The organism is Rathayibacter sp. AY1D1 (assembly GCF_002932635.1).
Classification (GTDB): Bacteria; Actinomycetota; Actinomycetes; order Actinomycetales; family Microbacteriaceae; genus Rathayibacter.
Genome location: NZ_PSVY01000006.1, coordinates 1 through 112613, shown reverse-complemented (window position 1 = coordinate 112613; position 112613 = coordinate 1). Strand labels below are relative to the sequence as shown.

Sequence of the window (112613 nt, the reverse complement as noted above, 5' to 3'; positions counted from 1 at the left end):
ATCTTGTTCACCTTGGGCAGTGCGACCGCCATGCAGTAGCCCTGGCCCGGGTTCTTCGCGAAGAAGTCCTGGTGGTAGTCCTCGGCGGGGTAGTAGACGCCCAGCGGCGAGATCTCGGTGACGATCGGGCCGTCCCACCACTCGGACGCACGGTCGCGCGCGGTCTCGAACAGCTCCTTCTCCTCGTCGGAGGAGTAGAACATCGCCGAGCGGTACTGCGTGCCGACGTCGTTGCCCTGGCGGTTCAGCTGTCGCGGGTCGTGCAGGGTGAAGAAGACGTCGAGGACGACCTGCTCGGGGATGACCTCGGGGTCGAAGGTGACGGCGACGGCCTCGGCGTGGCCGGTGCGCCCGGAGCAGACGTCCTCGTAGTCGGGCTCGGTCGTGCGGCCGCCGGTGTAGCCGGAGACGACGTCGGTCACGCCGTCGAGGACGCGGTAGACGGCGTCCAGACACCAGAAGCATCCTCCGGCGAGTACGAATGTGCGCATTGCGTGTGACTCACTTCCTGTCGCGTCGACGCGTCCGGGGTGCCGGAGGCGTCAGTCGGTCCAACACGCTCACCGCCCCCTGCATTCCGCGGATCCGCCCCCTGCAATAGAGTCGCGGCGTGAGCTACGACGCCGCCCCCGCCCGCTACGACCGCATGGACTACCGACGCACCGGACGGAGCGGCCTGCTGCTGCCCGCCCTGTCGCTGGGCCTCTGGCACAACTTCGGATCCGACCGCTCCCTCGACACGCAGCGCGCGATCCTCCGCCGCGCGTTCGACCTGGGCGTCACCCACTTCGACCTCGCGAACAACTACGGACCGCCCTACGGCGCCGCCGAGACGGCCTTCGGCCGCATCCTCGCGGAGGACCTCCGCCCGTACCGAGACGAGATCGTCATCTCGTCCAAGGCCGGATACGACATGTGGCCCGGCCCGTACGGGGACGGCGGCTCGCGCAAGTACCTGCTCTCCTCGCTCGATCAGAGCCTGCAGCGGATCGGCGTCGACTACGTGGACGTCTTCTACTCGCACCGGCCGGACCCGGAGACTCCGATCGAGGAGACCATGGGCGCTCTCGTCTCGGCGGTGGAGTCGGGCAAGGCGCTCTACGCCGGCATCTCGAACTACTCGCCCGAGCAGACCCGGGCCGCGCAGGCGGCACTGGCGGGCAGCGGAGTGCCGCTCCTCCTGCACCAGCCCCGCTACTCGCTCTTCGACCGCGGACCCGAGGACGGCCTCTTCCCCGTGCTCGACGAGCTCGGCACCGGCTGCATCGTCTTCTCGCCGCTGGCGCAGGGGCTCCTGACGGACCGCTACCTCGACGGCACCGTGCCGGAGGGGTCCCGCGCGGCGACGTCGCGCTTCCTCTCCTCCGACCGGATCGACGAGGCGTACCTGACACGCGCCCGCGGCCTGAACGCGATCGCGCAGCAGCGCGGCCAGTCGCTGGCCCAGCTCGCCCTGAGCTGGGTGCTCCGGGTGCCCACCGTCACGAGCGCCATCATCGGCGCGTCGAGCGTCGCGCAGCTCGAGCAGAACGTCGCCGCGCTGGACGCCGGCCCCCTCTCGCAGGAGGAGATCGACGCGATCGAGGAGTTCGCGGTGCACGGGACGACCCTGCGCTGACGCCCCGGCGGGGATGTCGGTGGTCGGCCGTAGTCTGCGACAGCACTCGGCCGGTGGGTGCTCCGAGACTCGAGCAGGAGGAACCGATGTCCCTGTCCACGCTGCACGCCACCCGCACCCCGCCGACGCTCACCCGGGTCAACGCCCGGCTGTGGCGCGTGAGCACCGGCTCGGGTGCCGTCGTCGGCCACATCGAGCTGGTCGAGGATCCGCTCGGCGAGCGGTACCGCGCCCGGCTGCTGCGGGCGGGCATGCCCGCCGGCGCCGAGCTCGGCGAGTTCTGGAGCGTCGACGACGCGATCGAGGTCTTCCGCGTCGCCTGACGCGCCGATCCGCCCGGTCGGCGGCGTGCCGAACGGGCGGCGGCGACCGCCCCGGATAGCGTTCGCCCCATGCAGTGGTGGAACGAGTTCATGTCCTGGATCCGCACGAGCGACGGGCACCAGGCGGTCTTCACGGCCGCTGTGGTCCTGCTGGCCGTGGTGGTCGGAGCGATCGTGATCGGCTCCGTCTTCCGGGCCTCCATCGCGCGCCTCATCCGTCAGCAGGATCACGAGCGGAAGAACGCGGTCATCGCGACGCTCGTCGACGCCGCGGTCGACGCCTCGGCCTGGAACGTCCTCAGCAGCCCGGAGCGCGTCCTCAGCGACCGCGCGTCCGCGCAGGCCGAGACGCACCTGCGCCTCCTGCCCGTCAAGGGCTCCGGAGTCGCGGCCAACTGGGCCGCTCACGAGCTCGCCGAGCTGAAGCACACGTCGAGCACCGGCGGCTACCAGACGCAGGCGAGCGTGGGCGAGTTCCGCGACCGCCTCGTGCAGTGGCGGGACAAGCCCGGGCGCGCCCGGAAGGCCTTCCTCGCCGACCTCGAGCGCTGGCGCTTCTCGGAGACGGGTCGAGACCGCTCCGCCGAGTCCGCTCCGTCGTCCGATCGGGCCGCGAGCACCGCCGAGGCCGCTCCCCAGCGCACCGCTCCCCCGGCCGCCGCACCGACCGCCGTCGCACCGGTCGTCGTCGGCGCGGGCTCCGCCTCCGGCTCTGCAGCCCCGCAGACGCCCACGATCGTCCTCCCCGCGTCGGCCGGGGACGCCTCGCAGGAGGAGACCCGCCGCCTGCTCGCCGACGTCGACCGCCTGGAGGTGCCGTCGCGCGAGCGTCCCGTGGAGGAGCTGCCGCCCGTCGACCCGCAGCGCTCGGCTCCTGCCGCCGAGCCGCAGCCGGACGCGGAGCACGACGCGACGCCGCCGGCTCCGGCCGACGGAGACCGCGACGACGTGCCGGCCGACGACGAGGCGGTCGTCCGGGCGGACGAGGCCCGGTTCGAGCGGTCCGCCTCGGACGACGACCGAGGCCAGGACCGCAGCTCGGTCTGAGTGCTCCCGACCACGAGAAGAAGGCCCCGATCGCGAGTGCGATCGGGGCCTTCTCCGTGGTGCGGGCGGTGCGTGTACTGACTAGCTGTGTGCATCACGTGCACGGGCGACTCGGCCGACCAGTACGGCGAGGGGCGCCGCGACGATCGTCCACGCGACGGCGATTCCACCGAGGATGGCGAGGAGCAGCATGGTCGTACCTCCGTTCGTTACGTCGTTGTAATTCCGGACACCCCAAGACTAGGTGCCTGAATGACACTCAAACGACTTCGGGTGGGAAACACGCCGGTGTTGCCTCCGATTTGCCGGTGTGTTACTGGTGGAGCGACCGCGAGTCCTCGTCCGAGGGTCACCGGAGCGGAGGAAAACCCCGTGGGTGCCGGGCGTCACTCCTCGGAGGAGCGCAGCGCCGCCCGAGGAGAGGCCGCGACGCGGTCGAAGGACGGGCGCGAGGCGTCGACGCTGATCCGCACGCCACCGGGACAAGACTAGGGACGGCGACCGGCGCGCTCCCGATCCGATGGTGCCCCCGGCAGGAATCGAACCTGCGACCAAGAGATTAGAAGGCTCCTGCTCTATCCGCTGAGCTACGGGGGCGGACTCCGACCACGATACCGAAGCGCAGAGGCCGCGCCCGCCGGGGCCTAGGCGCCCCGGACGAGTCCCAGCACTCCCACGACCAGGGAGACCACGGCGAGGGCGAGCGACACGCCGATGAGCACCGTGTGCACGCGGAGGAAGGTCGTCGCGCGGCCGTCCGCGTCGCGCGCCCGCGGGTCCTTGCGGACGCGGCGGAGGAAGGGCGGCCAGACGATCGCGTTCCACACGGCGTTGACGATCAGGAGGCAGCAGGCGAGCGTGATCACGAGGGTCCAGTGTAGGAGGAGCGGGACGGCCGGACCGGGTGTCGGCGGCCGCCGATAGACTGCCCCGCATGAGTAGCGCCCCCGACCGTCTTGTCTGGATCGACTGCGAGATGACGGGGCTCGACCTCTCCGTCGACGAGCTCGTCGAGATCGCCGTCGTCGTCACCGACTTCGAGCTGAACCCGCTCGACGAGGGGCTCTCCCTCGTCATCCGGCCCGATGCGACCGCGCTCGAGAACATGGGCGACTTCGTCCGGTCGATGCACGAGACCTCCGGCCTGCTGGTCGAGATCCCCTCCGGCGTCAGCGTCGCGGAGGCCGAGTACGAGGTGCTGGAGTACGTGCTGAAGCACGTCCCGGCCGAGCAGCAGGCCCCCCTCGCCGGCAACTCGATCGGCACCGACCGCGCCTTCCTCGCGAAGTTCATGCCGCGCCTCGACGGCCACCTGCACTACCGCAACGTCGATGTCAGCACGATCAAGGAGCTGGCACGGCGCTGGTTCCCGCGCATCTACTTCAACGCGCCCAAGAAGCACGGCGGACACCGCGCCCTCGCCGACATCCTCGAGAGCATCCGCGAGCTGCAGTACTACCGCCGTGCCGTGTTCGTGGAGCAGCCGGGGCCGAGCACCGCCGAGGTGCAGGCCGTGTCGGCCGCCGTCGTGGACGAGTTCGCCTCGCGGATGTAGTACTCTCGTACAGTTGCTTCGGCGGGTCACCCCGCCGGAACACGCTCCTGGTGGGTATAGCTCAGTTGGCAGAGCGCCTGGTTGTGGTCTAGGAGGTCGCGGGTTCGAGCCCCGTTACTCACCCCAGTGGCTGTGCATGCAGCGGAAGAGGCCCGGAGTTCCGACTCCGGGCCTCTTCGCACATCCGGCGACCGGCAGCGATCGCCGACGCAGAGAGGTCCCGGATGCTCGAGCTGGACGAGGACGCCTTCGAAGCCCTGGTGATCTCCGAGCTCGACGCGCTCCCGGACGATATGGTCGACGGGCTCGACAACGTCGTGTTCGTCGTGGAGGACCGGCCCGAGGACGGGACCCTGGATCTGCTCGGCTACTACGACGGCGTCGCCCTCACCGAGCGCGAGCGCTACGGCTTCGGCGAGATGCCCGACCGCATCGTGCTGTTCCGCGAGCCGCACCTCGCCGCGTGCGACGATCTGGACGCGCTGCGCGACGAGATCCACGTCACCCTCGTCCACGAGATCGCGCACTTCTACGGCATCGACGACGACCGGCTGCACGAGCTCGGCTGGGCCTGATCGCCGCCGAGGGAGAGCCCCCCACCGGCATCCGCGCGTCGCCCCGCTCGGAGGGGACCCCTCAGCCGCGCACCGCTCCCCCGCCGCCCGTGTCCAGCACGAGGTCGGCGTTCTCCCGGGGCCGCTCCCGAGCGCAGTAGGAGCGGAAGTCGCGGTCCCAGGCGTCCCAGTGCGGAGCGAAGAGCTCGCCGTCGCGCTCGAGCGCGCGCACGCGCCGCACCTCGTCGTCGGCCTCGAGCCAGACCACCAGATCGGCGTGGCGGCGCGCGGCGGCGCCGGCCGATCCGCAGCCCTCGAGCACGAGAAGCGGCTCGCGGACGACGCGGCGCCCGGCCGTCGTCCCCGCGGCCCAGTTCCAGGGCCGCCAGTGCGCCGCGAGGCCGAGGCCGTGGGGGCGGACGAGCGTCCCGGCCGTCTCCCGCGACGCCCGGTCCAGGCCCGTCCAGCCGGGGTAGAGGTCGTCCATCCGCACGAGCGCGACCGACGGTGCCGCCGGCGCGAGACGGAGCTGCTCGACCAGCGCGCGCGCGAACGTCGACTTGCCGGAGCCGCTCGGTCCGTCCAGCAGCACCGTCCGACGGCGACGCGCGATCAGCGAGCGGGCGAGGTCGCCCGCCGTCCGATCCGTCAGCGGCAGGATCCGCTCAGCCATGCAGGACGAAGCTCCAGGAGCCGGTGACGACGGCGGCGGTCACGGCGACGGCAGCGATCAGCACTCCGCCCGCGAGCAGCAGGAGGTCGCCGGCTCCGAGGCGCGACTGCCGCGCCCAGGTGCGCGGGACGCCGGAGCCGAAGCCCTTCGCCTCCATCGCCGTCGCGAGCCTGCTCCCCCGCCGGATGGCCAGCACGAGCAGCGAGAACGTGCGGGCCGCGAGGCTGCGGAGCGCCTCGACGGGCCCGCGGCCGTCGGCGACCCCGCGGGCCCGGCGGGCCATCGACAGGGTGCGCCAGTCGTCGACGAGCAGACCGACGAGCCGCATGCCGGCGAGAGCGCCGAGCACGAAGCGCGAGGGCAGTCGCAGGATCTGCGCGAGGCCGTCCGCCAGGTCCGTCGGGTCGGTGGTGGCGATGAGGACCACGCTCGGCAGTCCGATCGCCAGGACGCGCAGCGCGATGGCCAGCCCGAGGGCGACGGATCCCTCTGTGACCGAGACGATGAGGAACTCCGCGTAGACGGCGCCGCTGTCACGCCCGTAGAGGACTGTCGAGAGGCCGGCGAGCGGAGCCGCGATCCAGACGGGAGCCGTCCGCCGCACGAGCTCACCCGCCCGGAGCCCCGCGAAGGGCAGAACCAGCAGCTCGAGCGCCAGCGCCGTCGCCGCGGAGACCGCATCGACCGTGAGGAGGAGCGCGAACGCGATGACCAGGCTGGCGAGGAGCTTGGCGACCGGGTTGGCCCGGGCGATCCGGCTGCGCGCGGGAACGGAGTCGAGGAGCGTCATCCCGACACCGCCTCGCGGGCGCCGAGGGTGACGACCGAGTCGGCGAGGGCGGCGACCAGCGCCTCGTCGTGGGTGACGGCGAGCACCGCCGTGCCCGCGTCGCGCTGCTCGGCGAGGAGGTCGACGAGCACCTCCCAGGTCAGGCGGTCCTGCCCGAACGTCGGCTCGTCGAGGACGAGCACGGACGGCGACCGGGTGAGGGCGGACGCGACGGCCAGGCGCCGCTTCTCGCCTCCGGAGAGGGTGAACGGATTGGCGTCGGCGAGGTGCGCGAGGCCGAGGCGCTCCAGGAGCTCCTCCGCCCGATGCCGCTCCGTCTCGTCGCGGGCGCCCAGCGCGAGCTCGGCGCGCACGCGAGCGGTGAGGAACTGGTGCTCCGGCTCCTGGAACACCATCGCGATCCGTCCGGCGAGCTGAGCCGAGGTCCAGCGGATCGGCTCCGGGCCCGCACCGGCGCGGAGCGACTCGGAGGCGGTCACCCGCCCCGCGACCGGCGGCAGGAGACCGGCCAGCGTGAGCGCGAGGGTCGACTTCCCCGCGCCGTTGGGTCCCAGCACGGCCGTGGCCCGCGCGGAGTCGACGGCGAGCTCGAGCCCCGAGGCCACGATGGTCGAGCGGCGGCGCCCGAGGACGGGCCGGCCGATGGCGAGGTCGTGCGCGCTCAGGGCGGCGGGCGAGGGCAGCACGCTCGCCCCGCGCCGGGCGGGGGTGTCACCGGGCAGCCAGACGCCGGAGGCGCGGAGCACGTCGTGCGTTCGATCGAGGATCTCGACTGGAGCGCCGTCGGCGACGACCGCGCCGTCCCGCCCGAGCACCACGACCCGGTCGACGAGGCCGACCCACACGTCGACCCGGTGCTCGACGACGATCAGCGTCGCCCCCGTGCGGGCGGCCGTGCGCTCCACCGCCGCCCGCACCTCGCGTACACCGTCCGGATCGAGGTTGGCGGTGGGCTCGTCGAGGAGCAGGAGCCGCGGACGCATGGCGAGCACACCCGCCAGGGCGAGCCTCTGCTTCTGCCCGCCCGAGAGCGCCGAGGTGGAGTGGTCCAACGGCACGTCGAGCCCGACGTCGCCGAGTGCCTCCCGCACCCGCGCGGGGATCTCCTCGCGCGGCACGCCGAGGTTCTCGCAGGCGAACGCGACGTCGTCGCCGACCCGCGCCAGGACCGCCTGAGTGTCCGGATCCTGCAGCACGAGCCCAGCGACACCGCGCCGGGTGAGCGGCGCCGCTCCGTCGATCTCGAGCTCGCCGGCCGCGGAGCCGTCCTCCTCCCCGCCGAGGACGCCGGCCAGGGCGTGCAGCAGCGTGCTCTTTCCCGCGCCGGAGGGGCCGAGGAGCAGCACGCGCTCCCCCGGCTCCAGCGCGAGATCGAGGCCGGAGAGGGCGTCGCGGGAGCGTCCCGCGTGCCGCCAGCTCCAGCCCCGCGCCCGGACGGAGGCGCCGCTCATCGAGCGCCCGCGCCGGCTCCCTCGACCGTCCGGCCCTCGCGCCCGGAGGCGAAGCGGTCCAGCGCTCCCGAGGCCGCGAGCCCCCGCACCGCGAACCAGGACAGCAGCCCGGCCAGGAGCGCGCCCGAGACGATCGAGGAGGCGACGTAGACGGTCTTGAAGAGCGCGTCGTTGACGGCGTAGTACGACAGCAGGTCGTTGATCGCGAGGGCGAGCCCCGCACCGGCACCGGCCAGCATCGCGACGAGCGGACGGCCGCTGCGGTAGAGGAAGAGCGCCAGGACGATCTCCGCGCCGAGTCCCTGCACGAGTCCGGAGATCAGCACGGTGAAGCCCCACTGGGTGCCGATCAGAGCCGACACGGCCGCGGCGACCAGCTCGGTGTAGAGCGCGGCTCCGGGCTTGCGGATGATCAGGCCGCCGAGGACGCCGGCGAAGAGCCAGCCGCCGCCGAGGAGCCCGCCGAGCCCGGGCAGGAACTCGAAGGCGAGGCCGAGGACGTTCGTCGCCAGGCCCCAGGCCCAGAAGACGATCCCGCTCGCGACGGCGACGACGCTCGCCACCACGATGTCGACGACCCGCCAGCGCAGATCGCGCCGGGCCGGGGCGGAGGAGGTGAGGTTCTGCGCGTTCGTGTTCTGCGCGTTCGTGTTCTGCGCGTTCGTGTTCTGCACTGACGTGCCCTTTCGTGGAAGCGAATGGAGGGCACGGGTTGGTAAGAGGAGATCGAAACGTTCCTTCGCTGGCATGACCCAGATCAGGTTCGACGGTCGAAGGCTGCTGCCTTCCTCTCAGCCCGGTGCACCGGACTCCCGTGTTCATCGGCAATCATAGACGTCATGTCGTGGTCGGTGGTCGTCGTCCTGGCCGTGCTGCTGATCGTCCTGCTGCAGGCCCTGCTCTGGCAGCGCCGTGCGCGGATCCGCCGCGAGCTGCTCAGCTACGGCACGCGGGTGCCGGCGCGCGTCGTCGGGCCGGATCCGGCACGCGGCGATCGCGATTCGGCACGGGATCTGGGCAGGCTCCTGGTCGTCTACCGGACCGCCGAGGGTGTGGAGAAGCGCGCGCAGAAGTACCCGCTGAAGCGGGGGGACGCGTGGATGGCCGGCGAGCCCGCCGCGGTGATCTACGACCCCCGCCGGCCGGACGACGCCGAGCGGCTGATCGTCGGCTTCGGCCGGACGAAGAAGAAGTGGTACCCCGCGCGCCAGCAGCGCGCCAGCTGACGCGGGGCCGCTCCGGCTACTTCTTGAGGGCGCGGATGATGCGCGCGAGGGCCTTGCCGGTCACCCACACGAAGGGGATGCCGACGGCGAGGACCGAGATCACGTTCGGCTGGAACCGCAGGCCGAGGTCGTCCTTGATGTAGGCGCCGATCGGGATGACCGTGGCGCCGCCGCCTCCGCCGCCGCCCTCCTGGCCGTCCTCGGAGCCGCTGCCTCCGCCGAAACCGAACCAGCGGAGGGCGACGGGGACGAGCGAGACGCCGTCGACGGTGACGGGCTCGCCGTAGATCGTCGCGGTACCCGCGGTGGTGACGGTGTCGGCCAGGGAGACTGCGATGTTGGGCATGGTGCGACGGTACTCCGCGGCTCTCCGCGGCGACAAGCGGCCCGCCGGGGCGCACAGGACTCGTCCATGGACCTCCGGGGACCTGCTGCCATGATCGACGGATGTCCGCCCGCACCCGCCGCCGCCGCCCCGTGCGCTCGGCCGCGGTGGCGGTCGCGAGCCTCGTGCTCGCCGCCTTCCTCGCCTTCCACCGCGCGCTGCCCGATCCGATCGGCTGGCTGTCGGTCCTCGAGGTCGGGATCCCCTGGACGGGGCTGCTCGTGCTGCTCCTCATCGCGGCCGCGGCGGCCCTCCGGTCGCGCCGGACGGCGGCCGCGGTCACCGTGCTGGCGATGGTCTACGGCGTGCTGGTGCTGCCGGTCGCGCTTCCGGCGCCGGCCGTGCGCTCCGGCTCGTTCACCGTCGTCAGCCAGAACATCGAGACGAGCAGCGACGCCGGTGGGCTGGCCGCCTCGCTCGCCGCCCGCGGCCCCGACGTGATCGCGCTGCAGGAGCTCGACGGAGACGCCGTGGACGCGGTCGACGCCGAGCTGGCCGACGAGTACCCGTACTCGTCCGTCTCGAGCACCGTCGGCGTCTGGAGCCGGACCGAGCTGACCGACGAGGAGCCGCTCGACCTCGGTCTCGGCTGGGAGCGCGCGCTCGCCGTCGACGTCGACACGCCGGTCGGCAGCGCGCGCCTGTTCGTGGTGCACCTGGCCTCGTTCCGGCCGGGCGACCACGAGGAGCGGGACACCATGCTCTCGAACCTCGCCACCGCTCTTCGAGACGACGCGTCGGAGCGGACACTGGTCATCGGCGATTTCAACACGCCGACGGACGACCACCTGTTCGCTCCGGTGCTGGCGGAGGCGGGTCTCGTCCGCACGGGCGGAGTCGGCTTCCCGGCGACCTGGCCGTCCCTGCTGCCGCTCGTCTCGCTCGACCACGCGCTCGCCGACGGCGTCACCGCCGCGACCGTCGCGGTCCTGCCGCCGAACGGCTCCGACCACCGCCCGATCAGTCTGACGATCGGTTCCGCGTAGCGAGCGTGTCGCTGAGGTCGATCCCCTTGGCCGACTCGGGAGCCGACCGGGACAGGAGCGAGGCGGGACGCACGGCCCCGGAGCCGAAGCGGGCGGCCACGCCGTCGACCGCGAGCTCCGCGTCGCGCCAGTCGTCGGAGTCGCTCCACAGGGAGAACGCGACGTCGTCGCCCTCGACCAGCTGCTCGCCGCGCACGCCGATCAGCCGCACGGGCCGCCGCATCGGGTTGGCCGCCTCGAGGAGCGCGGAGGAGGCCTCGTAGAGGACCCGGGCCACGTCCGTCGCCTCGACGAGCGTGCGGGAGCGGGTGAGGGTGCTGAAGTCGCCGAAGCGCACCTTCACCGCGACGGTGCGGCAGCGCACTCCCGAGCGGCGCATCCGCACGGCGACCTTGTCGCAGAGCCGCAGCAGCTCACGACGGACGAGCTCGGGGTCGGCCACGTCGTCGGCGAACGTGATCTCGTGTCCGGCGCTCTTCTCGATCTGGCGGGTGTCGACCGGCCGCGGATCCACCCCGTTCGCCAGGGCGTGCAGGCGCCTCCCGGTCGCCTCGCCGAGGGCGGACACCAGCGACGGCAGCGGGGTGGTCGCGACGTCGGCGACGGTGCGCAGACCGCGGCGGACGAGCGCCTCCTCCGTGCTCGCGCCGACTCCCCACAGCGCGCTCACGGGCAGCGGATCGAGGAACTCGCGGACGCCGTCGGCGGGGACGACCAGCAGACCGTCGGGCTTGGAGCGGCCGGAGGCGAGCTTGGCGACGAACTTGGTGCTGGCGATCCCGACCGAGCAGGTCAGCCCGAGCTCGGCGTGCACCCGGCGGCGGATCTCGGTGCCGATCGCGAACGGCGAGCCCGAGATGCGGCGGGCACCCGCGACGTCGAGGAACGCCTCGTCGATGCTCAGGCGCTCGACCAGCGGCGTGAAGGAGTCGAAGATCGCCATGACGCGGCGAGAGGCCTCGCGGTAGCGCTCCATGTGCGGCTCGAGGACCACGGCCTGCGGGCAGCGGCGGAGGGCGACCGCCATGGGCATCGCCGAGTTGACGCCGTAGCGGCGCGCCTCGTAGGTCGCCGCTGTGACGACGGAGCGCGCTCCGTGGTGCCCCACGATGACCGGCCTCCCGCGCAGATCCGGCCGGTCGAGCAGCTCGACGGAGGCGAAGAACGCGTCCATGTCGATGTGCATGATGCTCGCGCGCGGGTCGTCGAAGGGCTCGGTCGTGACCTGCCGCCCCGTGCCGTCCTGCTTGCTCACGCGGTGCCGTCCTGCTCGCTCACGCCGTGCCGTCCTGCCTGCTCACGCCGCTCCGTCCTGCTCGCCCACGCCCTGGGACATGCTCGCACGCACCACCGACATCGGCCGCTCGACCGCTGCGCGCGGGCCGGCCGGGAATGAGCGCCGACCACTCGCGGTTGACCCGAGCACCACGACGCTCCGGAGAGACCATGACGCACGAGCAGCCCGACTCCCCCACCGCCACCGAGACCGGCCCCGGCGCCGAGATGAGCCGCTGGCTCGATCTGCAGGACCGCGCCCACCGCGCCTTCGAGCTCCGGCTGAGCGCCGTCGAGGACTGGTCGGCCCCCACGCCCGACACCGAGTGGGACACGCGCGCGCTCGTGCTGCACGTCGTCCGCGAGCAGCAGCGCGCGCACACGCTCCTCTCGGGCGGCGACGAGTCGGCGCTGCGACTCGAGTCCGTCGCCACCGATCTGAGGAGCGAGTGGCGCCGCGTGACCGACCGCCTGCGCGTCGCTGTCCGCACCGTCGACCCGGCGGCGACCGTGCAGCTGGGGCGCGACACCGTCAGCGCCGTCGAGCTGCTGCAGGAGCAGACGGCCGATGTGACCGTCCACGCCTGGGACCTCGCCCGCGCGACCGGCAGCGACGAGCGGCTGGACGAGGAGCTCGTCGCAGCGGTCTGGGAGCTCTTCGCACCCCAGGAGGAGACCCTGCGCGCGAGCGGCCTCTACGCCGCGCCCGTGCCGGTCGACGACGCCGCCTCCCTCCAGAGCCGCCTGCTCGCCATCACCGGACGCGACGACCGCCTCGCCGCCTGACGGCCCGGCGCCCGGACGCCGTCAAGGCCTGGGGGCGTCCAGGGACGCCGCGGCAGGATGGAGTGGACCACGAACACGGGGCGACCCGCCCCGACGAGGAGAGGAACGTCCATGACACGCATCGCCGTCATCGGAGCCCACGGCAAGGTGGGGCAGCAGATCCTGCACCTGCTCTACGACGCCGGCCACGAGTCGGTCGGAGTGATCCGCAACCCCGATCACGCCGAGGACATCGTCCGGCTGGGCGGCGAGCCGCTCGTGCACGACCTCGAGGACACGACGCCCGAGGCCTTCGCCGAGGCGCTGGGCCACGTCGACGGCATGGTCTTCACCGCCGGAGCCGGACCCGACTCGGGCCCGGAGCGCAAGCGCACCGTCGACCTGGGGGCGTCCGTCCTCAGCCAGAAGGCCGCCGCGATCGTCGGGGTCCAGCACTTCGTGCAGGTCAGCGCGATCGGTGTGGACGAGCCGCTCCCCGAGGACACGGAGGAGGGCTGGAAGGCCTACGTCGAGGCCAAGCGCGACGCCGACGCGGCACTGCGCGACTCCGGCCTCGACTACACGATCCTCCGCCCGGGCGGGCTGACGGACGACGAGGGCACCGGCACGATCACGCTCGGCACCTCCGTCGAGAAGGGGAGCATCCCCCGAGCGGACGTCGCCGCCACGGTGATCGCCGCCCTGGCGCAGCCGACCTCCATCGCGAAGACGTGGGAGATCGTCTCCGGTCCCACCCCGATCGAGGACGCGGTGGCTCAGGGAGCCTGAGCCCCGGCACCTCCTCCTAGAGTGGGGCGGGTGAGCACCCACCCGCCCCGCCCCTGGATCCGCAGCTACGCGCCCGGCGTGCCGACGGAGCTCGAGCTCCCGACCGGCTCGCTCGTCGACATCGTCACCGAGTCGGCCGAGCGGTATCCCCACCAGGTCGCGCTCGAGTTCTTCGGCCGTTCGACCAGCTACTCCCAGCTCGCCGACGAGGTGGAGCGGGCCGCAGAGGGCCTCCGCCGCCTGGGCGTCCGCGCGGGCGATCCTGTCGCCCTCGTCCTCCCGAACTGCCCGCAGCACGTCGTCGCCTTCTACGCCGTCCTCCGGCTCGGCGCCGTGGTGGTCGAGCACAACCCGCTCTACACCCCGCGCGAGCTGCGCCACCAGTTCGAGGACCACGGCGCTCGTGTCGCGATCGCCTGGAACCGCGTCGTGCCGACGGTGCAGGACCTCCCGGCCGATCTCGGCGTCGAGACCGTCGTCGCCGTCGACCTCACCCGCGCGATGCCCGCCTCGATGCGCGCAGCCCTCCGCCTGCCGCTGAAGAAGGCTCGGGAGTCGCGCGCCGCGCTGACCGGGCCGGTCCGCGGCGCGATCGACTGGGAGACGCTGCTGCGCCGGCGGATCGACCCGGCGCACCCGCGCCCGGTCGCGGAGGACCTCGCGGTCATCCAGTACACGAGCGGCACGACCGGCACGCCCAAGGGCGCCGAGCTGACCCACGCGAACCTGACGGCGAACGCCGCCCAGTCGCGCGCCTGGGTGCCGACGGTCCGCCGCGGCGACTGCGTGGTCTACGCGGTGCTCCCCATGTTCCACGCCTACGGGCTGACGCTCTGCCTCACCTTCGCGATGAGCATGGGCGCGCGCCTGGTGCTGTTCCCGAAGTTCGACCCGGAGCTGGTGCTGAAGGTCGTCAAGAAGCACCCCGCCACCTTCCTCCCGGCCGTTCCGCCGATCGCGGAGCGCCTGGCGCGCAGCGCGCAGCAGCGGGGCGTCTCCCTCCGCGGCATCGAGATCGCCATCTCCGGCGCGATGCCGCTCGACCCGGCGCTGGTCGAGTCGTTCGAGGCGCTGACCGGAGGCACGCTCGTCGAGGGCTACGGCCTCTCGGAGACCTCTCCGGTCCTGATGGCCAACCCGGTCGGTCCGACGCGACGCGCCGGGACGGTCGGGCTTCCGCTGCCCGGCACCGACGTGCGGATCGTCGACCCCGAGGATCCCGACACGGAGGTGGCGACCGGCGAGCAGGGCGAGCTGGTCGTGCGCGGTCCGCAGGTGTTCCGGGGCTACCACCGCAAGCCCGACGAGACGGCGGCGACCTTCACCGGCGACGGCTGGTTCCGCACCGGCGACATCGCGACGATCGACGAGGACGGCTTCGTGCGCATCGTCGACCGGATCAAGGAGCTCGTGATCACGGGCGGCTTCAACGTCTCGCCGTCCGAGGTGGAGGAGGTGCTGCTCCGCCTGCCCGAGATCAAGGAGGTGGCGGTGGTCGGCCTGCCCGATCCGCGCAGCGGCGAGTCCGTGGCGGCGGCGGTCGTCCTGGAGCCGGGCGCGCAGCTCGACGTCGCAGCCGCCCGCAAGGCCGTCCGGGAGGCGCTGACGCCCTACAAGGTGCCCAAGCGGATCACCGTCGTCGACGAGCTGCCGCGGAGCATGATCGGCAAGGTCCTCCGCCGCCAGGTGAAGGCGATGCTGACCGACGAGGACTAGCCCGGAACGAGCGAGGGCCCACGACCACTGTCCGTGATCGGGGGCCCTCTGCAACGAGGCTAGAAGCCGAAGTCGCCGCCTCCGAAGTCGCCGCCCCCGCCGAAGTCGCCTCCGCCACCGAAGTCGCCGCTGCCGGAGTCGCCCCAGCCGCCGCCGTCTCCGGCGTCCGCACCGGAGGCGTCCGCACCTCCCGAAACCGCTCCGCCGTCGGCCGAGGCGTCTCCCCCGCCGTCACCGCCGGCGTAGTCGCCTCCCGCGTCGGGGAGGAACGCGCCCGCGATGGCCGAGCCGATCGCGAACCCGGCGATCGTGCCGAGCATCGAGGAGGCGAGGACGCCGCCGAAGCCCATGCCTCCGCCGCCGGAGAAGCGCCGCTCCATGAATCCGGGCTGGCGCAGCTCGCTCCTCGTGGCGGACTGGGCGAGCGTGCGGGGATCGTCGTCCTTCGGCGCGTCGCCGACAGGGGCCCCCTCGCTGAGCTCTCGGAAGACCTGCTGGCGCTGCTCCGGGGTCAGCTGCTCGAAGGCCTCGCGGTGCACCTGCTCGATCGCCTCGGGCGGCGCGGTGCGGAGGAGATAGCGGTAGCGCTCGATGGCACGCTCATCGTCGGTGCGCGGAGACGTCGCCGGAGGGGAGCCGTACTCGGGCCTGCGGTCCGCGGCCTGCGGCGGCGCGTACGTCGAGCGGCGTGCGCTCTCGGGCTGCTCGTCGCGGCCCAGCAGTCGGTCCAGGAATCCCATGATCTCCTCCTCGGCGCCCGACGGACGCACACCGCCACCGTAGGCCCCTCGTCGCTCCGGGTGCTGAGCGTTCTCTCAGAGGCTGCTCGGAGCGGGGGCCTCGGTCACTTCTGCTTCGGGATGACCACCCACATCACGAGGTAGGCGATGATCTGCGGCCCCGGGAGGAGGCACGAGAGCACGAACAGGAGACGCACCACGAAGGGGCTCCAGCCGAATCGGCGGGCGAGACCGGCACAGACGCCGGCGATGATCCTGCCCCGACGGGGGCGCACGAGAGTAGCCATGACTCCACTCTGGCGCAGGGCGCCTGAGCGGGGCATCCGGGAAACCCCCTAGGTCTGCGAGGGAGTCCCGTCGAGCTCCTCGGGCCGGAACGCTCCGACCGAGCGGGCGAAGGCGGCGGCGCGCTCGGCGTCGGCCTCCGGCCAGACCACGTGGAAGCGCTCGAAGACCACGTCGCCGATGCCGCCCGGTGAGACGCGGGCGAAGTAGCGGCGGTGGCCGTCGAGCCAGGAGGCGCGCGTGCGGTCCCCCTCGCCCTCGGCCCAGGCGAACGCGTCGTCGACGGAGTCGAGCGGACCGGTCCGCACCTCGTCCGTCACGAGGACGACACGCGCCGCTCCCGCGCCGTCGCAGACGATCCAGTGGTCACCCGCGACGGGCGCCCCCTCCTCGGCGAGGGACGCCGTGGCCGTCTTCACTCCGCGCCGCACGAGGCCCAGCAGCTCGTCCGCCATCGCCGTGCTGTCGCCGAACGCCTCGACCGGCGGGAGCGCCTCGTCGACTCCCGGATGCGCGGAGCGGTACTCCGCCCAGAGGAGCGCCGCCGAGGCGGCGTCGGTGTCGGGGAGGGCGGTGCGCTCCGGCGCGGCGGGCACGAGCGCCACGATGTTCGCCCCGGCCAGGGAGGCGGGATCGTCGGGGTGGTTGTCGGGCGTGGTGACCGTGTCGAAAGGCCAGTGCTGCTGGAGCCAGCGGCGCGCGTAGGCGTCGAGCTCCTCCTCGAGCCGCGAGCCCCGGACGGCGGGGACGACCCACCAGGAGGCCTCGGCGGAGTCGCCGCCGCCGGGCCGGACGCTCAGAGCGCCCAGCGCCTCGGTGCGGTCCGGGCCGACGAGCAGGAACGCGTGCGCTCTGCCCGCACGCGACTCCTCCTCGAGGCGCAGGAGACCGCGCACGTCGTCGCCGAGGGACGCCGACGGCAGGGCGGCCGGATCGTCCCCGCGGAGGAGAGCCGCGAGCCACGGTCGCTGCTCGCCGATCACCGCGTGCAGGAGGTCCGCGTCGCTGGAGACGAGAGGACGCAGGAGGGCGCCTGCCGGCAGCTCGAGCCGCGCGGGAAGGGGCGCGTCGCCGGTTCCACCGCTCATGACCGCACCTCCCCGCGCACCGGCTCAGCCGGCCGCGCGCTCCAGGACGAGCTCGCGGACGCGGGCGGCGTCGGCCTGCCCCTTCATGGCCTTCATCACGGCACCGATCACGGCACCGGCGGCCTGCACCTTGCCGTCGCGGATCTTCGCGAGCACGTCGGGCTGCGAGGCCAGTGCCGCGTCGATCGCCTCGATGAGCGCTCCGTCGTCCGAGACGACCGCGAGTCCACGGGCGTCGACGACCTCCTGCGGGGTGCCCTCCCCGGCGATGACGCCCTGGAGGACCTCGCGGGCGAGGCGGTCGGTCAGCGTGCCGCTCTCGATCAGACCGGCGAGCTCGGCGACCTGGGCCGGGGTGACCAGGGAGGCCGGGTCCTCGCCCGCCGCGTTCGCGAGGCGCGCGATCTCCCCGGTCCACCACTTGCGGGCCGCCTGCGGAGCGGCTCCCGCGGAGACGGTCTCGGTGATCTCGACCAGCAGGCCGCTGTTGGCGACGTCCTGGAACTCGAGGTCGGTGAAGCCCCACTCCTGCTTGAGGCGGCGACGGCGGTCGGCGGGCTTCTCGGGGAGCGCGGCGCGCAGCTCCTCGATCAGCTCGGGGCTCGGCACGACCGGGAGCAGGTCGGGCTCCGGGAAGTAGCGGTAGTCGTCGGCGTCGCTCTTGGGCCGGCCCGCGGAGGTGCGGCCGGTGTCCTCGTGCCAGTGGCGCGTCTCCTGCGTGATCGTGCCGCCCGCGGCGAGGATCGCCGCCTGGCGCTGGATCTCGTAGCGGACGGCGCGCTCGACCGAGCGGAGCGAGTTGACGTTCTTGGTCTCGGTGCGGGTTCCGAGCTTCTCCTGGCCGATCGGGCGGAGCGAGACGTTCGCGTCGCAGCGCAGGTTGCCGCGCTCCATCTTGGCGTCCGAGATGCCGAGCGCCAGCACGATGTCGCGGATCATCGCGACGTAGGCCTTCGCGTACTCGGGCGCGCTCTTCCCCGCGCCGTAGATGGGCTTCGTGACGATCTCCACGAGCGGGACCCCCGCGCGGTTGTAGTCCACGAGCGAGTACTCGGCGCCCTGGATGCGGCCGGTGGCGCCGCCGACGTGCGTGAGCTTGCCGGCGTCCTCCTCCATGTGCGCGCGCTCGATCGGGATCTGCACGAGCGAGCCGTCGGCCAGCTCGATCTCGACCGAGCCCTCGAAGGCGATCGGCTCGTCGAACTGCGAGATCTGGTAGTTCTTCGCCAGGTCCGGATAGAAGTAGTTCTTGCGCGCGAAGCGGCTGGACGGGGCGATCGAGCAGCCCAGGGCGAGGCCGAGGCTGATCGAGTAGCGGACGGCTTGCTCGTTCACGACCGGCAGCGAGCCCGGGAGGCCGAGGTCGACCGGGGTCACGTTCGTGTTGGGCTCGGACCCGAACTCGTTCGGCGCGTCCGAGAACATCTTGGTCTTCGTGTTGAGCTCGACGTGCACCTCGAAGCCGAGCACCGGCTCGAAGGTCTCGAAGACCTCGTCGTAGTCCATCAGCTCGGGAGCGGACGTGTGCGCGGAGGCCATCAGACGGCACCTTCCTCGGTCGCGGAGAGCACGGAGTGGGTCAGGTCGGGGGCCTGCGCGAGGAGCGGGCGGCCCCACTTCTCCTCGAGCAGCGCCTCGAGCGCGGCGCCCACGGTGTAGAGGCGCACGTCCTCCCGGGCGGGAGCGAGGAACTGGATGCCGACGGGCAGCCCGTCCTCGTCGGCGAGGCCGGCGGGGACGGAGATGCCGGGGATGCCGGCCAGGTTCGCCGGGATGGTCGCGACGTCGCCGCGGTACATCGCCAGCGGGTCGTCGAGCTTCTCGCCGAGGCGGTAGGCGGTCGTCGGTGCCGTCGGCGAGGCGATCACGTCGACGTCCGCGAAGGCCGCGTCGAAGTCCCGCTGCACCAGGGTCCGGACCTTCTGCGCGCTGCCGTAGTAGGCGTCGTAGTAGCCGGCCGAGAGGGCGTAGGTGCCGAGGATGATCCGGCGCTTGACCTCGGGGCCGAAGCCCTGCTCGCGGGTCGCGGACATGACCTGCTCGACCGTGCCGCCGCCCTCCGGCGTGACCCGGAGGCCGAACCGGACCGAGTCGAACTTGGCGAGGTTGCTGGAGGCCTCCGCGGGGAGGATCAGGTAGTAGGCGGCGACCGCGTGCTCGACGCTCGGGAGGCTCACCTCGACGACCTCGGCTCCGGCGCCCTGAAGGATCTCGAGCGCCTCGTGGAAGCGCGCCAGCACGCCGGGCTGGAAGCCCTCGCCGCCGTCGAGCTCCTTGACCACGCCGATCCGGAGGCCCGTCACGTCGGCGCGGCGCACCGCGTCGGCGAAGGAGGGCCAGGAGTCGCGCAGCGACGTCGAGTCGCGCGGGTCGTGGCCCGCGATGACGTCGTGCAGCAGCGCGGAGTCGAGGACCGTCCGGGAGACGGGGCCGATCTGGTCGAGGCTCGAGGCGAGCGCGATCGCTCCGTAGCGGGACACGCCGCCGTAGGTCGGCTTCACGCCGACGGTGCCGGTCACGTGCGCGGGCTGGCGGATCGATCCCCCGGTGTCGGAGCCGAGGGCCAGGGGCGCCTCGTAGCTCGCGACGGCCGCGGCGGACCCGCCGCCGGAGCCGCCGGGGATGCGGTCGAGGTCCCACGGGTTGTGGGTGGGGCCGTAGGCGCTGCGCTCGGTGGTCGAGCCCATCGCGAACTCGTCCATGTTGGTCTTGCCGATCGGGACCAGCCCGGCCTCGCGGACCTTGCGCATGACGGTCGCGTCGTAGGGCGGGCGCCAGCCCTCGAGGATGCGGGAGCCGCTCGTGGTCGGCATGTCGTTCGTGACGATGACGTCCTTGACCGCGAGAGGCACTCCGGCGAGGGGGTGCAGCGACTCGCCGTCGGCGCGCCGGCGGTCGATCGCCTCGGCGGACGCGACCGCGCCCTCGCGCGCGACGTGGAGGAAGGCGTGGACCGCTCCGTCGACCGCGTCGATGCGCTCGAGGTGGGCGCGGGTGGCCTCGACCGAGGAGACCGAGCCGTCGGCCAGCTTCTCGGAGAGGGCGGACGCGCTGAGGCGGACGAGCTCGTCGCCGTGCGCGCTCACTGCTCCTCCCCCAGGATCGCGGAGACCTGGAAGCGGCTGCCGTCGTGCTCGGGCGCGCCGGAGAGCGCCTGCTCGAGCGTGAGGGTCTCGCCGACCACGTCGGGCCGGAAGACGTTCTCGAGCGGGATCGGGTGGCTGGTCGCCGGCACCTCGGGCGTGGCGACGGCCTGGACCGCGCGCACGGAGTCGACGATCTGGCCGAGCTCCCTGGTGAGGCTCCCGATCTCGTCGGAAGTGAGGTCGATCCTGGCCAGCTGGGCCAGATGGGCGACCGTGTCGGCCGTGATCTCGGACATGCGTCTCCGTCTGGTGGTTCGGGGGGGTTTTCCGGCCGCCAGTCTACTCGGCGCGCCCGCACCGCCTCCGCCCGCGCCGCCCGACCGTCAGGAGCCGCCGAAGAGGCTGGAGCCGTGCTTCAGGAGTGCGTTGTACGCCCCCTCGTAGGTGGTCGGCAGGTCCTCGCCGGGCTCGCCGTACCGGGCCAGCAGCAGGCCCATCAGGCCGACGGCGGGCGGGCTCAGCGGCTTGTCGCGGTTCACGTGCGCCGGATGCGCGGGCGCCGCCTCGGGGTTCGGGGGCAGGTACTGCGGCACCGTGGTCGGCCAGTCGCCGATCTGCCGCGGCTCGTCGAGGGTCAGCACCCCGAAGAGGTCGGGGGCGGAGGCGTCGCGAGCGGTCAGCGGCTCGAGGCCGTGCAGGGCGCTGAGGGTCCGGATCACCGCGCCGTGGTGCAGCTCGTCGTGCACGATCGTGCCGGCCCTCGTGTACGCCGAGACGGCGATCGCCGGCACGCGGCAGCCGAGCCGGTCGAAGGCGAAGCCCATCTCGCCCTCGCGGCCGTCGCCCGGCGGAGTCGCCGACGGCGGGGGGACGTGGTCGTAGAGGCCGCCGTGCTCGTCGAAGGTCGCCAGCAGCAGCGTGTTCACCGCGTTCGAGCCGGTCGTGCTCGCGCTCTCCCGGATCGCCGAGTACACCTGGTGCAGCAGCAGCTCGCCGGCGCGGACGTCGGACAGCGCGCTGTCGTAGACGGGCGTGCCGTCGACCTCGTCCTCGTGCAGGACCCCGGTCGGCGGGTGCATGTCGTTGTGGTCGAAGACGAGCCGCGGCTCGAGGAAGGCGTAGTCGGGCAGCTCGCCGTTCTCCACGTCGGCGTAGAACCGGTCCATCGTCGAGAAGTGGGTCTTCCAGTACTTCTCGAGCACCGGCGCGTGCAGGAACCCGGTGTACGAGACCACCTGCAGCGCGTCGAAGTAGACGCGCCAGGTCCTCCCCGCCTCCTCGAGGCGGTTGAACACCGTCGGCGCGTCGGCCAGGTCGTCCGCGAGCCACTTCTCGTAGCCGCCGCCCTGCTTGTTGGTGACGAAGCCGTGCGAGGTCGACGCGTGCAGGAAGGACCGGTTGCAGAAGGTCTGGGAGGGGACGGCGCAGAACCACTGGTCGAAGACGGCGAACTCGCGGGCGAGGGTGGAGAAGACGGGCAGCATCTCCGGCGAGAAGCCGCCCATGATCGTCCGCGCCTCCTCCGCCGTGGGCTCCTGCCCCTTCTTCATCACCCTCAGGTGCTGGACGTAGTCCTCGAGGAAGCCGCTCATCGTCGGGGCGGAGGCGTCGGCGGGCGCGTTGAATGGCGCGGTCATGGCGCCGACGGTGCGGCCGGCGTTCTCGGGCGGATCCACCGTGCCGAAGAGCTGAGTGTTGACGTGCGGGTACTCCTCGCCCGGGTCCGGGTCGGGCTGGCGCATCACGGAGTCGGTGGCGCCCTCGTAGACGTGCGTGCCGACGGTCAGTCCCCCGGCGCTGGTGTTCGTCCGCTCGTCGGGGAGGAGGCCCTCGAAGCTCTCGCCCGCGGGCAGGTCGTCCGGTCCGTAGAGGCGGCCGAGGACGTTGTCGAAGGAGCGGTTCTCGAACATGATCACGACGACGTGGTCGAATCCCGGCTCCGTGCGGGCGGGCAGTCGCGGCTCCTCCTCGCGGCGGGGGCCGGAGGCGACGGCCGCGCCGATCGCGCCACCGGCGAGGGCTCCGGCTCCGACTCCGGCGGCGGCGGTGCCGGCCAGGAAGCGGCGGCGCGAGCGGGAGCGGGGAGCTCCGTCGTCGTGCTCCGAGGGAGTCCGCTCGCTGGTCATCTCCGCCGCCTCTCCTGCGCCGCCTGCGCCTGCTCGGAGTGTAGCGACGCGCCCGGGACGGCGGCTCGAACGCGGGCGAGCAGTCCCGACTCCGGCTCGGGGTCGACGTGCGCGCGGCGGGCCGCGTCGCGGAGGCGGCGCCCGACCGGCGCGGGCGGCGCGAACGCGGGCGCCGTGCGGGGCCAGCGCGCGAGGGACCGGTCGGGACCGCTGAGGAGTGCGGCCAGCTCACGGACCTGCGGATCGACGAGGGCCCGGCGCACGCCCGCCCGGGCGCGGACGAGCTGCGCGGGAGTCTCCGGACCGAGCGGCACGCCGATCCGTGCACCCGAGGGGACGGCCGAGGCGATCACGAGCGCCGGCACCGTGCCGGGCCGCTCCGCGCTCCCCCGCGCGGTGACGAGGAGCAGCATCCGCCGCCCTGCCCGCTCCGCGTCGCGGACGGCGTCGAACACGACGTGCAGCAGCTGCTCCGCGAGGCGCGCATCGGCGGATCGATCGGTGCCGGCGGCTGCGGCGTCGGCGAAGTCGGCCGGATCGACGAGGGACCGCGGCTCGACCAGGACGAGCGGAGGCAGGGTGCCGGCTGCGGCCTCGGCGGCCAGCGCGTCGATGGGAAGGAGGCGCCCGCCGCGGGAGCCGGCGGCGCCCGGATCGCGGTGGGGCCACTCCGGATCGGCGAGGAGCGTGATCGAGACGCCCTGCCGCTCGTCGACCGCGAGAGCCCAGCCGGTGCCGGTCTCCCGGGCCGCGCGCAGGGCCGCCGGCAGCGGATCGCGGCCGTCGGCGCGCCAGTGGTCGGCCCGGGCGAAGGCCGTGGCGAGGAGCGCGTGCACCGGCAGCATCTCGGGGGCGAAGCGCGCGCCCGGAGGATCGTCCGGGCCGGGCGCGGTCATCACGGCGTCCGTATCACCGGTGAACACCGGACCGTCCGGATCGTCGAGCGCGCCGAGGACCTGGTCGCGGCTGCGGCCGGCGAAGGAGAGCACGACCAGGTGGTCGATCCGGCCCAGCACCTCGGCGGTCCGGCGCTCGGCGGGGGTGGGCCTAACCGCGGCGTCGAGCGCGAGCGACGCTGCGTCGGCGAGGGAGCGGCGCAGGAACGCACGCCGCTCCCCGCCGCCCGCGTCAGGCATCGGGCCCGGTCGGCTCCTCCGTGCTCGGGGCGGCCGCGTCCGGGACGGCGTCGGTGTCCGGCACGGCGTCGTCCTCCGGCGAGGCGTCGGAGCGCGATGCGCCGGCGACGTCCCCGTCCGGGCCGGCGGCGGCCTCCTCCGGAGCGTCGGCGGACGCCTCCTCCGGCAGTGCGATCGCGTCCGGTCCCTCCGTCACCAGGAGGTGGAACTCGGCCGCGGTGATGATCCGGAGCCCCAGGGCCTCGGCCTTGCCGAGCTTGCTGCCGGCGCCGGGACCGGCGGCGACGTAGTCGGTCTTCTTGGAGACGCTCGAGCCGGCCTTGCCGCCGGCCGCGAGGATGGCCTCCTGCGCCCCCTCGCGGGAGTACCCCTCCAGGCTGCCGGTTGCCACGACCGTGAGACCCGCGAGCACCCCGCCGGCGGCGTCCGCGGCACCGGGACCGGGGTGGCCGGGCGTGGCGAAGCGCACTCCGGCCGCGGCCCAGCGGTCGACGATCTCGACGTGCCAGTCGACCTCGAACCAGGCGATCAGGGCGTCGGCGATGATCCCGCCCACCCCGTCGACCGCGGCGAGCTCGTCGCGGCTCGCCCCGCGGATCGCGTCGAGCGAGCCGAAGTAGCCCGCCAGCGCGCGCGCGGCGACCGGGCCGACGTGCCGGATGCTGAGCGAGACCAGCAGACGCCACAGCTCCTTGGTCTTCGCCCGCTCGATGTTCTCGATCAGCCGGAGGGCGTTGGTGGAGGGCACGGAGGCCGCGTCCCCCGCGAAGGCTCCCGCCTCCGGGTCGAAGGCGCCGTCCTTGGCGAGCTGCCGCTTGCGCTTGAAGGGCGTGACGACCTTCGGATCGCCCTTCGCGTCGAGCTTCTGCAGACCCGTCTCGGAGTCGCGGACGACGACCTCGATCGGGAAGAGATCGGCCACCGTGAGCTCGAACAGGCCGGCCTCGGTCCGCAGCGGCGGCTCGGCGGGCACCAGGGGCTGGGTCAGGGCGGCGGCGCTGACCTCGCCGAGCGCCTCGATGTCGAGCGCGCCGCGGCTGCCCATGTGCTCGACGCGCCCGCGGACCTGCGCGGGGCAGGACTCCGCGTTGGGGCAGCGCAGGTCGACGTCGCCCTCCTTGGCCGGAGCGAGCGTGGTGCCGCACTCGGGGCACTGCGTCGGCATCACGAACTCGCGCTCGGAGCCGTCGCGGAGCTCCACCACCGGGCCGAGCACCTCGGGGATGACGTCCCCGGCCTTCCGCAGCACGACCGTGTCGCCGATGAGCACGCCCTTGGCCTTGACCACGTCGGCGTTGTGCAGCGTGGCCTGGCGCACCTCGGACCCCGCGACCTTCACCTTGGTCATCTGGGCGAACGGCGTCGCGCGGCCGGTGCGCCCGACGCTCACGACGATGTCGAGGAGCTTCGTGTGGACCTCCTCGGGCGGGTACTTGTAGGCGATCGCCCAGCGCGGCGCCCGGCTGGTGGCGCCGAGCTCGTCGTGCAGCTCGAGCTCGTCCACCTTCACGACCACGCCGTCGATCTCGTGCTCGACCGAGTGCCGCTCGCGGCCGTAGCGGTCGACGAAGGCGAGCACCTCCTCCACCAAGGCCGAGACGCGGTTGTGGCCGCTGACCGGCAGTCCCCAGGAGGAGAGGAGCCCGTAGACCTCGGACTGGGACGCGACAGGCGGGTCCGGCCAGGCGCCGATGCCGTGCACGTAGAGCGCGAGGGAGCCGACGCGCGCCTCGCCGGCGCGCAGGTCGAGACCCGACTTCTTGTCGAGCTGCTGGCGGAGGCCGCCGCTCGCCGCGTTCCGCGGGTTGGCGAAGGTCGGGAAGCGCCGCAGTGCGCTCGTGCGCGCCTTCTCCTCCTCGAAGACGCCTCGGGTGGCGGGCGGGCGGGACGACCAGCGGGTCCGCGCCTCCTCGACCGCCTCGTCGCGAAGCGTCTCCTGGAGGGCGTTCAGCTCGGCGAAGGCGGCCACGGGGATGAAGACCTCGCCGCGGACCTCGACGAGTGCCGGGTGGCCCTCGCCGGAGAGGCGCTCGGGGATGCCCGCGACGCGGAGGGCGTTGACGGTGACGTCCTCGCCGGTGCGGCCGTCACCGCGGGTCGCCGCCGTGACGAGGCGGCCGTCCTCGTAGTGGAGGGAGATCGCGAGCCCGTCGATCTTGAGCTCCGTGAGCCAGGCGACGGGGCGGTCGGCCGAGGCCACCGTCTTCTCGCACCACTCGCGCAGCTCCTCGGCCGAGAACACGTTGTCGAGGGAGAGCATCCGCTCGGCGTGGTCGATCGGGGCGAGGCCCGCTCCGACGATCCCGCCGACGGTCCGCGTCGGCGAGTCCTCGGCGGCGAGCTCGGGGTGCTCGGCCTCGAGCGCGGCGAGCTCGCGCACCAGGGCGTCGTACTCGGCGTCGGACAGCGGCGAGGAGTCGGCCGCGTAGTAGTCGTCGCTCGCCGACCGGATCCGCGCCCGCAGCTCCTCGACGCGGGCGGCGGGCTCGACGGCGCTCACCGGAGCACCGCGGCGTCGGCCGCGACCGTGCGGTCGATCGTGCACTGGCCCAGCACGCGGGTGCCGAGGTAGACGACGGCCGTCTGGCCGGGGGCGACGCCGTCGAGCGGCGAGTCCGGAGTGATCACGAGCTCCACCCTGCCATCGACGTGCGACACCACCGCGGAGGCGGGGACCGGGTCGGCGTGCGCGCGGATCTGGACGTCGCAGCGGAAGGGCGCGTCCACGTCCTCGGGAGCGGCGCCCGCCCAGGTGAACCGCTCGCCGGCGATCTCGCCGATGCGCAGCGCCTCGCGCGGACCGACGACGACCTCGTTGCTCACCGGCCGCACCTCCAGGACGAAGCGCGGCCGGCCGTCGGGCGCGGGGACGCCGAGGTGCAGGCCCCGGCGCTGGCCCACCGTGTACCCGTGAGCGCCCTCGTGGGAGCCGACCACCGCGCCGTCCCGATCGACGACCGCTCCGGTCTCGGGGGCGACGCGCTCGGCGAGCCAGCCGCGGGTGTCGCCGTCGGGGATGAAGCAGATGTCGTAGCTGTCGGGCTTGCTCGCGACGCTGAGGCCCCGCTCCGCCGCCTCCGCGCGCACGATCGCCTTGGACGGCGTGGAGCCGAGCGGGAACATCGAGTGCCGCAGCTGCTGCTCCGTCAGCACGCCGAGGACGTAGGACTGGTCCTTCGCCTCGTCGCTCGCGCGGTGGAGCTCCGGGGAGCCGTCGGCGGCGGTGCGGAGGGAGGCGTAGTGGCCGGTGCAGACCGCGTCGAAGCCGAGGTCGAGAGCCTTCTCGAGCAGGGCGGCGAACTTGATCCGCTCGTTGCAGCGCATGCAGGGGTTCGGGGTGCGGCCCACCGAGTACTCGGCGACGAAGTCGTCGACGACGTCCAGCTTGAACCGTTCGGAGAAGTCCCACACGTAGTACGGGATGCCGAGGACGTTCGCGGCGCGCTGCGCGTCCATCGAGTCCTCGATCGTGCAGCACCCCCGGCTGCCGGTGCGCAGCGTGCCGGGCATCCTGCTCAGGGCGAGGTGCACGCCCACCACATCGTGCCCCGCCTCCACCGCGCGGGCCGCGGCCACCGCCGAGTCCACTCCACCGCTCATCGCCGCCAGAACCTTCACCGTGCGAGTCTACGTTTCCCGCGGGCGCGGCCGGCAGGGGTTCAGGCGGGCAGCACCGCGCGGCTCGAGAGTCCGGCTCGGGCGGCGCGGGCGTAGGCGGCGGGCAGCGCGGCCAGGAGGGCGTCGACGTCCGCGTCGGTCGAGGTGTGGCCGAGCGTCATCCGGAGCACCCCGCGGGCCTCCTCCTCGCTCCGGCCGAGCGCGAGGACCACGTGCGAGGGCTCCGGGATCCCCGCCGTGCAGGCGGACCCGGTCGAGACGGAGACGCCCGCGGTGTCGAGGAGGAAGAGGAGGGAGTCGCCCTGCGCACCGGGGAAGGCGAGGTGCGCGTTGTTGGCGACCCGGCGTCCGGAGTCGAGGGCGGGCCCGGTCAGGGTCGCCCCCGGCACGGCGGCGAGGACGCCCGCGACGAGCCGGTCGCGCAGGGCGGCAAGGCGCTGCGCCTCCGCCGACAGCTCGGCGTCCGCCTCGACCGCGGCGGCGGCGAAGGCCGCGGCGCCGGGCACGTCCTGGGTGCCGGAGCGGACGCCCCGCTGCTGTCCGCCTCCGTGCAGCACCGGGATCACGCGGGCGTCGCGGGCGAGCACGAGCGCACCGGTCGCGATCGGGCCGCCGACCTTGTGACCCGAGACGCTGACGGCGGCCAGTCCCGCGCCGCGCCCGGAGCCGGAGGCGCGGCGGATCTCGGCGATCCGCAGCGGCACGTGCCCGAGGGCGGCGACCGCGTCGACGTGGAGGGGGACGCCGGCGCGGGCGCACGCCGCCGCCAGCTCGGCGATCGGATTGATCGTCCCGATCTCGTTGTTGACCCAGAGCACCGTGACCAGGGCGACCGAGCCGGGGTCCTCCTCCAGCGCCGCGGCGAGCGCCTCCGGCCGCAGGGTGCCCTCGTCGTCGAGAGGCAGCCACTCGAGGACGGCGCCCTCGTGCTCGGCGAGCCAGGCGGCCGAGTCGAGCGTCGCGTGGTGCTCCCCCTCGGCGACCAGGACCCGGACGCGAGCCGGGTCCTCGCTCCGGCGCTGCCAGTAGAGGCCCTTGATCCCGAGGTTGACCGCCTCGGTGCCGCCGGCGGTGAGGATCACCTCGATCGGCTCGCAGCCGAGCACCCCGGCGAGCGCCGACCGGGCGTCCTCCAGCCGGCGGCGCGCCTCCTGGCCGGAGCCGTGGACGGAGGAGGGATTGCCGCCGTGGGCGGACGCCTCCGCGAACGCGGCGAGCGCCGAGGCGCGCAGCGGGGTGGTCGCGGCGTGGTCGAGGTAGATCACAGCAGCCCTTCGTCCCGCGTCGGGGGCACGGAGGGAGCCGGTGCCCGTCACTACTGTAAGTCGCATGACCTCTCACGATCCCCTGGCCCGGCTCGGCGTGACCGTGGACGATCAGGGCGGTGAGCTGCGGGTCTGGTCCGAGAGCGCGAGCGCCGTCGATCTGCTGCTGTACGACGAGAAGGATCCGACCTGGGTGACCCGCACGGTCCCGCTGGCGCGCGACGACGCCGCGGTCTGGTCCGCGCGCTCCGATCTGCTGGCCCCCGGCCGCCGCTACGCCCTGCGCGTCGACGGACCCACGGGCCCCCGGCACCGCTTCGACCCCCGCCGGGCCCTGCTGGAGCCGTACTCCCGCGGCCTGCACCGGGTGGCGGAGAACGAGTGGCGCTCGGTCGTCGTGGACGACGCGTTCGACTGGGGCTCCTCCTCCCGGCCCGGCACCCCGATGGACCGCACCGTGATCTACGAGGCGCATGTGAAGGGGCTGACCCGGCTGAACCCGGCGCTGCCCGTGGAGCTGCGCGGCACCTACGCCGGCCTGGCGCACGAGTCGACGGTCTCGGCGCTGCTCGATCTGGGCGTGACGGCGGTCGAGCTGCTGCCCGTGCACGCGTTCGTGTCGGAGCAGCGCCTGCTGCGGCAGGGGCTGACCAACTACTGGGGCTACAACACGCTGAACTTCTTCGCCCCGCACGCCGCGTACGCCTCCTCCACCGCGCAGCGCGGCGGACCGACCGCGGTGCTCCGCGAGTTCAAGGGGATGGTGAAGCTCCTGCACGAGGCCGGCCTCGAGGTGATCCTGGACGTGGTCTACAACCACACCGCCGAGGAGGGGCCGGGCGGGCCGATGTCGAGCCTGCGCGGGATCGACGACGCCGGCTGGTACCGCCAGACGCCCGAGGGCCACTACGTGGACGTCACCGGCTGCGGGAACACGATCGACTTCGGCCGGCCCGCGGCGCAGCGCCTCGCGTTGGACTCGATGCGCTACTGGTCGGGCGAGGTCGGGATCGACGGCTTCCGGCTCGACCTGGCCGCGACCCTCGGCCGGGACGAGATCGCGCACTTCCGGAGCGACCACCCGCTGCTGCGGGCCGCGGTCGAGGATCCGGCGCTGGCCGGCGTGAAGATGATCGCCGAGCCCTGGGACGTGGGGATGGGCGGCTGGCAGACCGGGAACTTCCCGGCCGGGTGGTCGGAGTGGAACGACCGCTACCGCGACCGCGCCCGCAACTTCTGGCTCTCGGACATCGACTACGCCCGCCGCGCCGGCACGGCCCCCGTCGGCATCGGCGGCTTCGCGACCCGGCTCTCGGGCTCGTCCAACACGTTCTCGGCGGAGCGGGGCCCCCTCGCGTCGGTCAACTTCGTCACCGCGCACGACGGCTTCACGCTGGCGGACCTGGTCTCGTACAACGTCAAGCACAACATCGGCAACGGCGAGTCGAACCGCGACGGAGCCGACACCAACCGCTCCTTCAACCACGGCTTCGAGGGCCCCACCACCGACGAGCGGATCACGCTGGCGCGGCGCAAGGCGATGCGGAACCTTCTCGGCACCCTGCTGCTGTCGGCCGGCGTGCCGATGATCACGGCGGGCGACGAGACCGGGCGCAGCCAGCGCGGCAACAACAACGCCTACTGCCAGGACTCGGACCTGACCTGGGTGCGCTGGGAGGGCCTGGCCGACTGGCAGCTCGCGCTCCGCGCGCACACGCGCACCCTGCTGCGCCTGCGGCGTGAGCACCCGGCGCTGCGTCCCTCCCGCTACGGCAGCGGCGACGCGAGCGAGCCGGGCGCCACGACCATGACGTGGTTCGACGCCCACGGGCGCGGGATGAGCGAGCACGACTGGACCTCCGCCGCCAACCGGACGCTGCAGTACCTCGCCGCCTCGACGCCGGTCGAGGGCGAGCCGGACCGCGTCCTGCTGGTGGTGCACGGCGTCGAGCAGGACACCACGGTCGTGCTCGCCGACGGCGAGGGGGTCACCGGCTACACGCGCCTGTGGAACAGCGAGGAGCCGGAGCCGCTGGAGCACGGCGAGTCGTTCGAGCCGGGGCAGGTCATCCGCGTGGCCGGCACCTCGATGCAGCTCTTCGCCGCGCACGGGCCGGCGGCCGAGCAGGACGCCTGATGGCGCGGAGCGGGCCGGGGACCCCGGCGACCGTCGCGCTGACGGCGGCGGGCGTCCCCTTCACTCCCCGCCAGTACCGGCACGACCCGGCCACGACGCGCTACGGGCTCGAGGCGGCCGAGGCGCTCGGCGTCGAGCCGGAGCGCGTGTTCAAGACCCTGATGGTCGATGTGGACGGCGAGCTCGTGGTGGGCGTCGTGCCCGTCACCGGCTCCCTCGGGCTGAAGGAGCTCGCGGCCGCGGTCGGAGGCAGGCGGGCGGCGATGGCCGACCCCGTGCTGGCCCAGCGCCGGACCGGCTACGTGCTCGGCGGCATCTCGCCGCTCGGGCAGAGGACGCGGCATCGCACCGTGATCGACGAGACCGTCGAGCTCCACGACACGGTGCTCGTGTCGGGCGGGCGCCGGGGCTTCGACATCGAGCTCACCCCCGCCGACCTCGTCGCCGCGACGGCCGCCCTCCTCGCCGACATCGCGCGCTGACCCCCGATCCCTCGCCGTCCTCCTCCGGGCGCCGTTTCGCTCGATGCGCCGTCCTCCTCCCGCGAGATCCCACTCCGGTCCGCGAGACGCCGAGGAAGGCGCACCGGAGCGGCATCTCGCGGAGAGGGACCGGGCGGGGTCAGCCGGCGGCGGCGGCCAGTCCCAGCTCGGCGGAGCGGGCCAGGAGGGGATGCCGCGGCACGACGCGGACGGTGTAGCCGAAGGAGCCGCTGCGGTCGAGGGTGACCACTCCGGCGTAGGGCACGCGCCCGACCGCGTCGGCCGGCACCACGGCACCCGACTCCTCGACCACCTCGAGCTCGTGGTGGCGGACCTCGGTGAGCGAGCCGTCAGCGGACGTCGTCCCGTAGACGACCTCGACCGAGACGTCCGCCGGCGAGAGCTCGCCCAGGCGCACGCCCGCCCGCACGGCGAGCCGGTCCCCGCGCTGGGGCACCGCGTCGATCCCGCCGGACTCGACGGACGCGACCGCGACCCCGGGCCAGCCGGCGCGGACCCGCCGCTTCCAGGTCGCCAGCTCCTTGGCCGGCTCGAAGTGGTCGGCGGCGACGGCGCGCCCGGCCTCGGCGGCCGGCGAGTAGAGCGCCTCGACGTACTGGCGCACCATCCGCTCGGCGGAGAGCTCGGGCGAGAGGGTCGCGAGGGTGTGCCGGATCGACCGCACCCACCGCCGGGGCACGCCGTCGTGATCGCGCTCGTAGTAGCGCGGCACGACCTCGGTCTCGAGCAGCTCGTAGAGCGCCTCGGCCTCGAGCGTGTCGCGGGCCTCTGGGTCGAGCGCGCGGTCGGAGGAGGGGATCGCCCAGCCGTTCTCGCCGTCGAAGTACTCGTTCCACCAGCCGTCGAGGATCGAGAGGTTGAGCGAGCCGTTGAGCGCCGCCTTCATCCCCGAGGTGCCGCACGCCTCGAGCGGGCGCAGCGGGTTGTTGAGCCAGACGTCGGTGCCCGGGTAGAGCAGCTGCGCCATCGCGATGTCGTAGTCCGGCAGGAAGACGATCCTGCGGCGCACGTCCGGCTCCTGCGCGAAGCGGACGAGCCGCTGGATCAGGCGCTTCCCCTCCTCGTCGGCCGGGTGGGACTTGCCCGCGATGACGATCTGGATCGGGTGCTGCGGGTGGGTGAGCAGCGCGCGCAGACGCTCGGGGTCGTGGAGCATCAGGGTCAGCCGCTTGTAGGTCGGCACCCGCCGCGCGAAGCCGATGGTGAGCACGTCCGGGTCCAGCAGCTCGTCGAGCCAGGCCGGCGGGAGGCCGCCCGGGTTCTGCTCGCGCCAGGAGCGGGCGGCCCGGCGGCGGGCGTCCCGCACCAGCTGCTCCCGCATCGCCCGGCGCGCGGCCCACAGCTCGGTGTCGCGGAGCGCACCCGAGGCCCAGTCGGCCCGCGTCGTGTCGTCGGTGCCGAGCCGCTCCTCCGCGAGCCGCCGGAGGATCGGATCGGTCCAGGTGGCCGCGTGGACGCCGTTCGTCACCGAGCCGATCGGCACCTCCGCCGTCTCGAAGCCGGGCCAGAGGCTCGAGAACATCGATCGGCTGACCTCGCCGTGCAGCGTCGAGACGCCGTTGGAGCGCTGCGCGAGCCGCAGGCCCATGTACGCCATGTTGAACGCCGTCCCGGAGTCCCCCGGCTCGGCGCCCAGCGCGAGCACGTCCTCGACCTGCACGCCCGGGAGCAGCTCCGTGGAGAAGTACTCCTCGATCATCCCGCGGTCGAAGCGGTCGATGCCCGCCGGCACCGGAGTGTGCGTGGTGAAGACCGTGCTCGCCCGCACCACCTGGAGAGCCTGGTCGAAGTCCAGGCCCGCGCCGATCAGGCCGGAGATGCGCTCGAGCCCCTGGAAGCCGGCGTGCCCCTCGTTCGTGTGGAACACCTCCGGGAGGACGCCGCCCGAGACCTCGGCCCAGAGCTCGAGCGCGCGGACCCCGCCGATGCCCAGCAGCAGCTCCTGCAGCAGGCGGTGCTCGCCCCCGCCGCCGTAGAGGCGGTCGGTGACGGAGCGGAGCGAGTCCTCGTTCTCGGGGATGTCGGTGTCGAGCAGGAGGAGGGTCACCCGGCCGACCTCCGCGCGCCAGACCCGGGCGTAGAGCGCGCGTCCCTCGGGGAGCGCCAGCACGATGCGGGCGGGCGAGCCGTCGGCGAGACGGACGACGCGCAGCGGCAGCCCGTCGGGATCGAGCGAGGGGTAGGACTCGAGCTGCCAGCCGTCGGCGGAGAGCTTCTGCGAGAAGTAGCCCGACCGGTAGAAGAGGCCCACGCCGGTGAGCGGCACGCCCAGGTCCGAGGAGGCCTTCAGGTGGTCGCCCGCGAGGATGCCGAGTCCGCCGGAGTACTGGGGCAGCGCCGCCGCGATGCCGAACTCCGGCGAGAAGTAGGCGATCGAGCGCGGGGCGGACTCCGGCAGCGACTGGTACCACCGCGGCTCGGTGCGGTAGCGCTCCAGCTCGTCGCGGAGGCGCCACGCCTCGTCGACGAAGCCCTGGTCCCCCGCCAGCTCGGCGAGGCGCTCGGGGCTCACTGCTCCGAGCAGAGCGGTGGGGTCCGCTCCCCCGCGCCGCCACAGCTCCGGATCGACCCGCTCGAACAAGCGCCGGGCGGGCTCGTGCCAGGCCCAGCGGAGATTGCCCGCCAGATCGCCCAGAGCCGAGAGCTCGGGCGGGAGGACGGAGCGGACGATGAAGCGGCGGATCGCCTTCACGGCACCCCTCGACTCTCTGCGGACCCCGGAGCGCCCGGTCGCGGAGCACCGGGGCGGTCGCGCTCGGTCACCCTAGCGGACCCCGACCACCGCGGATCGGCGGGACGCGGACCCGCCGCGACCCTCCGGCACGCGCTCCCCGGGTCCGTTTGCACAGGCCCGAGCGCGGGCGCAACCGTCGTGTGCGAGCCGCCGCCGGTCGCTACTGTCGTGACGTGGCTCAGATACCTTTCGGCAAGGCTCAGAACGGCAAGGACGCACGGCGAGCGGGTCGCGGACGCGCACCCCAGGAGGCGTCGGCGCCTCCCGAGACGGCCGCTCCGGCGCCCGCTGCCGCCCCCGAGGCGACTCCTGCTCCCCCCGCGGCCGACAGTGCTCCGGCCGCCCCGGTGACCGCGGACGCACCCGACGCGTCGCCGGCGCCCGCGACGACCGGGAGCGGCTACCGCGTCCGCGCCGAGCGCCTGCCGATCATCGACCCGCAGCCGCGGCTCGAGGACGACCGCTGGCCCGCGAAGGCGTTCGTCGGCGAGGTCGTCCCCTTCGCCGCCACGGCCTTCCGCGAGGGGCACGACCTCATCGGCGTCGACCTCCTGCTGAGCTCGCCGTCCGGGGCCGAGTCGGAGCACCGCATGTCGCTCCTCGCGACCGGCACCGACCGCTACGGGCGCCTCGTGGCCCTCGACGAGAAGGGCGACTGGAGCTACCGCATCCGCGCCTACGCCGACGACTGGGCGACCTGGCTCCACACGGCCGAGGTCAAGATCCCGGCCGGCCTGGACATCGACGTCACCTTCGCCATCGGCGAGGGCCTGCTGCGCAGCGGCGCCGACGACTCCTCGCGGCCCGAGGGCGAGCGCAGCCTGCTCTCCGACACCGCCGCCCGCGTCGGCGACACCACGCTGAGCGCCGAGGAGCGCCTCGCCGCGGCGACCGATCCCGCCGTCCACGGCGCGCTCGACGCCCGCCCGGTGATGAGCCTCACCAGCGTCTCGGAGCCGCGCACCGTCCACGTCGAGCGCACCCGCGCCGGCGTCGGCGCCTGGTACGAGTTCTTCCCCCGCTCCGAGGGCGCCGTGCGCCACGAGGACGGGACCGTGACCAGCGGATCCTTCCGCACCGCGATCGACCGCCTCCCCGCTGTGGCCGCGATGGGCTTCGACGTGCTCTACCTGCCGCCGATCCACCCCATCGGCCGCTCCTTCCGCAAGGGCCCGAACAACACGCTCGACGCCGGCGAGAACGACCCCGGCTCGCCGTGGGCGATCGGCTCGGCCGAGGGCGGCCACGACGCGATCCACCCGGACCTCGGCACCGAGGACGACTTCCGCGCCTTCCACGCCGCGGTCGAGGCCGCGGGCCTCGAGCTCGCCCTCGACTTCGCCCTGCAGGCCTCGCCCGACCATCCCTGGGTCACCAGCCACCCCGAGTGGTTCACGACGCTCCCCGACGGCTCGATCGCCTACGCCGAGAACCCGCCGAAGAAGTACCAGGACATCTACCCGATCAACTTCGACAACGACCCCGACGGCATCCGTCAGGAGTCGCTGCGGGTCCTGCGGCACTGGATCGACCTGGGCGTGCGGATCTTCCGCGTCGACAACCCCCACACGAAGCCGCTCGACTTCTGGGAGTGGATCATCCACGAGGTCAACGCCGAGCACCCCGAGGTCGTCTTCCTCGCGGAGGCGTTCACCCGCCCCGCGATCATGCGCGCACTCGGCAAGGTCGGCTTCCAGCAGTCGTACTCGTACTTCACCTGGCGCAACACCAAGGAGGAGCTCGGCGAGTTCTTCACGAGCATCTCCCACGAGACGGCCGACTACATGCGGCCGAACCTCTTCGTGAACACTCCGGACATCCTCACCGAGTACCTCCAGTACGGCGGCCGCTCGGCGTACAAGGTGCGGGCGGCCCTGGCCGCGACCGCGTCGCCGCTGTGGGGGGTCTACGCCGGCTACGAACTGGTCGAGAACGTCGCTCGCCCCGGCGCCGAGGAGAACATCGACAACGAGAAGTACGAGTACAAGACGCGCGACTGGGCCGGCGCCGAGGAGTCGGGCCGCTCGCTGGCGCCGTACATCACGCGTCTCAACGAGATCCGGCGCTCGCACCCCGCGCTCAGGCAGCTGCGGAACCTGCACGTGCACGGCAGCGACGACGACGCGATCCTCGTCTACTCCAAGCACCTGCAGGCCGCGTTCACGGGCACCGGGACCGACGACACGATCATCGTCGTCGTCAACACCGACCCGCACTCGGCCCGCGAGACCACGGTCCACCTCGACCTGCCCGCGATCGGGCTCGACTGGAGCGCGACCTTCGAGGTCGAGGACCTGATCACCGGCGCCGTCTGGACCTGGGGCAGCGACGACTACGTGCGGCTCGACTCGTTCGTCGAGCCCGTGCACATCCTGAGCGTGAAGGCGGACGAGCGATGAGCGGAACCACCCCCGAGGACACGAGCCCGGCCGCGGAGGCGGGCCTCGGCGCGCACGCCGAGACGGTCCCCACGACGGGCACCAGCTCGGCGACCACCTCCGGCCACGGCGCGCACGTCGCCGACGCGGCGTCCGACGCACGACAGCACCCCGGAGCGGACGGCGAGAACGCGCGCAGCTACGCGGTCGAGACGGTCCCGGAGGCGCCTCAGCCGGTCGCGGGCGACGACGCCGTGACCGTCGAGCGCGACGCCGACGACGCGGAGTCCGCTCCGGTCGGCAGCGGGGCCGAGGGCGACCTGCCCGACGACACGGACGCCGCCGATTCCGTCGCAGCCGACAGCGCCGCTCCCGTCGAGACGACCGCCGGCCCCGCCGAGACGACCGCGGGCCCCGCCGAGACGACCGCGGACCCCGCGACCGCTTCGGGCCCCGTCGACGGCACCGCGGCGATCGCGCTGCCCGACATCCCGGAGTGGGTGCTGCAGCAGCTCGCCACCGGCAGCAACGCGCTCCCCCACGACGTCCTGGGCCAGCACCTCGTCGCGGCCCCCGGCGTCTCCGACCCGGTGACGGTCGTCCGCGTGCGCCGCCCGCTCGCCGAGAAGGTCGCCGTGGTGCTCGCCACCGGCGCCCGCGTCGAGCTGAGCCACCTCAGCGACGGGATCTGGCAGGGCTTCCACGTCCTCGGTCCGCAGGCGTACACGGTCGAGGCCCGCTACGGCGGCGGCGGCGAGTGGACCGCGGAGGACCCCTACCGGTTCTCGAAGACGGTCGGCGACTTCGACCTCTACCTCATCGGCGAGGGCCGCCACGAGCGTCTCTGGGAGGCGCTCGGTGCCCGCCACCGCGAGCACGAGGGGGTCTGGGGCACGAGCTTCGCCGTCTGGGCCCCGCACGCCCAGGCCGCTCGGGTCGTCGGCGACTTCAACGACTGGAACGGCGAGGGCCACTCCCTCCGCAACCTCGGGACGACCGGGGTCTGGGAGATCTTCGTCCCGGGCGTCGAGCCCGGAGCCTCCTACAAGTTCGACCTGCTCTCGCGTGACGGCCACTGGGTCCGCAAGGCCGACCCGATGGCCCGCGCCACGGAGGTGCCGCCCGCGACGGCGTCCAAGGTCCCCGTCTCGCACCACCAGTGGGGCGACTCCGGCTGGATGGGGAAGCGAGCCTCGGTCGATCCGCACACGCAGCCGCTCAGCGTCTACGAGATGCACCTCGGCTCCTGGCGTCCGGGACTGGGCTACCGCGACCTCGCGGACCCGCTGATCGAGTACGTCACCGAGCTCGGCTTCACGCACGTGGAGTTCATGCCGCTCGCCGAGCACCCGTTCGGCGGCTCCTGGGGCTACCAGGTCACCGGCTACTACGCCGCCTCGAGCCGCTTCGGCACGGCCGACGACCTCAAGTACCTGATCGACCGTCTGCACCAGGCCGGCATCGGCGTCATCGTCGACTGGGTGCCCGGGCACTTCCCCAAGGACGACTTCGCCCTCGCCCGCTTCGACGGCGAGCCGCTCTACGAGCACCCGGACTGGCGCCGCGGCGAGCAGATGGACTGGGGCACCTACGTCTTCGACTTCGGGCACACCCAGGTGCGCAACTTCCTCGTCGCGAACGCCCTGTTCTGGCTCGAGGAGTTCCACGTCGACGCCCTGCGAGTGGACGCCGTCGCCTCGATGCTCTACCTCGACTACTCCCGCAAGGAGGGCGAGTGGCTGCCGAACCAGTACGGCGGACGCGAGCACCTCGAGGCGATCAGCTTCCTCCAGGAGGTCAACGCCACGGCCTACAAGCTGCACCCCGGCATCATGATGATCGCCGAGGAGTCGACGAGCTGGCCCGGCGTCACCCAGCCCACCAGCTCCGGCGGCCTCGGCTTCGGGCTCAAGTGGAACATGGGCTGGATGCACGACTCGCTCGACTACATGGCGAACGACCCGCTCTGGCGCCAGTACCACCTGGGCGAGATCACCTTCTCGTTCGTCTACGCCTTCAGCGAGAAGTTCGTCCTGCCGATCAGCCACGACGAGGTCGTGCACGGCAAGGGCTCGCTGATCCAGAAGATGCCGGGCGACCACTGGCAGCAGCTCGCGAACGTGCGCGCCTACCTCGCCTTCATGTGGGCCCACCCCGGTAAGCAGCTGCTCTTCATGGGCCAGGAGTTCGGCCAGTACTCCGAGTGGAGCGAAGAGCGGGGTCTGGACTGGTGGATCCTCGATCAGCCGAGCCACCGCGGTCTCTGGAGCCTCGTCGGTCAGCTGAACCGCGTGTACCGCGACTCGCCGTCGTTCTGGGAGCTCGACCACGAGCAGTCGGGCTTCGAGTGGATCGACGGCGGCGCGGCGGCGGCCAACGTCGTCTCGTTCCTGCGCAAGGACAGCGAGGGTCGCCCGATCGCCGTCATCGCCAACTTCTCGGGCTCGCCCGTGCACGGCTACCGCGTGAGCCTGCCCACGGCCGGCCGCTGGGAGGAGCTCGTCAACACGGACGCCGAGATCTACGGCGGCAGCGGAGTCGGGAACTTCGGAGCGGTCGAGGCTCGCGAGGAGCCGTGGGCCGGCCGCCCGGCTTCCGCCGAGCTGGTCCTGCCCCCGCTGGCCGTGCTCTACCTGCGACCCGCCGACTGATCGGTCCCCGCACGGAAGAGGCCGCCCGCCGCGACGATCGTCGCGAGCGGGCGGCCTCTCGGCGTTCCGGCCGGCGTCAGTAGAGCAGGCCGGTGAGCCGGGCCCGAGCCTTGTTGACGCGCGGGTCGGTCTGACCGACGATCTCGAAGAGCTCCAGGAGACGAGCCCGGACGGCGGCCTTCCCCTCGGCGTCGAGGCGCGGGAACATCGAGAGCAGCCGGTCGAAGGCATCCTCGACGTGGCCGCCAGAGACGTCCAGGTCGGCGACGGCGAGCTGCGCGTCGAGGTTCGACGGCTCGGCTGCGGCGGTCGAGCGGATGTCGTCGCGCGTGCGGCCCTGGAGGCGGGCCAGCAGCCGCACCTGCGCGAGACCGGCGACGGCGAGGTCGTCGCGCGGGTTCTGCGCGATGGCGGTCTCGTACTCGGTGATCGCCGCGGCGTAATCGCCCCGGTCGATCGCGTCGTAGGCCTCCTGGTGGTGCGGCGGCAGCGGCTCGGGCTCGGGCTCGCCGCCCTCGGCGGGAGCGACTCCCTCCACCGGCACCGTGCCCGTCACACCGTTCTGAGCGGCGAGCTGGAGGACCTGCTCGAGCAGGTCGCGCAGCTGCTCCTCGGCGACGAGGCCGCTGAACAGGGGCACCGGGCGGCCGCCGATGATCGCGGCGACCGTCGGCACGGACTGCACCTGGAACGCCTGCGCCAGCTGCGGGCTCGACTCCACATCGACCCCGACGAGCACGAACGCGCCGGCGTACGAGACGACGACCTTCTCGAGCAGCGCGGTCATGCTCTGGCTCTGGTCCGACCAGGAGCCGCGCAGGTCGACGATCACCGGCACGCGCGACGAGAGCTGGACCACCTGGTCGAACTCGGCGTCGCCGGCGGTCAGCAGCAGCGGATTCGCGCCGGGCGCGCCTCCGGGAGCGGTGGGCGCGGCCGGGGCGCCGGCGGAGGCGGCGGGCGGGGTGCGGCGGTTCACCAGCGACGAGAGGTCGACGGCGCCGCGGAGGTTTCCGGGCAGGGGCGGGACGGTGCTCACGGCAGCTGCACCACCGAGACGAGTCCCTGGCTCCATCCGAGCATCACGATCTTCTCCTCCGATCCGACGGGCGGTACGTAGAACAGCAGTTGGTATCCGTAGGTGGTCTCGATGCCGGTCGTCGACTTGTCCGTGCCCAGCAGGGTCTGCGAGGCGCCGGAGGTCGAGACGGTCGAGCCCTCGGCAGTGGGGCGGACGGTCGACGTCTCGGCGATGCTCGCCGCGACGAGGGCCCCCGAGTCGTTCGTCGCGAGCGCGATCGTCGGCGACGTGCCGGCGGCGTTCGAGAACTCGATCGAGGCGGTGTCCGGCAGCGCCTCGCGGTCGGCGTTCTTCTTGTCGACGCCGACCTGCCCCCGGAGGGTGTCGCCGTCGGCCGCGAAGAGCTCGGCGTACTGGCTCGAGTCGCCGTTGGCGAGCACGTCCGCGTACGCGGAGCCGACGGTCTGCGGGGCGAGCTTCATCAGGCGCGAGTCGGGCGCCACGATCGACGTGCCGACGGTGACGGGCGCGACGTCGGGGATGCGCGCGTTGGCCTCGAGCGAGATGGCGTAGTCGACCTTGTAGTCGACGCGCGGGCTCGCCTGGCTCATCATCAGCGCGATCGGGGCCTGGGTGGAGTCCGTCGAGTTCTGCACGACGGCGGTCACCAGGCGCGGCCACGACTCCGTGTCCTGCGGGAGCACCAGGCTCACCGGGGAGGCCGGGATCGTCTGCGGCGGGTCGATCGTCCCGCCCTTGGCGACGACGTCGTAGTTGGTGGTGCGCTCGGTGAGCGCCTCGCCCTGGAAGCGCTCGGCGAGGATCCCGGCGTCCCGGGCGGCGTCGGCGCGCGACGCGACATCGGCGACCTCGGCGACGACGGCCTCCGCCTGCTGCGTGGTGACCACGGGGGTCGGCTCGGCCGAGACCGGCTCTGCCCCCGCGGTCGCCGTGGCGGACGCGGTCGGCGCCTCGCTCGCGCCCGCGGCGAGATCCGGCCAGTAGTCGGAGCTGCAGCCGGAGAGGAGGACCGTCGTCCCGAGGACGACGGGCAGCACCAGGGCGGCCCGGCGGCGCGAGGGCGCCGGCGACGCCGTGGAGGCCTGGATCCCGGCACGCGGCCGGGGGCGGCGGGTTCCGCGGGGGATCCGACCCTGCGGTCCCTTCCGGCGCGGGCCGTGCTGGCGGCGCAGGTGGACGAAGGCCCAGATGTAGAGGACGAGGCCGAGGAGGAGGAACACGGCTCCTCCGAGCAGCAGCGGGCCGGCGAGGGGCGTCGCGGTGTCCACGGGCCAGCTGACGCGCACGGAGTCGGCTGCCGGCGCGGTGCCGTCGCTCGCGATGAGGATGGAGACGTCCTCCGGCACGTCGAGCGCCAGGGTCACGCTGCCGCTCCCCTCGAACTCCTCGAGCCAGAGGTCGGAGCCGCGCGGATCGACGACCGCCGCGTCGGCGGTCTCGACGTCGGAGGAGAGCTGGACGCGCTCGCCCGTCTCCTCCGCGGAGGTGAGGGTGTCGTCGGCGCGCTCGTAGCCGATGGCGTCGTAGCTCGAGCCGCCCACCCAGCCCAGCACGTCGGAGGTCCGGGCGTAGGCGACGACGAGGTCGCCGCTGCCCTCGACCGTGATCGTCTGGCGTCCCGGGTTGGCGCCCAGGGTGCTGCCGTCGATCACCGCGTAGGGAGCAGAGGAGTCGAGCGCGGTCTCGGCGGTGAGGGACTCCGGAGGAGCCCAGACCGTCCGCTGACCGATGCCGAGCACGATCATCGCGGCAGCGATGACGGTGGCGATGATGGCGAAGACGAACCGCACGAAAGAACTCCTCCTGCGTTGCCGGATCGGGGTGACGGCCGGGGCCGGCTCGGGGTACGCAGCCGGACCGGGGCGCGACGGCAACAGACAAAGACAGTCCACGATAGCCGATGCCCTCCCTTTGATGCCCGGGAGAAGCCGAGAGTGCGGCCCGAGCGGCGCGCGGTGCGGGTGTCGCCCCGGCCGCGGCCTCCCTGCTGAATACACTTTCCCAGTGCCGCGAGCCCCACCGCGGTCCTGCTCTGAAGGAGACGACGTGGCGAACGACGAGGCCGAATTCACCCAGGTGTTCCGTGGCTACGACCGGGACGAGGTCGACAAGGCCGTCCAGGGCCTGCGCCGCGAGCTCATCCACTCGAACACCCAGGCGGCCGAGAGCGGCCGCGAGGTGAAGCGCCTGTCCTCCCGGATCGAGGGCCTCGAGAAGGAGCTGCAGCAGGTCGGCACTCCCACCTACGCCGGCCTGGGCGCCAAGCTCGAGCACACCCTGCGCGTGGCCGAGGAGCAGTCCGAGCGGATCATCGCCCAGGCCGAGAACGACGCCTCCGCCCTCCGCCGATCCACCCGCGACGACGGCGACCGCATCCTCCAGGAGGCGCGCGACGAGGCCGAGCGCCTGGTGACCGAGGCGCGCCGCCGTGCGGACCGGACCCGCGACGAGTCCGAGGCGCAGGCCGCGGCGACGCTCGGCAAGGCCGCCGACGACCGCGACGTGATGACCCAGGACGCCGTCCGCGAGGCCGCTGCGATCCGCGGCACCGTGGCGACCGAGGCCGCCGAGACCCGCGCCACCGCGAAGCGCGAGGCCGCCGCGATCCGCTCCGAGGCCGAGCGCGAGGCTGCGGAGATGCGCGCCGTCGCCGCCCGCGAGATCGAGGTCGCCCGCGCCGAGGCCGCTCGCCTCGCCCAGGCCAACGAGCTCCTGCGGGCCGAGGTCGCCTCCGAGGTGGACCGGCTCCGGGCGGCCGTCGAGGCCGAGGTCGCCCAGGCTCGCGCGGCGGTCGAGGCCGAGGTGCTCTCGACCCGCGCCGCGCTCGACGCCGAGGTCGCCGCCGCCCGCGCCGAGGGCGCCCGCGAGATCTCCGACCAGCGCACCCGGCTCACCCAGGAGCGCGCCGAGGCCGTCGCCGTGCTCGACGCCGAGCTGGCGGGCCTGCGTGCCGCGTCCGCCGACGAGGCCACTGCGCTCTCGCGCGAGGTCGAGCAGGCCCGGATCGACCTGGTGGTCGAGCTCGCCGCGCGCCGCGAGGAGGCCGACCGCGACGACCTGCTCCGCCACCAGGAGGCCGTCGCGCAGACCCAGCGCTACCTCGACGAGTCGAACCTGCAGCTCGCCGACGCCATCCGACGCGCGAACGACAAGCGCCTCGAGGCGGACGCCCTCCGCAGCGACGCCCTCGACGACACGACGCGACTGCGCCGGAAGGCCCAGGACGACTCCGACGCCCTGCTCGACGACGCGCGCGACCAGGCGCAGAAGCTCGTCGCGGACGCGGAGCGCCGCAGCCGCGAGCTGATGGACACCGCCGAGCGGCGCCTCGACGAGATCCGCACCGAGCGCGACGCGATCGCCGGCTACGTGTCCGGACTGCGCGGGCTCATCGGCCACATCGACGGACTCGCGGACGACAGCGACGGCGACGGCTCCGACGGCAGCGGCTCTGACGGCGACGGCTCCGACGGCGGCTCGTCCGGCCGCTAGGCGGCCGCCGCGCGGGTCGGCTCAGCCGAGCTCGCCCGCCCACTCCGTCGGCAGCGGGGACGAGGCGGGCGCGACCACGCGCACGATCTCGTCGAGGACGCGCCGGGTCTGCGCCTCGCCGACCCAGAGGTGCTTCCCGCCCTCCACAGCGACGAGGTCCAGCTGCGGCACGCTCGCGAAGCGCTCGGCGGCCGCCTCCGGCCGCAGGTAGTCGTCGAACTCCGGGACGAGCGCCACGAGCGGGCGGCCGTCCTCGCCCCAGGCGGCGACCTCCTCCGCGCTCGTGCGGTGCAGCGGCGGCGAGAGCAGGATCGCTCCCTCGACGGGGTGCTCCCTCCCCCACTTCAGCGCGAGCTCGGTGCCGAAGGACCAGCCGACCAGCCAGGGGTGCGGCAGTCCGCGGTCCGCGACGAGGGCCAGGGCTGCGGCGACGTCGGCGCGCTCCTCGATGCCGTGTCCGAACGCGCCCTCGCTCGTGCCGCGCGGCGACGCGGTGCCGCGGGTGTTGAAGCGGAGGACCGCCAGGTCGGCGAGCGCGGGCAGCCGGGCGGCGGCCTTCCGCAGGATGTGCGAGTCCATGAAGCCGCCGTGGGTGGGCAGCGGATGCAGGGTGACCAGGGTCGCGACCGGCTCGTGCTCCAGGGGCAGCGCGAGCTCCCCCACCAGGGTCAGGCCGTCGGAGGTGTGCAGCTCGACGTCCTCGCGGCGGGCGGGGAGGACGACGCCTCCGCGGATCTCGTGGGTCATCGTGCTCCTCGGATTCTCCAGCAGTGCGTGTGCCAGTGGCGGCGGCCGGCCAGGTCGGCCGCGTCGCCGAGCGCGCCGTCGGCCCGCCAGGTGACCAGGTGCGGCTGGCCGATGTCGATGGTGAGCCCGCAGCCCGGGCAGAGGTAGTTCTTCACGGCCCGCGCTGCGGAGACGGGCTGGACGTTCCACTCCCGGCCGGCGTGCGACTCGGTGCGCCGGAAGCCGGCGAGCATCTGCGAGAGATCGCGCTGCTCGTCGTCGTCGTCACGGCGGCCGCCCCGGGGTCTGTTGCTGCGCGGCATCTCCCCAGTCTAGGAGGCCGCCGCCGGGCCCCTCCCGTCAGTGGGAGCTGTCGTCCATCTCGAGCCGGGTCTCCTCGGCGTCGAGCATCAGCTGCGCCCGCCGCAGCGTCCGCGAGGAGTAGACCCCGCGCCCCCGGGCGTCCAGCAGTGCCTCCCGCTCGGCGAGCAGGACCGCTCGGCGCAGCCGCAGGTACTGCGCGTGCGGGCCGAGGGGCGCATCCTCCGCGCGGCCGACCTGTTCCCACGCCACCTGCGAGCGGGTCAGAGTGTCGCGGCGCACGCGCTCGAGGACGCGCTCGCCCGCCTCGCCGTCGGGCAGCTCCGCCACCGCCTCGGGGAGGGCCTGGATGCCCGTGGCCGCGACCTCGTCGAGCAGCGTCGCGAGCTCGCGGCGGTCGGCCTCTCCGTCGGTGCCCTGGATGCCGGTGAGCCGGATCAGCGCGGGGAGCGTCGCACCCTGCAGGAGCAGCGTCACGACGGCGACGGTGAAGGCGATCAGGATCAGCTGGGAGCGGTAGGGAGTCTCGTCCGGCAGCGACTGGGCCGCGGCGAGCGTGACCACGCCGCGCATCCCGGACCAGGACAGGACGACTCCGCCGCGCCAGCCGAACGCCTCGCTCGCGGTCGCGGCCAGGTCGGTCTCGCGCCGGAGGTAGAGCCGCTCCGCTCTCACCTGCCGCCGCCGGAAGCGCTCATCGCTGGTGGCGCTGTTGCGCAGTCGCATGAGGCCCACCGCCAGCCGCCGGTTGATCCGCTCCGCCCGCCGACCGGAGCTGCGCAGCCACAGGAGCAGCGGCCACACGAAGAGGGCCCGCAGCACGATCAGGATGACCACGGTGGCCAGACCCAGCAGCACCGCGGTGCCCACTCCGAACTCGCCCGGGTCCACGACCCCGGAGACGATCGCCTTGATCTCGGCGCCCATGAGCAGGAAGACGCCGTTCTCGAGCAGGAACTGCGCCGTCCGCCAGTTCACCCGCTCGCTGATCCGCGACTGCGGCGAGAGGAAGCGCGCGCTGTTGTGCCCCGTGTAGATCCCGGTGACCACGACGGCGAGCACCCCGGACGCGCCCAGCTCCTCGGCCGGGATGTAGGCCAGGAACGGCACGGCGAAGGACACGGCGGTGTCGAGCACCGGGTCCCGCAGCTTCGAGCGCACGAAGACGGTGAGCACGCCCATCACCAGTCCGAGGACGATCGCCATCAGGACGGAGTAGACGAAGAGGACCCCCACCTCGCCCACGTCGATCGCGTCGGTCGTGACGGAGGCGCCGACCACGGCCGCCGCAGCCGTCGCGGCGCGCAGCAGCACCAGCGCCGACGCGTCGTTCACGAGGCTCTCGCCCTCGAGCACCGTCACCAGGCGGGGCGGGAGTCCGAGCTTCTTGCCGATCGAGGTCGCGGCCACCGCGTCGGTCGGGCTCACGACGGCGCCCAGAGCGATCGCTGCGGGCAGGCTCAGATCGGGGAACACGAGGTAGAGGAAGCCGCCCACCACGAGGGCGGTCACGACGACCAGCAGCACCGAGAGCCCGAAGATCGAGCGCAGGTTCCGCCGGAAGTCGGTGAGGGGCACCTGGATCGCGGCCGAGTACAGCAGCGGCGGCAGCACGCCCGCGAGGATCAGCTCAGGCTCGACCTCGATGTCCGGGACCCCGGGGAGGTAGGACGCGCCGATACCGATGACGACCAGGAGCAGCGGTGCGGCGATCCCGAGGCGGCTCGAGAACCGCGCGACGGTGACGACCGTGATGATCCCGACGACCCCGAGCAGCGCGTAATCCACGGCACCAGGGTAGCGAGAGCCTCAGCCCGCCGGACGCGGTGCCGAGCGGAGGGGAACGATCAGTACCAGCCGACCGATTCGGAGTGGGCCCAGGCACCGCAGGGCGAGCCGTAGCGGCCGGAGATGTAGCCGAGGCCCCAGGTGATCTGGGTGCTCGCGTTGGTCGCCCAGTCGGAGCCGGCCGACGCCATCTTGCTGCCGGGGAGGGCCTGCGGGATGCCGTAGGCACCGCTGGACTTGTTCTCGGCGTAGACGTTCCAGCCGGACTCGCGGTTCCAGAGGAGGACGAGGCAGTCGTACTCGCTGTCGGCCCAGCCGCGCTGCACGATCATGTCGTACGCGATCGCCTTCGCGGATCCGGGATCCGGAGCGGCGGCGCGCTGGACGGGAGCGGCGGTCTCGGCCTCGGCGGAGCCCGACTCCTCCTCGTCGACGGTCGCGGAAGCGGTCTGAGTATGGGTCGGAGTGGGCGTCGGGGTCGGAGTGGGCGTCGGCTTCGCCTCGGCGCCGAACGAGTCGCGCTGGACGGTCCGCTCGACGGCGTCCGCGACGACGAGCCGCTGCGCGGAGTCGCCGTTGAAGCGCGCCGGGGCCTGGTAGTAGGGGGAGGCGACCGCGCCGCTGGACGGATCGACGACGTTCACCATGGCGAACGCGATCGACGCCGTGAAGGCCAGCACCGTCACCGGGATCCGAGCCCAGGAGCGCCGCACCGGGGTCTGGTGCGGGACCGCCGGGCGACCGCTGGTGCGGTTCGCGGGCGTGTGGGCGACGGAGGTCTGAGGATGCTGAGCCACGATTACGAAAGCATAACGGACGATGACCTGATCGGCCAGCAGATCCGGCTCCGGTCAGCGGACCGCCAGCATCACGTCGACGACCGTGTCGAGCAGCAGGTCGACCTGCGCCTCGGCGTACCCGCCGCGCTGCGGGGCGAAGGAGACGGTCCGCACGTCGTCCACGGTCAGCACCGATCCGTCGCGGAAGTACCCGGAGATCCGGTCGGCGAAGGCGTCGACCTGGCGGATGTTGTAGCCCGTCGTGAGAGCGCCGGCCCGGGTGAACCGCTCGCGGGGAGCGCGGGCCAGCCGGTTCACGATCTCCTGGGCGGTCGACCGCGCGTCCGCGAGCCACGCCTCCTCGCCCCGGGCCGCGATCGCGTACTGGCGCTCCCGCAGGGCGAAGGCGTCCTCGAGGCGCTCGAGCGCCGCATCGACGTGGGGCGCGGAGTAGCCGCCCTTGCGCAGGGTGAACGCGGTGTGGCGCAGGTCGGCGGCGCGGAGGTCCGCCGGTCCCCCGGAGAGCTGCGAGTAGGCCTCGCGCGCCGACGCGAGGAAGGAGTCGACCTCGGCCGTGTCGTAGCCGGGACGGGACTCGCGGGCTCGGGGGAAGGGAGCGGTCATCCCGACATCATGCCAAGCCGCGCGCCGGGAGCGGAATCGGCACGCCCCGGTGAGGCGTGCGCTCAGTGGGCGAAGAGGAAGTACAGCACGTAGGCTGCTGCGGCCGACGGCAGGATCGAGTCCAGCCGGTCGAGGACTCCTCCGTGGCCGGGCAGCCAGGAGCTCATGTCCTTGATGCCGATGTCGCGCTTGATCAGCGACTCGGCGAGGTCGCCGAGCGTCGCGGTGAGCAGCACCACGGCCCCGAACACCGCACCGACCCACCAGGGCTGGCCGAGCATCAGCAGGGCGAGCAGGACGCCGACGACGATCCCCGCGACGGCCGCACCGGCGAACCCCTCCCAGGTCTTCTTCGGGCTGATCCGCGGTGCCATCGGGTGCTTGCCCCAGGTGAGTCCGCTCACGTAGGCGCCGGTGTCGACGACGATCACGAGCACCAGGAACGCGAACGCCCAGAGCTGGCCGCCGGGCTCGGCGACGAGACGGATCGCGAAGGCGCCGAGGAAGGTCGTGTAGCCCTGGACGAACGCGCCGAGGCCGATGTCGAGGGCGAGGTCCCTCCGGCTGGAGGCGGTGCGCCGGAAGAGCTGCTCCCCCAGCCGCCAGAGGCCGACGAGGACGGATCCGCCGAGGACCGTGGCCCACGCGGCGCCGAGGCCGCCGTAGTAGGCGGCCGGCACGGCGACGACCGCCACGATCCCGGTCGGGATGCGCGGGATGTCGCGACCGGCGTGGCGCAGGGCGTTCGAGAGCTCCAGCGCCGCGAGCAGCACCACCACCCCCGCGAGCACCATGAAGAGCTCCTTGACCAGGAGGAGGCTGACGACCATCGCGCCGCCGCCGAGGAGTCCGATCGCGGTCGCCGACACGAGGTTCCGGCCCGAGCGCGCGGTGAGACGGTCGTTCGTCGCCTCGAGCTGGGCACGGGTCGCCTCGAGCTGGCGCTCGACGTCGGCCCGGCCCTGCTGGGCGCGCGCACGCAGCGCGTCGCGGGTGACCATCCGGGATCCCCGGGCACCCGGGACGTGCGGAGACGGTCTCTTCTCGCCGCCCTCGGGTCCTTCGGGGATCTCGGGCACCGCTACACCTCGAGCAGTTCGGATTCCTTGCGCTTGAGCGCCTCGTCGATCGCGTCGACGTGCTGCTTCGTGAGCGCCTCGAGCTCCTTCTCGCCGCGGGCGAGCTCGTCGTCGCCGATGTCGCCCTTCAGCGCGTCGAGGTCGTCCTTGCCCTTGCGGCGGATGTTGCGCACCGCGATCTTGGCGTCCTCGGCCTTGGTGCGGACGATCTTGACGAACTCCTTGCGGCGCTCGGCGGTGAGCTCCGGCAGGGTCACGCGGATGATCGTGCCGTCGTTGGTCGGGTTCGCGCCGAGGTTCGGCATGTCCCGGATGGCCTGCTCGATGTCGCGCAGCGAGCCCTTGTCGTAGGGCGTCAGGACGAGCGTGCGGGCCTCCTGGTTCTGCATCGAGGCGAGCTGCGACAGCGGCGTCGGGGTGCCGTAGTAGCTCACCAGCACCTTCTGGAACATGCCGGGGTTCGCGCGTCCGGTGCGGACCGTGGAGAAGTCCTCCTTGGCGACCTCGACGGCCTTGCCCATCTTGGTCTTCGCGTCGGCCAGTACATCCGAGATCACAGGGAGCTCCTTAAGAGAGGGAAGTGGTCAGTCTAGTTCGAGACGAGCGTGCCGAGCTCGGCGCCGCGGATGGCCTTCGCGACGTTGCCCGAGGGCTCCATGCCGAAGACCTGCATCGGCATGCCGTTGTCCATGCAGAGGCTGAACGCGGTGGAGTCGACCACCTTGAGGCCCCGCTGGAGCGCCTCCTGGTAGGTCAGCGCGTCGAGCTTCTTCGCGTCGGGGTTCGTCCGCGGGTCGGCGTCGTACACGCCGTCCACGCCGTTCTTGGCTACGAGGACCACGTCGGCGTGCGTCTCGAGCGCGCGCTGCGCGGCGACCGTGTCGGTCGAGAAGTACGGGAGTCCGGCGCCGGCGCCGAAGATGACGACGCGGCCCTTCTCCATGTGCCGGATCGCCCGGCGGGGGATGTAGGGCTCCGCGACCTGCGTCATCGCGATCGCGGACTGCACGCGCGTCTCGGCGCCCGCCTGCTCGAGGAAGTCCTGAAGGGCGAGGGCGTTCATCACCGTGCCCAGCATCCCCATGTAGTCGGCCCGGCCGCGGTCCATGCCGCGCTGCGAGAGCTCGGCTCCGCGGAAGAAGTTGCCGCCGCCGACGACCACCGAGATCTCCACCTCGGTCGCGGCATCGGCGATCTCGCGCGCCAGGGCGCTGATCACGTCCGGGTTCACGCCGAGCGTGCCGGCTCCGAACGCCTCCCCCGACAGCTTCAGAAGCACCCTGCGGCGCTTGCCAGTCGTCATCGCATCCGTCTCCGTCATGGACGTTTCCTCCCGTAGACCCGTACAAACCTATCCCGCGCGGAGCGGGCCCCGCGACCACGCCCGGGACCGCCCCGGGCAGAGCGAAGGGAGCCCGGGTCGACTGAACGACCCGGACTCCCTCCTGCAGTGCTGTTAGGCGCCGACCTTGAAGCGGGCGAAGCCCGACACGGTCAGGCCCGCGTCGCTCAGGACCTTGCTGACGGACAGCTTGTTGTCCTTCGCGTAGTCCTGGTCGAGCAGGGCGACCTGCTTGAAGTACGCGTTCACGCGTCCCTCGATGATCTTCGGCAGGGCGGCCTCGGGCTTGCCCTCGCCGCGCGAGATCTCCTCGACGATGCGGCGCTCGTTGTCGACCTCGGACTGCGGCACGTCCTCGCGCGAGAGGTAGGACGGGTTCGCGAACGAGATGTGCTGGGCGACGGAGCGCGCGGTCTCGGCGTCCTCGCCCGCGTAGCCGACGACCACGCCGACCTGCGGGGGCAGGTCCTTGTTCGTCTTGTGGAGGTAGATCGCGAAGTGCTCGCCGGAGACGGAGGCCACGCGGCGCAGCTCCACCTTCTCGCCGAGGATCGCGGCCTCGTCGTTGATGAGGTCGGCGACGGTCTTGCCGTCGGCGGGGGCCGCGAGGGCCTCCTCGACCGTGGTGGAGCCGGCGGCGACGACCGCGGCGAGCACGGCGTCGGCGAGGGCGATGAACTTCGTGCCCTTGGCGACGAAGTCGGTCTCGCACGCGAGCTCGATCATCGTGGCGACGCCGTCCTTCTCGGCGGCGGCGACGAGGCCCTCGCTCGTGGAGCGGTCGGCGCGCTTCGCGTTGCCCTTGGCGCCCTTGAGGCGGAGGATCTCGACCGCCTTGTCCAGGTCGCCGTCGGCCTCGACGAGCGCGTTCTTCGTGTCGACCATGCCGGTACCGAGCTGCTCGCGCAGCGTCTTGACGTCAGCGAGGCTGAAATTTGCCATGTTCTCGGAACTCCTCTTGGTTCGGAAACCCTGTGGCGCCGTCACTCGCGGCGGGCTCACGGGAGGAGCCCAGCACGCCGAGGTGACGGCGGTTCTTACTCGTGGTGAACGTGCACCGACCGAGCGGGGGCCGGACGACCGCGGGTGCGGCGTCCGACCCCCGTCACGGAACGGGGTGTCAGGCGGTGGCGGTCTCGTCGGTCGAGGTCTCGTCGGTCGAGGTCGCGGCGGTCGAGGTCGCGGCGGCGTCGGCCTCGGGGGCCTCCTCCGCGGCGGGGGTCTCGGCCTCGACGACGGCCTCGTCGGCGGTCTCGGCCTCGGCGTCGGCGACCTTCTCGGTCTCCGCGCCGGCCTGCTCGTTCGGCTCCTGCACGTCGGCGGCGGACGCACCGGTGGAGAGCAGCTCCTGCTCCCACTCGGCCAGCGGCTCGACGGCGGAGACGTTGCCCTCGGCCTCGGGCTTCTGGTGGCGCTGGATGAGGCCCTCGGCCGCGGCGTCGGCGACGATGCGGGTGAGCAGGCTCACCGAGCGGATCGCGTCGTCGTTGCCCGGGATCGGGTACTGGACCTCGTCCGGGTCGCAGTTCGTGTCGAGGATGCCGATGACCGGGATGCCCAGCTTCTTGGCCTCGTCGATCGCGAGGTGCTCCTTCTTGGTGTCGACGACCCAGAGGGCCGACGGCGTCTTCGAGAGGTTGCGGATGCCGCCGAGCGACTTGTGCAGCTTGTCGAGCTCGCGCTTCTTGATGAGGAGCTCCTTCTTGGTGAAGCCGCTCTTCGACGTGTCGTCGAAGTCGAGCTCCTCCAGCTCCTTCATGCGGGCGAGGCGCTTCGAGACCGTCTGGAAGTTGGTCAGGAGGCCGCCGAGCCAGCGCTGGTTCACGTAGGGCTGGCCGACGCGGGTCGCCTGCTCCGAGATCGCGTTCTGCGCCTGCTTCTTGGTGCCGACGAAGAGGATGGTGCCGCCGTGGGCGACCGTCTCCTTGACGAAGTCGTAGGTCTTGTCGATGTAGGCCAGCGACTGCTGGAGGTCGATGATGTAGCTGCCCGAGCGCTCGGTCAGGATGAAGCGCTTCATCTTCGGGTTCCAGCGACGGGTCTGGTGCCCGAAGTGGACGCCGCTGTCGAGCAGCTGGCGCATGGTGACGACTGCCATGAGTCGTTCTCCTTGTCTCGGGGCCCGGGCGCACGACGGCGCCGAACTCCCGTTCGGTTGTCTGCGACGGCCGGTCGGCACGTCGCCCTGGCGCCCGGCGCACTCCCGCCCCGGCCGCGTGAGCGGAGAGGGACCGTGGGGAGCGGAGGCCGAATGGGCGCGCGTAGTCACCCCGACGAGCGAGGTGCTCCGTGGAGTCTAGCACCAGGACGGCCGCCTCCCCCGCTGCTGCGGGAGGGCGGCCGTCGAGGCTCGGAAGACCGGTCCTACTTGCGCGCCGACTTCATCACGGTGCGGATGTGCAGGGTGTCCATCTCCTCCAGAGAGCGGCCCTTGGTCTCGGGCACGAACATGAAGACGAAGACGAACGAGATAGCCGCGAAGGCGGCGTAGAGGCCGTAGGCCAGGGTGAGCGACACGTCCTGCGAGAGGATCGGGAAGGTCACCGTGATGGCGAAGTTCGCGATCCACTGGGCAGATGCCGCCAGGCCGAGGGCGGCCGCCCGGATCCGGTTCGGGAAGATCTCGCCGAGGAGGACCCACACCAGCGGGCCCCAGGTCGCGCCGAAGAAGACGACGAACGCGTTCGCCGAGACGAGGGCGATCGGCCCCCACGCGCCGGGCAGCGAGACGTCCTCTCCGCTGATCGTCGACTGGCTGAAGGCGATGGCCATCAGCGCGAGCGAGACGGCCATGCCGGCCGAGCCGACCAGCAGCAGCGGCTTCCGGCCGACCTTGTCGACCAGGAAGATCGCCACGAAGGTGACGACGACGTTCACGACCGAGGTGAAGACCGAGATCGCGAAGGAGTTGGACTCGTCGAATCCGACCGCGCTCCAGAGCGAGGTGGAGTAGTAGAAGATCACGTTGATGCCCACGAACTGCTGGAACACCGACAGCAGGATGCCGACCCAGACCACGGGGAGCAGGCCGAGGGCGGGACCGCGGAGGCTGGAGCGCTTCGCGTTCTCGGAGTCCTCGTCGATCTTCTTCTGGATGTCCGCGAGCGCCTCGTCGACCTCGTCGCGCGGCGTGACCGTCGCGAGCACCGCGCGGGCGTCCTCGGAGCGGCCGCGGGTCGCGAGGTAGCGGGGCGATTCCGGCAGGGTCAGGGCCAGGAGGCCGTAGATGACCGCAGGCACGGCACAGGCGATGAACATCCAGCGCCACGCGGCGACGCCGAACCAGAAGGGCTCGGAGGCGCCGTCCGCGCCGTTCGCGATGAGGGTGTCCGAGAGCAGGGCGGCGAAGATGCCGAGCGTGATCGCCAGCTGCTGCAGCGACGCGAGAGCTCCGCGGATGGCCTTGGGCGCGATCTCCGAGATGTAAGTCGGAGCGATCACGGAGGCGATGCCGATGCCGAGGCCTCCGACCACGCGCCAGAGCACGAGGTCCCAGACCGCGAACGCCGCGCCGGCGCCGATGGAGGAGATGAAGAAGAGCCCGGCGCCGAGCAGCATGACCTTGATGCGGCCCCAGCGGTCGGCCAGGCGCCCAGCGAGGTACGCGCCGAGCGCACAGCCGAGCAGCGCGGAGGCGACGGCGAAGCCGATCAGGGCGGCCGAGAGCTGGAACTCGCCCTGCACCGCCTCCACGGCACCGTTCACCACCGACGAGTCGAAGCCGAAGAGGAAGCCGCCGACCGCCGCCGCGATCGCGAGGCCGATCACCTTCCTCTTCAGCTTCGCCGCCGAGGGGTTCGGGATGTCCGCTCTCCCGCTGGTCGTGTCAGATCGTCCGCTGGTCATGGTCGTCTCCGATTCTCGCCGCCGGTGGGGGCGGGGTGCCGCTCCCGAGCCGGATCACCGGCACGTTACTCCTCGCCGCGGCACCGCCGGGACGGGTTGCGCTCTCCCCCGGCCGATGTCCTCCCTCCACAGCCGGGCCCGTCGCGCTCTCCTCCCCTGATCCGCTCGGCCGACCACCGGTCTCGGACCGGCTCCAGGAGGGTGGCCGCATGCTCCGATCCCGACTCCTGCGCCCGGGCGTGTTCGCCCTCGCCGCTCTGCTCGTCGGGGCGCCTCTCGGCGCCTCGCCCTCCGGCACCTCGTCCCCCGGCCGGTCCGACCCGCGGTGGACCTCCCCCGTCGCGGGCTTCTCCGTCGTGGAGCCGTGGGGCGCGCCGGCCCACCGCTACGCCCCCGGGCACCGCGGGATCGACCTCGCGGCAGCGGCCGGGCAGCCCGTGGTCGCCGTCGCGGCGGGCACCGTGTCGTTCTCGGGCAGGGTGGTCGACCGGTCCGTGGTGAGCATCGTGCACGCGGACGGTCTGGTCTCGACGGTCGAGCCGGTCGACGGATCGGTGACAGCGGGGCAGGTCCTCACCGCGGGCCAGCCCGTCGGAGCAGTGGGTGCGGGCGGCCACTGCGACGGGAGGTGCGTGCACCTCGGCGTCCGCGAGGGTGGCGACTACGTCTCGCCGATGCGGTTCTTCGGCGGGATCCCCCGGGCGGTGCTTCTGCCGATGGACGACGTGGCGCAGGGTCTTGAGCGAGTGGCGCGGAAGGGTGCGTCCGGTGACTCGCGCGTCCGGTCAGGCGCGGGGGTGGGCGAGGCGGTAGGCGTCGCGGATCCGCTCGGTCGAGACGTGGGTGTAGATCTGCGTGGTGCCCAGGCTCGCGTGGCCGAGTAGCTCCTGGACGGCGCGGAGGTCGGCTCCCCCGTCGAGCAGGTGGGTCGCCGCGGTATGGCGGAGGGTGTGCGGGCCGGACGGTCCGGAGCCCTGCCCGCCGTCGAGGAGCCTCGCCACCACGCCGTAGACCGTGCGCGGGGTGAGGCGCGCGCCCCGCCGTCCCAGCAGCAGGGCCCCGCTCCCGTCGCCGGTGGCGAGAGAGGGTCGGGCGCGCTCCAGGTAGTCGACGAGCGCCTCCTTCGCGGGGACGCCGAACGGGACGACCCGCTGCTTGGCGCCCTTGCCGGTGACGAGCACGGTGAGCCGGCCGAGATCGATGTCGCCCAGGTCGACGGCGACCAGCTCGGAGACGCGGATGCCGGAGGCGTAGAGCAGCTCGACGATCGCGAGGTCCCGCAGCGCCACCGGGTCCTCGGTCGCGCCTCGCGCCGCGACCGTGTCGAGCACCTGTTTTGCCTGCGGGAGCGTGAGGAACCGCGGCAGTGTCCGTCCCGACTTGGGCGTCTTGAGGCGTGCGGCGACGTCGACGGGGAGCCGCTCGGTCCGATGCGCCCAGGAGGAGAAGGAGCGGACGGCCGCGGTGCGCCGGGCGAGGGTCGCGCGGGCGATCCCCGACTCCGACTCTCGCCAGAGCCAGTCGCGCAGCAGCTCGAGGTCGAGCTCGGCGGTGAGGAGCCGCCCCTTCTCCCCCGTGTGGGCGATCAGGCGCGCCAGGTCGGAGCGGTAGCCCTTCGCGGTGGCGGGCGAGAGGGACCGCTCATCGAGGACGTACCGGAGGAAGTGCTCGACCGAGTCGGCGAGCGTCTCGCCGGTCATGATCCGTCCGGCATCCGCGACCAGAGGTCGATGCGCCCCTGCTCGTCGAGCCCCTCGAGCCGCTCGATCAGGTCGGTGCCGAACCGCGTCGCGATCGGGGCCGGTGCCGTCGGCACGAACGAGGCGGCCACCGTCTCCGGGTGGACGTGGACGAGCGAGAGGCTCTGCGCTCCGTCGACGCCGGCGAGCTCCCGCTCGGGCGCTCCGAGGTCCATCGTGTAGCTGGTGGCGCCGGCGACGAGCACGGGCACGCCCGCGAAGGTCGCAGCCGTGGGGTAGTGCAGGTGGCCGCCGAGGATCGCGCGGACGTCGGTACCGCGCACCATCTCCTCGAGCCTGTCGATCCCCCGCAGCTCGAGCACGGTCATCGCGCCGAGCGGCGTGGGCAGCGGAGGGTGGTGCAGGGCGAGGATCGTCCCCAGCGGGGCCGGTGCGGCGAGCTCGTCCTTCAGCCAGGCCAGCTGGGCGTCGGTGAGGTCGCCGTGGTGGAAGCCGGGCACCGCGCTGTCGAGCGCGATGAGCCGGAGCCCGCCGAGGTCGACGACCTGGTCCACGGGTCCCGCGCCCGCCGGGTCCTGCTCGAGGAGCACCCGCCGGAAGGCTCCGCGCTCGTCGTGGTTGCCCATCACCCAGACGATCGGGCAGCCGAACCGCTCGCCCACGGGGTCGAGCTGCTCGCGCACGCGCCGGTAGGCGTCCTCCTCGCCGCGGTCCGCGACGTCCCCGGTCACCACGATCGCGTCCAGGCGTCCGCCGCGCTCGGCCAGCCGGCCGACCGCCTGCGCGAGGCGGGCGACCGTGTCGACCTTCCCGTAGAGCGGAGCGCCGTCGGCCAGCAGGTGCGTGTCGCTCAGATGCGCGATGACCCTGTCGGCGGCGCGGAAGTGCCCGAGCTGCGGGCGCTCTCCGCCGTGTCCTGCTGCCGTGGCGTCCATGCCGCTCCCCTCGCCGATGCCCCTTCAGCGTAGGGCGGACCGCCGACAGCGCCGCGGCGGCGGGGCCGCTCACCCGGGTGCCCGCTCCCAGTCCCCGTCCTCGGAACGGTGGACGCGTCCGTCTGCGAGGAGCGCACCCAGCGCCGACAGTGCCGAATCGAGCGATTCCCCGGAGAGCCGGGCGACGGTTGCGGCGTCATAGCCTCCTTCGGATTCGACGACGGCCAGGACTCGCGCCTCAGCCGCGGTCAGCGCTCGGCACGATCCGTCGGCGTCGCCGACGGCGAGCAGTTCGAGCACATCCGCCGGCGAGGTGACGCAGGTCGCCGCGTACTCGCGGAGGAGGCGGTGGCAGCCGGCGGAGGAGGCATTCGTGACCGGGCCCGGGACCGCGCCGAGGGGGCGGCCCAGGGCAGCCGCGTGGCCGGCGGTGTTGAGGGAGCCGGAGCGGGCGCCGGCCTCGACGACGACGGTGCCCGCGGTGGAGGCGGCGATGAGGCGGTTGCGCTGCCAAACCGTACGATGTATGCGTGATTGCTTCGACTGTCAAGGCCGCCGTCTACCTCCGTATCTCGCAGGACGCGAACGCGGACGGGCTCGCCGTGGACCGCCAGCGTGGCGAGTGCCTGGCGCTTGCTGAGGCCCGGGGGTGGACAGTGACCGAGGAGTTCAGCGACACGGTGTCAGCCAGCAAGCGGGCGGTCGCCCGGCCCGCCTATGACTCGATGTTCGCCGCCTTCGAGGCTGGCCGTTTTGACGCCCTCGTGGTGTGGGACCTGGACCGCCTGACCCGGCAGCCCCGGCAGCTGGAGGACTGGATTGAGCTTGCCGAGACGCGCTCCGTCCTCATCGTCACCGCGTCCGGCGAGGCCGACCTCACTACCGACAACGGGCGTCTGTTTGCCCGCATCAAGGCGTCTGTGGCCCGTGCGGAGATTGAGCGTAAGGGCGCCCGGCAGCGGGCAAAGAACGTGCAGAACATCGCGCAGGGCCGACCCGTGCCCGGGCGTCGGCGGTACGGATACGAGTCCGGCAACCTCACGCCTCGCGAGCCCGAGGCTCAGGACGTACGGGACCTCTTTACTAGTGCGCTCGCGGGCGCCTCGCTCCGCTCCCTCTCCGTGGCACGCGGGCGCCGGACCCGGTGGGTGCGGGAGGTACTGAGCAATAAGGCGTACGCGGGGTGGGTGCAGCACCAGGGCGTGTACTCCCCTGGCGTCGTCACGCCCCTCGTCTCGCTAGAGGAGTGGGAGCGGGTGCAGCTGCTGCTGACCGACCCGACCCGTAAGACCACGCCCGGTCCGACGCCGCGCCACCTTATGTCCGGCCTGGCATCGTGCGGTGTCTGCGGGGCGCACCTCTTCTACATGCGGGGCTACTTGTGCAGCGCCGCCGCGGATCACGTACACATCACCAAGGCGTTGCTGGACACGGCCGTCTCGGATGAGGTCTTCATGTGGGCAGTCAGCACGGACAGCACGCAGACCGACAGCGCCGCGCTGACCGACCTACTGCGGGAGCACGCGGACGTGGAGCGGCGGCGGGAGGCAGCGCAAGACCTCTTCCTCCTGCCCGGCGCTAACCGCGCCTCGGTGGCCAGGACGCTTGCCAGCCTCGGCAAGGAGTCCGAGCGGATCACGCGGCTGATCGACCAGGAGCGGGCGCGGGAGTCGGTGTCTGACATCCTCGGGGCCGTCCGTGGTGCGTGGTGGGATCGCCGGTTTGAGCGGGAGTACACGGAGCAGGAGGAGGCAGCTGTCAGCGCGTGGCCCGAGTTCTGGGCAAGCCTCGGGCTGGACCGGCAGCGGGAGGTTGTGCGCTCCCTCTTCTCGGTCAGGGTGGACAAGGGCCGGGGGCCGGAGCGGGTCAGCATCGAGCACGTGTGACCCGCTCGCTCGGCTCATGCGGCCTTGGTGAGTTCGCCCAGCTGAGCCTGCCACGGCCGTAGCTCGCCCAGGTCCTCCGGCGCCGCCTCAATGGGCACCAGCTTGGGCGCCTCGCGACCCTGCACCAGGGTGGTGCTGTAGGTGTAGGGCAGCGCGTCCGTGAACAGCTGAGGTACGGGCGTCAGGATGCGGGAGCAGGCCCAGCCCTCGGCCTGGCGGGTCCACACTTCCGCGTCAGGCAGCAGCGGTGTGGAGGAGCGGACGAGGGTGCGCCAGCGTGGTTCGGTCAAGATCGTGTGCGTCATTGTAAGGGTCCTTCGGTTGGTGAGCCCCGAACAGGGGTGGTCCCACCGTAAGGCGAGCAAGTTTCGATATCTACGGTATGATTAGGCCATACTTAGATGGGCGCACGAACCCGGCCCAACCCCACATATTGATGGTTACCCTTTGGTAGAATAGAAGAAGAGCCAGACGCACATTCCCGAGGTGGGCCGTCTGGCTCTTCTTTTTGCCTAAATGCTGTATACCCTATTAGCGAGGGATTGTTAGACAATCGGAGCACTCAGCTGGAACAACGGCATTTTAGTTGGGCCGGACCTTATTAGGATTCCATTCTTTACGCAATCTCCTAGGTACCGCGTTGCAGCCTGATACTGGCTCGTGTCTTCCATATCACCCATGACCGCGCGTAGCTCAGTCCCCTTCACCGGTTCGCCAGAATCCAACAGCGTGAGCATTGCCAGCCAACGCGGGTCTGACTGTGCCTTCACTGCTGCGCCCGTAAACTTGACAATCGCAGACTCGGCATGCCCAACCACGGAGAATCCTTCGAGCTTGATCGGCTCGCCGTCCTTCTGCTTCCCGCCGTCACCGGCAAAGGTCGAAAGGGTGAAGCCCGAAGATGTGCCCTTCGCCATAATCAGCGTGTCGGCGTTGTCACGGATCGTGGTCGAACCGCGGGCCTTCGTGGCCTTAGCGTCGGTGTGGTGAATGACCAGCACAGACGCACCCTCTCGGGCGTCACGGATGCGCTTAGCTGCGTGCAGCGCCATCTTGGGCCCGGTCTTGCCTGCGCCGTTCTCGTCATCAAAGCCGCCCAGCTGCGAGAGCGTGTCAATGACGATGAAGTCATACCCGCCCGAGCGCACTAGCTCGGTCAGCCGGTCCACGCTGCGTTCATTGCTGAGGTTCACGCCTGCCTCTAGGTAGGTAATCGAGTCCGGGTCCGGAGTCAGCTTGTGTGCGTCGTCCCACGCCCGTACCCGGACACCGAAGGCGCCCGCACCCTCTGCGATCACATACAGGCAGCGGCCCCGAGCTACGGCCCGGTGATTCCACTGCGTGCCGGTGGCAATGCGCCGGGTCCAGTCGATAGCGAGGAAGGACTTGCCGAGCCCGCCAGGTGCGGCGAGCACGGCAACCGTGCCCTTCTGTACCAGGTCCTCAATCCACCACTCCGGCGCGGGCCTGTCGTGAATCTCCGCCTCAGAGATGGGCACCAGGTCCGTGTCCCCCTCTAGGAAGAGGTCCAACGCCTCCTCGGCAAAGTGGTTGTTCATGCGCTGCTGGAACGCATTGAGCACACCGCTGCGGAATTCGTTTGCGTTGTCAGACTTAGACGTACGCAGGTAGTGGATGAGGTCGGTTAGGTCTTCAGCTGAGTACTGGGTCAGATCGGGCAGCTGGACAGAGGCTACGTCGCTCATCGAACTACCGCCCAGGTGCCGGACACTGCGTCCAGCGCTACGGCAGCGGAGGAGTCAGTCTCGGTAATTTCTGCGACCTCATCAAAGAGCTTGTCGCTGTATACCACGGTATAAGGCAACTTCGCTTCGAGAGTCCGACGGCTTGCGTAGTAATGCTGCTGGAAGACGTTGAAGTCATCGGGCGTGAGCGGTACCGAGATATTCGGTGCGCCTCGGTCCTCCGGGTCCCGGAACAGTCCGAACGCGATAACGGGCAGCGCCTCGCGTAGTCGGCCGTCGCGGCTTGTCTCGACTTCCTCAAAGATCGCTACGAGAGGCAGGGTTGTTGCGGTGATTTCTACGAGTGTGTAACTCATTGTGTGGGTGCTTTCTTTAGCTGTGATTTGGTGTGCCACTTGTGCGGCTATAACCATTGTGACAGAAACTCACACGTGTGTGTTGGAGTAAACAGAGAAAGTATGCGGGGTCAATCCAGCGAGCTATGAATCGTATGAACGAACATGAATGATTATGAATCTATGAATACATGAACCAACGCGCTCAAGTCCTGCGTGTATATAGGGGTGTATATGAGCCCTATAAACATGCCCGTTTGTATAAGGAAAGGCCCCAAAATCCGCGTGTTTCCGCGGATGGTGGACTATATACAGGCCTATATACGCTTGCCCCCCTACACACGTAGTGTAGGGGGGGGGCGCATAGTTCTGTGTATATGCGGGGCAGTCTGGGCTCGGCTGAAAAACTGTTGCGGTCCGATTACAGCAATTACGTTTCTCAAACACAAGTGCTGTAATACGTGAGATAATATACGTATGGCTAAAACATGCAACGCAGAGGGGTGCGATAAGAGCACGCCTAAAGCAGGCGGCACCCTCTGCTCCATGCACCACATGCGCGCATGGCGAGCGTTGCAGCCCAAGACGCCCGTTGTACTCACGACCGGCGAGACCTCCTACCGAGAGGCGCATCACAGGATCGCGCGCAGGCAAGGAAAGGCGAGGGACCAGCGCTGCGTTGGCTGCGCCGGACAAGCGGTCCACTGGTCCTACAACGGCGGCTCCGAGCAGGAGCAGACAGAGCTAGACAAGAACGGTAACGCGCTAAGGTACTCCGGCAATCCGGATGACTACAGCCCCCGTTGCGTCACTTGTCACAAGTTCTACGATATGCGGTTGGCGGTGCTCAATGAGCGTCCTCTATAACTACTTCTACCGCGTGGCACTTGAGGTAGAGCAGCGCTACCTACAGCGGGAGGACGAGTGAGCCAACATCACCGCTCGGGGCTATGGACCTCCACGCATTCGAGCATGTGGCGTAAGCGGCTGGCACCAGGGATACAGGACCGCATCTGCACCAAGTGTGGTCACGCGATAGGCCAGCGACTATGGGACGTCGATCACATCATCAGCATTGCCATTGCCCCCGAGCTAGCGCATGACCCGTCCAACATCGGGCCAGCACATCGCCGGTGCAACAGGAGTGCAGGTGGCAAGGAAGGCAGGGCTAAGCAAATGGGTAAGGCCAAGGTAGTAAGAGTAGAGGAGCAAGGACTATGGGAATGGTAGAGAAGGAGAACACACATGGCTAAGGCAGTAGGCACAGGCACGATCACTACAGGCAGTGGGACCTATCAGGTATCCATCGGGTCCACGCACGGTGGGCAGCTGACCCTGCGGGTGGTGGCAGCAGCGCTGCACCGGGCACCGGGTGTGGTGGACAGCGCCATGCTCAGCAGCAAGGCACACGCACTATCAGTAACAGACGAGGAGTGAGCATGGCTGAGACACAGCAGCACTGCCCTAAGTGCGGAGTAGTAGTGGCTCGCGTTGCCAGTGACAAGGGCATCACTGTTGGTTGGGATGCGAGCGAGGCACACGAGAGTACACACAGTGAGTGAGCGACCAAGCAAGCGGGTGACGCCCGCTATCGAGTCGAACGAAAGTTCGAATGACCCAGTTTTTGAGAAGGCCGCTGTACCCCCGCCTGCGGTCAGCACTTATTTTCTCCCAGATGCCTGGGATGCGGACGAATACGGCTCCACTCGTCCCCTATTCGTATCTTCGTTCGAACGATCCGAATTGCTGAGAGACGAATTCCTCTTGGGGTGTCAGTACCTCGGCCTTGACGGCAAGCGCAAATCCGTCATGCCGCACCAGTTCGTGATTGCGGACGCGCTCAACGCGACAAAAGAGAACGGCCGTCCTCTCAACCGCACCAACGTGCTGGGTATTCCCCGACGAGGCACTAAGTCAACATCGGTCTTTGCCCTGGGCCTGGGCCGCTGCCTGTCCCGGGACGGCTATCTGTTCGCGTTCACAGGGCAGAACGGACTGAAGGCGCGTGACCGATTCCTCCGCGATATCGTCGCGCCTCTAGAGCGCCTATTCCCCGACGCCGATACCCGCCCCTTCCGCATCAATAGGGCACGCGGTGGCGAGAAGATCACCTTTGACAACGGATCGCTGCTCGCGGTGCTGCCGCCCATCCCTGACAGCTGGCGCGGTGACGCCTGGGACCTGGTGTTCCTGGACGAGGCACAGAAGCACGAGCCCGAGCTAGCGCGCGAACTAATCACCGCGATTAGCCCGACGTTCCTCGGCCGTCCTGAGGCGCAGCTGGTGATCGCCGGTACCGCAGGACCGCATCGGAGCGGGCTGCTGTGGGACTCGCTAGAGCGCGGCCGGGCTGGCGAGATTGGGATAGTCGAGTACGCAGCGCACCCGGAGACGCCCATCTACGACCCCGACGAGGACGAGGACACCACAGGCACCCACGCGGACCCAGCCGTCTGGGCCACCGCCCACCCGCGCCTGACGCACGACTTCGACCCGGACGACTTGACCGAGGACTTCCGGCAGATGAGCACGGCCGAGTTCTGCGCCGAGTACCTGAACATCTGGCCGACCTCGGGAATGTCCACATTCCTGAGCGCCGAGAAGTGGGACAAGTGTCGCCTTGAGAACGCGACTCCTGAACTACCTACACGCTTCGCGGTGGCCGTGGCAGTCCACCCCGAGCAGCGCAGCGCCTCCATCGTTGCCGCATTCCGAGACGAGAACGGCCTTGCCCACATCGGCCTATTGGACCACCGGAAGGGCACGCGCTGGGTTGCTCCTCGGCTGTCCGAGCTCGCCGGCAAATATAAGCGACAGCTTATGCCTGTTCTCTACGACAAGGCTAGCTCGCCGGCTCAGGTTGAGATTGAGGCGCTGGCACGCATGACGCCGCGCCCCAAGCTGGCACCGCAGGGCTGGCCCGAGGTCAGCACCGCAGCCGGACTCTTCGTCAAAACGTTGGACGCTCAGGCGATCCGGCACTACGACCAGCCCGCCCTCAATGACGCTGCACGCCTGACCATCAAGCGCGGGACTCGCGGGTCCTCACGCTGGGCGTTCGGCCGCAAGGAACCCGGGGACGATATCACACCGATTGAGGCAGCTTCTTTGGCGCTCCGCTATTACGACGATAACCCGGTAAAGGAATCCGGAGGCGTTTACTTCGGGTAATCCGTAACAGTTAGAAGGGCTCTGCATCCGCACTACGGCGCGGATGTAGGGCCCTTTTCCATTTATCACTAGTCAAGAATTCCATCACACTATAAGTAATGGCATTCCTTGACCTCTTCCGAAAGAACAACCGACCGGATTACCTAGCGGGCCCGGCCGGTTTCTCTGGCATCAATTCGCCACTTGCGAGCACTGAGGCATTGCAGCCCGCGCTTGCGTGGAATGACTGGCTACAGGTTGGCAGTCCTACTGTCCTCAGCCGCGCTGCTGCACTACAGGTGCCCGCCGTCTCCAAGGTCCGCAACGTCCTGACCTCCACGATTGCGCCGCTGCCTCTCCGCGTCCTCAACAAGGACGGCATCTTGCCAGAGCAGCCCAGCTGGGCCTATCGCACAGACGGCGCAGAGACGCCCTTTAACCGGATGTTCCACATCGTTGAGGACCTGATTTTCGACGGCCTGTCTATCCTCGCGGTTGAGCGCGGCACTGCCGGTCAAGTCCTCCGCATGGCTCACGTGGACCGTGGCCGGGTAGGACAGGACGGTAAGGGCAATCTCCTCATCGACGGCAGCCCCGTTGACGAGGACGCAGTGATCTTCATTAACGCTCCGTACAACGGCATCTTGAAGGACGGCTCCTCCACTATCGCTGGCGCCCGTGACTTGGAGCTTGCGTGGCAGGGCCGCAGCCGTAACCCGATTCCTCTGGTCCACATTCAGCGTGACGACACCGAGGCCGAGATTACCCCGGCCGAGCGCAAGGCGCTTATCGACGGTTACCGGGCTGCACGCCGCGACGTAGACGGGGCGATCCTCTTTACCGAGGGTGGCTACACCGTCACCGCGCTAGGCACCGCAGAGGCAAACCTCTTCGAGAGTGGCCGCAATGCCGCGACCACCAGCATTGGCCAGCTTGCCAACGTCCGGGCCTCCATGTTGGACGGCACGCTCGCGGATTCTAGCTCCCTTACCTACATGACTTCCGAGGGTGAGCGCTCCGCATTCCTGGTCTTCGATATCCCCTTCTACACGACCGTGATTGAGCAGCGCCTCTCACAGGACGACGTGGTACCCGCCGGTCAGCGCGTGCGCTTTGACATGACCGGACTTCAGACAGTCAACCCGCCTGCAACCGGCGCTCCCTTGGAGGACTAATCATGACCGATATCCAGATTGAGAGTGGCGAACTTCACGCTACCGAGGAGCCCCGCACTTACCGCGGAACGCTGCTCCCGTGGGGCGTCGAGGGCCAGACCAACCTTGGCCGTCTGACCATCAATCGCGGCACGCTCACCATTCCTCGGTCCCCCGAGGCAATGGCTATGACCTACGACCACAACGCGACTAACCCCGTTGGTCGGATCACGCATCTAGAAGACACGGATACCGGCCTCATTGCCACATTCCGCGTAGCCGACACGGACGAGGGCGACACCCTACAGGCCGAGATTGCAGACGGCACACGTCGCGCCGTCTCCGTGGATGTGGCCGAGGTCCGCACCCGCGGCGGTGTCCTCGTCTCCGGCCGTCTCTACGGCGCTGCATTCGTGCCTAAGGGCGCCTTCCCGGGTGCCGAGCTACACGCAGCCATTGCCGACATTGACGAGGCAGAGGAGACACCGGAAGAGGCCTCCACCAAGGACTTGCTCATAAGCATTCGCGCCAACGTCTCGGAATTCAAGACCGGCGTTTATGACGCACTCGCGACAATCGAGTCCCGCCTACCGACCACCGAAGAGGCCGAGCCCTCCGAGGAAGTAACACCAGAAGAACCAACCACTAACCCAGAAGAGGAAGAAACCGAAATGGCAAATGCAACTGCCCCCGACACACTGGCAGCCGCTGCTGCCGACCACTCCGTACGCGGAGTTCTCGACCTAATCACCCGCGCTAAGGGCAATGACCGTGACGCACGCGCTGAGCTAGAGGACCTGTCTTCTAGCCAGACTCTGCACGCTGCTTTGGGTGACATCAAGTATGACACCGCTAACAGCCTCGGCTCCGGCGTTGTCCAGACAAACTTTGTTGGCGAGCTATGGAGCGGACGCCGTTACGAGCGGAAGTTCATTCCCCTTCTCAACTCCGCCCCGCTGACCGCTCTTGAGAACAAGGGGTGGAGGTTTGTCAACAAGCCCGTTGTTCAGCCCTGGGCCGGTAACAAGACCGAAATCGGTAGCTCCTCCGCAACCGTTGAGAGCTACACCTACAAGGCAGTCCGCTGGGCACACGGTGTTGACATTGCACGTGAGTTCTACGACTTCAACGAGACTGGCGTAATCGGCCGCTTCCTTGAGCTAGTCGTAGACAGCTACGCAGAGGTCAGCGACACCTACATCTTCAACGAGGTTAAGAACGCCGCCACAAAGCTTGCCGGTGGTACTACTGCCAGCTACGGAACCCGCTCCCCCGGCGTCTCCAAGATTCTCCAGGCTATTCGCTCCATTGACGATGCACGCGGTAACGCCAGCTTCGCCGTTGTCGCTCCTGACGTCTTCGATGAGATTCTCTTCTCGCAGGACAAGGACAAGCTTCAGTACGTCTCTGGCGAGATGGGCCTCAATTCCGGAACCATCTTCGGCCTGAACTTCGTCCGTCACTCCGGCCTTGCTGCCGGTCAGGTCCTCGTCGGTGACAAGAACGCCGCAACCGCTCAGGAGCTTGCCGGTTCGCCTATCCGCGTCTCCGCAATCGACCTTGTGAAGGGTGGAATTGACGAGGCAGTCTTCGGATACATGGCAGCCCGCATTGACTCCCCTAAGCACATCGTGCTTGTTAGCAACCCTGCCTAATACCGCTAGTACCGAAAGGAGGCGCCATGACCGCCGAATCCGCATTGCCTGATAACGACGCCGCTTCTGCGCTTGGCGCCTCCTCTCCCGTGGTGCCCGTCCCTCTGGACGGCCGTATCGCGGGCCTCATCGACTCCGACAGCCTGACCCGCGCAGCAGTGCGCGCGCAGGCTGCTGAGGGCGCTGTAGGTCCCGAGGGTCCCCGTGGTCCGCAGGGCCTGCAGGGGCCACAGGGTCCGGCAGGCGCCAACGGTGTAGCCGGTGCCAAGGGTGACGCGGGACCCGTAGGACCGCAGGGTCCCGCGGGCTCCAAGGGTGACGCCGGATCAGCCGGAGCTACAGGCCCCACCGGTCCGCAGGGTCCGCAAGGACTGACCGGCGCAACCGGTCCGGCCGGTCCTACGGGACCCACCGGCGCAGCCTCCACCGTTGCCGGGCCTCAGGGTCCGGCCGGTGCCAAGGGTGACACGGGCGCTACCGGCCCGCAGGGGCCCACCGGTGCCACGGGTGCAGCGTCCACCGTTGCAGGCCCCACAGGCCCGCAGGGAGCCACTGGACCTCAGGGGCCCAAGGGCGACACCGGCACGGCCGGAGCAGCAGGAGCCACGGGACCACAGGGTCCCGCAGGCAGCACGGGAGCCGCGGGAGCTACTGGTCCGGCCGGAGCAGCGGGAGCCTCGGGCGCCTCTGTGCAGACCGTGGCGCACGGCGACAACGCGAACCTCATCCGTCCTACCTCCGCAGCGCCGGTGGTCTGGGTAGGCACTGTCCAGCCGGTCGCAATGATTGACGGCGACATTTGGCTAGAGGCCGAACCTCTGGCTGCACCTACTCCGCCTACTGACTTCGTACACCGTTACGAGGCCGTGGACTTCACCGTCTCGGACGGGTCCACTGTCACCAGCTGGGCCAACCGAGTATCCGGAGCGCCCGCATTCGCAGGCTCCGGAGGCGTCACGTTCAAGAACACATCCGGTCTAAAGCGCCTCGTCTTTGACGGCGTGGATGACAAGATGGATGCCGCCATTTCGACTACCGCGCAGCCTTACACAAAGATCGTGCTAGCTCGCTATGTCACGGCTACTGCATCTCGCGTGCTTATCGGTGGAACCTCGGGCGTTGCGAACATCGCGACTAACGGGTCTAGCAAGTGGAGCATGACTAACGGCACCACGCTGAACCACTCGTCCTCCGTGAACACGTCATGGAACGTCTTTACCTCGGCCAGCAATGGCACGTCGTCCAGCCTCGCGGTTGGCGGAGTAGTGGTAACGGGTGACGCCGGGACCAACGGTCAGACGGGCCTGCGCCTCGCAGCTAACGGCACGCTAGCCACGTTCACCAACGTGGAGATTGCCGCCGTCTTCGTCTACCCGCGGATACTCAGCAGCGCCGAGCTTGCCGCGACGACTAGCTACTTGCAGTCCACCTACCCGGGCACCATCTAATGGCCGCGTTTCACGGGTACGCAACGGCTATGCACGTCATGGCGGGCGGAGTGGTCCGCAAGCTAAAGAGCTTGCAGGCCAAGGTTGTTGTGCCTACGCCTCTCGCTCAGTGGAATTTCGACCAGAGCGCAGCGCCCTTCCTGTCTACGGCCGGTGACCTTCCGCTCACGCAGGCAGGCCCCGGCACGGCAACCCGGGTGACTACGCCTTTCGGGACGGGTATCGACTTCGCAGGCAACAGCTTCCTCCGCCTGGACTTGTCCGCTGTCGGTCGGCTGAACATCGGCAAGACCGGCAATCAGGTAACCGTAGCTGCCTGGGTCAACCTCAATGACACCAACGCGGGATTCATCGGCGGTTGCTGGCAAGAGGACAACACGGACCCGCGCCGGTCTTACGGGCTCTTCTATGACCTCAACACCTACGGCGGAGACGAGAAGGCGAACTTTCATGTAAGCCGGGACGGCAAGCCGACACCCGGCTATCCGTTCAGCCGGGACTACGCAGCCTCCAACCAGAGCTTTACCCGAGGCGTCTGGCAGCTGCACGTTGGCACCTATGACGGATCGCAAGTCATCTCGTATCTCAACGGCATTGCGGAACGTTACCCCAACTACACAGACCCGCTAGGCAACACCTACTCCAAGAATCCATACGCCTTTGCAGACGGGCTGAACGGGACACCCTGTGACTTCACGGTCGGCGCAGTAGAGCTAACGGCCGGTCCGGGTAACTACATGATCGGGCAAGTAGCCCGTCTCCGCGTGTGGGACAAGGCACTTACGCCTCAGCAAGTCCTAGCAATCTACAACTCCGAGAAGGGAGTGCTCGCATGATTGGACCCTACTTCGAGGGCGACATTCCGTCACAGTCCGCAGTCATCGAATTGAACCGCGGTCCGGATGACGCCGACCTCAGCATCTTTGATAGCGCCGAGGTCACGGTTTACAACAGCTTTGAGCCCGAGGGCACCACGCTTGCGGGCGTTGTTGACGGTGACGAAATCATCGTGGCCTGGCCCGAGGATCGCAGCCTCTTCACAACGGATGGGGTATACACCCTGGCCGTCACGCTAACCAGCATCATCGGATATCGCGAGCGCGCCGAGGATGTGTACTTCGTGGTCCAGAACAACGAGCGGGACGGCTGGCACACGCTGGGCTCAGCCCGGCGTGAATGGTCCAGCGGTGGCCCCTCGGACGACGTGCTGCTGTGGACGCTACTCCACGCAGCGCGCGCGCAGTGCGAGGAGTACGCACCGACTCTCGGCTACGGCGAGATGCCGCCCGCCACATGGCGCACGGCGCAGCTTATGCAGGCACGGGCGATCTTCAACGCTGCCAAGCAGGACCCGTCATTCGATCCGACAGGCGACCTCGTCTTTACGAGTCGGCCCAACCCCTTGGACAAGTTTGTCCGCAACATTCTTCGACCTCAGAAGGCGGTGGGATTCCTTGGTTAATCCACGTCAGTACCTCGCCGGCGAGCTAAAGCCGCTACTTCCTAAGGGATGGAAGATCGTCCCTCACGCTGTCGCTTTGGACACTATCTCCGAGCCGGTAGTGAAGTTGCAGCAAGTGAGCGTGCAGCCCACAGCCAGTGCGCCTTTGTCTTACCATACCGTAACTATTGCAGTCATCATCATTTCGCCTATCACCAACGCCGATAACGCCGAGGACTCGGTAGACGAGATGGTCAACGAACTGCTCTTTGCGCTAGACGAGATTCCTAGCCTCAGCTGGACCGAGGCAACAAAGGACCTGTACGGCGACTCCAACCTCGCATACCGCGTAGATATCGAAATCAACATTCAAAAGAAAGGCTAACCGCCATGGCTACTATCTCCTCTACTCCACTCGTAATGAAGAATGCAACCTTTAAGGTTGGCGCCGATAATTACGAGGCCGCTATCTCTAGCGTCGTCTTCACACCCTCCGCGGACACCGTGACTTGGCAGGGCCTTACGCCCGCGTCCTCGTACCGCAACCAGTCCTCGGCCACGTGGGAGTGCGCTATCACGTTCTTGCAGGATTACAGCAACTCCGCGTCGCTAAGCCGATACCTCTTCAACAATGAGGGCCTGACTGTCAACGTCGAGTTCGTCCCGGCAGCGGGCACCGGTGCAACAAAGATCACGGCATCCGTGATCCTGCTACCGGGTCAGATCGGTGGAAACGTCAACGCTATCCAGGAGGCCACCGTCACGCTCGGTGTATCCGGAAAGCCGCAGATCGTCTAATGCTGAGAATTGACGTCAATAGCTCCCGAGAGTTGCAGGCAACTATCTTGGCTATCCGTCAATCTCGCACGGATATTCAGAAGAACATCCGCCAGCAGACCAAGAAAGTAGTTCAGCCTGAGTTCCAAAAGGCAATGGCGGAGCGGGCTAACACGCGGTTGGAACACCGCGTGTTAGTCGCCACCGCCCGCGTCAAAGTCTCGAACCAGAACGTCACGCTCAGTACCGCAAGCGTCGGGCGAAAGCTACAGGGTGGACTACTCCCCCGAGAACAAAAGCACGTCGTGGAATTCGGTGCGGACCGTGAGAAGAAGACCACATACTATGCCCGCAGTAGTAAGGGCAAAGACTACAAGGTCACCCGTAAGACTCGAATGCAGTTCAGGCCTCGCAAGCGGACCGGTTACGTGTTCTACCCAGCAGTAGCGGAGATTGTCCCGCGTATAGCCAGCCTATGGGTCCAGACAACCGTTTATACATTCAACACCGCCCTAGAGAAAGGTTAGGCAATGCCTAAGGGAATTGAAATCAGCATTGCCGCGAATACTCGCGACTTTCAAAAGGGAACAAAGGATGTCGAGAAGAGTCTCGAAAGAGTCCAAGACTCGCTAGAGGACTTGTCCCGCACTGCCCAGCAGGACGGCGACAAGATGGGCGACAACCTCGGGGACGGTATCAAGGAGGGCGCTAAGAAGGCCGAGACGGCTACCGAGAAGCTAGAGAAGAGCTTTAAGGAAATGGCCGACGTTGCCAAGCGTGAGTCCCGAAAGGCCGGTGACGACGTTGGCGACAACATCAAGCGCGGCACAAAGGACGCAGAGCGAGGCCTAGACGACTTCAAGGATGAGTCAGCCTCTACCGCCCGTGAGGCAGCAGCGAGCTTCGACGGGTCCGCTGAGTCCATCGGTGACGCGTTCCAAGAGGTGGCCGCTAACGCGCTCGCGGGCTTCGGTCCCATCGGTGCTGCCGCCGGTATTGCGCTCGCGGTCGGTGTGGGCCTCGGCTTTGCCGAGATTCAAAAGCGCGCCGAGGAGCTAGAGGAATTTACGTCGAACATGTTTGACGACATGATCGAGTCCGGTAACCGGTATGCCTCGGCAGAGTTCATCAATTCTCAGGTCAAGGACATTATCTCCGACGCAAGCAAGATGAACGAAATCCAAAAGGAGTCCGAGGCTATCGGCATCTCCCTGCAGACGCTTATCCGCGCCCGCGCAGGAGACCAGGACGCGCTCAATGAGGTACTGACCACAGAGAACACCCGGCACCAGGAGGCCCTAGACAAGATGCACGAGCAGGGCCTTGCCGGTTCCGTGCTGAAGCAGGCCGCGCAGGAGGAGAACGCTCTTCACGAGCGCACGGTTGCTGTGTACGGAGAGGTCGGCGGAGTCATCCAAGACAACATCAATAAGCACGGCCTCTACAACTCAACCGTGGTCACTGGTAATGCTCGCCTGGACGAGACAAACCTCAAGATTGCGGATGCAGCCAGCAAGTGGAGCGGTATCCAGAACCGCGTCATCAAGCTGGACGTAGACGATTCGCCCCTCGTGGCAGCTATCAACCGGCAGCAGAACCGGACCATCACGCTCAACGTTCAGGGGCAGATTACAAAGATTGGGCAGCAGGTGTGGTAAATGGCTACAACTATCTTCAAGGGTCAGGACGTCATCCGTCCGCTGTTGGTACTCGGCTTTGGGTCCGACCGTGAGATGCGCAGTATCACGCACACGATCATTGGCAAGGATGAGGCCGTGGTGACGTACAGGGCACCGGGGCTACGCACCGGTACCCTGTCCCTTCTCTTCGCCACGCTCGCGGACGCACAGCGTTGCGAGGCTATCCACTCAACACCCGGTGTCTTCATCCTTTCTGACCCCGAGGTCCCGGGTATTGAGTTCGGATACATTCCCGTTGGCACCGCACGCCTAGAGCTTGACTCTGGGTCGCGTAGGGCGTGGACATACACGGTCGATTACGTCGAGCAGTTGGGTATCTAATAATGGCTGACCTCTTCAAACTATCAACACGGGCACAGCTTGTCCGTGCAATCGGCAATGTCGAGCTACCCGTAGTAGACGGCTCCGTCACTCTGGACGAGGGATGGGCGCCGTACATCAAGGCTGTGCTCACTGTGGCCGTGGACACTGATTCAACCGAGGACCTGGCCGAGCTACTTGACCCGCGTCTAGGCCCGCGTCTGCTGGTCACTCTTACGCGGACGAACCTCTACACCGGAGAAAGCTACGCGCGCATCTTTGACCTGGGCCTGCGCTCCCGAGAGATTGACGCGAGGACCGGCGAGATATCGCTAGGCCTCACGAGTGACGAGGCGTTGCTTCAGACGTGGGCACGGACTACCGAGCCGCTGACCTACAACAGCACGTCCGCCATTGCGGCCGTGAAGTCTGCCCTCTTCACCGTGCTTCAGCAGACGCCGCAGCTGTCGATTGACTACTCCACCGTGCCGCAGATCACGCGGAGGAACCTGTTCCCTAACCCGAGCCCGTCCGGCAACGGGTCGATCAGTACGTCATCCGGCGCGGTCGGAACGGTTGTTGCACAGAACCCGCTAAACCCCGGGGACGCTCTGCGCATCGTCCCTCGGGACCAGAACACCGCAGACACGGAAAGCTACGCGAGCCTCGGTGGTGTGGCCGGAAACCTGCGCCTCGGCATGGAGGCAGGCAAGACCTACACCTTCTCGGCTAACACCTTCATGGAGTTTGCTTACAACGGCGAGAAGGCAGACAACGCCTTCCGCATTGTGGCGTACACAAAGGTACCGAACCAGGACGTTGAGGAGACCTCCTCGGATGAATTCACGCCGGGAAAGGTGGAGCGCCAGTACGTCACGTTTGACGTGCCCGTGGGCGCGACGGAGGCGTATATCCGCATCTACCACGGTGGCGTACTCGGCGGGCGAGTGCCCGCCGTCTATGCAAATAAGTTCCTCTTGGAGCAAGGCAATGCTGAGCGTCAGTACTTCTCCGGCGCGTACTCCATCGGTAACCAGCCCCCCGAGGTTGTCTACTCGTGGGAGGGCACAGCCAACAACTCCGTCAGCCGTCTGGTCGAGCTTGCCACTACCGGTGACAATGAAATGACTTGGCAAACCGGGGACACTGCATGGGACTTCATCTCTCCGCTTATGGAGGCAGCGGGCCTTCGCCTCTTCTGTGACGAGCAGCGCAAGTGGCGTCTCGTAGATAGCAGCTACCAGGTACCCGGCTCGGTACGTATTGCCGAGGGGTGGAACCTCGTAGGCGCAGCGGACGTTATCGACGCGGACGGCGAAAGCTGGTTTGACTCCGTGGTCATTCGCTATTCGTGGACTGACCAGTACGGCGAGTCATGGACGGACGTGGACGTATACGCTCCGCGCGGATATCGAAAGACTCTCGTGCTGGACCGTACGTCACCGCGGGTCAAGGGTGCAGCGCGTTACATCCTCTCCCGTCTTCTGGGTCGAGGACGGACCCTCTCACTAGAGGCCGTCTCGGACTTTGCAGTCACTCCCGGGTGCGAGATTGTCGCCTCACTCCCGGGCACTGTCCCGGTAGTGGGTCGGCTTATGGGCGTGACCTTCAACCTCGGGACGGACGAAATGTCGATTGGTACTAGAGGCGTATTGGATACGCCTCTAGAAGCCTGGACCCTTGTCCCCGAATCCACTACATGGGCCAACGTGAGCGCTAGCGCCACCTGGCAGAACTTTGACAACAGCTAACTAAGGAGAACAATCGTGGCAACAGGAGATGCAGCAGCAGCAGCAGGACTAGTAGTAGTCCCGGCAACCGAGAGCGTCCGAAATGGAGCTACCCGGCTCAATCAGCGCGGCGATGAAATCGCGGCCGTCATGGGGCGCGTGGGCAAGCTAGAGAACCGGCAGCGCGTCTGGCAGTTCCCGCGCACGGGAAATGATAATGACTTTTGGGCGGCGAACACGTGGGGCAACGGCGCTACCGGCGTCATCGCCAACGCGCCAGCCGGTGAGTACCTGATCGACAGCACGTCCGTCTACGGCGCAGCCGCGGGCGGGGACTACATCTTCCGCTTCGAGCTACAGGTCAACGGCACACGCGTAATGGAGTTCCGCTCGGACGCGGACAACAAGGTCCGCCCGCTCAGCTACCCCTTTTCCTACGTGCACAGCGGCGGGAACCTCTCGGTCCTGACCCGCCTGTTCGCACCGAGCAACGTGGACGGGTACATCGAGCGCCGCGGTACGGGGGTCCGCGTCACGTACCTCGGGGCCCGGTGACCCTGCCGGAGGCGGTGCTCTGGGTGGTCGTGATCGGCACGCTGGCCTGGGCCGTGAAGCCGCCCAAGGAGTAGGTGCACGGGGGCGGTGCTGCTCTGGCCGTTGCTGGCGCGGCGTCGATGGCCCCCCTGGGCCCGAGAGGTTAGTGCTTCAGCCATGAGTCGGGCATCCCGACACGCCGTAGCGTGTTGTACACAGTGAACGGGATCCTTCTGTCCACACCTGTGGATGGTCCGTCCGGATCCGCGTCCTTCCGCGGTTCCACAGGCTCCGGCCTGTGGATGAACGGGGGAGGAACCGGTGGATAACTACATAGCTGTAACTACTACGTCTAGTGGGCCGATCCTGGACTACACCTGGACGGTAAGTTAGGCGGTGCCGAGCAAGGCGGGGTCCTGCAAGACCCCGTCTGTCCCGCTCGGCACCGTCGTCCGCGCGTTCCACGGACTTGAAGTTGATATGAGGTCAACTTGCTGATTCGCCGTTCAACAGATCCGCCGCCCATGAACACCGACCAGACCGCTGTTTCATCCAGCGGTGCCAGCCGGACAGAGCCTGCGGCGCTGTCTGACCCAGCAAAAGTATCACGCAATCGTGGGCTCATGGACTACACATCACTGAGGGTTCAGGAGACAGCGGGATACCGCTACCTCGTGTCAGTCTGCGTCCTCTGCGACGAGGCGCCCAGCCGCTGCACCTGCTGAGGTGACCGAGGGGAGGCAGGGCAACCTGCCTCCCCTTGCGTGTTTCTGGGCGACGCATACATTGACCGTACCTGTGCAGGAATCGCCAGCGGGTGGGCGTTGTGCCCGGCGGGACCTCCGTCGCGACGGCGCAGCCGGGGGTGGCGATGATGCGGTGGAGGAGGTCGGCGTGAGCCGTCGGGTAGAGGCGGTCCGCTCCCCCGGCGAGGAAGGCGACCGTCCGGCCTCCGGAGCCGAGGGCGGCGCGGTGGGCGACCGCGTCGATCCCGAAGGCACCGCCCGAGACGACGGAGACGCCTCGCGCCGCGACGCCCGCGGCGAGCTCGGCGGCCACGTGCTCGCCGTAACCGGTCGCAGCGCGGGCGCCGACGAGGGCGAGGCGGTGCGGCGGATCGAAGGCGGCGGGATCACCGCGCAGCCAGAGCAGGAGTGGCGCGTGCGGCCCGAGGTCGTCGAGCGACTCGGGCCACACGGGAGCCCCGGGCAGGAGCAGCCGGGCGCCGAGTCGCTCGGCGATCTCGAGACGTCGGAACAGGAGCCTGCGGTCCAGGCGCGGTCGCCAGCGCGCCAGCCCCGACTGGAGCGCGGCGACCTCGGAGTCGAGAGGCGCGAGCGCCCCGCCTCCTTCGTCGGAGGGAGCGCGATGCGGGGGCGCGAGGATCTCCTCCGCGGACGACGAGGACACGACGTGGGCGAAGGCCTCGGCCGCGCCGACCCTCTCGATGAGGAGGGCGGCGACGGAGTCGCCGGGCTCGGTCAGCGAATTCCAGGCGCATCGGGCTGCAGCGTCGACGAGCGCGCTCCGAGCACAGCCGGACTCGCCCGAAGGCTCGCCGTCGGCAGCCGAGTCCTGATCGGCTGAACCGCTCGGCAGCAGTCGACGAACGGCGTCGAGCTCCGCGGCGTCGAAGAGCGCGTCGGGCCGGATCACGCGGCACCCCCACGGAGGACGAGCGCGCGCGCGAGGTGGGCGGCACTCGGCCGGTCGGCCGCGTCGAGGTCCGCGAGCGTCCAGGCCAGGCGCAGGACCCGGTCGTAGCCGCGCATGGTCACCAGACCTCGCTCCAGAGCCCGGTCGAGCGTGCGGGACTCGGCACTGGTCGGGCGCACCGCGTCCGAGCGCAGCCAGGCGCCGGAGACCTCCGAGTTGAGCGTCCACGGAGTGGAGGCGAGGCGAGCCGCTGCGAGGGACCGCGCCGCGGCGACACGCGCGCGGGCCTGCGCCGTCGACATGCCGGACGTGTCTCGACGTGCGGCCAGCTGAGCCGCGCTGATGCGGCGGACCGTCAGGCGGATGTCGACGCGGTCGAGCAGCGGTCCGCTGAGCCGCGCGAGGTAGCGGCGGCGGACCGAGGGAGCACAGGTGCAGGTCTCTCCGGGGATGCCGAAGCGGCCGCACGGGCACGGGTTCGCCGCGAGGACGAGCTGCACCCGCGCGGGGAACTCGGCGACGGCGTTCGCGCGGTGGATGCGGATCACGCCGGATTCGAGCGGCTGGCGCAGCGCATCGAGGGCGACGGACGAGAACTCGGGGGCCTCGTCGAGGAACAGCACGCCCCTGGTGGCGCGGGCGACCGCGCCGGGACGGATGCGGCCGCTGCCCCCGCCGACGATCGCTGCCGACGAGGCCGAGTGGTGCGGACTCTCGAACGGCGGCCTGCGCACCAGCGCGCCACCGGTCGGCGCTCCGACGAGCGAGCGCATGCAGGTGGCCTCCAGCGCGGCGTCGTCGTCGAGGTCGGGGAGGATGCCCGGCAGGCGCGAGGCGAGCATCGTCTTCCCGGCGCCGGGAGGCCCGAGCAGGAACACGTGGTGCCCGCCCGCCGCCGCGACGACCATCGCCTCGGCCGCCTCCTCGTTCCCCACCACGTCGGAGAGGTCGAGGCGGGCCTCCGGCTCGGACACCGTCGCAGACGGCGGCGCGGCCTCGGGGAGCACCGGCACTTCCCACTCGGCTCCGTGCCAGACGGCGGCCGCCGCCAGCGAGGAGACCGCGATCACCTCGACGCCGTCGACCAGCTCCGCCTCGAGGCGGTCCTCGACGGGGACCATCACGCGGCGCCTGCCCTCGCGGGCGGCCGCGAGCACCGCGGGCAGCACGCCGGGGACGGAGCGCAGCCGGCCGTCCAGCCCGAGCTCCCCGATGTGGACGACCGCGGCGACCGACTCCGCATCGACCTCACGGAGCGACGCGAGCGCGGCCAGCCCGATGGCGAGATCGAAGGTGGAGCCGTGCTTGGGCATCGCGGCCGGCGAGAGGTTCACGGTGATCTTGTATTCGGCGATGGTGCTGCCGGAGTTGATCGCCGCCGAGCGCACCCGCTCCTTCGCCTGGGCGAGCGCGGCGTCGGGCAGGCCGATGATCACCATGCCCGGGGTGCCGTCGGCCGAGTGGGCCTCCACCCCGACCACGGCTCCCGCGAAGCCGACGAGACCGACCGCGGAGGTCCTCCCCAGGCCCATCAGGCCACCGCCCGCAGGTGCCGGATCTGCGACGGGACTCCCCCGGGAGCGACGATGCCGACCGCGTCGATCCGCAGATGCCGGGAGCGCTCGTGGTGCTCGTCGGCCCAGGCGTAGGCGAGTCGGCGCAGGCGCTGCGCCTTGGCCCGCGTGATGGCCTCGACCGGCAGTCCGAAGCGCGTCGACGAGCGCGTCTTCACCTCCACCACGACCAGTGCCGACCCGTCGCGGGCTACGATGTCGAGCTCGCCCTCGCGGACCCGCCAGTTGCGGTCGAGGATCTCGAATCCGTTGTCTCTCAGGTGCGCCGCCGCGATCTCCTCGCCGCGCCGCCCCAGTTCGTCCTTGTCCATGCGTCCTCCTGCCGGAAGCGTGCCGGAGCAAAGGGGCGCGCTGGGCGGCTGAAAGCCGGATCCGGGGAGAGCGGGCAAGAGTGGCAGATGTGGAGGGACGTCAGATGATCGCAAGACGTCGCTTGCGGCAACTCCTCGATCCGCAACTTAGGAGAGAGCCGGGTGGCTCGAACTGTCTCATGATACTTTCGAGATCGGCGATTCGCTGTTTTGGTTAGCTTCTGCCCATCGAGCGTGGACTCTCTCGACGACTCGAGATCCTTCCGGAAGAGCTGACCGCCGTTGACGCCTTCCTAGCTCGGCGAGCGGGCGGCGGAGAACGCGCCGGTGCAGCCGATATTTGTTATCCGTGATGAGGATGGTCTCTCGACCGGTGTCGACTGGGCCGGGCGGCAGACGCTCACAAAGAGCTCGATAGTCGTGGCGATCGAAATATCAGTGTTCAGAATACGCTCGACGGCTACCGCGAGCCTGCGGCAGCCCGTGGCTGGACTGTCGCCCTCAAGTTCAAGGATCTGCCCACGTCAGTCTTCAAAAAGACGGTTACGCGCCCTGCCTACAACGATCTGGTCGCTGCCTTCCGTTCCCGTGATTTCGATGCCCTCCTCTGCTGGGATCTGGACCGCCTTACCCGGCAGCCGCGCCAGCTGGAGGACTGGATCGACGCCGCGGAGGATCGCGGACTGCTCATCGTGACCGCCAACGGCGAAGCCGATCTGAGCACAGACGGCGGCAGGCTGTTTGCGCGGATGAAGGCGGCCGTCGGCAAGGGCGAAGCAGAGCGCAACTCGGCGAGAGTAGAGAGGAACGTCCTCGCTCGCCAGGAGGCCGGCCGCTGGCACGGCGGGCAGGTACCGTTCGGGTACCAGCGCGGCGACGACGGCATCGTGCCTGACCCTGCTGAGACTGGCCTCGTGGCCGAGGCCTCGCGTCGACTTCTTGCCGGGGACACCATGTACGGCATCACGCAGGACTGGAACGCGCGGAAGATCAGCACTCGAGGCGGGTTCCACTGGCGTCAGGCCAACCTCCGGGCAATCCTGACGAATCGGACCCTGATCGCGGAGACCAAGTCCGGCGCGGCCGCTCAGTGGGATCCGATCATGGACCGGCGCACGTTCGATCGCCTCGCGTCGCTCTTCAGCGACCCCTCGCGGAAAGTCACCCACTCCCCCGGAGTGAAGGGAAGCAAGTACTCGATGGCAGGGGGCCTCAGTGTCTGCGGCCGGTGCGGCAAGCGCCTCATCACGTCCATGCAGCACGGACGCCCGGCGCTGAAGTGCACGAAGATCGTGAACGGAGACGATGCCTGCGGAAGCATGGTCATCGGCCACGACGAACTCGAGAGCTACGTCTTCGACGTCGTGACCAAGTCGCTGAACGAGAAGAACCCGCGCCTACGAACCCGTCTCGCTGAGCAGGACCCGGCAGACGACGCGAAGATCACCCAGCTGGAAGCGCACCGCGATGACCTTCGCGACCAGAAAGCACGCGCGGACGACATGTTCATCCGAGGAGCCCTGTCAGAGCGGGAGCACTCTCAGCACGCCGAGCGCATCCGACAGGAGACGGACGCGACGACACAGAAGATCGACGCACTGCTCGGGACATCCATCGTGAGCGACGCCATCGCGGACGGCCTGGACTGGCGCTCCTGGTCCCCCGAGCGTCGCCGCAACTTCCTGCGCGCGCTGATTCAGCGCGTCGAGGTGCACGAGTTCCCGAAGGGCATGGGCAGCTACGTACGCCGGCGCTCGAGCGAGTCCTCGGAGGAGTTCGCGGAGCGGAAGCTCGTGCATCGGGACGAGCTCCTGGGACAGCGCGTCGTGATCGTCAGCTGACTTACTCCTTCGCGTCCCAAGGGAACATCTGTGCCATCAAGTCCTGGACGTCTCGATTATCTCGGTGAACATTCGCTGCGATTGCAGCCGAAACCCACGGCGCGGCTTTCTTGGACTCGACAGCGCGGTTGAAATCCTCCATTTCTCCAACTCGGAGTATATAAATTCCAAGTAGTGCGAGTTCGGCCAAGAACGCATCGGCAGCGATTGTGGAAGCGTTATCACGAATTACCGAAGTCCCACCGTGTTTGACAACCTCCCAATCAGAGATGTTGTTCCGCAGCCAGCCTCGAAAAATCCCGTAGTTCGTATGCATCTCAGTACCCCAAATACCTCCGACAGCCTCGACGAGTGCGCGCACCTCGGATCGCTCGTTTACCAGGTCGAAGTCCGCGATAACTTTTACCTCCACATCCAGACGTCGAAGGGCGCTCACCGGCTTCTGCATGTTCTGTTTCCCACCAGTAGGGATGAACATAACTTCCGAAGCCCCGTACCGACGCCCGAGCCGAGCGGCATGCTCATCGAGCGCGGCGGAGAAAAAACGGCAATCTGCATCGCCTTCACAAACGACAACTGTCTGATGGAAGAGCCCGTCGAGCACATTGGAGTACCGGAGCGTCGGGTCACTCCATGCCTCGTCAACTCCGGTCGCGTCTAGCGTGGCAAATCGCGTTTTGCCCTCAGGGCGAGAGATTCGCACGAAGGTCGCCTCTGTTCCGGCCGTCTCCTGGAGGATGCCCAGTACAAGATCTTTACTGTGCGTTGCCATCAGAATCTGCAGATCTCGCTCTTGAGCTATACGAGCTACTAGGCCACCTAAAGCTCGCGCTTGCGCCGGATGCAGAAAGGTTTCCGGCTCGTCGAAGAGAAAAACTTGAGCCGGGTCCGTGAGAAGACGAAGCACGATTCCCATGAACGCCTTGACGCCGTCTCCTTGCGACTCAAGAGGAGGCAGAGCCAAGGTCGCTGCAGTGTGCTCGGGAGTCGGGCTGTCGATTAGCGGCACCGTGATCGACGGGTCTACGAGACCGAACCGAAGACGGGGATTCAGGTTCACGCGATCATAGGTGAGCCCGCTTCCGAAGTAGTCGAGACTCAGCTGAGAGAGCTTTTTGGTGATGGTCCCGTCTAGGTGCAACTTTCGTCCTGGTCCCCAATTACCGCCGTGAGGACTGTATTCGGCGCTGGCAAAAGAAGTCGATTCGGACGCGCCGACACGCCTTACGACGTAGTCAGCCCAGCCCGAAAGTCCAGTGCCGCTTATTGCGAGCATATTTAGAGCTGACCAATCCCGCGAAGTCTGCCCCCAGGACGTGTACTGATTGTATTCGTTCCGCTCAAACTTGCTTTCGATCCAAGACTTCAGCTCTTCCTTCGAGTAAGCGTCCTCATGAAGATCTAAAGCCGAAATCGTCACGACCTCTTCGTACGTGGAGCTACTACCATGGATCTTGGTATGCAAATCCCGTATGAGCCGAGACTTCCCAACGTTGTTTCCTCCGACGATGCAAGTCACCCCCTTCTGTGGCAGAACGACGGTCTGCCCATCTGCTGAGGTGATCGATGCGATGCGGAAACGAAGGTCGCCCATGGTCCGAGCATGGCCGAGACAGCGAAGCAGCGCCACCCGATTTCGCCGAGTGCTCCTGCAGTTAGGCTCTGGCCGCGAAGTGGTGGGACGACCTGATGAGATGGGCCGATGCTTCGCCCACCCTGTCCGCGATCGTCGGTGGGATCATCGCGAGGGTTCTCCTGCTCATGATTACAGGAATCATCAGCCGCATCCCGAGGCTGCGCGATCCAGTTGTCGGGTTCATCTCGCAGGTGGCGCGTCGGATGCCGATTCGAGTGACGACGCCGAGCGCCGGGCCGCCGCCGCAGCAGAACTTGAGCACTCCAGAGCACCGACCCACGATCACCAGGATTTATTCAGCGAAACCCCAGCGAACTCCAGTTAAACGAGTGGTGCTCATTTAATTTGGCTTCATCCTCACGGCGTTTTCGGTACTGTACGCGTATGATCGCGCACGAAGGAGTCCTGTGACAGCGAGTGACAGCGCTACCTTCGTGGTACCGGGCCTCGAAGAGGTCACCGACGATCAAGTTCGAGACGAGTATGAGAAGCACGTGCTGGCCTACGCGAAGACACTTCTTGCCGACGCCAGTCTGCTTGAGCGAGGCGACCGTAACAACACGACGGCTACGTTGCCCCAGTACCGCAGCGAGCACTTCCTGACCGCGTCCCAGTCCCTGCCAGGGAGGTTGGCCCGGAGGAGGACCCGCCCAAGCGTTGGTTGGATTCTTGCGTTTGTGGGTCAGGGCCTATTTGTAGCCGCGACTACGTTCGGGGCAATGTGGCAAGACCCGAGCAACAACTTTGACCAGCTAACTGCAGCTGGTGGCGTAGGCGTTTTTATCACCTACATTGCCTTAGGCCTGAGGGGATTCAAGTCATGACGCAACGGAGAGACGAAGAGGTTAACGAACTTCTGCGCGCGGTCGACACCCTGCAGGCCTTGGAAAAGTCGGCCATCAAGGCCGGAATCTCCGCTCGCATACAATTCGGTCAAAGCGACAGCGGCACAAGCGAGGCGAGCGATCTAACCCGCGCCATCGACAAGGTCCTTGCAATGAAACAATTTTCGAGCAGCCCGCACACTGAACCCGAGCTCGAATATAACGATACGCCTGACGATGAATACTCGTCCTTGGCCGCCACGTATCTACTAAGAGAAGATGCAATTCGCTTAGAGAGTAATCAAACCTTTCGTAGGCGCTACGCAGGTATTCTCACGATCATTGGTGCAGTCTCAGCTGGAATAGGTTTGGGTGCCGTTGTTGGCCTAGGGGACCTTGTCAATTCGTACTTTGCACTACTAGCAACAGTAATTGGGCTCATTTATGCTTCAATCGGTGCCTTTTTCACGATTCGCACCGACTCGATATTGAGTCTTCGACTGTTCGGCCCTTCTCGCGTCGACCGAAACGTTGAGGTGCTTCAGGAGTGGCTTCAGATCGAGGGGCAGCTTAGAAGGATTGGTCAAAGGCACCTCGGCAAGTTGGGAAGAGGCCTACCGGTCGGATCGATATTGCGAAAGCTTGAGCAAAATAGGGTTCTTTCAAAAGTTGCCGTTGAGGAATTGACTGTGATTCTTCGCCTTCGGAACAAAGCTGCTCATGGTGGTAACACGTCGCCAGGTGACCTCAGGAAAATGCATAAGGCGCTTCAGGTAGTTAGGCCGAGTCTAAAGTCCGCACTTCGGTCGAACGCAACACCAGTTGCCTGACAGTACTTGGGTACCACTTCGCTCCTCCCCCAGCACACGGCACTGAGTCCCTGTTAAGGCCCTCGGCGATCGCAGCCAGGGTTGCGCCACCCTGGCGTTCCTCGACGATCCGAGCGGCGGTCTCAGGGCTTGTGAGCACGGGTGAGCCGAGACGCTTGCCCTGCGACTTCGCTACGGCCAGCCCTTCCTTGGTCCGGACACCTATCATCTGCCGCTCCCACCGAGAGACGGCAGCCATGATATTGGCCACCAGTTCGCCTGTCGGGGTCGTGGTGTCGATCCCTAGGTCAACCGCCACCACGCCCCATCCCTGCTTCCCTGCCGTCTCGAGGAGCCGTGCGAAGTCGGCAAGGCTACGGCTGAGCCGATCGAGCTTCGACACGACGAGCGCTTCGGCTTCGCCGGCTCGGAGGATCAACAGGGCACGGGCGATGCCAGGTCGATTGATGTCCTTCCCCGAGCGACCAGCGTCCTCGATCCACTCCACCTCCCAGCCACGCTGCTCGGCAGTCGCGGCGATCGCTGCACGTTGCGCTGCGATGCCGTACTCCTGCCCGGCAGTGGAGACGCGCAGGTAACCGATGACCCTCACTCGCGCCACCCGATCAGTTCGGAGACACCGGCGCGCAGGTAGCCGAGCTGGCTGCCCTCGGTGAGGTACACAGCGCCCTCGGATTCGATGACGTCGTAGCGGAGGTCGTACTCCATCGGCCAGGCAGGCTGACCAGCGAAGAGGACGGGCATGTTGCCGTCGAGGTGGGCAAGGAGCTCGCGGAGTTCGGAGACGGTCATGGCTTCTGATCCTTCGTTCGTCGCCTCGGCTACTTGCCAAGGACGAGACGATTAGATACCAGACACGTATGGTCTGTACACCTGACGCTCGTTAGGTGTGCGTCCTCGGCCGTAAATAGCGATTTGACTCGACCACTGGGACAGATCGAAGGAACGTGCGCTCAGTCAGGAAACGACGACCAAGGGTAGGAATCACGACGACGACGTGACGGCTGTCTGCCCTTCCGGCGCGAACGGGAACACGATCAAACCGCCTTCAGCCCGATGCGATCCCCGACCACCTGACGCTTGCTGCCAGGCGTCCTCACGCCCTGTGTCGCGCTTGAGAAGTCGAGGTCATCGGCGTCCCCGCTTGCGTGACCGAGCCCGAGCCCGAGCCCGAGCCCATCCACACACACCTGACCGGTAGGTCAGCGCAGGCGCCCGAAAACGCACCAGCAGACGAATCTTGACGAGGCCGTCGTGGTTCGGGCAGGCCGAGTGGGTTTCGTCGCTCATGCGCCGATCGCAGGTCAGAGGCCCCGGTGCATCAGACGCCGCTCACGGCGCGTAAACGCGCGACAACCGAAACCACAACATAATCTCCCCTTTGGTTGCAGCCAGGTCGCCGCGCAGATCGAGTCGTCTACGTCTGCGTCGAACAAATAGTTCAGCCCTGTGTGTCCGATAGGACGTGACCCGCCGCCCACCGCGCCCTACTCGTCGAGCGCGAGCTCCTTGGGGAGCTCGAACTCCTTGCGGGAGAGCTCCTCGACGTTGACGTCCTTGAAGGTCAGCACGCGCACCGACTTCACGAAGCGGTCGGAGCGGTAGACGTCCCAGACCCACACGTCGCGCATGGTGAGCTCGAAGTAGAAGTCGTGCTCGGTGTCGCGGCGGACCAGGTCGACCTCGTTCGCCAGGTAGAACCGGCGCTCGGTCTCGACGACGTACGAGAACTGCGAGACGACGTCGCGGTACTCCCGGTACAGTGCCAGCTCGACCTCGCGGTCGTAGTCCTCGAATTCGTCCTCATCCATCGTTGGACAATCCTACGCCGAGCCGACGGGCCCGAGCGCCGGGAGCGGCTCCTCGACGCTCTCCCGCGACTTCGACAGCCAGGTCACCCGGTGGAGCGGGGACGGGCCGACCCGCTCGATGCCCGCCCAGTGCGCGGCGCTGCCGTAGCCCTTGTTGCTGTCCCAGGCGTAGTCGGCGAAGTCGTCGTGGTGGCGCACCATCTGACCGTCCCGGCCCACCTTCGCGAGCACGGAGGCGGCGGAGACGGCGGCGCAGTCGCGGTCGGCCTTCACGCGGGTGACGATCGTCAGCTCGGCCGCCCTCTCGCCCAGCGCGGGCGTCAGCCAGTCGTGGGCGCCGTCGAGGAGGACGACGGCGGTGGCGAGGTCGACGCCCTGGTCGGCGAGGCGCTCGATGCCCCTCGACGCGGCGCGGCCGAGGCCCGCGATGATCCCGGTCTCGTCGATCTCGTCCGCCGAGGACTCGCCGATCGCCCAGGCCGAGACCCACTTCGCGACTCCCGGCAGGAGCGCCTCGCGGCGGGCGGGAGCGAGCATCTTGGAGTCGCGGAGCCCCTCGGGGAAGCGCCCGCAACGGCTGCCGATCGACACGACACCGACCGACACCGGGCCGGCGATCGCGCCGCGGCCGACCTCGTCGCAGCCGATGACCGTCTCGTAACCCTGCCGGAAGAGGCGCCGCTCCTGCGTCAGCGTCGGCTCGGCGACGACCACCTAGCCCTGCCCGCTCTGCGCGTCGTCCGAGCCCTCCTCGGAGGCCTCGGTGTCGACTCCGCGGAACACCGACGGGTAGTCGTCGAGCCACGCCCACTGCTGCACGGGCCAGGTGACGAGGATCGCGCGGCCCACGACGTTGTCGATCGGCACGAAGCCGCCGCCCGGCTTGTCGGTGTTGTAGCGGGAGTCGGCGGAGTTGTAGCGGTTGTCGCCCATCACCCAGAGCGAGCCCTCGGGCACGACGACGTCGAAGGGGGTGGCCGAGACGGCCTGCACCCCGTCCGGCAGCTTCACGTAGGGCTCGTCGATCGGGTTGCCGTTGATCTCGACCTGGCCGAGCGGCGTGCAGCAGGTCACGTGGTCGCCGGGCAGGCCGATGACGCGCTTGATGAGGTGGTCGTTGCTGTCGGGAGCGGTGAGGCCGACGAGCGCGAGGGCGGAGTCGACCGCGGCCTGGAACGGCGGCACGGAGGGCTCGGAGCTCGGCGAGAGCCATCCGCCGGGATCGCGGAAGACGACGACGTCGCCGCGCGAGATCGGCACGACTCCGGGCACGAGCTCGTTCACGAGGATCCGGTCGTTCTCGACGAGCGTCTGCTCCATGGAGGAGGAGGGGATGTAGAACGAGCGGATCAGGAAGGTCTTCACGAGGAAGGAGACGAGCACCGCGACCACGAAGATGATCAGCACGTCGCGGAGGAAGAGCAGGACACCCCGGCGCTTGCGCGGGCGCTTCTCGGACGGATCCGCCGAGTGGCGGGCGTGGTCCTCGCCTCCGGGGAGGCGGACCGGGGCCGTGCTGTCTGTCATCGCTCGCCGTCGCCCCTACTGTGCATCACCGGGTGGACTCCCCGGACGGATCGCCCCCGAGAAAGGGAGGAACCCCGATCCATCATAGGTGGACCGGGGTTCCCGAGAAGTCGTGCGGAAGCCGCTCAGGCGTCGCGCTTCTCCTTGATCTTGGCCTTCTTGCCGCGCAGGTTGCGCAGGTAGTAGAGCTTCGCGCGACGGACGTCACCGCGGGTGACGACCTCGATGTGGTCGATGACCGGCGAGTGCACGGGGAACGTGCGCTCGACGCCGACCTGGAAGCTCACCTTGCGGACGGTGAAGGTCTCGCGGACGCCCTCGTTGGAGCGGCCGATGACGACGCCCTGGAAGACCTGGATGCGCGAGCGGGAGCCCTCGACGATGTTGACGTGGACCTTGACGGTGTCGCCGGCGCGGAAGTCCGGGACATCGCTGCGGAGGGACGCCGCATCGACGGAATCGAGGATGTGCATGCTGTATCGCTCTCCGTGCCCGCCACAGGTCGAACACCGTTTCGTTGATGGAAGTCGGTCGTGCCCACGTCGTCGCGGCTCCCCTGTGGCAGAGCCTGCGCGAGGCACAAGCGCTCATTCTGCCATGCCGCGTCGATCCGAGTCAAAGCAGGCTCGTCTGGAGGGCAGGGTCACCCGGAGGGCAGAGCCGCGCAGAGGGCGGGTCCGTCGAGAGGGCCGAGCTGTGGAGCAGGGCGGGGCCTCGCAGGAGACAGCGCCTCTCGGGACGCCCGACCCTCAGAGGACGATGGTCTGCCCGTCCTGCGGGCGCTCCGGGTCGAAGCCCTCGCCGGCGACGGGGCGGTGAGCGCCCTCGGCCTGCACGGACGCCGCCTCCGAGAAGGCGAGGAGAGTGGCCCTCGCGTCGGCGAGGAACCGCCACGCCGAGTGCCAGAAGGCCGCCACTCCGAGGACCACCGAGAGCAGGCCCAGCGCCCAGGCGCCGGGCGGGAAGAAGCCGAAGGCGATCAGGGAGAGGTGCCAGGCGCCGACCACGGCCACGTCGCCCCACGCGGGAGTGCGCGTGGGCCGAACGGTCACCCGGAATGCGACGATCGCGGCCACAGCCGCCAGCGCGACCGCCAGAATGGGGAGGGCGATCACCAGGCCGAGCACGGTCCAGCCGCTCGATCCTCCGAAGACCCCGTAGCCGAGGAGGATCCACAGGGGCAGCACGATCGCCGCCGGGAACTGCCAGGAACCGAATGCCCGTCGCGTGCGCATGCACCGACCGTACCCACCACCGCTGAGCGACGGCTCAGCGGACCCCGAGAGGATCAGGATGATCGAGCTACGCACCCCCGCCGAGATCGAGGAGATGCGTCCCGCCGGCCGCTTCGTCGGCGAGGTACTGAAGGCCACCTCCGCCGCCGCCGCGGTCGGCGTGAACCTGCTGGAGCTCGACCGGCTCGCCCACGACATGATCCGCACGGCCGGCGCCGAGTCCTGCTACATCGACTACCACCCCTCCTTCGGCGCGAGTCCCTTCGGCAAGGTCATCTGCACCTCCGTCAACGACGCGGTGCTGCACGGCCTGCCCTTCGACTACCGGCTGAGGGACGGCGACCTGCTCACCCTCGACTTCGCCGCCTCCGTGAACGGCTGGGTCGCCGACTCGGCCATCAGCGTCGTGGTCGGGACGCCGCGCGAGGAGGACCTCGCCCTCATCGACACCACCACCCGCGCGCTCGAGGCCGGCATCGCCGCCGCGCAGCCCGGGAAGAAGATCGGCGACATCTCCGCGGCCATCGCGGCCGTCGCACACGCCGAGGGCCTGTCCATCAACACCGACTTCGGCGGCCACGGCGTCGGCCGCACGATGCACGGCGATCCGCACATCCCCAACGACGGACGCGCCGGCCGCGGCTACCCGCTCCGCCCGGGCCTCGTCGTCGCGATCGAGCCGTGGTTCCTGCAGACGACCGACGAGATCTACACGGACAAGGACGGCTGGACCCTCCGCAGCCGTGACGGCTCTCGCGGCGCCCACATGGAGCACACGATCGCCATCACCGAGACGGGGAACATCGTCCTCTCCGCGCGGGACTGACTGCAGATGGACAGTACCGCTATCGGATAGCGATACTGTCCACGTGCGAATCTCGGAGCTCAGCCGCAGCAGCGGCGTCAGCCTGCCTACGATCAAGTACTACATCCGGGAGGGGCTGCTGCCGCCGGGCGACGCCGCCGGCCCCCAGCAGGCGGAGTACGGGGACGCCCATGTCGCCCGCCTGACGCTGCTCCGGGCGCTCATCGAGAGCGGCGGCGTCGGTATCGCCGGCGCGAAGCGGATCACGGCCGCGCTCGACGCGGGCGTCGGTCCGACAGCAGCGTTCGAGGTGGCGCAGGACGTGGTCTCCGTGAGCGCCGACTCGACCGCGTCCGCCACCGAGGCGTCGACGCGGCGGATCGCCGAGGCCGCGGGCTCCGACCACTGCGGCCACCCTGCCGTCGCGACGGCGGCACGGGCGCTCGACGCGCTCGAGCTCTCCACCGGACCGATGAGCGCCGGCTGGCTCGAGACCTACGCCCGCGCCGCCGCCCTCGTCGCCTCCGCCGACCTCGACGAACTGCAGGCCCGCGAGAGCGTGAGCGAGCAGGCTGCCGTCGCCGCCGTCGGCACCGCGCTCGGAGACGTGGTGCTGCAGTCGCTCCGGCGCGTCGCCCAGGCGCGCGAGACGCAGAGCCGCTTCGGCTCGACGGAGGTGCCCCGATGAGCGCCGCGACCGAGACGCCCGCGCCCACAGCCTCCGCTGCTCCGCACCGGCCGCTCCTGGTGCTCGCTGCCGCGATGGCGGTCGGCGCCCTCCTCTGCGCGATCGCGCTGGTCGTCGATCCCCGCGAGCTCGGCGGGCAGCCGCTCTGGGGTAAGCCGCTGAAGTTCTGCCTCTCGATCGCGCTGTACGCCGTGACGCTCGCCTGGCTGATCGGGCTCGTGCCCCGCCGGCGCCGCCCCGCCCGAGCGCTGGGCACGGTCGCGGCGGTCGGCCTGGCGGTCGAGATGGTCGTGATCGGAGGCGCCGCCCTGGTCGGCGAGCGCAGCCACTTCGACGTCTCCACTCCCCTGCACGCCGCGCTCTGGGCCTCGATGGCCGTCTCGATCGTGGTGGTCTGGCTGGCGACTCTGGTCCTCGCCGCCCTCCTGGCGCGGGTGCCGCTCGGCGACCCGGCGCTGACGCTCGCCGTCCGTGCCGGACTCGTGATCGGGCTCGTCGGGATGGCCCTCGCGTTCCTGATGACGGGGCCCTCGCCCGGCCAGATCAGCGACTACCAGGGCGTCGTCGGCGCGCACGCCGTCGGAGTCGCGGACGGCGGACCCGGCCTCCCGCTCCTGGGCTGGAGCACGATCGGGGGCGATCTGCGCATCCCGCACTTCGTCGGGATGCACGCTCTACAGGGGCTCCCGCTGCTCGCGCTGCTGCTCGGACGGCTGGCACCGCGGATCCCCGTGCTGCGCCCCGGATCCACCCGGCTGCGGCTCGTCGCACTGGCCTCGGCGGGCTGGGCGGCCGCGGTCGCCCTCATCTGCTGGCAGGCGCTGCGCGGACAGGCGCTGACCGCACCGGACGCGCTGACCCTCTCCGTCGCTACTGTGGCGGTGGTCGCCCTCGCCGGAGGGACGATCCTCACCCTCGCACGAACGGAGGCCCGCGCATGAGCCGGCTGCACCGCGGCTGGACGCCGCTCGGGATCGTCTACCTCGTCCTCGCCCTCGCCGGGCTGATCGGGACCTGGACCTGGAACGTGAGGGCTATGCAGGAGGGCGCGGACCTGCTCGCCGGCCTCGCCGCAGGCGGGCCGTGGGTGTCGTCGTTCTCGACCGACCTGCTGGTCGTCGCGATCGCGGCCGTCGCCTTCATGGTGGTGGAGGGCCGCCGGATCGGGATGCGCCACGTGTGGATCCTGGTGCTGCTCGCGCCGCTGGTCGCCCTCGCGTTCGCGTTCCCCCTCTTCCTCGCCCTCCGCGACCGGCACCTGGCCCTCGCGGCCCGGTGACCGTGCGGCGAGGGGCTAGGGAAGCAGTTCGGGGCGGACGCGGCGCGTGCGCTCGACGCTCTGCTCGTGGCGCCAGGCGGCGATCGCCCCGTGGTTGCCGCTGAGGAGCACCGGAGGGACGTCGAGGCCGCGCCAGGAGGCCGGCTTGGTGTAGCTCGGGTACTCGAGCAGCCCGTCGGAGTGGCTCTCCTCGACCAGGCTCGCCGGGTTGCCGACGACGCCCGGGACCAGGCGTCCGACGGCCTCGATCATCGCCATCACGGCGACCTCTCCTCCGTTGAGGACGTAGTCGCCGAGGCTGATCAGCCGGACCCGCGCGCGCTCGGCGGTGTGGTCCACGACGCGCTGGTCGATGCCCTCGTAGCGGCCGCAGCCGAAGACGAGGGTGGACTCCTCCGCGAGCTCGCGGGCGGTCGCCTGGCTGAACAGCTCGCCCGCGGGCGATGGGAAGATCACGACGGGGTCGTCCGCGCCGTCGAGGATCGTGTCGAGCGCCTCGCCCCACGGCTCCGGTCGCATCACCATGCCGGCGCCGCCGCCGTAGGGCGTGTCGTCGACGGTGCGGTGGCGGTCGTGGGTGAAGTCGCGCAGGTCGTGCACGCCGAGCTCGATCAGCCCGCTCTGCCGCGCACGGCCGAGCAGGCTGATGTCGAGCACGCCGAAGAACTCCGGGAAGATCGTGACGATGTCGATCCTCACGACCGGGGCTCCTCCTCGGAGGCGGCGTCGGAGGCGGCCGGGGGCTCGTCGTCGGCGGGCTCCTCGAGAGCGGCGTCCGCGTCAGCGGACGCGTCCGGCTCGTCGGCGTCCGCAGGCGCGCTCAGCGCCGGGTCCGCCAGGTCGACGCCGCTGAGGTCGACCGTGGCGGGCTCCTCCTCGGGAGCCTCCTCGAACAGGCCGATCGGAGGCGTGACCGTGACGATCCCGGCCGCGGCGTCGACGGAGGGGACGATCGCATTCACGAACGGCACCATCACCTCGCCGGAGGGGGTACCGACGATGAGCAGGTCCTGCGCGGGGAAGTGGTCGACGCGGCGGACGGTGCCGACCTCGACGCCGTCGCGGACGACCTTCATGCCGACCAGCTGGTAGTCGTACCAGGAGTCGTCCTCGCCCGGCTGGGTCTGCACCTCCTCGTCGATCCAGAGGATCGCCTTCAGGAGGGTCTCAGCGGCGTTGCGGTCGTCGACGCCTCGGAAGAATGCGACGGGGTGGCTGTTGTACCAGCGCAGCTCGACGAGCTCGAGCTTCTTGCCGTGCCACTCGGAGGTGCGCGGGACCTGCAGCGTGAACGTGGATCCGGGGGTGAAGCGCTTGTCGGGCTCGTCCGTGTAGAGCTCGAGCTTGATGGCGCCCTTGAGCCCGTGTGCCTTGGTGAGTCGGGCGACGCGGAGCTGCGTCGTGCCCGGTCCGGTGACCGACACCTCTACTTGTCGGTGTCGACGACGTCGACGCGCACTCGGCGCCCGTCGGCGAGCGCGGCGACGAGAGTGCGGACGGCCTTGGCGGTGCGACCGGAGCGTCCGATCACGCGGCCGAGGTCCTCGGGGTGCACGCGCACCTCGAGGACCTCTCCGCGCGGGGAGCTCGTGGCCACGACACTGACCTCATCGGGGTTCTCGACGATCCCCTTGACGAGGTGTTCGACGGCGGGAGCGAGCACTGACTACGCCTCGGTGGAGGTCTCGTCGGCGGTGTCCTCGACCGGGGCGGCCTTGGCCGGAGCCTCGGACTTCGGCTTGAGGACGGGCTTCTTCTTCGCGTCGACGACGAACGGAGCCTTGGGCTCCTTCACCTGGACGGTGCTGACGGCGTCGGCGTCGCCCTTGAAGCGGCCCCAGTCGCCGGTCAGCTTGAGGATCGCGGCGACCTGCTCGGTCGGCTGCGCGCCGACTCCGAGCCAGTACTGCGCGCGCTCCGAGTCGACCTGGATGAACGAGGGCTGCTCGGTCGGGTGGTACTTGCCGATCTCCTCGATCACGCGGCCGTCGCGCTTGGTGCGCGAGTCGGCGACGACGATGCGGTAGTAGGGCGCCCGGATCTTGCCGAGGCGCTTCAGACGAATCTTGACAGCCACAATTCTCCTGTGTGGTCGTTGACCGGTGTCCGGTCGATGATGGATGAACTGAGCCGTGAGCGTGGGGGCACACCCGGCGGAAGCTCGAGGGGGTTTCGTCGGCGGTGAGTAGAGGGTCGACCGCCTCGGACCCGACGGATCATTCTGCCAGAAAAACCGCCCCGGTGCGGGCCCGGCACGCCGCCGACCAGCGGCACCCTCGCGGGAGCGGGCCGCGCGGGACCCCGAAGGCCGCCGCCGGGGCTCTGCGTCCGCCCCGGCCGCAGGTGGCAGGATGGCGAGGCGCGTCCCGATCGGCGGACGCCCGGATCCGATGAGGACCACGCCATGGAGATCAGCTTCGCCGCATCAGACCGCTCCACGCTCGGGATCGAGTGGGAGGTCGCGATCGTCGACCGGCAGACGGGCGATCTCGCCAACGTCGCCGATGTGGTGCTGGAGGCGCTCCGCAGCGACGACGGCGCCCCGCACGCGCACATCACCGGCGAGCTCCTGCGCAACACGGTCGAGCTGGTCTCCGGCGTGCACACCTCCGTCCGCGACGCGGTCGCCGACCTGCAGGATCAGCTGCGGCAGGTGCGCGAGATCACCGACCCCATGGGACTCGACCTCGTGTGCTCGGGCACGCACCCGTTCGCGCAGTGGTTCGACCAGGCCATCACGGACAAGGAGCGGTACCACCGCCTGATCGACCGGACCCAGTGGTGGGGCCGGAACATGATGATCTGGGGCATCCACGTGCACGTCGGCATCGAGCACCGCGACAAGGTGCTGCCGATCCTCAACTCCCTGCTCGACTACTACCCGCACCTGCAGGCGCTCTCGGCGTCGAGCCCGTTCTGGGGCGGAGTCGACACGGGCTACGCCTCGAACCGCGCGCTGATGTTCCAGCAGCTGCCGACGGCGGGCCTGCCTCCGCAGTTCGGTGCCTGGGCGAACTACGAGGAGTACGTCGACGACATGATGCGCACCGGCGTCATCGACGACCACACGGAGGTCCGCTGGGACATCCGCCCCTCGCCGCAGTGGGGCACTCTCGAGATGCGCGCGTGCGACGGCCTCTCCTCCGCGGAGGAGATCGGAGCGGTCGCCGCGCTGATCCAGTGCCTCGTCGAGCACCTCTCGTCGCGGCTGGACGCGGGCGAGGACCTTCCGACGATGCAGCCCTGGTACGTGCGCGAGAACAAGTGGCGCGCGGCCCGCTACGGACTCGACGCCGAGATCATCCTCGACGCCGCCGGAGCGGAGCGGCTGGTCACCGACGACATCCGGGACCTGCTCGTCACCCTCGCACCGGTCGCCGAGCGTCTCGACTGCGTGAAGGAGCTCGGCGACGTCGAGCTGATCCTGGTCGCGGGAGCGAGCTACCAGCGCCAGCTGCGGACGGCCGCGGCGAACGACGGCGACCTGAAGGCGGTGGTCCGGGCACTCGCGGGCGAGCTGCGCGACGGGCTCCGGGATCCCCGCTCATGACGCGTCCCGCCCTCCTCGCCGCAGCCGCGATCGGCGCACTGGCCCTCGGTCTCGCCGGCTGCTCGTCCTCGACGACGACCGGCCCGGCGACCGCGTCCCCCGCCGGCACCGCCACTCCCCTCCCGACCGTCACCGCCGATCCGCTGCCGCTCTCGATCGGCGGCTCTCTTCCCGTCGGCTCCCGGGTGACGATCGTCGGCGACAGCATTGTGCGCGGTCTGACGGTCGACCCGGAGCAGGCCTGGCCCGCACTCGTCGGCGACGACCTCGGCTGGGAGGTCACGAACCTGGGCTGCGACGGCGGCGGCTTCATCGAGCCGGGCGACTGCGGCGTCGCGATCGGCGACCGCGCGGAGGAGATCGCCGACACTCGGCCCGACGCGATCGTGCTGATCGCCAGCAGCAACGACCTGGGCTGGGATCCGGAGGACGTGGACGCCGCGATCGGGCCGGCGGTGGACGCGATCGTGTCCGCCTCGCCCTCGGCCCGGCTCATCGCGCTCGACTCGGTGTGGGGCCCCGACCCGCGCCCCTCCGATCTCGACGAGTACGACGCGGCGCTGGTCGAGGCCGTGACGGCCGCCGGCGGCGGTGCGCTCGAGTACCCGGACCCCCTCCGCGAGGACGGGCTGCTCGGCGAGGACGGCGTGCATCCCACCGTCGAGGGCCAGCGCGCCCTGGCCGACGCGTTCGAGGTGGCGGCCGAGAAGTCCGGCCTCGCCCGGGCGGTGCCGACCGGCCAGAAGGCGACGGACGCGCCGCCGGCCTGACTCCGACGCGGGGCGCCGCCCTGACGGCGCCCCGCCGGGTCAGCGCGCGGTGCTGTTCCGGCCGTCGCGCCAGCCGAGCAGGTCGCGCACGGGCGCGAGGTCGATGTCCGGACCGGTGATGCCGAGCGTGAACAGGCGGGCGCCCAGATCGTACTGCTGGTCGAGCACGTCGAAGGAGGCGTCGCCGACACCGCCGCGCACGCTCGCGCCGGTCGAGATCTCGATCGCGGCCGGGTCGCGGTCGACGCGGCCGCACCACTCCGAGAGCACACCGAGCTTGCGCTCGAGCGTCGGGACGTCCGAGAAGCTGTGCCAGATGTCGGCGTGCTCGGCGACGATCCGCAGCGTCTTCTTCTCGCCGCCGCCGCCGATCATCACCGGGATGTCGCGGGTGGGCGCCGGGTTGAGCATCGACCACCGGCTGCGGATGCGCGGCATCGCCTCGGAGAGCTCGTCGAGGCGGGAGCCGGGAGTGCCGAACTCGTAGCCGTACTCCTCGTAGTCGCGCTCGAACCAGCCCGAGCCGATGCCGAAGATCAGACGGCCCTCGGCGCCCTTGGCGCTGATGTGGTCGACCGTGCGCGCCATGTCGGCGAGGAGGTCGGGGTTCCGGTAGCTGTTGCAGGTGACCAGCGGGCCGAACTCGATGCGGCTGGTCTGCTCGGCCCAGGCCGCGAGCATGCTCCAGCCCTCGAAGTGCAGGCCGTTCGGCTCTCCCGAGAGCGGGAAGAAGTGGTCCCAGTTGAAGGCGATGTCGACGCCGAGGTCCTCGAGCTCGGCGAGCGTGTCGCGGATGACCTCGTAGGGGACGTGCTGCGGTGCGATCTGGACGCCGATGCGGACGGGGCGCGCGTGTGCGGTTGTCATGCCCTCACGCTAGCGAGCGGTGCGCCTCACGGGGATCCCCGCTGCGGCCCCCGGAGGGACGGCGCGCTACTCCCCCGCCGGGTCCGGCGACGCCGAGGGCGCCTCGTCGCTCGTGGAGCGGGCGAGCTTGACGACGGTGGCCCCCTCGTCGTCGAACAGGCGGAGCCGTCCGCCGTCGATCGAGGCCATCGCCGCCTCCGAGAAGATCATCGGCAGTGCGACGCCGTCGCAGGCGATCAGCGTGCTCGGCCCGGCCGAGACGGTGAGGGCGCCCTCCTGGTCGATCGACCACTCGCCCTGCGCGCCGTTGCAGCCGTCGGAGCCCGTCCAGGTCCCGTCCTCCGCGATCAGGAGGAACGGCACGTCGGGCGCGTCGTAGGAGACGCCCGTCACCCAGCGGCCGACCAGGTCCTCCGGGGAGGGCGCCGTCATCGCGTCGACCCCGGAACCCTCGGCGCAGCCGGTGAGCCCGAGCACGGCCGCGAGGACGAGGATCCCGCCCGCGCGTCCGGCCGCGACCCGCCTCATCGCCCGAGGAGCTTCTGCAGCTGCTCGAGCTCCTCCGGCGTGGGCTGGGCGCCCTTGCCGGCGCCGCCGCCCAGGCCGAAGCCGGAGCCGCCCGCATCGCCCGGGCGGGGCCCGGAGGTGATCGCCGCGTTCTCGGCCGCGCGCTTGGCGGGGTTGCCGGACTTGCTGCTCTTCTTCTTCTGCGGCTTCGGGCGGCCCTGGTAGCCGGCGCCGGGCACGGGGCCCATGCCGGGGACCGAGGGCATGCCGCCCTTGGCGACCGTCTTCATCATCTTGGCGGCCTGCTCGAAGCGCTGGACGAGCTGGTTGACGTCCGTGACCGTCATGCCGGAGCCGCGGGCGATGCGCAGGCGCCGCGAGCCGTTGAGCAGCTTCGGGTTGACCCGCTCCGCCTTCGTCATCGACTGGATGATCGCCTCGGTGCGCACGATCTCGCGCTCGTCGAACTGGTCGAGCTGCTCTCGCATGCCCTTCGCACCGGGCAGCATGCCGATCATCTTCTTGATCGAGCCCATGTTGCGCAGCTGCTGCATCTGGCCGAGGAAGTCGTCGAGGGTGAACGTGTCACCCATGATCTTCTCGGCGATCTTGCGCGCCTCGTCCTCGTCGAACGCGGACTGCGCCTGCTCGATGAGGGTCAGCACGTCGCCGAGGTCGAGGATGCGGCTCGCCATGCGGTCGGGGTGGAACTGCTCGAAGTCGTCGAGCGACTCGCCCGTGGAGGCGAAGAGGATCGGGCGGCCGGTGAGCGAGGCGACCGAGAGCGCCGCGCCTCCGCGGGCGTCGCCGTCGAGCTTGGAGAGGACGACGCCGGTGAAGTCGACGCCCTCCTGGAAGGCCTTGGCGGTCGCGACCGCGTCCTGGCCGATCATCGCGTCGATGACGAACAGGACCTCGTCGGGGTTCGTGACGCGGCGGATGTCGGCGGCCTGCTTCATCATGTCGGCGTCGACGCCGAGGCGTCCGGCCGTGTCGATGATGACCGTGTCGTACTGCTTGTCGGTCGCGAAGCGGATCGCGTTCTGGGCGACCTTGACCGGGTTGCCGACGCCGTTGCCCGGCTCCGGCGCGTAGACCGCGACTCCGGCCTGCTCGCCGACGACCTGCAGCTGCTGCACGGCGTTGGGGCGCTGGAGGTCGGCCGCGACGAGCAGCGGGGTGTGGCCGTCCTTGCCGAGGTACTTGCCGAGCTTGCCCGCGAGGGTCGTCTTGCCCGCGCCCTGGAGGCCGGCGAGCATGATGACGGTCGGCGGGCGCTTGGCGAACTCGAGCCGGCGCGACTGTCCGCCGAGGATCGCGACGAGCTCCTCGTTGACGATCTGGACGACCTGCTGGGCCGGGTTGAGCGCCTTGTTGACCTCGTCGCCGAGGGCGCGCTCGCGCACCTTGCCGGTGAACTCCTTCACGACCTCCAGCGCGACGTCGGCGTCGAGGAGGGCCCGCCGGATCTCGCGGACGGTGCCGTCGACGTCCGACGCGGAGAGCTTGCCCTTCGTGCGGAGGTTCTTGAAGGTCTCGACGAGTCGATCGGAGAGGGTGCCGAAAGTAGCCATGATGCCCGGAATTCTACCGGAGGCCCGGAGGGTCGGCGGGCGCGGCCGCCGATCGGCTCGCGATCGGCGCGATCACCGCGGAGCGGATTAACTGGTCCGGGTCCAAGAACAGGGTTAGGGTGGCCCGGTGATCGAGACACTGGTGGCGGGCGACTCCGCGGATCCCCTGGACTACACCGACGGCTGGGAGCTGCAGCGCCGCCTGCACGCCGAGGTGGTGGCGGGCTCGAGGCCGGACACCCTCGTGCTCTGCGAGCACTCCTCCGTCTACACCGCCGGCAAGCGCACCGAGGCGCACGAGCGCCCGGACGACGGCTCGCCCGTGGTCGACGTCGACCGCGGAGGGCGGATCACCTGGCACGGCCCGGGCCAGCTCGTCGGCTACCCGATCGTGCGGCTCGGCGAGCCCGTCGACGTGGTCGCCTACGTCCGCTCGCTGGAGGGGGTGCTGATCGCCGCTCTCGACGACCTGGGCGTGCAGGGGCGGCGCGTCGACGGGCGCTCGGGAGTGTGGATCCCGAGGGACGGCGGCGCCGACAAGATCGCCGCGATCGGCATCCGCGTCGCCTCGGGCGTGACGATGCACGGATTCGCCCTCAACGTCTCGAACAGCCTCGAGCCCTACGCCCGCATCGTCGCCTGCGGCATCGCCGACGCCGGGGTGACCACGCTCGAGCGCGAGCGCGGCGAGGCTCCGCCCATGGAGGCGGTGCGGGCGCGGGTGGCGGCGCGCTTCTCGGAGGCGGCCCCCGCCTTCTCCGCCCGCATCGAGGAGGTCGCCGCGTGAGCGCCGAGGCCGGCGGCCGCAAGCTCCTGCGGCTGGAGATCCGCAACGCCGAGACGCCGATCGAGCGCAAGCCCGAGTGGATCCGCACGAAGGCCTCGATGGGCCCGGAGTACCTGCAGCTGCAGTCGCTGGTGAAGAGCGAGGAGCTGCACACCGTCTGCCAGGAGGCGGGCTGCCCCAACATCTTCGAGTGCTGGGAGGACCGAGAGGCGACCTTCCTCATCGGGGGCGCCCAGTGCACCCGCCGCTGCGACTTCTGCCAGATCGACACCGGGAAGCCCGCGGACTACGACGCGGACGAGCCCCGGCGCGTCGGCGAGTCCGTGGCGCGGATGAACCTCCGCTACGCGACCGTCACCGGAGTCGCCCGCGACGACCTGCCGGACGAGGGCTCCTGGCTCTACGCCGAGACCATCCGCCAGATCCACGCCCAGGCTCCGGGCACGGGGGTCGAGATCCTGGTCCCGGACTTCACCGGCCGCGCCGAGCACCTGCAGCGGGTGTTCGACGCGGAGCCGGAGGTGTTCGCCCACAACGTCGAGACGGTGCCGCGGATCTTCAAGCGCATCCGGCCGGCGTTCCGCTACGAGCGCTCGCTCGACGTGCTCACCCAGGGCCGGGAGGCGGGGCTGATCACGAAGTCGAACCTCATCCTCGGCATGGGCGAGGAGCGGGAGGAGATCTCGCAGGCGCTGCAGGACCTCTACGACGCCGGCACCGACATCGTGACCATCACGCAGTACCTCCGCCCGACGCCGCGGCATCTGCCGGTGGACCGCTGGGTGCACCCGGAGGAGTTCGTGGCGATCAAGGAGGAGGCCGAGGACATCGGCTTCCTCGGCGTCCTCGCGGGGCCCCTGGTCCGCTCCTCCTACCGGGCCGGCCGGCTCTGGGCGCGCTCGATGGAGTCGAAGGGGCTGCCGGTCCCGGAGCACCTGCGCCACCTCGCCGACGCGGCACTGGGCTTCTCGCAGGCCGTGTAGCCCGCCACCGGGACGGCGCCGGCGCGTCGTCCCGGGCGGGGCCGCTCAGCTGACGAGCTGCTGGGCGAAGACGTGGGGGGTGAAGCCGGTGAGGTCGCCGATGCCCTCGCCCTGGCCGACGAGCTTGATCGGGATGCCGGTGCGCTCCTGGACCGCGAGGACGAAGCCGCCCTTCGCGGAGCCGTCGAGCTTGGTGATGACCAGGCCGGTGACGCCCGCGTGCTCGATGAACGCCTCGGCCTGGCTCAGCCCGTTCTGACCGGTCGTCGCGTCGAGCACGAGCAGGATCTCGGAGATCGGGGCCTGCTTCTCGATGACGCGCTTGATCTTCGTGAGCTCGTCCATCAGCCCGCCCTTGGTGTGCAGGCGGCCGGCCGTGTCGATGATGACCATCTCGACGCCGGTGTCCTTCGCGAACTGCACGGTCTGGAAGGCGACGGACGCCGGATCCTGGCGCTCCTGCTGCGGGCGGACGATCTGGGCGTCGGCGCGCTGCGCCCAGGTGGCGAGCTGGTCGACCGCCGCGGCGCGGAAAGTGTCGGCCGCGCCGACCACGACGCTCCGGCCGTAGTTGCGGAGGAACTTGGCGAACTTGCCGATGGTCGTGGTCTTGCCGACGCCGTTCACGCCGACCACGAGGATCACGGCGGGGCGCTCGCTGAGCTTGAGGGTCGTGTCGTACTTCGACAGACGCTCCTCGAGGGACTCGCGGAGCATCCGCTGCAGGTCGCGCGGGTCGGTGGTGGAGTAGCGGGCGACCTTGGCGCGGAGGTCGTCGACGATCTCCTCGGTGATGTCGGGGCCGAAGTCGGCGGTGATCAGCGCCGTCTCGAGGTCGTCCCAGGTCTGGTCGTCGATCGTGCGCTTCTCGAACAGGCCGCGCAGTGCGCGGCCGAGCGACCAGGAGGTGCGTTCTGCCATGGGTCCAGGCTACCGGCGGGCGCGCCTCCGAGCGGTCGGGGAGGCGGGTTCAGGCCGGGGGCGCGGCGACGCGCTGGCCGACGACGGCCGAGACGCCGTCCTGCCGCATCGAGACGCCGTAGAGGGCGTCCGCGATCTCCATGGTCCGCTTCTGGTGGGTGATGACGATCAGCTGGCTCGAGGTGCGCAGGTCCTCGAAGATGCTGAGCAGTCGGCCGAGATTCGCGTCGTCGAGGGCGGCCTCCACCTCGTCCATGATGTAGAAGGGGCTCGGCCGCGACTTGAAGATGGCGACCATGAACGCCACGGCCGCGAGCGAGCGCTCCCCTCCGGAGAGGAGCGACAGCCGCTCGATCTTCTTGCCGGCCGGCCGCACCGCGACCTCGATGCCGGTGGTGAGCAGGTTCTCCGGGTCGGTCAGGCGGATGCTGCCGGTGCCGCCGGGGAAGAGGACGGGGAACACGTCCGCGAACGCCGCCTGCGTGTCGTCGAAGGCGGAGGCGAACACCGTCTGCATCGTCTCGTCGAGCTCCTCGATGATGGTGAGCAGGTCCCGCCGGGTCCCGGTGAGGTCGGCCAGCTGCTCGGTCAGGAACGCGTGCCGCTGCTCCAGCGCGGCGAACTCCTCCAGCGCGAGCGGATTGACGCGGCCCAGCTGCCTCAGCTGCTTCTCGGCCTTCTCGAGGCGGCGGCGCTGCTCCTCGCGGACGTAGGGCCGCGGCTCCTGCTCCTCGTCCGTCTCGTCGGGGACGCCGACTCCGGGACCGTACTCCTCCACCAGCACGTCCTCGGCGAGCCCGAGCTCGGACGCGGCGCGCTCGAGCAGACCGGTGAGCTGCAGCCTCTTCTCGTAGATCTGCAGCTCGAGGCCGTGCACGCTCTCGGTGACGGACTGGAGCCGGTCGCGCACGCTCCCCTCCTCGCGGCGGAGCCCCTGCAGCTCGGCGTTCTGCTGCGAGCGCGCCGCCTCGGCCGCGACGAGCTCGGCCCGGGCCTGCTGGACGGAGCGGTCGACGGAGGCGAGGACGGCGGGGAGCGCGGCGGTCACCTCGGCCGCCGCGTCGCGCTGGCGACGGCGGATCACGGCGCGGCGCGCGGCCTCGTCGGCGGCGGCGCGGTCGGCGGCCAGCTGGCGGGCCAGCGCCTCCCCGCGGGACTGCTCCGCCCGCACCCGCTCCTTGGCGGTCTCGACGCCGAGCCGCGCCTCGATCTCGCGCTCGCGTGCGGTGTCGACGTCGCTCTGCAGACCGTCGCGCGCGCTCGCGTCGAGCACCGGCCGGGGCCTGGCGCGCGCGGCGTCGAGCGCCGACCTCGCCTCCTGGGCCGCGCGCTCGGCGTCGCCGACCCGGTCCGAGGCGACGGCCAGCGCCCTCGAGCCCCGGCCGTGCTCGGCGGTGGCCGCCTCGAGCTGGGCGCGCACGCCGCCGAGCCGCTCGGTGTGGGCGGCACGGGCGGCGTCGTGCTCGCGGAGGGCCGAGAGCGCGCTCGCGGCCTGCTCCTTCGCGCCGCGGAGCGCTCCGGTCTGCTCGGCGAGCTCGAAGCGGAGCCGGTCGATCCCGCCCTCGACCTCCTCCAGCCGGGCGGCGGCCGAGTCGCGCTCGGAGACGAGCTCGATCCGGCTGCGCTGCCCGCCGGAGCCGGCGCTCTGCACGGCGTCGGAGACGGTCGCGCCGTCTCGGGTGACCAGGACGGTGCCCGGATCGATGCCCTCTCTCAGGCGCCGCGCCGCGGCGAGGTCCTCGACCACGAGCACTCGCTCGAGGAGCGAGAGGACCCCGGCCGGCGCCGTGACGAGATCGCCCGCGCGTTCCGCCCCCTCGGGAACGGTGAGAGCGACGTGCGGCCGGGCGGCGTCGGCGACCAGCAGCTCGACGCGTCCGAGGTCGCGCTCCAGCGCGGCGTCCAGAGCAGCGTCGGCCCGGGCGGTCGACTCGACCAGCACGGCGTCGGCGACCGCGCCGAGGGCGGCGGCGATCGCGGCCTCGGAGCCCGGCCGCACCTGGATCCGCTCGGCGACCCGGCCGCGCACCCCCTCGATCCGGGCGGCGATCAGCTCGGCCGAGCCGTCCGAGACGTCGAGGGCCAGCGACAGGGCACCCGTGCGGGCGGCCAGCGCCTCGCGCTCGCGCTCCAGGGCGTGCAGCTCCTCGCGCAGCCGCTCGATCCCGCCCTCGGCGGCCGAGACCGCGGACTGGGCGAGCTCGTAGCCCTCGTCGAGGCCGCCGTCGGGGCCGCGGCCGGCGTCGTCCAGCTCGGCCTCCAGAGCGTCGAGCGCCCGCCGCGCCGCCTCCTTCCGCCGGTCGGCCGCGTCGAGGGTGTTCTGCGCGCGCAGGACCTCGCCCCGGACGGACGCGAGACGGGAGGCGGCGGTGTCGGCCTGCCCCGAGAGGGTGGAGAGCTCGAGGTCGTAGCGCGAGACGAGGGCCGCCTGCGCGGCGATCTCCTCGTCGACCGCGTCGAGGGCGGAGCGGGCGGCGACGGTCGTGCCCTGCGCCTGGACCCACGCCGTCTCCGCGTCGAGGACGGCCTGCCGCAGGCGCTCCAGCTCGACCCGCGCCTCCTCCACCTGCGCCGGCGTCACGCGCGGCTGGATCTGCGGCTGCTCGGACTCGAGCTCGAGCATCGCGAGCCGCTGCCCGGCGAGGGCCGAGAGGTTGCGCAGCCGCTCCTGCACCGACTCCAGCTCGAACGAGGTGCGCCGGGCGTCGTCGACCGCGTCGCCGACCACCTCCGCCTCGATCCGCGCTCGCCGGAGCGTCGCCTGCTCGAGCCGCTGCTGCAGGACCACCCGCTCGCTGTGCCGCTCGCTCTCGGTGCGGGCGAAGCCGTCCAGAGCGGTCCGGAGCGCGACCACGTCGTCGGCGAGCAGGCGCGCCCGGGCGTCGCGCACCACGGCGGCGATCGTCTGCGCCTGCCGTGCGACCTCGGCCTGGCGCCCGAGGGGCTTGAGCTGGCGCCGGATCTCGCCCGCGAGGTCGGAGAGGCGGGTCAGGTTGGCCTGCATCGCCTCGAGCTTGCGGAGCGTCTTCTCCTTGCGGCGTCGGTGCTTGAGGATCCCGGCGGCCTCCTCGATGAACCCGCGCCGCTCCTCGGGGGTCGCGTGCAGCACGGCGTCGAGCTGTCCCTGCCCCACGATGACGTGCATCTCGCGCCCGAGACCGGAGTCGCTCAGAAGCTCCTGCACGTCGAGCAGCCGGCAGCCGCGTCCGTTGATCGCGTACTCGCTGCCGCCGTTGCGGAAGAGGGTCCGGGTGATCGTCACCTCGGTGTACTCGATCGGCAGGGCGCCGTCCGAGTTGTCGATGGTGAGCGCGACCTCGGCGCGGCCGAGGGGTCCGCGGGTGGAGGTGCCCGCGAAGATGACGTCCTCCATCTTGCCGCCGCGGAGCGTCTTCGCCCCCTGCTCCCCCATCACCCAGGCGAGCGCGTCGACGACGTTGCTCTTGCCCGAGCCGTTGGGGCCGACGACGCAGGTGACCCCCGGCTCGAAGGCGAACGTGGTCGGCTGAGCGAAGGACTTGAACCCCTTGAGGGTCAGGCTCTTCAGGTACACCCGGCCGCCTCGCTCCCGTCCACAACGCCTCCACGGTAGCCGACGGCCGCGGCCGGGCCGGGAGGCGGAGCCAGGACCGGCCGACGGACCGCCGCGATCCCGCACCGGAACAGGCGCAGGAGGCCGCCGCGGGCGCCGGGACGTGCACACTGGGGTGGTGAACCGCACCCCAGACCCGGCGCTCCGGATCCGCGAGCTCGCGATCCCCGAGGCCGTGGGCGCCGACGGCTGGAGCGACTTCCTCGCCCTGACCGCGATCGGCGATGCGGTGGGGACCGCCCCGGACTGCCGGGCCGTCTACACCTGGAACGCCGAGGAGAACCGACCGATGCTCGCCGTGAACGAGGCCGTCGGCTTCACCCCCGTCACCCACGAGGGCCAGTGGAGGAAGGAGCTCTCATGACCCCGCTCGTCGAGCCCGGACCGCCGCTGACCGCCGCCGAGCGCGAGCGGTTCGCCCGGCAGATCCGCCTGGCGCCCCTCGGGGAGCTCGGACAGCGGCGCCTCCGGAACGCGCGCGTGCTGATCCTCGGCGCGGGCGGCATCGGCTCGCCGGTGATCACGGCGCTCGCCGCGGCCGGGATCGGGCGGCTCGGCATCGTGGACGGCGACGTCGTCGAGCTCTCGAACCTGGCGCGGCAGACGGCGCACGACGACTCCTCGATGGGCCGGTCGAAGGCGGAGTCGGCGGCGGCGACCGCGCGGCGGCTCTCCCCCGGCATCGACGCCCGGGCCTTCCCGGTGTCGCTGACCTCGGCCAACGTCGACGCCCTGGTGGCGGGCTGGGACGTCGTGGTCGACGGCTTCGACACCTTCGGCGCGCGCTACCTCGCCTCGGACGCGACGACGCGCGCCGGGATCCCGCACGTGTGGGGGTCGGCGCTCGGCTTCGACGGGCAGCTCTCGACCTTCTGGGCCGGCGCTCCGGGCGGAGGGGTGACCCTGCGCGCGCTGCACCCCGAGGCCGAGGACGCGGGCGACAGCTGCTCGACGGTGGGCGTGCTGGGCGCGCTCTGCGCGCTGATCGGCTCGGCCATGGCGGCCGAGGTCGTGAAGCTCGTGACCGGGGCGGGCGAGCCGCTGTTCGGTCGCGTCCTCGTGCACGACGCCCTCGACTCCTCCTGGGCCGAGCTCCCTCTCGAGCGGCGGGTGCCGCCGGTCCCGGAGCGGCGGGCCGCGGCGGGCTCGATCACGGCGGCCGAGCTGCGGGAGCGGCTGGCCGGGCCGACGCCCCCGACCGTCGTCGACCTCCGCGAGGACGACGAGGACCGGACCGTCGCGGTGCCCGGTGCCGTGCGGATGCCGATGTCGCGCTTCGACCCCGTCGCTCTGCCGGCCGGTCCGCTCGTGCTGCACTGCGCCTCCGGGGTCCGATCGCGTCTCGCGGCGGAGCGCGCGGCGGCGGCGGGCGTGGCGTCCGACTCGCTCGACGGCGGGATGGCGTCGTGGCGGGAGCGGTGACCCGCCCCGCGGCCGCGTGCGCCGCGGAACCGGTGGGGTGAGGCGCACCCAGCGCCCTGCCGATCGGCGACCCGGGATGTTCGGTGCTCGCAGCGGAGAGGATCCGTCCTTCTCCGCGGATCAGGGCGGAGCAGTGTCCGAAGCTGATCGGCGGTGGCGTGCTCGCGGCCACCGTTCCGAGGAGAGCACCCATGCCGACGCCTTCACCGCACTCCGCGCGGCAGGCGGCGCTGCTCGATCCTCCCGACCCGCTCGACCCCGGCGCGGAGGCGTGATGCCCGAGGTCTGGAGTCCCGCCGAGAGGCGGCTGCGTCGGCTCGGCTGGATTCCGCGGCGCCCCCTGCCGCGAGGTGCCGTCTGCGACGCGATCGTCTCGCCGCGCCTCAGCCTCAGCCGCGCCTGGCTGCAGACCGGGGAGTTCGAGGTCCTCCCCCATCCCGGAAGGCTCCGCGTGCTCTTCAGCCTCGACGGGACCGGCCGCCTCTCCGCCCGGGGCCGCGACCACCGGCTCCCGGCCGGCAGCGCTCTCGTGACCCGCGCCTCGACGGTGCAGTACGCGGCGGCGCTCAGTCCGTGGGCGCGCTTCGAGTGGCAGCTGCGCCCCTCGGTGCTCCGCGCGAGCGAGTTCGCCTCGCTCACGGACCGGGTCCTCGCCCTCCCCGAGGCCTACTGGCGCACTCACCGGTGCGGCGAACACCGTCCTCACTTTCGGCGTCGAGCCCTCGGACGCGGCCTTCGAGCACTTCGAGATCGCGAGCGAGCACCTCCTGGCCTCGGCCTTCTCGGCGCTGCTGCCCTCCTTCGACCGGGAGGACCGGTCCCCCGCCGCCGTGTACGCGAACGGCACGCGCCTGATCGAGCGGCACTACCGCGACCGCTCCTTCACTGTGGAGACGCTCGCGGAGCGCCTCGGCGTGTCGGTCAGCCACCTGCACCGGGCGTTCTCGGCCGCCGGCACCACGCCTCGTCAGCGGATCGAGCGCGCACGGGCCTTCGAGGCGCAGCGCCTCCTCGACGAGCTCGGCCCACGGGCGGCGACGGACCTGGACCGCGTGGCGCGGTCGGCCGGCTTCAGCTCGCGGATCCACATGCAGCGGACCCTCCGCCGGATCGACGACGCGGGCTGACGTGCGCCGCCGCGTCCCCCGCGCCGGTCGGGCTCCCGGCGGGGAGGCGGCCTGAGCGGCTCCCCGATCCGGCGGCGCGACGGAACGTCCACGGTCGGGCATGGAACCTCGTCGCGGCCCGTTCCGCGTCGATCGGAGGCCGGACGTTCGGCAGGATCGGCGCGTCCACCACCCCTCGCACGAAAGAAAGAAAAGGAACACCATGACGGACACCAACGCCCTGGACCCGACGGCAGCGCACTCGCGCTCCCTCCCACCGCGGATCGACTCGACCGGCGGGGGGCCCGCCCGGCGGACGATCATGTCGGGTGCGGCCTGGTCCGTCCCCGTCGTCGCCGCGGCGGTCGCGACCCCCGCGGCCGCCGCGTCCACCGGCCTCACCCTCGCCTTCGACGCCCCGGCGTACTCCTTCCCCGCCTGCACCACGAGAACGGTCTCCGTCCTCGCCACGACCAACGGCGCTCCCGCTGCCGGCGACACGGTCACCATCACTCTCCCCGCCGGCCTGACCAGCGGCGGCGCGCAGACCGTCAGGGCGACGACCGGCGCGGACGGACGCGTGAGCATCCCGGTCACGGCCGGGAACGTGGCGCAGAACGGCATCACCCTCTCCGCCGTCTCCGGCGCCGCGGGCGCGACGGCGACCGCGAGCACCACCGCGACCACGGGGACCGCCGTCCGGTACGTCACCGACGGCGGACGGACGACGACGGAGTCGAACGGCAACGTGCCCTCGGGAGCCAAGACCGTCGGACCCCGGTACTACCTGACGGAGTCGGGCGAGCTCTATCACGGCGGGGGGCGGATCGCGCGCGGCGTCACCAGCGTCCAGGGCTTCCGCGACGAGCAGAACCGCGACGTCGCCGACTTCGTCGTCGACGGCGTCTTCTACCGCTTCGTCACCGGAGAGGCCGCGCCGAAGGCCATCGGGAGCGGCGTGCCGGCCGGATCGACGGTCCATGCGCCCGCCTTCTACGTCACACCGAACGGCGAGCTGCGGCGCGCCGGCGGAGCCCTCGTGACCACCGGAGTGACGAGCGCGGACTCCTTCCGCGACCAGAGCAACAACGACGTCATCGACGTGATCGTCGGCTCGGAGCTCGTCCGCTACATCTCCTCCACGAAGAACCAGGTCTACGCCAGGAACGTTCCGGCAGGATCGACGGCCTTGGCGCCCTCGTACCACCTGACGCCGGACGGGCGCCTCTTCAACAGCAGCATCCTGGTCGCCACCGGGGTGACCAGTGCCGACGCCTACCGCGATCGACAGAACCGTGACGTCGTGGACGTGATCCAGAACGGCGCTCTCGTCCGGTACGGCGCGTTCGCGGACAGGACGCAGCCGCAGATCCGCGTCGCCTCCGGTGTGCCCTCCGACGCCACCATCTTCGCGCCGGACGCCTACGTGACCCGGGACGGCCGGGCCTTCGTCAGCGGCGTGCTGGTCGCCACCGGAGTCTCCTCGGCGTTCGGATTCCTCGACGTGCAGAACCGCAACGTGCTCGACACGATGACCAACGTCCTGTGCCCGTGACGCACGGGATCGGCCGCTGATCCGGTCCTGCCCCGCCGCACGCGGGTCCGAGGGAGGCGTCCCGCGGGTCCCTGTGCGGCGGGACAGGACCAGTCCGTCCTCGGGATGCAGCGTCCTCCAGAAGCGCGGACGCACCTGCTGCGGACCGCGCGGAGCGGACGCACCGGTCCGGTCGAGGACGGCTCGTCACGGAGGGCTCTTCGGGGTCAGCCGCCGGCGAACGGCGGCAGGACGTCGACCGCGGCATCGGGACGCAGCGGCGTGGCCCTGTCCGCGGTCGACACGCCGTCGACCAGGTAGGTGCACCGTGCGAGCACGTCGGCGGCCGAGGGCGCGGAGGCGACGAGTCTCTCCTCGAGAGCGCCCAGGTCGGGCACCTCGTCGAGCTCGTCGGAACCACGGCCGAGGGCGGCCTTGGCCGCCGCGAAGTAGCGGACCCGCATGCTCATCCGCCGATCGCGCTCATCGTGCGCTCGGGCTGCACGAAGCCCGCCCTGTTCATCTCGTGTCCCGCGGGCTTGGCCCACATCGCCCCGCGCCAGAGCTGGGCGACCTCGTGGTCGTCCGCGCCCGCGCGCATCGGGCCGAGCAGGTCCGTCTCCTCGTTCGAGAAGAGGCAGCTGCGGACACCTCCCTCGGCGGTGAGCCGGGTGCGGCGGCAGTCGTCGCAGAAGTTCTCGGTGACGGACGCGATGATCCCCACCTGGCCGAGCACCTCGGACCCCCCGGCCTCGCGGACGTCGAAGAGCTCGGCGGGGGCGCCGTCACGGGGGGCCGCGTGCGGGCTGAGCGAGAAGCGCTCCGAGAGCAGCGCCCGGATGTCCGCGGCGGTGATCATGGTCGCGCGGTCCCAGCCGTGGTCGGCGTCGAGCGCCATCTGCTCGATGAAGCGGAGCTGGTGGCCTCCCGCGAGGGCCCAGGCGAGCAGCTCCGGGGCCTCGTGGTCGTTGATCCCGGGCAGGAGCACCGCGTTGATCTTGGTCTGGTCCAGGCCGGCGGGACCGAGCGCGTCGATGCCCGCGAGCACGCGGTCGAGGAACGGGCGACGGGTGACCTTCGCGAAGGTCTCGGCGCAGATCGAGTCGAGCGAGACGTTGACGCGGTTCAGGCCGGCGTCGGCGAGCGCCGCCGCCCGACCCGACAGGCCGATCGCGTTCGTGGTGAGCGAGATCTCGGGGCGCGGGTCGAGGGAGGCGACGTCGCGGATGATGTCGACGAGGTCCTTGCGCAGGAGCGGCTCGCCGCCGGTGAAGCGGATCTGGCGGACGCCGAACTGCTCCACGGCGATGCGCGCTAGGCGGAGGATCTCCTCACGGCTGAGCAGGGACGCGGGCGGCTGGAACGGCAGGCCCTCCGCCGGCATGCAGTAGGTGCAGCGCAGATTGCACTTGTCCGTCAGCGAGATCCGCAGATCGTCCGCGACGCGCCCGTAGGTGTCCAGGAGGAGCGGGTTGGCGGGGCGGTCGGCCGGGAGGACCGCGCTGCGCTGTCGGGGCCGGAAGCCCGGGATCCCCAGTGCTGTGCTCATCCGCTCACACTACGCCGCGGAACCGGGCGCGACCCGGCAAGATGGACTCGGTCCCGCCGCCGGTCGGGCTCCGCCGCTCGCGAGAGGACACGATGACCTCGATCGACCTGCACGCCGCCCGGGTGCGGGCGCTGCTCGCGCCGCTGGCCACGCGGGGTGCCCGCGAGACGCTGAGCCTGGATCCGGCCGCCGTCGCCGCCGATCCGGGCGCGTACGACCGGCGGGTCCTCGCCCGCTCCGTCGACTCCCCGCTCGACCTGCCGCGCTTCGACAACTCGCAGATGGACGGCTTCGCGGTGCGGGCGGCCGACCTCGACGCGGCTGCGCCGGAGCATCCCGTCGCCCTGCCCGTCTCGGCGCCGATCCCCGCGGGCGACCGGGCGCCGCGGCACGAGCCCGGCACGGCGACACCGATCATGACCGGCTCGCCGCTGCCGGAGGGGGCCGACGCCGTCGTCCCGGTCGAGCGCGTCGATCCTCCGCGCTTCCCCGCGGCGGGCAGCGTCGCCTTCGCGCACCCGGTGGTGCCGGCGACCTTCGTCCGAGCCCGGGGCAGCGACGCCCGCCGCGGCGAGCTCGCCCTCCCGGCCGGCACTGTCCTCCGCGCGGCCCACTACGGACTCCTCGCCTCCCTCGGGCTGACCGAGGCGGAGGTGCTGCCGCGACTCCGGGTGCTCGTCGTCCCCACCGGCAACGAGATCCGTCCCGCAGGCGTTGTCCTCGAGGAGGCGCAGATCCACGACGCGAACGGCGCCCTGCTGGCCGAGGCCGTCCGCGAAGCGGGCGCGCTGCCCGTCGTCGCCGCCTGCACGAGCGATCGGGCCGAGGACCTCCTGGCGCTGCTCGAGGAGCACGCGGGCGCGGCCGACCTGGTGATCACGGTCGGCGGTGTCAGCGCGGGCGCCTACGAGGTCGTCCGCGACGCGCTCGGCCCGGCGGGCTCGGAGTTCGGCCACGTCGAGATGCAGCCGGGCGGCCCGCAGGGCCTCGGTCTCGTGCGCGTGGCCGAGGGGCTGCACCTGCCGGTCGTCTCGCTTCCCGGGAACCCGGTGAGCGCCCTGGTCTCGTTCGAGGTGTTCCTCCGGCCCGTGCTGCGCTCGCTCGCGGGACGGACGCCCGCCGAGCGGCCGCGGCTCCGTGCGCGCCTCGGCACGGCGCTCGACTCGCCCGCGCACCTGCACCAGATCCGCCGCGGAGTCCTCGACGACGAGGGCCTCGTGCACCCGGTGGGCGGGCCCGGCTCGCACCTGCTGGCGTCCTACGCCCGCTCCACCGTGCTCATCCACGTCCCCGTCGGGACGGACCACGCAGCGACCGGCGACACGGTCGAGATCTGGAGGATCGATGACTGAGAGCGATCGGCTCACCCATGTGCGCGGCGACGGAGCCGTGCACATGGTCGATGTGAGCGCGAAGGAGGTCACGGCGCGCACCGCCGTCGCCGAGGGGTACGTCGAGACCTCGCCCGAGGTGGTGCGGCTCCTCGAGCAGGGCGAGCTGCCCAAGGGCGAAGCGCTCGGCGTGGCGCGGATCGCCGGGATCCTCGGCGCGAAGGCGACCTCGACCCTCATCCCGCTCTGCCACCCGCTGGCGCTGGACGGCGTCGACGTGGACCTCGAGCCGCAGGACGGCCGCGTCCGGATCGAGGCGCGCGTGCGCACGACCGGGCGCACCGGCGTCGAGATGGAGGCGCTGACCGCGGTCAGCGTGGCCGCCCTCACGGTCTACGACATGATCAAGGCGGTCGATCGCGGTGCCGCGATCACCGGTATCCGTGTGCTCGCGAAGGCGGGCGGGAGGAGCGGCTCGTGGACGAGCGGAGGAACCCCGTGACGCGGCGGGCGGTGGCGGTCGTCGCCTCCACCCGTGCCGCCTCCGGCGTGTACGAGGACCGGACGGGACCGGCGCTGGAGGCCTGGTTCACCACCCGCGGCTGGGAGTCCCGGGTGGTCGTCGTGGCCGACGGCGACGCGGTGGGCGAGGCGATCGCCGACGCGATCGGCAGCGGAGTCGACGTGGTCGTGACCACCGGTGGGACGGGCGTCGCCCCGAGCGACGTCACCCCGGAGCAGACCGCCCCCCTCCTGGAGAGGCCCCTGCCCGGCCTCGCCGAGGCGGTGCGCGCCAAGGGCGCCGCCCACGTCCCGACCGCCGTGCTCAGCCGCGGGCTCGCCGGCGTCAGCGGCCGCACCGTCGTGGTGAACCTCCCCGGCTCCCCCGGCGGCGTCCGCGACGGGATCGACGTGCTCGACCCGGTGATCGGGCACCTCCTCGATCAGCTCGGAGGCGGCGACCATGCCCGCTGAGCCGGTCGCCCTCGCCCGGCTCGCGGCCGAGGCCATCACCGTCGACGAGTGCGAGCAGGCGGTCGACTCCCCGACGCACGGCGCCGTCGTGACCTTCGCGGGCGTCGTCCGCGACCACGACGAGGGCCGCGGCGTGCTCCGGCTGTCCTACGAGGCGCACCCGGACGCCCCCGCCGCACTCCTCGCCTCCGCCCGCCGCATCGCCGAGCGCTGGCCTGACGTCCGGATCGCCGCCGTGCACCGGGTCGGCGACCTCGTGGTCGGCGACCTCGCCCTCGCCTGCGCCGTGGCCTCGGCCCACCGCGCAGCGGCCTTCGAAGCCTGCGCGGCACTGGTCGACGACATCAAGGCGTCGGTGCCGATCTGGAAGGAGCAGTCCTTCGTCGACGGCAGCTCGGAGTGGGTCGCGAGCCTCGGCTGATCTTCCTTCGAGCCCGTCCCCGCCGGGCTCGGCGCGGTCGGCCGGAGAGGGTGGTCACGTTTCGCAGAGCGGGGAGCGATCGCCTAGATCGATCCGCTGGCACGCGGATCGATCGTTCGGCTCGAGGGTGTTTCATACCGAGCCCGTCCCCGCCGGGCTCGGCGCGGTCGCGGTGCTCGTCCCCGAGCCCGTCCCGGCCGGGCTCGGCGCAGTCGGCTTTCCAGGGCGGATGCGATTCGCAGAGCGGGGAGCGATCGCCTAGATCGATCCGCTGGCACGCGGATCGATCGTTCGGCTCGGGGGGAGAGCGAACAACC

The 112613-nt window shown here is 70.4% G+C and carries 110 protein-coding genes, 2 tRNA genes, 1 pseudogene and 1 riboswitch (1 of these 114 running past the window's edge); of the genes and pseudogenes, 50 read left to right on the top strand and 63 right to left on the bottom strand.

Annotated elements, in window-relative coordinates; translation table 11 throughout:
- On the bottom strand, window positions 1-491 hold the 5' portion of the coding sequence (gene msrA / locus C5C56_RS06480) for a peptide-methionine (S)-S-oxide reductase MsrA (RefSeq protein WP_104262818.1). 37 nt of this gene lie to the left of the window's left edge; only the first 491 of its 528 coding nucleotides appear in the window; it begins with the start codon at window positions 489-491; the stop codon falls past the left edge of the window.
- 119 nt (window positions 492-610) lie between these two features.
- Here msrA and C5C56_RS06475 point away from each other — a divergent pair, with 119 nt between their 5' ends.
- The 3 genes from C5C56_RS06475 to C5C56_RS06465 all read left to right on the top strand — a co-directional run bounded on the left by C5C56_RS06475 (window position 611) and on the right by C5C56_RS06465 (window position 2988).
- Window positions 611-1618 (top strand): aldo/keto reductase, encoded by a 1008-nt coding sequence (locus C5C56_RS06475; RefSeq protein WP_104223714.1) that lies wholly within the window; start codon window positions 611-613, stop codon window positions 1616-1618.
- Window positions 1619-1704: 86 nt separating this feature from the next.
- Window positions 1705-1941 (top strand): hypothetical protein, encoded by a 237-nt coding sequence (locus C5C56_RS06470; RefSeq protein ID WP_104223715.1) that lies wholly within the window; start codon window positions 1705-1707, stop codon window positions 1939-1941.
- Between the two features lie 69 nt (window positions 1942-2010).
- Complete coding sequence (locus C5C56_RS06465; RefSeq protein ID WP_104288237.1) at window positions 2011-2988, top strand: hypothetical protein; 978 nt, start codon at window positions 2011-2013, stop codon at window positions 2986-2988.
- A gap of 521 nt (window positions 2989-3509) precedes the next feature.
- Here C5C56_RS06465 and C5C56_RS06460 read toward each other — a convergent pair.
- Window positions 3510-3585 (bottom strand) — tRNA-Arg (locus C5C56_RS06460).
- Window positions 3586-3632: 47 nt separating this feature from the next.
- Window positions 3633-3854 (bottom strand): SCO4848 family membrane protein, encoded by a 222-nt coding sequence (locus C5C56_RS06455; RefSeq protein WP_104223717.1) that lies wholly within the window; start codon window positions 3852-3854, stop codon window positions 3633-3635.
- A gap of 68 nt (window positions 3855-3922) precedes the next feature.
- On the opposite strand from C5C56_RS06455, the gene orn reads away from it, so the two are divergent.
- The 3 genes from orn to C5C56_RS06440 all read left to right on the top strand — a co-directional run bounded on the left by orn (window position 3923) and on the right by C5C56_RS06440 (window position 5118).
- Window positions 3923-4543: an oligoribonuclease gene (gene orn / locus C5C56_RS06450; RefSeq protein ID WP_104223718.1), complete on the top strand. Its 621-nt coding sequence runs from the start codon at window positions 3923-3925 to the stop codon at window positions 4541-4543.
- A gap of 50 nt (window positions 4544-4593) precedes the next feature.
- Window positions 4594-4669 (top strand) — tRNA-His (locus tag C5C56_RS06445).
- Window positions 4670-4767: 98 nt separating this feature from the next.
- On the top strand, window positions 4768-5118 hold the full coding sequence (locus C5C56_RS06440) for a metallopeptidase family protein (RefSeq protein ID WP_104223719.1): 351 nt from the start codon (window positions 4768-4770) through the stop codon (window positions 5116-5118).
- A 61-nt stretch (window positions 5119-5179) separates the two neighbouring features.
- Here the strand turns inward: C5C56_RS06440 and C5C56_RS06435 are convergent, their stop codons facing one another.
- Genes C5C56_RS06435 through C5C56_RS06420 form a run of 4 tightly spaced genes read right to left on the bottom strand, consistent with a single transcriptional unit; the run spans window position 5180 to window position 8685 of the window.
- Window positions 5180-5770 carry an ATP-binding protein gene (locus tag C5C56_RS06435; RefSeq protein WP_219813876.1) on the bottom strand — a complete coding sequence of 197 codons (591 nt, stop codon included), beginning with the start codon at window positions 5768-5770 and terminating at the stop codon, window positions 5180-5182.
- Window positions 5763-6560 carry an energy-coupling factor transporter transmembrane protein EcfT gene (locus C5C56_RS06430; RefSeq protein WP_104223720.1) on the bottom strand — a complete coding sequence of 266 codons (798 nt, stop codon included), beginning with the start codon at window positions 6558-6560 and terminating at the stop codon, window positions 5763-5765. Before C5C56_RS06430 ends, C5C56_RS06435 begins: the two co-directional genes overlap by 8 nt.
- On the bottom strand, window positions 6557-8011 hold the full coding sequence (locus tag C5C56_RS06425) for an ABC transporter ATP-binding protein (RefSeq protein WP_104288236.1): 1455 nt from the start codon (window positions 8009-8011) through the stop codon (window positions 6557-6559). The genes C5C56_RS06430 and C5C56_RS06425 overlap by 4 nt, the downstream gene beginning before the upstream one ends.
- A complete protein-coding gene (locus C5C56_RS06420) occupies window positions 8008-8685 on the bottom strand; it encodes an ECF transporter S component (protein ID WP_104223722.1) in 678 nt (225 codons plus the stop codon). The genes C5C56_RS06425 and C5C56_RS06420 overlap by 4 nt, the downstream gene beginning before the upstream one ends.
- Window positions 8686-8728: 43 nt before the next feature.
- A riboswitch (TPP riboswitch) is annotated at window positions 8729-8836 on the bottom strand.
- A 14-nt stretch (window positions 8837-8850) separates the two neighbouring features.
- Here C5C56_RS06420 and C5C56_RS06415 point away from each other — a divergent pair.
- Entirely contained in the window at window positions 8851-9237 is a 387-nt protein-coding gene (locus tag C5C56_RS06415) for a DUF3592 domain-containing protein (RefSeq protein WP_104223723.1), read from the top strand.
- Between the two features lie 16 nt (window positions 9238-9253).
- Here the strand turns inward: C5C56_RS06415 and C5C56_RS06410 are convergent, their stop codons facing one another.
- Window positions 9254-9583, bottom strand: coding sequence for a hypothetical protein (locus C5C56_RS06410; RefSeq protein ID WP_104223724.1), 330 nt, complete (start codon window positions 9581-9583; stop codon window positions 9254-9256).
- Window positions 9584-9684: 101 nt separating this feature from the next.
- Here C5C56_RS06410 and C5C56_RS06405 point away from each other — a divergent pair, with 101 nt between their 5' ends.
- Window positions 9685-10608 (top strand): endonuclease/exonuclease/phosphatase family protein, encoded by a 924-nt coding sequence (locus C5C56_RS06405; RefSeq protein WP_104226744.1) that lies wholly within the window; start codon window positions 9685-9687, stop codon window positions 10606-10608.
- On the opposite strand, the gene dinB is transcribed toward C5C56_RS06405, so the two are convergent.
- On the bottom strand, window positions 10583-11863 hold the full coding sequence (gene dinB / locus C5C56_RS06400; protein WP_104223726.1) for a DNA polymerase IV: 1281 nt from the start codon (window positions 11861-11863) through the stop codon (window positions 10583-10585). The two genes, C5C56_RS06405 and dinB, sit on opposite strands and share 26 nt — an antisense overlap.
- 191 nt (window positions 11864-12054) lie before the next feature.
- Here dinB and C5C56_RS06395 point away from each other — a divergent pair, with 191 nt between their 5' ends.
- The 3 genes from C5C56_RS06395 (at window position 12055) to C5C56_RS06385 (ending at window position 15153) form a co-directional block, all read left to right on the top strand.
- Window positions 12055-12669 (top strand): TIGR03086 family metal-binding protein, encoded by a 615-nt coding sequence (locus C5C56_RS06395; RefSeq protein ID WP_258059445.1) that lies wholly within the window; start codon window positions 12055-12057, stop codon window positions 12667-12669.
- A 111-nt stretch (window positions 12670-12780) separates the two neighbouring features.
- Complete coding sequence (locus C5C56_RS06390; RefSeq protein ID WP_104223727.1) at window positions 12781-13437, top strand: SDR family oxidoreductase; 657 nt, start codon at window positions 12781-12783, stop codon at window positions 13435-13437.
- Between the two features lie 30 nt (window positions 13438-13467).
- Window positions 13468-15153, top strand: a complete 1686-nt coding sequence (locus tag C5C56_RS06385) for a long-chain-fatty-acid--CoA ligase (protein ID WP_104261291.1) — start codon at window positions 13468-13470, stop codon at window positions 15151-15153.
- 59 nt (window positions 15154-15212) lie between these two features.
- On the opposite strand, the gene C5C56_RS06380 is transcribed toward C5C56_RS06385, so the two are convergent.
- The 11 genes from C5C56_RS06380 to C5C56_RS06330 form a co-directional block, all read right to left on the bottom strand.
- Window positions 15213-15893, bottom strand: coding sequence for a hypothetical protein (locus C5C56_RS06380; RefSeq protein WP_104288343.1), 681 nt, complete (start codon window positions 15891-15893; stop codon window positions 15213-15215).
- Between the two features lie 104 nt (window positions 15894-15997).
- Window positions 15998-16180 carry a PspC domain-containing protein gene (locus tag C5C56_RS06375; RefSeq protein WP_104223873.1) on the bottom strand — a complete coding sequence of 61 codons (183 nt, stop codon included), beginning with the start codon at window positions 16178-16180 and terminating at the stop codon, window positions 15998-16000.
- A 48-nt stretch (window positions 16181-16228) separates the two neighbouring features.
- Complete coding sequence (locus C5C56_RS06370; RefSeq protein WP_104288338.1) at window positions 16229-17266, bottom strand: ASCH domain-containing protein; 1038 nt, start codon at window positions 17264-17266, stop codon at window positions 16229-16231.
- A 24-nt stretch (window positions 17267-17290) separates the two neighbouring features.
- A complete protein-coding gene (gene gatB / locus C5C56_RS06365) occupies window positions 17291-18805 on the bottom strand; it encodes an Asp-tRNA(Asn)/Glu-tRNA(Gln) amidotransferase subunit GatB (RefSeq protein ID WP_104288337.1) in 1515 nt (504 codons plus the stop codon).
- Complete coding sequence (gene gatA, locus C5C56_RS06360; RefSeq protein WP_104247609.1) at window positions 18805-20352, bottom strand: Asp-tRNA(Asn)/Glu-tRNA(Gln) amidotransferase subunit GatA; 1548 nt, start codon at window positions 20350-20352, stop codon at window positions 18805-18807. The genes gatB and gatA overlap by 1 nt, the downstream gene beginning before the upstream one ends.
- Window positions 20349-20648 (bottom strand): Asp-tRNA(Asn)/Glu-tRNA(Gln) amidotransferase subunit GatC, encoded by a 300-nt coding sequence (gatC, locus tag C5C56_RS06355; protein ID WP_104226848.1) that lies wholly within the window; start codon window positions 20646-20648, stop codon window positions 20349-20351. The genes gatA and gatC overlap by 4 nt, the downstream gene beginning before the upstream one ends.
- A gap of 87 nt (window positions 20649-20735) precedes the next feature.
- Window positions 20736-22478, bottom strand: a complete 1743-nt coding sequence (locus C5C56_RS06350) for an alkaline phosphatase family protein (RefSeq protein ID WP_104288336.1) — start codon at window positions 22476-22478, stop codon at window positions 20736-20738.
- Window positions 22475-23614: a hypothetical protein gene (locus tag C5C56_RS06345; RefSeq protein WP_104288335.1), complete on the bottom strand. Its 1140-nt coding sequence runs from the start codon at window positions 23612-23614 to the stop codon at window positions 22475-22477. The genes C5C56_RS06350 and C5C56_RS06345 overlap by 4 nt, the downstream gene beginning before the upstream one ends.
- A complete protein-coding gene (ligA, locus tag C5C56_RS06340; RefSeq protein WP_104288334.1) occupies window positions 23607-26114 on the bottom strand; it encodes an NAD-dependent DNA ligase LigA in 2508 nt (835 codons plus the stop codon). The genes C5C56_RS06345 and ligA overlap by 8 nt, the downstream gene beginning before the upstream one ends.
- A complete protein-coding gene (gene mnmA, locus C5C56_RS06335) occupies window positions 26111-27232 on the bottom strand; it encodes a tRNA 2-thiouridine(34) synthase MnmA (protein WP_181127875.1) in 1122 nt (373 codons plus the stop codon). Before mnmA ends, ligA begins: the two co-directional genes overlap by 4 nt.
- Window positions 27233-27273: 41 nt before the next feature.
- Window positions 27274-28563: a cysteine desulfurase family protein gene (locus tag C5C56_RS06330; protein ID WP_104288332.1), complete on the bottom strand. Its 1290-nt coding sequence runs from the start codon at window positions 28561-28563 to the stop codon at window positions 27274-27276.
- Here C5C56_RS06330 and glgX point away from each other — a divergent pair.
- Together glgX and ybaK are read left to right on the top strand one after the other, a co-directional pair.
- Entirely contained in the window at window positions 28562-30634 is a 2073-nt protein-coding gene (gene glgX, locus C5C56_RS06325) for a glycogen debranching protein GlgX (protein WP_104288331.1), read from the top strand. The two genes, C5C56_RS06330 and glgX, sit on opposite strands and share 2 nt — an antisense overlap.
- Window positions 30634-31116: a Cys-tRNA(Pro) deacylase gene (gene ybaK / locus C5C56_RS06320; protein ID WP_104247616.1), complete on the top strand. Its 483-nt coding sequence runs from the start codon at window positions 30634-30636 to the stop codon at window positions 31114-31116. The genes glgX and ybaK overlap by 1 nt, the downstream gene beginning before the upstream one ends.
- Window positions 31117-31255: 139 nt before the next feature.
- On the opposite strand, the gene glgP is transcribed toward ybaK, so the two are convergent.
- Window positions 31256-33829, bottom strand: a complete 2574-nt coding sequence (gene glgP / locus C5C56_RS06315) for an alpha-glucan family phosphorylase (RefSeq protein WP_104319271.1) — start codon at window positions 33827-33829, stop codon at window positions 31256-31258.
- A 470-nt stretch (window positions 33830-34299) separates the two neighbouring features.
- Here glgP and C5C56_RS06310 point away from each other — a divergent pair, with 470 nt between their 5' ends.
- Window positions 34300-36270, top strand: coding sequence for an alpha-1,4-glucan--maltose-1-phosphate maltosyltransferase (locus tag C5C56_RS06310; RefSeq protein ID WP_258065603.1), 1971 nt, complete (start codon window positions 34300-34302; stop codon window positions 36268-36270).
- Window positions 36267-38900, top strand: coding sequence for a 1,4-alpha-glucan branching protein GlgB (glgB, locus tag C5C56_RS06305; RefSeq protein WP_181137567.1), 2634 nt, complete (start codon window positions 36267-36269; stop codon window positions 38898-38900). Before C5C56_RS06310 ends, glgB begins: the two co-directional genes overlap by 4 nt.
- A gap of 76 nt (window positions 38901-38976) precedes the next feature.
- Here glgB and C5C56_RS06300 read toward each other — a convergent pair whose 3' ends face one another.
- Window positions 38977-39939, bottom strand: a complete 963-nt coding sequence (locus C5C56_RS06300) for a tetratricopeptide repeat protein (protein WP_104319270.1) — start codon at window positions 39937-39939, stop codon at window positions 38977-38979.
- Window positions 39936-41732, bottom strand: coding sequence for a hypothetical protein (locus tag C5C56_RS06295; protein ID WP_104247619.1), 1797 nt, complete (start codon window positions 41730-41732; stop codon window positions 39936-39938). The genes C5C56_RS06300 and C5C56_RS06295 overlap by 4 nt, the downstream gene beginning before the upstream one ends.
- Before the next feature lie 256 nt (window positions 41733-41988).
- Between C5C56_RS06295 and C5C56_RS06290 the strand changes: the two genes are divergently transcribed.
- On the top strand, window positions 41989-43434 hold the full coding sequence (locus C5C56_RS06290) for a DivIVA domain-containing protein (protein ID WP_104319269.1): 1446 nt from the start codon (window positions 41989-41991) through the stop codon (window positions 43432-43434).
- Window positions 43435-43455: 21 nt separating this feature from the next.
- Here the strand turns inward: C5C56_RS06290 and C5C56_RS06285 are convergent, their stop codons facing one another.
- From C5C56_RS06285 to C5C56_RS06235, 11 genes are all read right to left on the bottom strand, one after another.
- A complete protein-coding gene (locus C5C56_RS06285; RefSeq protein WP_104260591.1) occupies window positions 43456-44181 on the bottom strand; it encodes an alpha/beta hydrolase in 726 nt (241 codons plus the stop codon).
- Window positions 44178-44483 (bottom strand): hypothetical protein, encoded by a 306-nt coding sequence (locus tag C5C56_RS06280; protein WP_181027199.1) that lies wholly within the window; start codon window positions 44481-44483, stop codon window positions 44178-44180. The genes C5C56_RS06285 and C5C56_RS06280 overlap by 4 nt, the downstream gene beginning before the upstream one ends.
- Before the next feature lie 37 nt (window positions 44484-44520).
- Window positions 44521-46269, bottom strand: a complete 1749-nt coding sequence (locus tag C5C56_RS06275; protein WP_104260590.1) for a sodium:proton antiporter — start codon at window positions 46267-46269, stop codon at window positions 44521-44523.
- A gap of 59 nt (window positions 46270-46328) precedes the next feature.
- Window positions 46329-47066, bottom strand: a complete 738-nt coding sequence (locus tag C5C56_RS06270; RefSeq protein WP_258065598.1) for a lytic transglycosylase domain-containing protein — start codon at window positions 47064-47066, stop codon at window positions 46329-46331.
- Between the two features lie 54 nt (window positions 47067-47120).
- On the bottom strand, window positions 47121-47672 hold the full coding sequence (locus C5C56_RS06265) for a DivIVA domain-containing protein (RefSeq protein WP_104226865.1): 552 nt from the start codon (window positions 47670-47672) through the stop codon (window positions 47121-47123).
- A 62-nt stretch (window positions 47673-47734) separates the two neighbouring features.
- Entirely contained in the window at window positions 47735-48673 is a 939-nt protein-coding gene (locus tag C5C56_RS06260; protein ID WP_104232500.1) for a phosphatidate cytidylyltransferase, read from the bottom strand.
- Between the two features lie 80 nt (window positions 48674-48753).
- Window positions 48754-49308, bottom strand: a complete 555-nt coding sequence (gene frr, locus C5C56_RS06255; RefSeq protein ID WP_104232499.1) for a ribosome recycling factor — start codon at window positions 49306-49308, stop codon at window positions 48754-48756.
- A gap of 32 nt (window positions 49309-49340) precedes the next feature.
- Window positions 49341-50054 carry a UMP kinase gene (pyrH, locus tag C5C56_RS06250; RefSeq protein ID WP_374952923.1) on the bottom strand — a complete coding sequence of 238 codons (714 nt, stop codon included), beginning with the start codon at window positions 50052-50054 and terminating at the stop codon, window positions 49341-49343.
- A 153-nt stretch (window positions 50055-50207) separates the two neighbouring features.
- A complete protein-coding gene (gene tsf / locus C5C56_RS06245; RefSeq protein ID WP_104223895.1) occupies window positions 50208-51035 on the bottom strand; it encodes a translation elongation factor Ts in 828 nt (275 codons plus the stop codon).
- A 178-nt stretch (window positions 51036-51213) separates the two neighbouring features.
- Complete coding sequence (gene rpsB, locus C5C56_RS06240; RefSeq protein ID WP_104319267.1) at window positions 51214-52191, bottom strand: 30S ribosomal protein S2; 978 nt, start codon at window positions 52189-52191, stop codon at window positions 51214-51216.
- A 266-nt stretch (window positions 52192-52457) separates the two neighbouring features.
- Complete coding sequence (locus tag C5C56_RS06235; RefSeq protein ID WP_104223897.1) at window positions 52458-53939, bottom strand: sugar porter family MFS transporter; 1482 nt, start codon at window positions 53937-53939, stop codon at window positions 52458-52460.
- A 209-nt stretch (window positions 53940-54148) separates the two neighbouring features.
- On the opposite strand from C5C56_RS06235, the gene C5C56_RS06230 reads away from it, so the two are divergent.
- Window positions 54149-54823: a murein hydrolase activator EnvC gene (locus C5C56_RS06230; protein WP_104319266.1), complete on the top strand. Its 675-nt coding sequence runs from the start codon at window positions 54149-54151 to the stop codon at window positions 54821-54823.
- Here C5C56_RS06230 and C5C56_RS06225 read toward each other — a convergent pair.
- The 4 genes and pseudogenes from C5C56_RS06225 to C5C56_RS06215 all read right to left on the bottom strand — a co-directional run.
- A complete protein-coding gene (locus C5C56_RS06225) occupies window positions 54725-55639 on the bottom strand; it encodes a tyrosine recombinase XerC (RefSeq protein WP_104319265.1) in 915 nt (304 codons plus the stop codon). The genes C5C56_RS06230 and C5C56_RS06225 overlap by 99 nt on opposite strands.
- Window positions 55636-56574, bottom strand: a complete 939-nt coding sequence (locus C5C56_RS06220) for a phosphodiesterase (RefSeq protein WP_104319264.1) — start codon at window positions 56572-56574, stop codon at window positions 55636-55638. The genes C5C56_RS06225 and C5C56_RS06220 overlap by 4 nt, the downstream gene beginning before the upstream one ends.
- A 69-nt stretch (window positions 56575-56643) precedes the next feature.
- Entirely contained in the window at window positions 56644-56874 is a 231-nt protein-coding gene (locus tag C5C56_RS17765) for a hypothetical protein (protein ID WP_181137566.1), read from the bottom strand.
- Between the two features lie 33 nt (window positions 56875-56907).
- Window positions 56908-57102 (bottom strand): annotated as a pseudogene (locus tag C5C56_RS06215) (DNA-processing protein DprA); the annotation flags it as partial.
- Window positions 57103-57104: 2 nt separating this feature from the next.
- Between C5C56_RS06215 and C5C56_RS06210 the strand changes: the two are divergent.
- Window positions 57105-58460 (top strand): recombinase family protein, encoded by a 1356-nt coding sequence (locus C5C56_RS06210; protein ID WP_104319263.1) that lies wholly within the window; start codon window positions 57105-57107, stop codon window positions 58458-58460.
- Window positions 58461-58474: 14 nt separating this feature from the next.
- Here the strand turns inward: C5C56_RS06210 and C5C56_RS06205 are convergent, their stop codons facing one another.
- The 3 genes from C5C56_RS06205 to C5C56_RS06195 form a co-directional block, all read right to left on the bottom strand.
- Window positions 58475-58750: a hypothetical protein gene (locus C5C56_RS06205; RefSeq protein WP_146086455.1), complete on the bottom strand. Its 276-nt coding sequence runs from the start codon at window positions 58748-58750 to the stop codon at window positions 58475-58477.
- A gap of 255 nt (window positions 58751-59005) precedes the next feature.
- The gene (locus C5C56_RS06200) at window positions 59006-60166 is read right to left on the bottom strand and encodes an AAA family ATPase (protein WP_104319262.1); all 1161 of its coding nucleotides are present in this window, start codon (window positions 60164-60166) and stop codon (window positions 59006-59008) included.
- On the bottom strand, window positions 60163-60522 hold the full coding sequence (locus C5C56_RS06195; RefSeq protein WP_104254959.1) for a hypothetical protein: 360 nt from the start codon (window positions 60520-60522) through the stop codon (window positions 60163-60165). Before C5C56_RS06195 ends, C5C56_RS06200 begins: the two co-directional genes overlap by 4 nt.
- A 951-nt stretch (window positions 60523-61473) precedes the next feature.
- Between C5C56_RS06195 and C5C56_RS18470 the strand changes: the two genes are divergently transcribed.
- The 13 genes from C5C56_RS18470 to C5C56_RS06130 all read left to right on the top strand — a co-directional run bounded on the left by C5C56_RS18470 (window position 61474) and on the right by C5C56_RS06130 (window position 74411).
- Window positions 61474-61731 (top strand): HNH endonuclease signature motif containing protein, encoded by a 258-nt coding sequence (locus C5C56_RS18470; RefSeq protein WP_104319261.1) that lies wholly within the window; start codon window positions 61474-61476, stop codon window positions 61729-61731.
- A 348-nt stretch (window positions 61732-62079) separates the two neighbouring features.
- A complete protein-coding gene (locus C5C56_RS06185; protein ID WP_146086453.1) occupies window positions 62080-63672 on the top strand; it encodes a hypothetical protein in 1593 nt (530 codons plus the stop codon).
- Window positions 63673-63770: 98 nt separating this feature from the next.
- Window positions 63771-64826 (top strand): phage portal protein, encoded by a 1056-nt coding sequence (locus C5C56_RS06180; protein ID WP_104319259.1) that lies wholly within the window; start codon window positions 63771-63773, stop codon window positions 64824-64826.
- 2 nt (window positions 64827-64828) lie between these two features.
- Window positions 64829-66460 carry a hypothetical protein gene (locus tag C5C56_RS06175; protein ID WP_104319258.1) on the top strand — a complete coding sequence of 544 codons (1632 nt, stop codon included), beginning with the start codon at window positions 64829-64831 and terminating at the stop codon, window positions 66458-66460.
- Between the two features lie 866 nt (window positions 66461-67326).
- Window positions 67327-67908, top strand: a complete 582-nt coding sequence (locus C5C56_RS18125) for a hypothetical protein (protein WP_219813875.1) — start codon at window positions 67327-67329, stop codon at window positions 67906-67908.
- Window positions 67909-67937: 29 nt separating this feature from the next.
- Entirely contained in the window at window positions 67938-68744 is an 807-nt protein-coding gene (locus tag C5C56_RS06165; protein ID WP_181137565.1) for a LamG-like jellyroll fold domain-containing protein, read from the top strand.
- Window positions 68741-69370 carry a hypothetical protein gene (locus C5C56_RS06160; protein WP_104319255.1) on the top strand — a complete coding sequence of 210 codons (630 nt, stop codon included), beginning with the start codon at window positions 68741-68743 and terminating at the stop codon, window positions 69368-69370. The genes C5C56_RS06165 and C5C56_RS06160 overlap by 4 nt, the downstream gene beginning before the upstream one ends.
- A 76-nt stretch (window positions 69371-69446) precedes the next feature.
- The gene (locus C5C56_RS06155) at window positions 69447-69734 is read left to right on the top strand and encodes a hypothetical protein (RefSeq protein ID WP_146083136.1); all 288 of its coding nucleotides are present in this window, start codon (window positions 69447-69449) and stop codon (window positions 69732-69734) included.
- A 5-nt stretch (window positions 69735-69739) separates the two neighbouring features.
- Window positions 69740-70147 (top strand): hypothetical protein, encoded by a 408-nt coding sequence (locus C5C56_RS06150; RefSeq protein WP_104254968.1) that lies wholly within the window; start codon window positions 69740-69742, stop codon window positions 70145-70147.
- Window positions 70148-70656: 509 nt separating this feature from the next.
- Window positions 70657-71784, top strand: a complete 1128-nt coding sequence (locus C5C56_RS06145) for a hypothetical protein (protein ID WP_104319253.1) — start codon at window positions 70657-70659, stop codon at window positions 71782-71784.
- The gene (locus C5C56_RS06140; protein ID WP_104319252.1) at window positions 71785-72147 is read left to right on the top strand and encodes a hypothetical protein; all 363 of its coding nucleotides are present in this window, start codon (window positions 71785-71787) and stop codon (window positions 72145-72147) included.
- A 2-nt stretch (window positions 72148-72149) separates the two neighbouring features.
- Window positions 72150-73877 (top strand): hypothetical protein, encoded by a 1728-nt coding sequence (locus C5C56_RS06135; RefSeq protein WP_146086452.1) that lies wholly within the window; start codon window positions 72150-72152, stop codon window positions 73875-73877.
- A 15-nt stretch (window positions 73878-73892) separates the two neighbouring features.
- Window positions 73893-74411 (top strand): hypothetical protein, encoded by a 519-nt coding sequence (locus C5C56_RS06130; protein WP_146083138.1) that lies wholly within the window; start codon window positions 73893-73895, stop codon window positions 74409-74411.
- A 600-nt stretch (window positions 74412-75011) separates the two neighbouring features.
- On the opposite strand, the gene C5C56_RS06125 is transcribed toward C5C56_RS06130, so the two are convergent.
- The 3 genes from C5C56_RS06125 to C5C56_RS06115 are packed head-to-tail and all read right to left on the bottom strand — an operon-like array spanning window position 75012 to window position 77931.
- Window positions 75012-76046 (bottom strand): DNA-protecting protein DprA, encoded by a 1035-nt coding sequence (locus tag C5C56_RS06125; protein ID WP_258065594.1) that lies wholly within the window; start codon window positions 76044-76046, stop codon window positions 75012-75014.
- Window positions 76043-77578 carry a YifB family Mg chelatase-like AAA ATPase gene (locus C5C56_RS06120; RefSeq protein WP_104319250.1) on the bottom strand — a complete coding sequence of 512 codons (1536 nt, stop codon included), beginning with the start codon at window positions 77576-77578 and terminating at the stop codon, window positions 76043-76045. Before C5C56_RS06120 ends, C5C56_RS06125 begins: the two co-directional genes overlap by 4 nt.
- On the bottom strand, window positions 77578-77931 hold the full coding sequence (locus C5C56_RS06115; RefSeq protein WP_104223901.1) for a YraN family protein: 354 nt from the start codon (window positions 77929-77931) through the stop codon (window positions 77578-77580). The genes C5C56_RS06120 and C5C56_RS06115 overlap by 1 nt, the downstream gene beginning before the upstream one ends.
- A 380-nt stretch (window positions 77932-78311) precedes the next feature.
- On the opposite strand from C5C56_RS06115, the gene C5C56_RS18270 reads away from it, so the two are divergent.
- Entirely contained in the window at window positions 78312-79772 is a 1461-nt protein-coding gene (locus C5C56_RS18270) for a recombinase family protein (protein ID WP_104319249.1), read from the top strand.
- A gap of 1 nt (window position 79773) precedes the next feature.
- On the opposite strand, the gene C5C56_RS06105 is transcribed toward C5C56_RS18270, so the two are convergent.
- Window positions 79774-81366 (bottom strand): ATP-dependent endonuclease, encoded by a 1593-nt coding sequence (locus C5C56_RS06105; protein ID WP_146086450.1) that lies wholly within the window; start codon window positions 81364-81366, stop codon window positions 79774-79776.
- A 449-nt stretch (window positions 81367-81815) separates the two neighbouring features.
- On the opposite strand from C5C56_RS06105, the gene C5C56_RS06100 reads away from it, so the two are divergent.
- Together C5C56_RS06100 and C5C56_RS17480 are read left to right on the top strand one after the other, a co-directional pair.
- Window positions 81816-82232, top strand: coding sequence for a hypothetical protein (locus C5C56_RS06100; RefSeq protein WP_104319247.1), 417 nt, complete (start codon window positions 81816-81818; stop codon window positions 82230-82232).
- A complete protein-coding gene (locus C5C56_RS17480; protein ID WP_146086449.1) occupies window positions 82229-83062 on the top strand; it encodes a hypothetical protein in 834 nt (277 codons plus the stop codon). Before C5C56_RS06100 ends, C5C56_RS17480 begins: the two co-directional genes overlap by 4 nt.
- Here the strand turns inward: C5C56_RS17480 and C5C56_RS06095 are convergent.
- The 7 genes from C5C56_RS06095 to C5C56_RS06065 all read right to left on the bottom strand — a co-directional run bounded on the left by C5C56_RS06095 (window position 83010) and on the right by C5C56_RS06065 (window position 87635).
- Window positions 83010-83654 (bottom strand): recombinase family protein, encoded by a 645-nt coding sequence (locus tag C5C56_RS06095; protein WP_219813874.1) that lies wholly within the window; start codon window positions 83652-83654, stop codon window positions 83010-83012. The genes C5C56_RS17480 and C5C56_RS06095 overlap by 53 nt on opposite strands.
- Window positions 83651-83854 (bottom strand): hypothetical protein, encoded by a 204-nt coding sequence (locus C5C56_RS06090; protein WP_104319245.1) that lies wholly within the window; start codon window positions 83852-83854, stop codon window positions 83651-83653. The genes C5C56_RS06095 and C5C56_RS06090 overlap by 4 nt, the downstream gene beginning before the upstream one ends.
- Before the next feature lie 695 nt (window positions 83855-84549).
- On the bottom strand, window positions 84550-84873 hold the full coding sequence (locus tag C5C56_RS06085; RefSeq protein ID WP_055792576.1) for a DUF2469 domain-containing protein: 324 nt from the start codon (window positions 84871-84873) through the stop codon (window positions 84550-84552).
- A 12-nt stretch (window positions 84874-84885) separates the two neighbouring features.
- Window positions 84886-85587, bottom strand: coding sequence for a ribonuclease HII (locus tag C5C56_RS06080; protein WP_104288324.1), 702 nt, complete (start codon window positions 85585-85587; stop codon window positions 84886-84888).
- Entirely contained in the window at window positions 85588-86400 is an 813-nt protein-coding gene (lepB, locus tag C5C56_RS06075; RefSeq protein WP_104250528.1) for a signal peptidase I, read from the bottom strand.
- Between the two features lie 125 nt (window positions 86401-86525).
- Window positions 86526-86873, bottom strand: coding sequence for a 50S ribosomal protein L19 (gene rplS / locus C5C56_RS06070; RefSeq protein WP_104223904.1), 348 nt, complete (start codon window positions 86871-86873; stop codon window positions 86526-86528).
- Window positions 86874-87149: 276 nt separating this feature from the next.
- A complete protein-coding gene (locus C5C56_RS06065) occupies window positions 87150-87635 on the bottom strand; it encodes a hypothetical protein (RefSeq protein WP_104223905.1) in 486 nt (161 codons plus the stop codon).
- Between the two features lie 58 nt (window positions 87636-87693).
- On the opposite strand from C5C56_RS06065, the gene map reads away from it, so the two are divergent.
- The 4 genes from map to C5C56_RS06045 are packed head-to-tail and all read left to right on the top strand — an operon-like array spanning window position 87694 to window position 90407.
- Entirely contained in the window at window positions 87694-88461 is a 768-nt protein-coding gene (map, locus tag C5C56_RS06060; protein WP_104319244.1) for a type I methionyl aminopeptidase, read from the top strand.
- Between the two features lie 43 nt (window positions 88462-88504).
- Window positions 88505-89128, top strand: a complete 624-nt coding sequence (locus C5C56_RS06055) for a MerR family transcriptional regulator (protein ID WP_181137564.1) — start codon at window positions 88505-88507, stop codon at window positions 89126-89128.
- Window positions 89125-90069, top strand: coding sequence for a hypothetical protein (locus C5C56_RS06050; RefSeq protein ID WP_104319242.1), 945 nt, complete (start codon window positions 89125-89127; stop codon window positions 90067-90069). The genes C5C56_RS06055 and C5C56_RS06050 overlap by 4 nt, the downstream gene beginning before the upstream one ends.
- Complete coding sequence (locus C5C56_RS06045) at window positions 90066-90407, top strand: DUF2834 domain-containing protein (protein WP_104319241.1); 342 nt, start codon at window positions 90066-90068, stop codon at window positions 90405-90407. The genes C5C56_RS06050 and C5C56_RS06045 overlap by 4 nt, the downstream gene beginning before the upstream one ends.
- A gap of 15 nt (window positions 90408-90422) precedes the next feature.
- On the opposite strand, the gene trmD is transcribed toward C5C56_RS06045, so the two are convergent.
- The 4 genes from trmD to rpsP are packed head-to-tail and all read right to left on the bottom strand — an operon-like array spanning window position 90423 to window position 92484.
- Window positions 90423-91106, bottom strand: a complete 684-nt coding sequence (gene trmD, locus C5C56_RS06040) for a tRNA (guanosine(37)-N1)-methyltransferase TrmD (protein ID WP_104319240.1) — start codon at window positions 91104-91106, stop codon at window positions 90423-90425.
- Window positions 91103-91831 (bottom strand): ribosome maturation factor RimM, encoded by a 729-nt coding sequence (rimM, locus tag C5C56_RS06035; protein ID WP_104319239.1) that lies wholly within the window; start codon window positions 91829-91831, stop codon window positions 91103-91105. Before rimM ends, trmD begins: the two co-directional genes overlap by 4 nt.
- 2 nt (window positions 91832-91833) lie before the next feature.
- Entirely contained in the window at window positions 91834-92070 is a 237-nt protein-coding gene (locus tag C5C56_RS06030) for an RNA-binding protein (RefSeq protein ID WP_068210678.1), read from the bottom strand.
- 3 nt (window positions 92071-92073) lie between these two features.
- Window positions 92074-92484, bottom strand: a complete 411-nt coding sequence (rpsP, locus tag C5C56_RS06025) for a 30S ribosomal protein S16 (protein WP_104223912.1) — start codon at window positions 92482-92484, stop codon at window positions 92074-92076.
- A 327-nt stretch (window positions 92485-92811) separates the two neighbouring features.
- Here rpsP and C5C56_RS06020 point away from each other — a divergent pair, with 327 nt between their 5' ends.
- Window positions 92812-93957, top strand: coding sequence for a glutamate--cysteine ligase (locus tag C5C56_RS06020; RefSeq protein WP_104247632.1), 1146 nt, complete (start codon window positions 92812-92814; stop codon window positions 93955-93957).
- The gene (locus C5C56_RS06015; protein ID WP_104260573.1) at window positions 93954-94727 is read left to right on the top strand and encodes an SGNH/GDSL hydrolase family protein; all 774 of its coding nucleotides are present in this window, start codon (window positions 93954-93956) and stop codon (window positions 94725-94727) included. The genes C5C56_RS06020 and C5C56_RS06015 overlap by 4 nt, the downstream gene beginning before the upstream one ends.
- 39 nt (window positions 94728-94766) lie before the next feature.
- Here the strand turns inward: C5C56_RS06015 and C5C56_RS06010 are convergent, their stop codons facing one another.
- From C5C56_RS06010 to ffh, 3 genes are all read right to left on the bottom strand, one after another.
- Complete coding sequence (locus tag C5C56_RS06010; protein WP_104223915.1) at window positions 94767-95594, bottom strand: LLM class F420-dependent oxidoreductase; 828 nt, start codon at window positions 95592-95594, stop codon at window positions 94767-94769.
- A gap of 66 nt (window positions 95595-95660) precedes the next feature.
- Complete coding sequence (locus tag C5C56_RS06005) at window positions 95661-96122, bottom strand: META domain-containing protein (RefSeq protein WP_104260572.1); 462 nt, start codon at window positions 96120-96122, stop codon at window positions 95661-95663.
- Window positions 96119-97675, bottom strand: a complete 1557-nt coding sequence (gene ffh, locus C5C56_RS06000; protein ID WP_104226882.1) for a signal recognition particle protein — start codon at window positions 97673-97675, stop codon at window positions 96119-96121. Before ffh ends, C5C56_RS06005 begins: the two co-directional genes overlap by 4 nt.
- 127 nt (window positions 97676-97802) lie before the next feature.
- Between ffh and lipB the strand changes: the two genes are divergently transcribed.
- Window positions 97803-98462: a lipoyl(octanoyl) transferase LipB gene (lipB, locus tag C5C56_RS05995; RefSeq protein WP_104238539.1), complete on the top strand. Its 660-nt coding sequence runs from the start codon at window positions 97803-97805 to the stop codon at window positions 98460-98462.
- The gene (gene lipA, locus C5C56_RS05990; protein WP_104319238.1) at window positions 98459-99445 is read left to right on the top strand and encodes a lipoyl synthase; all 987 of its coding nucleotides are present in this window, start codon (window positions 98459-98461) and stop codon (window positions 99443-99445) included. The genes lipB and lipA overlap by 4 nt, the downstream gene beginning before the upstream one ends.
- Before the next feature lie 45 nt (window positions 99446-99490).
- On the opposite strand, the gene ftsY is transcribed toward lipA, so the two are convergent.
- Both ftsY and smc read right to left on the bottom strand, forming a co-directional pair.
- Window positions 99491-100366 carry a signal recognition particle-docking protein FtsY gene (ftsY, locus tag C5C56_RS05985; protein ID WP_104223920.1) on the bottom strand — a complete coding sequence of 292 codons (876 nt, stop codon included), beginning with the start codon at window positions 100364-100366 and terminating at the stop codon, window positions 99491-99493.
- A 49-nt stretch (window positions 100367-100415) separates the two neighbouring features.
- A complete protein-coding gene (smc, locus tag C5C56_RS05980) occupies window positions 100416-103919 on the bottom strand; it encodes a chromosome segregation protein SMC (RefSeq protein ID WP_104319237.1) in 3504 nt (1167 codons plus the stop codon).
- A gap of 157 nt (window positions 103920-104076) precedes the next feature.
- Between smc and C5C56_RS18430 the strand changes: the two genes are divergently transcribed.
- The 4 genes from C5C56_RS18430 (at window position 104077) to C5C56_RS05960 (ending at window position 108041) form a co-directional block, all read left to right on the top strand.
- Window positions 104077-104322, top strand: a complete 246-nt coding sequence (locus tag C5C56_RS18430) for a hypothetical protein (protein ID WP_181074951.1) — start codon at window positions 104077-104079, stop codon at window positions 104320-104322.
- On the top strand, window positions 104319-105380 hold the full coding sequence (locus C5C56_RS05970) for a ThiF family adenylyltransferase (protein WP_104319236.1): 1062 nt from the start codon (window positions 104319-104321) through the stop codon (window positions 105378-105380). Before C5C56_RS18430 ends, C5C56_RS05970 begins: the two co-directional genes overlap by 4 nt.
- Window positions 105381-106210: 830 nt before the next feature.
- Window positions 106211-106507 (top strand): helix-turn-helix domain-containing protein, encoded by a 297-nt coding sequence (locus C5C56_RS05965; protein WP_181137563.1) that lies wholly within the window; start codon window positions 106211-106213, stop codon window positions 106505-106507.
- 202 nt (window positions 106508-106709) lie between these two features.
- The gene (locus tag C5C56_RS05960) at window positions 106710-108041 is read left to right on the top strand and encodes a hypothetical protein (protein ID WP_104226888.1); all 1332 of its coding nucleotides are present in this window, start codon (window positions 106710-106712) and stop codon (window positions 108039-108041) included.
- Window positions 108042-108247: 206 nt separating this feature from the next.
- Here the strand turns inward: C5C56_RS05960 and C5C56_RS05955 are convergent, their stop codons facing one another.
- A complete protein-coding gene (locus C5C56_RS05955) occupies window positions 108248-108490 on the bottom strand; it encodes a MoaD/ThiS family protein (RefSeq protein ID WP_104223924.1) in 243 nt (80 codons plus the stop codon).
- Window positions 108487-109569, bottom strand: a complete 1083-nt coding sequence (gene moaA / locus C5C56_RS05950) for a GTP 3',8-cyclase MoaA (protein WP_104319234.1) — start codon at window positions 109567-109569, stop codon at window positions 108487-108489. Before moaA ends, C5C56_RS05955 begins: the two co-directional genes overlap by 4 nt.
- A 92-nt stretch (window positions 109570-109661) precedes the next feature.
- Here moaA and glp point away from each other — a divergent pair, with 92 nt between their 5' ends.
- The 4 genes from glp to C5C56_RS05930 are packed head-to-tail and all read left to right on the top strand — an operon-like array spanning window position 109662 to window position 112296.
- On the top strand, window positions 109662-110921 hold the full coding sequence (gene glp, locus C5C56_RS05945) for a gephyrin-like molybdotransferase Glp (protein WP_104319284.1): 1260 nt from the start codon (window positions 109662-109664) through the stop codon (window positions 110919-110921).
- Window positions 110914-111402: a cyclic pyranopterin monophosphate synthase MoaC gene (gene moaC, locus C5C56_RS05940; RefSeq protein WP_104232482.1), complete on the top strand. Its 489-nt coding sequence runs from the start codon at window positions 110914-110916 to the stop codon at window positions 111400-111402. Before glp ends, moaC begins: the two co-directional genes overlap by 8 nt.
- Entirely contained in the window at window positions 111378-111875 is a 498-nt protein-coding gene (locus C5C56_RS05935; protein ID WP_244229433.1) for a molybdenum cofactor biosynthesis protein B, read from the top strand. Before moaC ends, C5C56_RS05935 begins: the two co-directional genes overlap by 25 nt.
- Window positions 111865-112296, top strand: coding sequence for a molybdenum cofactor biosynthesis protein MoaE (locus C5C56_RS05930; RefSeq protein ID WP_104226891.1), 432 nt, complete (start codon window positions 111865-111867; stop codon window positions 112294-112296). The genes C5C56_RS05935 and C5C56_RS05930 overlap by 11 nt, the downstream gene beginning before the upstream one ends.
- The last annotated feature ends 317 nt before the right edge of the window (window positions 112297-112613 follow it).

Bases quoted from the DNA above. Each gene is read 5' to 3' on its own strand.
- C5C56_RS06470 (WP_104223715.1), top strand. From the start codon at position 1,705: ATGTCCCTGTCCACGCTGCACGCCACCCGCACCCCGCCGACGCTCACC.
- C5C56_RS06465 (WP_104288237.1), top strand. From the start codon at position 2,011: ATGCAGTGGTGGAACGAGTTCATGTCCTGGATCCGCACGAGCGACGGG.
- orn (WP_104223718.1), top strand. From the start codon at position 3,923: ATGAGTAGCGCCCCCGACCGTCTTGTCTGGATCGACTGCGAGATGACG.
- C5C56_RS06440 (WP_104223719.1), top strand. From the start codon at position 4,768: ATGCTCGAGCTGGACGAGGACGCCTTCGAAGCCCTGGTGATCTCCGAG.
- C5C56_RS06435 (WP_219813876.1), bottom strand. From the start codon at position 5,770: ATGGCTGAGCGGATCCTGCCGCTGACGGATCGGACGGCGGGCGACCTC.
- C5C56_RS06430 (WP_104223720.1), bottom strand. From the start codon at position 6,560: ATGACGCTCCTCGACTCCGTTCCCGCGCGCAGCCGGATCGCCCGGGCC.
- C5C56_RS06425 (WP_104288236.1), bottom strand. From the start codon at position 8,011: ATGAGCGGCGCCTCCGTCCGGGCGCGGGGCTGGAGCTGGCGGCACGCG.
- C5C56_RS06415 (WP_104223723.1), top strand. From the start codon at position 8,851: ATGTCGTGGTCGGTGGTCGTCGTCCTGGCCGTGCTGCTGATCGTCCTG.
- C5C56_RS06410 (WP_104223724.1), bottom strand. From the start codon at position 9,583: ATGCCCAACATCGCAGTCTCCCTGGCCGACACCGTCACCACCGCGGGT.
- C5C56_RS06405 (WP_104226744.1), top strand. From the start codon at position 9,685: ATGTCCGCCCGCACCCGCCGCCGCCGCCCCGTGCGCTCGGCCGCGGTG.
- C5C56_RS06395 (WP_258059445.1), top strand. From the start codon at position 12,055: ATGACGCACGAGCAGCCCGACTCCCCCACCGCCACCGAGACCGGCCCC.
- C5C56_RS06390 (WP_104223727.1), top strand. From the start codon at position 12,781: ATGACACGCATCGCCGTCATCGGAGCCCACGGCAAGGTGGGGCAGCAG.
- C5C56_RS06380 (WP_104288343.1), bottom strand. From the start codon at position 15,893: ATGGGATTCCTGGACCGACTGCTGGGCCGCGACGAGCAGCCCGAGAGC.
- C5C56_RS06375 (WP_104223873.1), bottom strand. From the start codon at position 16,180: ATGGCTACTCTCGTGCGCCCCCGTCGGGGCAGGATCATCGCCGGCGTC.
- C5C56_RS06370 (WP_104288338.1), bottom strand. From the start codon at position 17,266: ATGAGCGGTGGAACCGGCGACGCGCCCCTTCCCGCGCGGCTCGAGCTG.
- gatB (WP_104288337.1), bottom strand. From the start codon at position 18,805: ATGGCCTCCGCGCACACGTCCGCTCCCGAGCTGATGGACTACGACGAG.
- gatC (WP_104226848.1), bottom strand. From the start codon at position 20,648: ATGTCCGAGATCACGGCCGACACGGTCGCCCATCTGGCCCAGCTGGCC.
- C5C56_RS06350 (WP_104288336.1), bottom strand. From the start codon at position 22,478: ATGACCAGCGAGCGGACTCCCTCGGAGCACGACGACGGAGCTCCCCGC.
- C5C56_RS06345 (WP_104288335.1), bottom strand. From the start codon at position 23,614: ATGCCTGACGCGGGCGGCGGGGAGCGGCGTGCGTTCCTGCGCCGCTCC.
- glgX (WP_104288331.1), top strand. From the start codon at position 28,562: ATGACCTCTCACGATCCCCTGGCCCGGCTCGGCGTGACCGTGGACGAT.
- C5C56_RS06330 (WP_104288332.1), bottom strand. From the start codon at position 28,563: ATGCGACTTACAGTAGTGACGGGCACCGGCTCCCTCCGTGCCCCCGAC.
- ybaK (WP_104247616.1), top strand. From the start codon at position 30,634: ATGGCGCGGAGCGGGCCGGGGACCCCGGCGACCGTCGCGCTGACGGCG.
- glgB (WP_181137567.1), top strand. From the start codon at position 36,267: ATGAGCGGAACCACCCCCGAGGACACGAGCCCGGCCGCGGAGGCGGGC.
- C5C56_RS06285 (WP_104260591.1), bottom strand. From the start codon at position 44,181: ATGACCCACGAGATCCGCGGAGGCGTCGTCCTCCCCGCCCGCCGCGAG.
- C5C56_RS06280 (WP_181027199.1), bottom strand. From the start codon at position 44,483: ATGCCGCGCAGCAACAGACCCCGGGGCGGCCGCCGTGACGACGACGAC.
- C5C56_RS06265 (WP_104226865.1), bottom strand. From the start codon at position 47,672: ATGACCGCTCCCTTCCCCCGAGCCCGCGAGTCCCGTCCCGGCTACGAC.
- C5C56_RS06260 (WP_104232500.1), bottom strand. From the start codon at position 48,673: ATGGTCACCCGCGACGCGCTGCGTGCGCGCGCCCAGCAGGGCCGGGCC.
- pyrH (WP_374952923.1), bottom strand. From the start codon at position 50,054: ATGACGACTGGCAAGCGCCGCAGGGTGCTTCTGAAGCTGTCGGGGGAG.
- tsf (WP_104223895.1), bottom strand. From the start codon at position 51,035: ATGGCAAATTTCAGCCTCGCTGACGTCAAGACGCTGCGCGAGCAGCTC.
- rpsB (WP_104319267.1), bottom strand. From the start codon at position 52,191: ATGGCAGTCGTCACCATGCGCCAGCTGCTCGACAGCGGCGTCCACTTC.
- C5C56_RS06235 (WP_104223897.1), bottom strand. From the start codon at position 53,939: ATGACCAGCGGACGATCTGACACGACCAGCGGGAGAGCGGACATCCCG.
- C5C56_RS06230 (WP_104319266.1), top strand. From the start codon at position 54,149: ATGCTCCGATCCCGACTCCTGCGCCCGGGCGTGTTCGCCCTCGCCGCT.
- C5C56_RS06225 (WP_104319265.1), bottom strand. From the start codon at position 55,639: ATGACCGGCGAGACGCTCGCCGACTCGGTCGAGCACTTCCTCCGGTAC.
- C5C56_RS06220 (WP_104319264.1), bottom strand. From the start codon at position 56,574: ATGGACGCCACGGCAGCAGGACACGGCGGAGAGCGCCCGCAGCTCGGG.
- C5C56_RS06200 (WP_104319262.1), bottom strand. From the start codon at position 60,166: ATGAGCGACGTAGCCTCTGTCCAGCTGCCCGATCTGACCCAGTACTCA.
- C5C56_RS06195 (WP_104254959.1), bottom strand. From the start codon at position 60,522: ATGAGTTACACACTCGTAGAAATCACCGCAACAACCCTGCCTCTCGTA.
- C5C56_RS18470 (WP_104319261.1), top strand. From the start codon at position 61,474: ATGTGGCGTAAGCGGCTGGCACCAGGGATACAGGACCGCATCTGCACC.
- C5C56_RS06180 (WP_104319259.1), top strand. From the start codon at position 63,771: ATGGCATTCCTTGACCTCTTCCGAAAGAACAACCGACCGGATTACCTA.
- C5C56_RS06175 (WP_104319258.1), top strand. From the start codon at position 64,829: ATGACCGATATCCAGATTGAGAGTGGCGAACTTCACGCTACCGAGGAG.
- C5C56_RS06165 (WP_181137565.1), top strand. From the start codon at position 67,938: ATGCACGTCATGGCGGGCGGAGTGGTCCGCAAGCTAAAGAGCTTGCAG.
- C5C56_RS06160 (WP_104319255.1), top strand. From the start codon at position 68,741: ATGATTGGACCCTACTTCGAGGGCGACATTCCGTCACAGTCCGCAGTC.
- C5C56_RS06150 (WP_104254968.1), top strand. From the start codon at position 69,740: ATGGCTACTATCTCCTCTACTCCACTCGTAATGAAGAATGCAACCTTT.
- C5C56_RS06145 (WP_104319253.1), top strand. From the start codon at position 70,657: ATGCCTAAGGGAATTGAAATCAGCATTGCCGCGAATACTCGCGACTTT.
- C5C56_RS06140 (WP_104319252.1), top strand. From the start codon at position 71,785: ATGGCTACAACTATCTTCAAGGGTCAGGACGTCATCCGTCCGCTGTTG.
- C5C56_RS06135 (WP_146086452.1), top strand. From the start codon at position 72,150: ATGGCTGACCTCTTCAAACTATCAACACGGGCACAGCTTGTCCGTGCA.
- C5C56_RS06120 (WP_104319250.1), bottom strand. From the start codon at position 77,578: ATGGGCCTGGGGAGGACCTCCGCGGTCGGTCTCGTCGGCTTCGCGGGA.
- C5C56_RS06115 (WP_104223901.1), bottom strand. From the start codon at position 77,931: ATGGACAAGGACGAACTGGGGCGGCGCGGCGAGGAGATCGCGGCGGCG.
- C5C56_RS06105 (WP_146086450.1), bottom strand. From the start codon at position 81,366: ATGGGCGACCTTCGTTTCCGCATCGCATCGATCACCTCAGCAGATGGG.
- C5C56_RS17480 (WP_146086449.1), top strand. From the start codon at position 82,229: ATGACGCAACGGAGAGACGAAGAGGTTAACGAACTTCTGCGCGCGGTC.
- C5C56_RS06090 (WP_104319245.1), bottom strand. From the start codon at position 83,854: ATGACCGTCTCCGAACTCCGCGAGCTCCTTGCCCACCTCGACGGCAAC.
- C5C56_RS06085 (WP_055792576.1), bottom strand. From the start codon at position 84,873: ATGGATGAGGACGAATTCGAGGACTACGACCGCGAGGTCGAGCTGGCA.
- lepB (WP_104250528.1), bottom strand. From the start codon at position 86,400: ATGACAGACAGCACGGCCCCGGTCCGCCTCCCCGGAGGCGAGGACCAC.
- rplS (WP_104223904.1), bottom strand. From the start codon at position 86,873: ATGCACATCCTCGATTCCGTCGATGCGGCGTCCCTCCGCAGCGATGTC.
- C5C56_RS06065 (WP_104223905.1), bottom strand. From the start codon at position 87,635: ATGCGCACGCGACGGGCATTCGGTTCCTGGCAGTTCCCGGCGGCGATC.
- map (WP_104319244.1), top strand. From the start codon at position 87,694: ATGATCGAGCTACGCACCCCCGCCGAGATCGAGGAGATGCGTCCCGCC.
- C5C56_RS06050 (WP_104319242.1), top strand. From the start codon at position 89,125: ATGAGCGCCGCGACCGAGACGCCCGCGCCCACAGCCTCCGCTGCTCCG.
- C5C56_RS06045 (WP_104319241.1), top strand. From the start codon at position 90,066: ATGAGCCGGCTGCACCGCGGCTGGACGCCGCTCGGGATCGTCTACCTC.
- C5C56_RS06020 (WP_104247632.1), top strand. From the start codon at position 92,812: ATGGAGATCAGCTTCGCCGCATCAGACCGCTCCACGCTCGGGATCGAG.
- C5C56_RS06015 (WP_104260573.1), top strand. From the start codon at position 93,954: ATGACGCGTCCCGCCCTCCTCGCCGCAGCCGCGATCGGCGCACTGGCC.
- C5C56_RS06010 (WP_104223915.1), bottom strand. From the start codon at position 95,594: ATGACAACCGCACACGCGCGCCCCGTCCGCATCGGCGTCCAGATCGCA.
- C5C56_RS06005 (WP_104260572.1), bottom strand. From the start codon at position 96,122: ATGAGGCGGGTCGCGGCCGGACGCGCGGGCGGGATCCTCGTCCTCGCG.
- ffh (WP_104226882.1), bottom strand. From the start codon at position 97,675: ATGGCTACTTTCGGCACCCTCTCCGATCGACTCGTCGAGACCTTCAAG.
- ftsY (WP_104223920.1), bottom strand. From the start codon at position 100,366: ATGGCAGAACGCACCTCCTGGTCGCTCGGCCGCGCACTGCGCGGCCTG.
- C5C56_RS05970 (WP_104319236.1), top strand. From the start codon at position 104,319: ATGACCCCGCTCGTCGAGCCCGGACCGCCGCTGACCGCCGCCGAGCGC.
- C5C56_RS05960 (WP_104226888.1), top strand. From the start codon at position 106,710: ATGACGGACACCAACGCCCTGGACCCGACGGCAGCGCACTCGCGCTCC.
- C5C56_RS05955 (WP_104223924.1), bottom strand. From the start codon at position 108,490: ATGAGCATGCGGGTCCGCTACTTCGCGGCGGCCAAGGCCGCCCTCGGC.
- moaA (WP_104319234.1), bottom strand. From the start codon at position 109,569: ATGAGCACAGCACTGGGGATCCCGGGCTTCCGGCCCCGACAGCGCAGC.
- glp (WP_104319284.1), top strand. From the start codon at position 109,662: ATGACCTCGATCGACCTGCACGCCGCCCGGGTGCGGGCGCTGCTCGCG.
- moaC (WP_104232482.1), top strand. From the start codon at position 110,914: ATGACTGAGAGCGATCGGCTCACCCATGTGCGCGGCGACGGAGCCGTG.
- C5C56_RS05930 (WP_104226891.1), top strand. From the start codon at position 111,865: ATGCCCGCTGAGCCGGTCGCCCTCGCCCGGCTCGCGGCCGAGGCCATC.